This window comes from Paenibacillus sp. FSL R5-0701, from assembly GCF_037973995.1.
GTDB lineage: Bacteria > Bacillota > Bacilli > Paenibacillales > Paenibacillaceae > Paenibacillus.
The window spans coordinates 403,701-519,043 of sequence record NZ_CP150230.1; the positions used below are offsets into that span (position 1 = coordinate 403,701).

The 115,343-nt window shown below is 46.3% G+C and carries 112 protein-coding genes and 2 riboswitches (2 of these 114 cut by a window edge); of the genes, 83 read left to right on the plus strand and 29 right to left on the minus strand.

The annotated features are described in order from the left end of the window. A protein-coding gene (locus MKZ13_RS01950) for an alkene reductase (RefSeq protein ID WP_339181384.1) crosses the window boundary here: on the plus strand, positions 1-240 show its final stretch. 813 nt of this gene lie to the left of the window's left edge; 240 of the gene's 1,053 nt are visible here — the last part of the coding sequence; the start codon falls outside the window, past its left edge; the stop codon is at positions 238-240. Between the two features lie 46 nt (positions 241-286). On the opposite strand, the gene MKZ13_RS01955 is transcribed toward MKZ13_RS01950, so the two are convergent. Together MKZ13_RS01955 and MKZ13_RS01960 are read right to left on the minus strand one after the other, a co-directional pair. Further along, positions 287-1,570, minus strand: a complete 1,284-nt coding sequence (locus MKZ13_RS01955) for an MFS transporter (protein ID WP_339181385.1) — start codon at positions 1,568-1,570, stop codon at positions 287-289. Positions 1,571-1,636: 66 nt separating this feature from the next. Further along, the gene (locus MKZ13_RS01960) at positions 1,637-2,878 is read right to left on the minus strand and encodes an ATP-grasp domain-containing protein (RefSeq protein WP_339181388.1); all 1,242 of its coding nucleotides are present in this window, start codon (positions 2,876-2,878) and stop codon (positions 1,637-1,639) included. Positions 2,879-3,095: 217 nt separating this feature from the next. Between MKZ13_RS01960 and MKZ13_RS01965 the strand changes: the two genes are divergently transcribed. Together MKZ13_RS01965 and MKZ13_RS01970 are read left to right on the plus strand one after the other, a co-directional pair. Then, on the plus strand, positions 3,096-3,659 hold the full coding sequence (locus tag MKZ13_RS01965) for a hypothetical protein (RefSeq protein ID WP_339181390.1): 564 nt from the start codon (positions 3,096-3,098) through the stop codon (positions 3,657-3,659). Beyond that, positions 3,656-4,066, plus strand: coding sequence for a DUF2000 family protein (locus MKZ13_RS01970; RefSeq protein WP_127548030.1), 411 nt, complete (start codon positions 3,656-3,658; stop codon positions 4,064-4,066). Before MKZ13_RS01965 ends, MKZ13_RS01970 begins: the two co-directional genes overlap by 4 nt. Positions 4,067-4,177: 111 nt before the next feature. Here the strand turns inward: MKZ13_RS01970 and MKZ13_RS01975 are convergent, their stop codons facing one another. Then, positions 4,178-5,386 carry an MFS transporter gene (locus MKZ13_RS01975; RefSeq protein WP_339181395.1) on the minus strand — a complete coding sequence of 403 codons (1,209 nt, stop codon included), beginning with the start codon at positions 5,384-5,386 and terminating at the stop codon, positions 4,178-4,180. Positions 5,387-5,691: 305 nt separating this feature from the next. On the opposite strand from MKZ13_RS01975, the gene MKZ13_RS01980 reads away from it, so the two are divergent. Further along, positions 5,692-6,267: a TetR/AcrR family transcriptional regulator gene (locus tag MKZ13_RS01980; protein ID WP_221823956.1), complete on the plus strand. Its 576-nt coding sequence runs from the start codon at positions 5,692-5,694 to the stop codon at positions 6,265-6,267. Positions 6,268-6,376: 109 nt separating this feature from the next. On the opposite strand, the gene MKZ13_RS01985 is transcribed toward MKZ13_RS01980, so the two are convergent. Then, on the minus strand, positions 6,377-7,501 hold the full coding sequence (locus MKZ13_RS01985) for an LLM class flavin-dependent oxidoreductase (RefSeq protein WP_339181396.1): 1,125 nt from the start codon (positions 7,499-7,501) through the stop codon (positions 6,377-6,379). A gap of 264 nt (positions 7,502-7,765) precedes the next feature. Between MKZ13_RS01985 and MKZ13_RS01990 the strand changes: the two genes are divergently transcribed. From MKZ13_RS01990 to MKZ13_RS02085, 20 genes are all read left to right on the plus strand, one after another. Next, entirely contained in the window at positions 7,766-9,151 is a 1,386-nt protein-coding gene (locus MKZ13_RS01990) for a helix-turn-helix transcriptional regulator (protein WP_133386972.1), read from the plus strand. Between the two features lie 314 nt (positions 9,152-9,465). Beyond that, a complete protein-coding gene (locus tag MKZ13_RS01995) occupies positions 9,466-10,836 on the plus strand; it encodes a helix-turn-helix transcriptional regulator (protein WP_339181398.1) in 1,371 nt (456 codons plus the stop codon). A 30-nt stretch (positions 10,837-10,866) separates the two neighbouring features. Beyond that, positions 10,867-12,222 carry a helix-turn-helix transcriptional regulator gene (locus MKZ13_RS02000; RefSeq protein WP_339181400.1) on the plus strand — a complete coding sequence of 452 codons (1,356 nt, stop codon included), beginning with the start codon at positions 10,867-10,869 and terminating at the stop codon, positions 12,220-12,222. A 496-nt stretch (positions 12,223-12,718) separates the two neighbouring features. Continuing rightward, entirely contained in the window at positions 12,719-12,874 is a 156-nt protein-coding gene (locus MKZ13_RS02005; RefSeq protein ID WP_339181402.1) for an aspartyl-phosphate phosphatase Spo0E family protein, read from the plus strand. Positions 12,875-12,907: 33 nt separating this feature from the next. Then, positions 12,908-13,261, plus strand: coding sequence for a hypothetical protein (locus MKZ13_RS02010; protein WP_221823831.1), 354 nt, complete (start codon positions 12,908-12,910; stop codon positions 13,259-13,261). Positions 13,262-13,364: 103 nt separating this feature from the next. Next, positions 13,365-14,258 (plus strand): McbB family protein, encoded by an 894-nt coding sequence (locus tag MKZ13_RS02015; protein WP_221823833.1) that lies wholly within the window; start codon positions 13,365-13,367, stop codon positions 14,256-14,258. Further along, positions 14,248-15,078, plus strand: coding sequence for a hypothetical protein (locus MKZ13_RS02020; protein WP_221823835.1), 831 nt, complete (start codon positions 14,248-14,250; stop codon positions 15,076-15,078). The genes MKZ13_RS02015 and MKZ13_RS02020 overlap by 11 nt, the downstream gene beginning before the upstream one ends. A 10-nt stretch (positions 15,079-15,088) precedes the next feature. After that, entirely contained in the window at positions 15,089-16,129 is a 1,041-nt protein-coding gene (locus MKZ13_RS02025) for a YcaO-like family protein (protein ID WP_339181407.1), read from the plus strand. Positions 16,130-16,149: 20 nt separating this feature from the next. After that, complete coding sequence (locus tag MKZ13_RS02030) at positions 16,150-17,250, plus strand: YcaO-like family protein (RefSeq protein ID WP_221823840.1); 1,101 nt, start codon at positions 16,150-16,152, stop codon at positions 17,248-17,250. 15 nt (positions 17,251-17,265) lie between these two features. After that, entirely contained in the window at positions 17,266-18,027 is a 762-nt protein-coding gene (locus MKZ13_RS02035) for a hypothetical protein (protein ID WP_221823842.1), read from the plus strand. Between the two features lie 11 nt (positions 18,028-18,038). Next, on the plus strand, positions 18,039-18,746 hold the full coding sequence (locus tag MKZ13_RS02040) for an AAA family ATPase (RefSeq protein WP_221823844.1): 708 nt from the start codon (positions 18,039-18,041) through the stop codon (positions 18,744-18,746). Positions 18,747-19,371: 625 nt separating this feature from the next. Next, a complete protein-coding gene (locus MKZ13_RS02045) occupies positions 19,372-19,560 on the plus strand; it encodes an aspartyl-phosphate phosphatase Spo0E family protein (RefSeq protein ID WP_313771496.1) in 189 nt (62 codons plus the stop codon). Between the two features lie 240 nt (positions 19,561-19,800). After that, the gene (locus tag MKZ13_RS02050; protein ID WP_221823850.1) at positions 19,801-21,624 is read left to right on the plus strand and encodes a sensor histidine kinase; all 1,824 of its coding nucleotides are present in this window, start codon (positions 19,801-19,803) and stop codon (positions 21,622-21,624) included. A 5-nt stretch (positions 21,625-21,629) separates the two neighbouring features. Then, positions 21,630-22,397: a response regulator gene (locus tag MKZ13_RS02055; protein WP_339181412.1), complete on the plus strand. Its 768-nt coding sequence runs from the start codon at positions 21,630-21,632 to the stop codon at positions 22,395-22,397. Between the two features lie 103 nt (positions 22,398-22,500). After that, complete coding sequence (locus MKZ13_RS02060; protein ID WP_339181415.1) at positions 22,501-23,796, plus strand: sugar ABC transporter substrate-binding protein; 1,296 nt, start codon at positions 22,501-22,503, stop codon at positions 23,794-23,796. 32 nt (positions 23,797-23,828) lie between these two features. Beyond that, positions 23,829-24,539, plus strand: a complete 711-nt coding sequence (locus MKZ13_RS02065) for a hypothetical protein (protein WP_221823856.1) — start codon at positions 23,829-23,831, stop codon at positions 24,537-24,539. Positions 24,540-24,815: 276 nt separating this feature from the next. Beyond that, positions 24,816-25,730, plus strand: coding sequence for a sugar ABC transporter permease (locus MKZ13_RS02070; RefSeq protein WP_339181419.1), 915 nt, complete (start codon positions 24,816-24,818; stop codon positions 25,728-25,730). After that, positions 25,714-26,568 (plus strand): carbohydrate ABC transporter permease, encoded by an 855-nt coding sequence (locus tag MKZ13_RS02075; protein ID WP_036616638.1) that lies wholly within the window; start codon positions 25,714-25,716, stop codon positions 26,566-26,568. The genes MKZ13_RS02070 and MKZ13_RS02075 overlap by 17 nt, the downstream gene beginning before the upstream one ends. A gap of 58 nt (positions 26,569-26,626) precedes the next feature. Then, entirely contained in the window at positions 26,627-27,964 is a 1,338-nt protein-coding gene (locus MKZ13_RS02080) for an FAD-dependent oxidoreductase (RefSeq protein ID WP_339185291.1), read from the plus strand. Between the two features lie 16 nt (positions 27,965-27,980). Beyond that, on the plus strand, positions 27,981-28,148 hold the full coding sequence (locus MKZ13_RS02085) for a hypothetical protein (RefSeq protein WP_339181422.1): 168 nt from the start codon (positions 27,981-27,983) through the stop codon (positions 28,146-28,148). Positions 28,149-28,378: 230 nt separating this feature from the next. Here MKZ13_RS02085 and MKZ13_RS02090 read toward each other — a convergent pair whose 3' ends face one another. The 4 genes from MKZ13_RS02090 to MKZ13_RS02105 all read right to left on the minus strand — a co-directional run bounded on the left by MKZ13_RS02090 (position 28,379) and on the right by MKZ13_RS02105 (position 31,563). Then, positions 28,379-29,029 carry an amino acid ABC transporter permease gene (locus MKZ13_RS02090; protein ID WP_221823860.1) on the minus strand — a complete coding sequence of 217 codons (651 nt, stop codon included), beginning with the start codon at positions 29,027-29,029 and terminating at the stop codon, positions 28,379-28,381. Positions 29,030-29,140: 111 nt separating this feature from the next. Then, entirely contained in the window at positions 29,141-29,863 is a 723-nt protein-coding gene (locus tag MKZ13_RS02095) for an amino acid ABC transporter permease (RefSeq protein WP_036616642.1), read from the minus strand. A gap of 101 nt (positions 29,864-29,964) precedes the next feature. Next, a complete protein-coding gene (locus tag MKZ13_RS02100; protein WP_047840395.1) occupies positions 29,965-30,795 on the minus strand; it encodes a transporter substrate-binding domain-containing protein in 831 nt (276 codons plus the stop codon). A gap of 39 nt (positions 30,796-30,834) precedes the next feature. Further along, a complete protein-coding gene (locus tag MKZ13_RS02105) occupies positions 30,835-31,563 on the minus strand; it encodes an amino acid ABC transporter ATP-binding protein (protein WP_051449904.1) in 729 nt (242 codons plus the stop codon). A 487-nt stretch (positions 31,564-32,050) separates the two neighbouring features. Between MKZ13_RS02105 and MKZ13_RS02110 the strand changes: the two genes are divergently transcribed. Beyond that, complete coding sequence (locus MKZ13_RS02110) at positions 32,051-33,664, plus strand: glycoside hydrolase family 28 protein (protein WP_221823861.1); 1,614 nt, start codon at positions 32,051-32,053, stop codon at positions 33,662-33,664. Between the two features lie 152 nt (positions 33,665-33,816). Here MKZ13_RS02110 and MKZ13_RS02115 read toward each other — a convergent pair whose 3' ends face one another. After that, positions 33,817-34,668, minus strand: coding sequence for an AraC family transcriptional regulator (locus MKZ13_RS02115; RefSeq protein ID WP_017691033.1), 852 nt, complete (start codon positions 34,666-34,668; stop codon positions 33,817-33,819). A 257-nt stretch (positions 34,669-34,925) separates the two neighbouring features. Here MKZ13_RS02115 and MKZ13_RS02120 point away from each other — a divergent pair, with 257 nt between their 5' ends. Next, positions 34,926-35,384: a cupin domain-containing protein gene (locus MKZ13_RS02120; RefSeq protein ID WP_076216501.1), complete on the plus strand. Its 459-nt coding sequence runs from the start codon at positions 34,926-34,928 to the stop codon at positions 35,382-35,384. A 152-nt stretch (positions 35,385-35,536) separates the two neighbouring features. Here MKZ13_RS02120 and MKZ13_RS02125 read toward each other — a convergent pair whose 3' ends face one another. The 3 genes from MKZ13_RS02125 to MKZ13_RS02135 form a co-directional block, all read right to left on the minus strand. Then, positions 35,537-36,388 (minus strand): hypothetical protein, encoded by an 852-nt coding sequence (locus tag MKZ13_RS02125; protein ID WP_221823863.1) that lies wholly within the window; start codon positions 36,386-36,388, stop codon positions 35,537-35,539. After that, positions 36,385-36,903, minus strand: a complete 519-nt coding sequence (locus tag MKZ13_RS02130) for a sigma-70 family RNA polymerase sigma factor (RefSeq protein WP_221823865.1) — start codon at positions 36,901-36,903, stop codon at positions 36,385-36,387. The genes MKZ13_RS02125 and MKZ13_RS02130 overlap by 4 nt, the downstream gene beginning before the upstream one ends. 261 nt (positions 36,904-37,164) lie before the next feature. Continuing rightward, positions 37,165-38,004, minus strand: coding sequence for an aldo/keto reductase (locus MKZ13_RS02135; RefSeq protein ID WP_339181426.1), 840 nt, complete (start codon positions 38,002-38,004; stop codon positions 37,165-37,167). Positions 38,005-38,337: 333 nt separating this feature from the next. Between MKZ13_RS02135 and MKZ13_RS02140 the strand changes: the two genes are divergently transcribed. The 4 genes from MKZ13_RS02140 (at position 38,338) to MKZ13_RS02155 (ending at position 41,909) form a co-directional block, all read left to right on the plus strand. After that, positions 38,338-39,594 (plus strand): DUF445 domain-containing protein, encoded by a 1,257-nt coding sequence (locus tag MKZ13_RS02140; protein WP_221823869.1) that lies wholly within the window; start codon positions 38,338-38,340, stop codon positions 39,592-39,594. Between the two features lie 353 nt (positions 39,595-39,947). Beyond that, positions 39,948-40,229 (plus strand): hypothetical protein, encoded by a 282-nt coding sequence (locus MKZ13_RS02145; protein WP_100527832.1) that lies wholly within the window; start codon positions 39,948-39,950, stop codon positions 40,227-40,229. A 15-nt stretch (positions 40,230-40,244) separates the two neighbouring features. After that, positions 40,245-41,585 (plus strand): hypothetical protein, encoded by a 1,341-nt coding sequence (locus tag MKZ13_RS02150; RefSeq protein WP_237177561.1) that lies wholly within the window; start codon positions 40,245-40,247, stop codon positions 41,583-41,585. Between the two features lie 45 nt (positions 41,586-41,630). After that, positions 41,631-41,909 (plus strand): hypothetical protein, encoded by a 279-nt coding sequence (locus MKZ13_RS02155; RefSeq protein WP_237177562.1) that lies wholly within the window; start codon positions 41,631-41,633, stop codon positions 41,907-41,909. A gap of 228 nt (positions 41,910-42,137) precedes the next feature. Here the strand turns inward: MKZ13_RS02155 and MKZ13_RS02160 are convergent, their stop codons facing one another. The 4 genes from MKZ13_RS02160 to MKZ13_RS02175 form a co-directional block, all read right to left on the minus strand. After that, positions 42,138-42,914: a YcnI family protein gene (locus MKZ13_RS02160; RefSeq protein ID WP_260632942.1), complete on the minus strand. Its 777-nt coding sequence runs from the start codon at positions 42,912-42,914 to the stop codon at positions 42,138-42,140. 463 nt (positions 42,915-43,377) lie between these two features. Beyond that, entirely contained in the window at positions 43,378-45,093 is a 1,716-nt protein-coding gene (locus MKZ13_RS02165; RefSeq protein ID WP_221823872.1) for a copper resistance protein CopC, read from the minus strand. Positions 45,094-45,343: 250 nt separating this feature from the next. Then, a complete protein-coding gene (locus MKZ13_RS02170) occupies positions 45,344-46,000 on the minus strand; it encodes a response regulator transcription factor (RefSeq protein WP_339181431.1) in 657 nt (218 codons plus the stop codon). Between the two features lies 1 nt (position 46,001). Next, complete coding sequence (locus MKZ13_RS02175; RefSeq protein WP_221823874.1) at positions 46,002-46,832, minus strand: histidine kinase; 831 nt, start codon at positions 46,830-46,832, stop codon at positions 46,002-46,004. Between the two features lie 304 nt (positions 46,833-47,136). Here MKZ13_RS02175 and MKZ13_RS02180 point away from each other — a divergent pair, with 304 nt between their 5' ends. Further along, positions 47,137-47,304 (plus strand): hypothetical protein, encoded by a 168-nt coding sequence (locus tag MKZ13_RS02180; protein WP_017691019.1) that lies wholly within the window; start codon positions 47,137-47,139, stop codon positions 47,302-47,304. Between the two features lie 134 nt (positions 47,305-47,438). Here MKZ13_RS02180 and MKZ13_RS02185 read toward each other — a convergent pair whose 3' ends face one another. The 3 genes from MKZ13_RS02185 to MKZ13_RS02195 all read right to left on the minus strand — a co-directional run bounded on the left by MKZ13_RS02185 (position 47,439) and on the right by MKZ13_RS02195 (position 51,835). After that, positions 47,439-49,271 carry a diguanylate cyclase gene (locus tag MKZ13_RS02185; protein WP_221823876.1) on the minus strand — a complete coding sequence of 611 codons (1,833 nt, stop codon included), beginning with the start codon at positions 49,269-49,271 and terminating at the stop codon, positions 47,439-47,441. A gap of 308 nt (positions 49,272-49,579) precedes the next feature. Then, entirely contained in the window at positions 49,580-50,170 is a 591-nt protein-coding gene (locus MKZ13_RS02190) for a DUF5317 domain-containing protein (protein ID WP_221823878.1), read from the minus strand. Between the two features lie 243 nt (positions 50,171-50,413). Beyond that, positions 50,414-51,835, minus strand: a complete 1,422-nt coding sequence (locus MKZ13_RS02195) for a hypothetical protein (protein WP_221823880.1) — start codon at positions 51,833-51,835, stop codon at positions 50,414-50,416. A 276-nt stretch (positions 51,836-52,111) separates the two neighbouring features. Here MKZ13_RS02195 and MKZ13_RS02200 point away from each other — a divergent pair, with 276 nt between their 5' ends. The 7 genes from MKZ13_RS02200 to MKZ13_RS02230 all read left to right on the plus strand — a co-directional run bounded on the left by MKZ13_RS02200 (position 52,112) and on the right by MKZ13_RS02230 (position 59,205). After that, positions 52,112-53,143: a BMP family protein gene (locus MKZ13_RS02200; protein ID WP_221823881.1), complete on the plus strand. Its 1,032-nt coding sequence runs from the start codon at positions 52,112-52,114 to the stop codon at positions 53,141-53,143. A gap of 293 nt (positions 53,144-53,436) precedes the next feature. Then, positions 53,437-54,936, plus strand: a complete 1,500-nt coding sequence (locus MKZ13_RS02205; protein ID WP_221823883.1) for an ABC transporter ATP-binding protein — start codon at positions 53,437-53,439, stop codon at positions 54,934-54,936. Continuing rightward, a complete protein-coding gene (locus tag MKZ13_RS02210) occupies positions 54,933-56,000 on the plus strand; it encodes an ABC transporter permease (RefSeq protein WP_221823884.1) in 1,068 nt (355 codons plus the stop codon). The genes MKZ13_RS02205 and MKZ13_RS02210 overlap by 4 nt, the downstream gene beginning before the upstream one ends. Further along, on the plus strand, positions 55,984-56,907 hold the full coding sequence (locus tag MKZ13_RS02215; protein WP_017691011.1) for an ABC transporter permease: 924 nt from the start codon (positions 55,984-55,986) through the stop codon (positions 56,905-56,907). Before MKZ13_RS02210 ends, MKZ13_RS02215 begins: the two co-directional genes overlap by 17 nt. 47 nt (positions 56,908-56,954) lie before the next feature. Continuing rightward, positions 56,955-57,626: a sulfite oxidase-like oxidoreductase gene (locus tag MKZ13_RS02220; RefSeq protein WP_221823885.1), complete on the plus strand. Its 672-nt coding sequence runs from the start codon at positions 56,955-56,957 to the stop codon at positions 57,624-57,626. Position 57,627: 1 nt separating this feature from the next. Continuing rightward, positions 57,628-58,386: a nucleoside phosphorylase gene (locus MKZ13_RS02225; protein ID WP_221823886.1), complete on the plus strand. Its 759-nt coding sequence runs from the start codon at positions 57,628-57,630 to the stop codon at positions 58,384-58,386. A gap of 207 nt (positions 58,387-58,593) precedes the next feature. Further along, complete coding sequence (locus MKZ13_RS02230; protein ID WP_221823887.1) at positions 58,594-59,205, plus strand: hypothetical protein; 612 nt, start codon at positions 58,594-58,596, stop codon at positions 59,203-59,205. A gap of 65 nt (positions 59,206-59,270) precedes the next feature. On the opposite strand, the gene MKZ13_RS02235 is transcribed toward MKZ13_RS02230, so the two are convergent. Continuing rightward, positions 59,271-59,456, minus strand: a complete 186-nt coding sequence (locus tag MKZ13_RS02235) for a hypothetical protein (protein ID WP_076319539.1) — start codon at positions 59,454-59,456, stop codon at positions 59,271-59,273. Between the two features lie 135 nt (positions 59,457-59,591). Here MKZ13_RS02235 and MKZ13_RS02240 point away from each other — a divergent pair, with 135 nt between their 5' ends. From MKZ13_RS02240 to nfsA, 9 genes are all read left to right on the plus strand, one after another. Continuing rightward, the gene (locus tag MKZ13_RS02240) at positions 59,592-59,879 is read left to right on the plus strand and encodes a hypothetical protein (RefSeq protein ID WP_101314873.1); all 288 of its coding nucleotides are present in this window, start codon (positions 59,592-59,594) and stop codon (positions 59,877-59,879) included. Positions 59,880-59,983: 104 nt separating this feature from the next. Further along, complete coding sequence (locus tag MKZ13_RS02245) at positions 59,984-60,169, plus strand: hypothetical protein (protein ID WP_017691007.1); 186 nt, start codon at positions 59,984-59,986, stop codon at positions 60,167-60,169. A 150-nt stretch (positions 60,170-60,319) separates the two neighbouring features. After that, positions 60,320-60,781, plus strand: a complete 462-nt coding sequence (locus MKZ13_RS02250) for a GNAT family N-acetyltransferase (protein WP_339181437.1) — start codon at positions 60,320-60,322, stop codon at positions 60,779-60,781. Positions 60,782-60,933: 152 nt separating this feature from the next. Further along, positions 60,934-61,302, plus strand: coding sequence for a metal-sensitive transcriptional regulator (locus MKZ13_RS02255; RefSeq protein ID WP_339185293.1), 369 nt, complete (start codon positions 60,934-60,936; stop codon positions 61,300-61,302). A gap of 76 nt (positions 61,303-61,378) precedes the next feature. Continuing rightward, positions 61,379-61,579, plus strand: a complete 201-nt coding sequence (locus MKZ13_RS02260) for a copper ion binding protein (RefSeq protein ID WP_036673156.1) — start codon at positions 61,379-61,381, stop codon at positions 61,577-61,579. 189 nt (positions 61,580-61,768) lie between these two features. Then, positions 61,769-64,282, plus strand: coding sequence for a heavy metal translocating P-type ATPase (locus tag MKZ13_RS02265; protein WP_339185295.1), 2,514 nt, complete (start codon positions 61,769-61,771; stop codon positions 64,280-64,282). Positions 64,283-64,633: 351 nt separating this feature from the next. Further along, the gene (locus MKZ13_RS02270; RefSeq protein ID WP_339181440.1) at positions 64,634-65,794 is read left to right on the plus strand and encodes an ABC transporter permease; all 1,161 of its coding nucleotides are present in this window, start codon (positions 64,634-64,636) and stop codon (positions 65,792-65,794) included. Between the two features lie 155 nt (positions 65,795-65,949). After that, positions 65,950-66,549, plus strand: coding sequence for a TetR family transcriptional regulator (locus MKZ13_RS02275; protein ID WP_076216037.1), 600 nt, complete (start codon positions 65,950-65,952; stop codon positions 66,547-66,549). Next, a complete protein-coding gene (nfsA, locus tag MKZ13_RS02280) occupies positions 66,542-67,285 on the plus strand; it encodes an oxygen-insensitive NADPH nitroreductase (RefSeq protein ID WP_221823893.1) in 744 nt (247 codons plus the stop codon). The genes MKZ13_RS02275 and nfsA overlap by 8 nt, the downstream gene beginning before the upstream one ends. A 321-nt stretch (positions 67,286-67,606) precedes the next feature. Here nfsA and MKZ13_RS02285 read toward each other — a convergent pair whose 3' ends face one another. From MKZ13_RS02285 to MKZ13_RS02305, 5 genes are all read right to left on the minus strand, one after another. Next, a complete protein-coding gene (locus MKZ13_RS02285) occupies positions 67,607-68,437 on the minus strand; it encodes a TatD family hydrolase (protein WP_339181443.1) in 831 nt (276 codons plus the stop codon). 81 nt (positions 68,438-68,518) lie between these two features. Next, complete coding sequence (locus tag MKZ13_RS02290) at positions 68,519-69,427, minus strand: ABC transporter ATP-binding protein (protein ID WP_221823897.1); 909 nt, start codon at positions 69,425-69,427, stop codon at positions 68,519-68,521. A gap of 37 nt (positions 69,428-69,464) precedes the next feature. Beyond that, a complete protein-coding gene (locus MKZ13_RS02295) occupies positions 69,465-70,223 on the minus strand; it encodes an ABC transporter permease (protein ID WP_221823899.1) in 759 nt (252 codons plus the stop codon). Continuing rightward, a complete protein-coding gene (locus tag MKZ13_RS02300; protein ID WP_017690996.1) occupies positions 70,223-70,513 on the minus strand; it encodes a thiamine-binding protein in 291 nt (96 codons plus the stop codon). Before MKZ13_RS02300 ends, MKZ13_RS02295 begins: the two co-directional genes overlap by 1 nt. Before the next feature lie 217 nt (positions 70,514-70,730). Then, positions 70,731-71,771 (minus strand): ABC transporter substrate-binding protein, encoded by a 1,041-nt coding sequence (locus MKZ13_RS02305; RefSeq protein ID WP_339181446.1) that lies wholly within the window; start codon positions 71,769-71,771, stop codon positions 70,731-70,733. A gap of 220 nt (positions 71,772-71,991) precedes the next feature. After that, a riboswitch (TPP riboswitch) is annotated at positions 71,992-72,104 on the minus strand. A gap of 435 nt (positions 72,105-72,539) precedes the next feature. On the opposite strand from MKZ13_RS02305, the gene MKZ13_RS02310 reads away from it, so the two are divergent. Both MKZ13_RS02310 and MKZ13_RS02315 read left to right on the plus strand, forming a co-directional pair. After that, complete coding sequence (locus MKZ13_RS02310) at positions 72,540-73,940, plus strand: phospholipase D family protein (RefSeq protein ID WP_339181448.1); 1,401 nt, start codon at positions 72,540-72,542, stop codon at positions 73,938-73,940. Between the two features lie 203 nt (positions 73,941-74,143). Beyond that, positions 74,144-74,578, plus strand: coding sequence for a hypothetical protein (locus MKZ13_RS02315; protein ID WP_339181450.1), 435 nt, complete (start codon positions 74,144-74,146; stop codon positions 74,576-74,578). A gap of 420 nt (positions 74,579-74,998) precedes the next feature. On the opposite strand, the gene MKZ13_RS02320 is transcribed toward MKZ13_RS02315, so the two are convergent. After that, complete coding sequence (locus MKZ13_RS02320; RefSeq protein WP_336764052.1) at positions 74,999-76,234, minus strand: MFS transporter; 1,236 nt, start codon at positions 76,232-76,234, stop codon at positions 74,999-75,001. Positions 76,235-76,621: 387 nt separating this feature from the next. Between MKZ13_RS02320 and serS the strand changes: the two genes are divergently transcribed. Continuing rightward, the gene (gene serS / locus MKZ13_RS02325) at positions 76,622-77,920 is read left to right on the plus strand and encodes a serine--tRNA ligase (RefSeq protein ID WP_339181454.1); all 1,299 of its coding nucleotides are present in this window, start codon (positions 76,622-76,624) and stop codon (positions 77,918-77,920) included. Between the two features lie 64 nt (positions 77,921-77,984). On the opposite strand, the gene MKZ13_RS02330 is transcribed toward serS, so the two are convergent. Together MKZ13_RS02330 and MKZ13_RS02335 are read right to left on the minus strand one after the other, a co-directional pair. Further along, positions 77,985-78,602 (minus strand): hypothetical protein, encoded by a 618-nt coding sequence (locus tag MKZ13_RS02330; protein WP_339181457.1) that lies wholly within the window; start codon positions 78,600-78,602, stop codon positions 77,985-77,987. Between the two features lie 16 nt (positions 78,603-78,618). Then, positions 78,619-78,822 carry a hypothetical protein gene (locus MKZ13_RS02335; protein ID WP_076253873.1) on the minus strand — a complete coding sequence of 68 codons (204 nt, stop codon included), beginning with the start codon at positions 78,820-78,822 and terminating at the stop codon, positions 78,619-78,621. A 180-nt stretch (positions 78,823-79,002) separates the two neighbouring features. On the opposite strand from MKZ13_RS02335, the gene MKZ13_RS02340 reads away from it, so the two are divergent. From MKZ13_RS02340 to sdaAA, 30 genes are all read left to right on the plus strand, one after another. Continuing rightward, positions 79,003-80,109, plus strand: a complete 1,107-nt coding sequence (locus MKZ13_RS02340) for an Ig-like domain-containing protein (RefSeq protein ID WP_339181460.1) — start codon at positions 79,003-79,005, stop codon at positions 80,107-80,109. Between the two features lie 376 nt (positions 80,110-80,485). Continuing rightward, positions 80,486-81,037, plus strand: a complete 552-nt coding sequence (locus MKZ13_RS02345) for a GrpB family protein (RefSeq protein ID WP_221823915.1) — start codon at positions 80,486-80,488, stop codon at positions 81,035-81,037. A 4-nt stretch (positions 81,038-81,041) separates the two neighbouring features. Further along, positions 81,042-81,449 carry a DUF2809 domain-containing protein gene (locus tag MKZ13_RS02350; RefSeq protein ID WP_339181465.1) on the plus strand — a complete coding sequence of 136 codons (408 nt, stop codon included), beginning with the start codon at positions 81,042-81,044 and terminating at the stop codon, positions 81,447-81,449. A gap of 28 nt (positions 81,450-81,477) precedes the next feature. Beyond that, positions 81,478-82,035 (plus strand): GNAT family N-acetyltransferase, encoded by a 558-nt coding sequence (locus MKZ13_RS02355; RefSeq protein WP_339181468.1) that lies wholly within the window; start codon positions 81,478-81,480, stop codon positions 82,033-82,035. 51 nt (positions 82,036-82,086) lie between these two features. After that, positions 82,087-82,416: a DUF952 domain-containing protein gene (locus MKZ13_RS02360; RefSeq protein ID WP_221823921.1), complete on the plus strand. Its 330-nt coding sequence runs from the start codon at positions 82,087-82,089 to the stop codon at positions 82,414-82,416. A 68-nt stretch (positions 82,417-82,484) separates the two neighbouring features. After that, positions 82,485-83,075 carry a DUF1572 family protein gene (locus tag MKZ13_RS02365; RefSeq protein ID WP_339181470.1) on the plus strand — a complete coding sequence of 197 codons (591 nt, stop codon included), beginning with the start codon at positions 82,485-82,487 and terminating at the stop codon, positions 83,073-83,075. Further along, on the plus strand, positions 83,072-83,662 hold the full coding sequence (locus MKZ13_RS02370) for a histidine phosphatase family protein (protein WP_339181473.1): 591 nt from the start codon (positions 83,072-83,074) through the stop codon (positions 83,660-83,662). The genes MKZ13_RS02365 and MKZ13_RS02370 overlap by 4 nt, the downstream gene beginning before the upstream one ends. A gap of 3 nt (positions 83,663-83,665) precedes the next feature. After that, on the plus strand, positions 83,666-84,499 hold the full coding sequence (locus tag MKZ13_RS02375; protein ID WP_221823927.1) for a DUF2785 domain-containing protein: 834 nt from the start codon (positions 83,666-83,668) through the stop codon (positions 84,497-84,499). A 45-nt stretch (positions 84,500-84,544) separates the two neighbouring features. Next, entirely contained in the window at positions 84,545-85,261 is a 717-nt protein-coding gene (gene pxpB / locus MKZ13_RS02380; RefSeq protein WP_339181475.1) for a 5-oxoprolinase subunit PxpB, read from the plus strand. Continuing rightward, positions 85,258-86,289 (plus strand): biotin-dependent carboxyltransferase family protein, encoded by a 1,032-nt coding sequence (locus MKZ13_RS02385; RefSeq protein ID WP_339181478.1) that lies wholly within the window; start codon positions 85,258-85,260, stop codon positions 86,287-86,289. The genes pxpB and MKZ13_RS02385 overlap by 4 nt, the downstream gene beginning before the upstream one ends. Further along, positions 86,289-87,062 carry a 5-oxoprolinase subunit PxpA gene (locus MKZ13_RS02390; protein WP_339181481.1) on the plus strand — a complete coding sequence of 258 codons (774 nt, stop codon included), beginning with the start codon at positions 86,289-86,291 and terminating at the stop codon, positions 87,060-87,062. Before MKZ13_RS02385 ends, MKZ13_RS02390 begins: the two co-directional genes overlap by 1 nt. Before the next feature lie 88 nt (positions 87,063-87,150). Then, positions 87,151-87,609 carry an NUDIX domain-containing protein gene (locus MKZ13_RS02395; protein ID WP_339181483.1) on the plus strand — a complete coding sequence of 153 codons (459 nt, stop codon included), beginning with the start codon at positions 87,151-87,153 and terminating at the stop codon, positions 87,607-87,609. Between the two features lie 648 nt (positions 87,610-88,257). Beyond that, positions 88,258-88,674, plus strand: coding sequence for a pyridoxamine 5'-phosphate oxidase family protein (locus MKZ13_RS02400; RefSeq protein WP_074093246.1), 417 nt, complete (start codon positions 88,258-88,260; stop codon positions 88,672-88,674). Positions 88,675-89,156: 482 nt separating this feature from the next. Next, the gene (locus MKZ13_RS02405; protein WP_339185297.1) at positions 89,157-91,424 is read left to right on the plus strand and encodes a bifunctional 2',3'-cyclic-nucleotide 2'-phosphodiesterase/3'-nucleotidase; all 2,268 of its coding nucleotides are present in this window, start codon (positions 89,157-89,159) and stop codon (positions 91,422-91,424) included. A 211-nt stretch (positions 91,425-91,635) separates the two neighbouring features. After that, on the plus strand, positions 91,636-92,694 hold the full coding sequence (locus MKZ13_RS02410) for an EAL domain-containing protein (RefSeq protein ID WP_339181485.1): 1,059 nt from the start codon (positions 91,636-91,638) through the stop codon (positions 92,692-92,694). A gap of 171 nt (positions 92,695-92,865) precedes the next feature. Further along, positions 92,866-94,953 carry a methyl-accepting chemotaxis protein gene (locus MKZ13_RS02415; RefSeq protein ID WP_339181487.1) on the plus strand — a complete coding sequence of 696 codons (2,088 nt, stop codon included), beginning with the start codon at positions 92,866-92,868 and terminating at the stop codon, positions 94,951-94,953. A gap of 151 nt (positions 94,954-95,104) precedes the next feature. Further along, positions 95,105-96,397 (plus strand): arsenic transporter, encoded by a 1,293-nt coding sequence (locus MKZ13_RS02420; RefSeq protein WP_221823942.1) that lies wholly within the window; start codon positions 95,105-95,107, stop codon positions 96,395-96,397. A 698-nt stretch (positions 96,398-97,095) separates the two neighbouring features. Continuing rightward, positions 97,096-98,022, plus strand: coding sequence for a phosphate ABC transporter substrate-binding protein PstS family protein (locus MKZ13_RS02425; protein WP_237177637.1), 927 nt, complete (start codon positions 97,096-97,098; stop codon positions 98,020-98,022). Between the two features lie 142 nt (positions 98,023-98,164). Then, complete coding sequence (gene pstC / locus MKZ13_RS02430; RefSeq protein ID WP_100528178.1) at positions 98,165-99,073, plus strand: phosphate ABC transporter permease subunit PstC; 909 nt, start codon at positions 98,165-98,167, stop codon at positions 99,071-99,073. 2 nt (positions 99,074-99,075) lie between these two features. Further along, entirely contained in the window at positions 99,076-99,963 is an 888-nt protein-coding gene (pstA, locus tag MKZ13_RS02435; protein WP_339185299.1) for a phosphate ABC transporter permease PstA, read from the plus strand. Between the two features lie 12 nt (positions 99,964-99,975). Next, a complete protein-coding gene (pstB, locus tag MKZ13_RS02440; RefSeq protein ID WP_036616781.1) occupies positions 99,976-100,731 on the plus strand; it encodes a phosphate ABC transporter ATP-binding protein PstB in 756 nt (251 codons plus the stop codon). Between the two features lie 184 nt (positions 100,732-100,915). Next, positions 100,916-101,317: a hypothetical protein gene (locus MKZ13_RS02445; RefSeq protein ID WP_339181490.1), complete on the plus strand. Its 402-nt coding sequence runs from the start codon at positions 100,916-100,918 to the stop codon at positions 101,315-101,317. Positions 101,318-101,341: 24 nt separating this feature from the next. Further along, the gene (locus MKZ13_RS02450) at positions 101,342-101,947 is read left to right on the plus strand and encodes a phosphotransferase (RefSeq protein WP_339185301.1); all 606 of its coding nucleotides are present in this window, start codon (positions 101,342-101,344) and stop codon (positions 101,945-101,947) included. 192 nt (positions 101,948-102,139) lie between these two features. Further along, positions 102,140-102,850 carry a response regulator transcription factor gene (locus tag MKZ13_RS02455; protein ID WP_339181492.1) on the plus strand — a complete coding sequence of 237 codons (711 nt, stop codon included), beginning with the start codon at positions 102,140-102,142 and terminating at the stop codon, positions 102,848-102,850. Then, positions 102,847-104,337, plus strand: coding sequence for a HAMP domain-containing sensor histidine kinase (locus MKZ13_RS02460; protein WP_339181494.1), 1,491 nt, complete (start codon positions 102,847-102,849; stop codon positions 104,335-104,337). The genes MKZ13_RS02455 and MKZ13_RS02460 overlap by 4 nt, the downstream gene beginning before the upstream one ends. After that, positions 104,273-105,433 (plus strand): hypothetical protein, encoded by a 1,161-nt coding sequence (locus MKZ13_RS02465; RefSeq protein WP_339181496.1) that lies wholly within the window; start codon positions 104,273-104,275, stop codon positions 105,431-105,433. Before MKZ13_RS02460 ends, MKZ13_RS02465 begins: the two co-directional genes overlap by 65 nt. A 208-nt stretch (positions 105,434-105,641) precedes the next feature. Then, entirely contained in the window at positions 105,642-106,022 is a 381-nt protein-coding gene (locus tag MKZ13_RS02470) for a hypothetical protein (RefSeq protein WP_339181499.1), read from the plus strand. Between the two features lie 131 nt (positions 106,023-106,153). After that, positions 106,154-108,037, plus strand: a complete 1,884-nt coding sequence (locus MKZ13_RS02475) for a collagen-like triple helix repeat-containing protein (protein WP_339185303.1) — start codon at positions 106,154-106,156, stop codon at positions 108,035-108,037. Positions 108,038-108,171: 134 nt separating this feature from the next. Next, a riboswitch (glycine riboswitch) is annotated at positions 108,172-108,296 on the plus strand. A gap of 279 nt (positions 108,297-108,575) precedes the next feature. Further along, the gene (gene sdaAB, locus MKZ13_RS02480; RefSeq protein WP_339181501.1) at positions 108,576-109,265 is read left to right on the plus strand and encodes an L-serine ammonia-lyase, iron-sulfur-dependent subunit beta; all 690 of its coding nucleotides are present in this window, start codon (positions 108,576-108,578) and stop codon (positions 109,263-109,265) included. After that, a complete protein-coding gene (gene sdaAA, locus MKZ13_RS02485) occupies positions 109,255-110,232 on the plus strand; it encodes an L-serine ammonia-lyase, iron-sulfur-dependent, subunit alpha (protein ID WP_221823752.1) in 978 nt (325 codons plus the stop codon). The genes sdaAB and sdaAA overlap by 11 nt, the downstream gene beginning before the upstream one ends. 181 nt (positions 110,233-110,413) lie before the next feature. Here the strand turns inward: sdaAA and MKZ13_RS02490 are convergent, their stop codons facing one another. Continuing rightward, the gene (locus MKZ13_RS02490; protein WP_339181503.1) at positions 110,414-112,174 is read right to left on the minus strand and encodes an alpha-glycosidase; all 1,761 of its coding nucleotides are present in this window, start codon (positions 112,172-112,174) and stop codon (positions 110,414-110,416) included. A 228-nt stretch (positions 112,175-112,402) separates the two neighbouring features. On the opposite strand from MKZ13_RS02490, the gene MKZ13_RS02495 reads away from it, so the two are divergent. The 3 genes from MKZ13_RS02495 to MKZ13_RS02505 form a co-directional block, all read left to right on the plus strand. After that, the gene (locus MKZ13_RS02495; protein ID WP_221823748.1) at positions 112,403-113,086 is read left to right on the plus strand and encodes a response regulator transcription factor; all 684 of its coding nucleotides are present in this window, start codon (positions 112,403-112,405) and stop codon (positions 113,084-113,086) included. A gap of 44 nt (positions 113,087-113,130) precedes the next feature. Continuing rightward, the gene (locus tag MKZ13_RS02500; protein ID WP_339181508.1) at positions 113,131-114,642 is read left to right on the plus strand and encodes a HAMP domain-containing sensor histidine kinase; all 1,512 of its coding nucleotides are present in this window, start codon (positions 113,131-113,133) and stop codon (positions 114,640-114,642) included. Positions 114,643-114,727: 85 nt separating this feature from the next. Then, on the plus strand, positions 114,728-115,343 hold the 5' portion of the coding sequence (locus tag MKZ13_RS02505) for an ABC transporter ATP-binding protein (RefSeq protein WP_036672188.1). The gene runs 299 nt beyond the window's last position; only the first 616 of its 915 coding nucleotides appear in the window; the start codon lies at positions 114,728-114,730; its stop codon lies off the right edge, out of view.

Consider the following 115,343-nt stretch of genomic DNA (forward strand, 5'->3'; position numbering starts at 1 on the left):
AAAGCATGGGAAGGGGAGCAGACTTTTCACGAGCGGATTCGAAGTCGGTGGGATGGAATCATTATTGGTGTGGGGGATTTGGATGTTCAGACTGCGGAGCACGCGATTGGTAAGGGAAGCGTAGATCTGGCTGCGTTCGGCAGACCGTTTATTGCCAATCCAGATCTAGTACAGAGATTGCATACGGGTCAGCAATTGATTGAGTATGATGCGAATGCACATTTGCCTATTTTGGTGTGAAAATAAAGTGAAAAAAAGGGCAGAATAGGCTGCCCTGCCCTGAGTTTCAGATACTTTTTGAGTGATCCAGCGGTTTCATTTCGTTTCTTCTTGTTGAGCTTTTTTCGATATACCAGAGAATGATCATAGACAACGCATAGAACAGACTGACAGCCAGAATAATGATCCATACACTTTCCATGTCCATGCTTTTGATGAAAATACCTGTCAAATATGGACTAAGTGTATAACCCAGGCAACCTACGAATAACAGCAAGCCATTAAACCGCCCCTGATGTGTATCGGGTACACGCGAAGCAATATACAGATTGATATTGGTCTGCACGAGAATCTCTCCAATGGTCCACAGCACCGTGGATAAGGCGACGATGGAAAAATGGGGGAAGGTTCCGAGCAAGTTCAAGGCTCCAAATCCGATTCCATAGAAGAGTGCGCCTGTAGCTATGGAGTTTAGGGCAGTTAATTTGCGTGTAGCGGACAGGATCACGGTGGTAAGAATAATGACGCTAATGGCATTGATGGTCATGACAGAGCCGTAATAGGCTGCCCCGTTCTCGCCAAACGAGTGATTCATCTGGAGTGGGAGGCTAAATGAGTATTGCATATAGATAAAATAGTTAAGAAATGACACAACGATGAAAAAGGCAACGAGTGGATTTTTCAGCAGTAGTCTGAATAACGGCGAAGGCGGTTGGCTCGATCGTTGTTGTTCTTGTTGTCCAGCATGTTCGCTGCTTGTTGATGCCAATTCCTTGCGTGTGCCGATCTTAACCTGGTTGATGATGATAAAGGTAGATATCAGAAACACGGTGCCGATACTTATAAAGACAATGTTGACGTGATCCTTGATAAAAAAACCGGCGATCAGTGGTCCGATGGCTATACCCAGATTGGCCCCCAGATACATGAGGGAAAAGGCGGACTTTCGCTCTTTCTCCTCCGTACACAGTTGAATAATCAGTGCATTATAAGCAGGCCGGGTAATACTGATGAAAAACATGACTGCAATCAGAAGATAACCAACGGTAATGGTGCCTGACCAAAAAGAGCAGCTTATAATCATGATGGCAGACAACAGTTGCCCGATGACAATAATCGTTTTTTTACCCATAAGATCGCTTAAATAGCCGCCGAGAAGTACACCGGGTCCGCTAATCAGGGCTGCCATGGACACAAAGATCCCTGCACTGACGACATTCATGCCCATCTGTAACGTAAGCACCAAGGTAATCAGGGAGAATACAAAATCTCCCGTGCTGTTAATCGTTCTGGCTAAACAGAGATAATAGATATCGCGGCTCAGACCCGCGTAGGTTTTGAATAAAGACAATAATTCCAGCCCTCCCCAAGATAACTGTCACTCCAGAACAAAAACGGTGAGGATGATCCGTACATCTTATACGGTTTCAGCAACCGTCACTTCAATCTTGAAACGATCGTACATATCCAGCAGGGTTTGACGCAATTCCTCGAACGAATCACCCTCCACGATAGCATAGCCTGATCGGGTCATGGTATCGTTGACGTCCCCGGCGCGCTGCCCCACTTGATAGGATACATTGAACTCAATGATGCCAGGGATATCCGCATAATTCTCTATCCCGGATATGTGTTGAATTACCCCTGCGCGTGATGGGAAGCAGATCATGCCTGTGAATTTATGACTCGTCTCCTGTTGCTTAAATTCATATATTCCAACTTCCAGATCAGTGACGGCTTCGAAGAAATCAACGCCATGGGTGTTCTTGATACAAGGAGGCATAACATGTGATCCCCCGATTCTTGCACCAATTTCTCCAAACACCACTTCTCCTTCCGGAGTCAGAAAAAGTTCGGCATGTGTTACGGATTGATTGATACCCAAGGCAGCAATGACCTGTTCATTGAGTTCTTTGATGTGATGGATAAAATCAGCTTCCGTGCCTTCAGGGAACGTAATACTGGCCGGAGGTTTCTGCTTCGTCGCAATATCCAGGCAGTTATACAGGTATTGGGAAACAGATGCAAATACAACTTTGCCCTTGGACACAATGGAATCACAATGAAACTCCGTACCGTGGATGAATTCCTCCAGCAAATCCTTTTGCTGTGCTTGTCTTGTATGGTGAAGATAATGCACCAGTTCATCCATGCTGGACAATTTGAACGTATTGATACTTCCATATCCGCTGAGTGGCTTCACAATAATCGGGAAGCCGTGTACAGCAGTGAAACGAATATAGTCCTGTTCATGTAGAGCAATTGCAATTTCGGATGTCCGAATTCCGCGTTGATGCAGCATTTGTTTCATGATCCATTTGTTGCGAACAGCCTCAGCCTGATTGCGCTGCATACCGGGGATCCCGAACTCGGAACGGAGCTGACCACCGATCTCAATCGCATTCTCACCCGGCGTTAACAAAGCAGAGATGGAATGGGATTCTCGGATCTGCATCATATGCTCCCGGATGGCATCTACGGACTCCAGATGATCGACATATCTAATTTCATCAAAGAAGTCCCTGAGCACCTCATCATGATGCAAATTATGCCGTTCAATAATCAGAATTTTTTTGTGATCCGCCAATTTCCGCAAAGGTTTAACGAAGTTTAATCCAGTTGGAAGCCTGAAATCAGATATGTATACAATGGTTTTCATACGTTCTCGTATAGCCCCTTTCAACAAAATACTAAAAATAGTAAAAATTCATTTCATAACATTATAGCTCAATATTTTCCATTTTGAATACACCTTTTGGTTAAAAATATGAACCAAAATACATATTTGTGTTGCGTTAAAGTGTTAATTGACAATAGGATTTTTTTGGTATACGATCTTTAGCGGATTAGAAATAAAAAGGAGGAAATAGAAATAAATGGAGATCGTTAAAGAGAAATATGCCATACTGGGAACGCTGGGAGACGATGAAGGATTCCTGACTTGCAGCATGCATATCGCGAAGAAATTAGGCAACTCGGAACGTATCAAGCCATACCCTGAATTTGAAGCGGCTGCGGAAGACTTGAGATCAGGGATCATATCCGGCTTGCTGGTCCCCGGGGCGTATCCCAAGCTCAACAGCTTCATCATGGATTCTGAACTAGCGGTGTCTGAGAGCTTTGTGGAGAAAATTCCTGCGCTGGTTCTATCCGGCTTCCATGCGGTATGTCCCGATCAGATCGATATTATCTATCATCATCCAGCAACCACATACTTGTTATCTGAACTTGATACAACCTATAGAGAGAACAGCACCGTATCGTCCAACCCTGAAGCTTGCAGGAAGGTCATGCACAACACGGAGAAGTCCATTGCGCTAACGAATCAGCTATGCGCTGATCATTACGGGCTTGTGACCTACAAAGTATTGCGCGAGGGAATCAATATGCCATGGGTATGTTTTACACAAAATACACAGAGGGTGAATACAGTCATATGAAAAGAATTGCTATTATACTGGATAAAAATCTGGAACCTGGCGCCGCCGCTAATGTGGCTGCTCTGTTAATGGGACAAGCAGCCCTGAATGAGCCGGAGTTATATTCTGATCAACCTGTGCTGGATCATAGCGGCGTTCAGCATGCCGGCATCCGATATAGCACTGTCATTTTGAAGGCCGGGGAGAATCAACTGATCAATCTGGCCAAACTCTGCTCAGATGACAGCGGAGGATTGAGCCATGTTGTTTTTTCACAGACAGGCCAGTCGCTCAATAACGCCTTTGAACAATATGCAGTTGAGATTGCTTCGATGGAATTGGAAGCTACCAAAGTGGTAGGTGTCATTGTATGGGGCGAGGATGATCAAGTTAGGGCAGCGACCAAAAAATTCAGTGTCATGAAATAAGGGAAAAGGGCAGAAGCTGATCTTAGCGATCACTCTGCCCTTCTTTACATATGAAAGAATCGTTATAGAGATTGTTCAAGGTACTGAAAACCGCCCTTTTTGAACACGCACTTATAGATGATTGCTGATAACGGCAGCTTTCTTTTCGGTTAAGTAGTATACGAGTGCCAGCAAAGGCATCACCAGACCAATCAGAGTGGTGAGACTCCAACCCCCATGCGCATAAGACCAGCTGCCAAGTGATGATCCAATCGCGCCCCCGATAAAAAAGATCGACATGAAGATTCCGTTTACCCGTCCTCTTGCTTCACTTAATGAATAGATAATACGCTGCCCCAGCACCAGATTACCCGAGACCGCCATGTCGAGCGTGATGGCAACGATCACAAGAAGTACAAGGGTAGCGGTAGAGTGACCCTGGAACAGATAGGCGAGCCCAAAAGAACCAGCCGCGATAACCATGGCGAGTCCGGTTAATATGCGGGTAAAGCCTTTATCCGCCCATCTTCCGGCAATCGGTGCTGCAACGGCGCCTCCGACGCCAGCCAATGCAAACCATGCAATTCCTTGCTGGGACATGCCATACTCATTGGCGAGCTGCATGGGAACTGTAGTCCAGAACAAGCTGAAGGCGCCAAACAGGCTGGCCTGATAGAGGGCTCGGCGGCGGAGCATGGGAAATGTTTTTAACAGGGAACCCAATGACAGGATTAATTGTCCATACTTCATCGCCGGTTGGGGCTGACGTGCAGGAAGTGCGCGTGACAGGAGCAAGGTTAACAATACGATAATGATTGCGGAGAAGACAAAGACCGCTTGCCAACCGAGCAGACTCGTAATAAAACTTGCGACAGGGCGAGCCAGCATAATGCCCAGCAGCAGGCCACTCATCACATTACCGACCACCCGTCCGCGTTGCTCCTCCGAAGTGAGGTAGGTGGCGTAGGGAACCAGAATCTGTGCAACGACGGAACCAATACCGATGAAGAGGGAAGCAGCCAGAAATAATATGGCATTGGGAGAGAAGGCGGCGGCAATCAATGCAACGACCAGAATGATGAGGAAAAAAGTGATCAGCCGCTTATTCTCCAGAATGTCACTGAGCGGTACGATGAACAGCAGGCCAATTACGTAACCGATCTGTGTTAACGTCACAATCAGTCCGGCAGCAGCAGAGGAAAGCCCTGTTGTCATGCTGATCGGTCCTATAACTGTCTGAGCATAGTACAAGTTTGCCGCAAGTAGCCCGCATGCCGCGGCCAAAAGCAAAATCAACCAGCTTGGAACCGGGGTTGTCTTCACACCGTTTTGCAAATGCATGATTATCATCCTCCAATTTTTATGTTAATGATCCTTAGTGCCCTAATGGTTCCACTCAAACCATGACCGATCAGGCGTCCAAACCTTTGCGGCACTTTTATGGATTCACCAATTACTAAACGCTTCGTTTACTAATCACAGACATATAATAAACTAAACGTTCAGTATTGTAAATAGGCGATAGGAATTTTTGTATGTCGAAGTAAGGTAAGAACGAAATTGTTTAATGTATCGGTGTTTTAGTATAATGAACGTACAGTTTTTATGAATTAGAGATACATTTGTTACACCAAGGAGGGCTTATGATGACAGCCAAAAGAGGGCGTCCCCGTAATGTGGAAACCCAGAATGCAATTCTTGCAGCTTCCTATGAATTATTATTGGAACACGGCTTCGGAGCGGTTACGATCGAAAAAATTGCTGAACGTGCTAAGGTGAGTAAAGCAACGATATATAAATGGTGGCCCAATAAAGGAGCTGTCATTATGGATGGGTACATGTCTGCGGCAACGGCAAGATTGCCTGTACCGGATACAGGATCGGTATTTGAGGATGTGCGTATTCATGCGAGCAATCTGGTTGATTTTTTGATCAGCCGGGAAGGAAAAGTGATCACACAAATTGTTGGAGAGGGTCAGTCTGATCCGGGTCTGGCAGAAGAATACCGAACCAGATACATCCAACCTCGTCGGCGTGAAGCGTGGGGAATTTTTGAAAAAGGTGTAGAACGGGGAGAGTTGAAAAAGGATTGTGACATCGGACTGTGCATAGACCTCGTCTATGGAGCGATGTTCTATCGCATGTTGGTAACTGGCGAACCGTTAGATACTGAATTCGTGCAGCGTTCGTTGGTTTCCTTGTTTGAAGGTATTAAATCTTGATCATAGAGAAGGACGTCTTGGGGGAGGGAGAGGGCGATTCGAAAGTATCGCCCTGGGTGTGGGGGCAAAAGGCTTGTGGATGAATGGAGAATGTGTGGAGAATTGAGAACTACACCTGGAAGATCGGTGAGATGGCTGGGGGCCATGAATCAGGAGAATGCGATGTGGAAGTGGGAAGAGACTGGTTCAAGAGCGGGGGTTCATTCCATACCGAACTGGGCAGTTCGCGGCGTAATACAGGGGCAACTTCCTTGGCAAAACGCTCTACTTGCTCCAACTGCTCGCTATGCGTCAGTCCATCTACGCTGATACTCAGCACCTGATGTCCGTAAGCGGCATGATAGTCCAGAATTTTCTCAATGACCTGCTCCGAACTGCCGATTAACGCAGGGCCTCGTGCAATGTTATCCTCCAGATCGGTGAAGGGCGACTGGTTATGCTGTGCGGCGGCGGTGGCATGGAACGCTTCATAATATGGCTTATAGCGGCGAATGGCTTCTTCACCCGTATCCGCCAGATAGAGACTGCCGGCACCAGAGCCAATCACGGCTTGCTGCGGATCATGACCATAATAATCGAGGCGCTCCCGATAATGATCAATTAACGCTTTGTATTTGGCCTGAGGGTGAAAAGAATTCGACGTAAAGAGCGGCTCGCCATATTTGGCAGCGAGTTCGGTCGAGACCGTGCTGGACGCGCTACCATGCCAGATTGGGATGGACTGCTGAAGCGGCCTGGGCCACGTGGTCACTCCATCAAGCGGAGGGCGATACGTTCCCTGCCAGGTTACATTCTCTTCAGACCAAAGCCGTTTTAGCAGATGGTAGCGTTCATCGAGTGAGTCCCATTGTTCCTCTTCCCTTATGCCAAACAGCGGATAGTGGCGAGGGTCATTGCCTTTCCCGATGATCATTTCCAGCCGTCCGCCCGATAATTGATCCAACGTAGCATAATCCTCGGCAACCCGGACTGGATCAAGTATACTAAGAACAGTGACGGTGGTTAGTAACCGAATGCGTGTGGTTGCTGCGGCTATTGCGGTTAATACGACAGGTGGCGAGGAAGATAGAAAAGGCGCACCGTGTCGTTCACCGATTCCATAAGCATCGAATCCCAGTCGTTCAGCCAGCTTCGCTTGCTCTAATATATTGTGGAATTTCTGCTGAGTTGTCAGAGCTTCCCCGGTTACGGCATTAGGCAGATTCATCATGAGACTAAACAAGGCAAATTTCATCTGACCTTCTCCTCGAACTGAATTGATAGTATCTGTGTCGTATAATCCTATTGAAATAGTAGGATATGTAAGTTGAATTAAATGTATCACGTTCTCACGGATTCTTCTAATGGATTTTTTCTATAAGCAGGAACAGCGAGGGCTCCTTGCATAAATATGAAGGAAATTGCCACGATTTTTATTGACCGCTGTAAAATTTAGGATTAAAATTGTGCTTATCATATAAATTCAAAATTATGGATTTTCATTGTGGAGGTGGGATACATGGAACCTACAACTACGATACGCTCATATATTGAGGACTACATCAGGAAACAGGGGTACACCCTGCAGTATTTTGCCGATATATCGGGAGTTAACGCTGGAACGCTTAGCGCAATTATTAAGGGGACTCGGCCCATCGCTATGGCGCAACTGGATCTGATTACCCAAGGCATGAAGCTGGAAGAGGGGTATTTCTACGAGATTTATGGGGCTGAATGTTTCGTGGAATCGGCACCTCATTGGAGGAGACTGGAACCATTCCTGCAACGCTGTGCTGAATTGGACAAGCTGGAATGTATTCATAAGGTTATCCAGGAAGTGACGGATGATCGCTCGTATATCTCGGAGTTGTTTGAGATGGCGGAAGGCATGCTTGAACGTGGACAGACGAAGGCTGCACGGATGTTGTACGAATGTGTGGCGGAGTGTGAGAAATATCAACATTCGGAACGTCTGGCTCTGTGCCAGTATCGCATCTTCACCCTCTCGCTTGGTCAGAATCAACATGATAACCTGCGGGCCGCTGTGCACTTTGAGCCATATATTAATCGGCTGGATGAGGAACGGCAGCTGGATGCGATTAAGGATTTGGCGAATACGTATGCTTCACTTCGATATTGGGATAAGTCATTTTCCCTTGCTGATGATCTGGGACGGAAAGCTGAAATTATCCAATCGTACACTAAGAAAAAAGTGAATAAAGAAGATAGGGTCACAGCCTACCCGTTATTCGTATACCAGGCATATTCAAACTTGCTTAAGGCTAATGCATGCGAAAGAATGGGAAAATACGAAGATGCTTTAAGATACACTACACAGTATAAAAGTATAGTTAATATAATAGATCCGGATGACGAAGAATTTTTGTTTATTAACAAGTTTAAAGGTTGGGGAGAAATAAACACATATCTATATTATTTATTCATGGGCGACGATAGTATGTTGTCAACATACGTTCAATATATAGAAAATAATCAATCAGAGTTATTGCCAGCGTTGGTGAATATTATGGAAGCGGCTAATAAAAATAACATGAACGTAGATGATATCCTTCATAAATTCGAACCTCAAATTAGTTCTGAGGAAAACCTTATTCATGGTTATAGCAGGCAGATTAAACAAGATTTATTTACTACCCTTCTGCTAGAAGTATCAATCTACTACCTTACTCGGGGCAGATATGAAAAAGGTTTGAAGAGACTTATGGAGTGTTTCTCATCTGCAGTAAGAACTAATAATCAGATGGATACTATTCATTGCATGACACTATTCGAGGAATACAGGAATTTTGCCAGTAAAGAAATTCATAATAAATATAAACTTTTAGTAGCGGAGGTGCGCAGTTATTATGAAAAAGCGGAAAATACTTTATATGATCTTGCTTAGTATGCTTGTTGTTAATGTTGTACAATTAAGCTCGTCTTATGACACCACTGTTATTTATTCATTGTTGTCCTCACATGGGTTAGGAGACCTATAATTCTATGTTTCTTATACAGTTACGTATGTAATAAGCATATAATAGGTTGCTTAGTTTAAATGACATTGATATTTTGCATTACATGAGAGGTTTATTTCCGAATACGGAAGTAAGCTTTTTTTTGTATTTTCATAGATTGACCAATGTAAAATACAGGATTAAAATAACATTTATTATATGTTATTGAATTATAAGTGATTTTGGTGATGGAGGTGTGATAGTGGAATTGGTACCTAAAATAAGAGTACATATTGAGAAATATATGAGAGAGCAGAATCTCAAGTTGCAGCATTTTTCCGATATTACTGGAATTAATGTTGGAACTTTAAGTGCCATTCTTAAAGGCAACAGGCCAATGTCTATGAACCAACTGAATCAGATTACTTCTGTTATGGGATTAGAGAAAGGGTATTTTTATGAGAGTTATGGGGTTGAATCCTTCATAGAATCTTCGCCCCACTGGAGACGTTTGGAGCCATATCTATATGAGTGTGCTGAGCTTGGTAAGCTGGATTGTATACAACAAGTCATCACTCATGTAACGGATGATCGATCATATATAGAAGAATTATTTGATGTAGCTGAAAGCTTTTTTGCTAGAGGATTAAAAGAAGTAGCTCTTATTTTGTATGAATGTGTGGCAGACAGTGAAAAATATCAACACTCCGAGCGGTTGGCCTTATGCCAGTACCGTATTTTCCTGCTTCATAAAACACTGAATAAATTCAATAACTTAAATGCCGCAGTAAAGTTTGAACCTTTTATCGAAAAATTGAATGAGGAAGTACAACTGGATGCGATTAAAGATTTAGCTAATTTGTATGGCGCGATAAATCTATGGGATAAGGTTTTTGAACTGGCTAATGAATTGATTCAAAGAACTGAATTCCAAGTTCAACTTCAATCTATGAGACGGAACAGAAAACCAAGAATAGCCTCTTATCCTCTATTTACTTATAAAGCTTATGCTAATCTGCTCATGGCAAATGTATCTGAAGAACGTAAGCAATATATGAAAGCTTTGGAGTACACAGATGTTTATGAGGATATTATGGATGGGATTAAAAATCCAACAGAGGAAGAGCAAGAATTGATAGATCGATTCAAGGGCTGGGCTGAGGGCAATCGATATTTGTACAAAATACTATCAGGTGACTTCGAAGGCTTAAACCGTTATTTGAATTACCTAGATGTTAATCATGCCGAAATTTTAACAGCACTCGCTTATATTATACAGGCGGCAAATCAGTACTCTTTTAATATTGACCATGCATTAAATAGATTCCAAAATCACATTGATCAAATTAAAGCAGCAAGACATGTAAAAGGAGTATATAACGAACAGGCATCAAATTTTAGATATATACGCTTATTCTACGAACTAGCAAAATACAGATTGAAACAGAACCAAATTGAACAGGGAATAGAACATCTAATTACTAGCTTGGAACGTTCATCTTCATGTAATGAAGATCTAATGTGTATCAAATGCATTGATTTGTACGGAAAATACAGAAATTCCGCTAGTAAGACCCAGGAAGAGCAGTATACAAAACTAATAGATAAGTTAAGTGTACCAACTTTTCGATAGTAAAACATCTGGGGAAGGACGATGAAGACAATGTCCAATATACGTTCCTATATTGAAAGTCACTTGAAGAATAAGGGATATAAACTACAGCAATTTTCAGAAATCGCTGACATTAATGTGGGCACATTAAGTGCTATCATCAAGGGAACCAGACTTATTTCAATGAACCAACTAGACCAAATCACATCAGCAATGGATTTAGAACAGGGGTACTTTTGTGATATGTATGGTGTGGAGTGTTTTATTGAATCTGCACCCCATTGGAGACGCTTAGAACCGTTTATATATCGTTGTGCTGAGCTTGGTAAGCTGGATATTATTCAACAAGTCATTACTCATGTGACAGATGATCAATCCTATATTGATGAGTTATTTGATGTGGCAGAGAGTCTCTATAGTAAAAGCATGAATGAAGCGGCACTCATTTTATATGAATGTGTGGCCGATAGTGAGAAGTATCAACACTCGGAGCGGTTGGCCCTTTGCCAGTACCGCATTTTCTTGCTTCATAAAACACAAAGTAAACTTGACAATCTTAATGCAGCAGTAAAGTTCGAACCATATATTGATAAATTAAATGAGGAAGTACAGTTGGATGCAATTAAAGACTTAGCCAATGTTTATTGTGCGATACATTTGTGGGACAAGGTCGATGCGTGGTCGCGGGAACTGGAACGGAAAGCAGAATTTCAATTAACAATTCTATCCCGTAGGCGAAAATATAAAAAAAGGCTAACAGTCTATCCTCTTTTTACATATGCAGCCTATGCAAACTTAATGATATCAACTGTATATGAGACCGGCAGGGAATATGATAAGGCCATAAAGTATATGCAGAAATACATGAGGATAATTGAAATTGAGAACCCTACACAAGAGGATCAAGAAATAATAGATTTATTCAAAAAATGGGGGGAGGGTAATCGACTGTTGTACCAATTAATGCTTGGTCAAGAGAATGTAATCGATTCTTATATGGATTACATCGAAAATAACCCGTCAGAAATATTAGCTGGATTGGTTAATATTTTACAATCCGCTAATCAGTATTCCTTTAACATTGACTATGCATTGATTCGATTCGAAAATCAGATCAAATTAATTAATACGGATATGCACAATAAAAGTGGATATAACGATCAAATGTTTAACCGCGTGCATCAAGAATTTTATTATGAATTGGCAAGGTATCAAATGAAAAAACGCAATTATTCATTTGGAATGGATGCCTTACTTATATGTTTAGAGCTCTCTTCTTCTAGTAAAGATGATCTCATGTGCATTAAATGTTTGGATCTGTACGGGGAGTATCGGAGCGAAGCCGATGAAACACAAATGAAAAAGTACAAAAATATAATAGAAAAGTTAAGCACACCAACTTTTTGATAATGAAATATCTGGGAAGGGACGATGAAGAAGATGCACAATATACGTTCCGTATATGTTGTTTAATTATGAACTTGCAAAGTATAAATTCAGACTAAAAGTTTATCAAACCGGTATAAATGTAATACTTTATAACTTATCTCTTTCAACGTTTAACCAAGACGATCATATGACAGTAAAATATGTTGATGTAAACGGAACTTATAGATAACACGCTACTTTGTCTCAGCAAGAGACGTATTATCAAGTATTTAAGTAAATAAATATATAATAAAGCAAAACAGCCTAACTGCTTCTGAGTTAGGCTGTTTTGCATTTTGAGAAATGACTATGCAGAGCAGAAGGTCTTTTCTAAAGAATTATTTTTACAAAATTATGCAAAATACATTATGTTCTTAAAAGCACTTGTAGTCACTAACGAAACTAATAGCTTACTCATATTGAATATTTTCCAGAATGTCCTAGAGGGGTACATGCTATGAGATAACGGAGTATCTTGAAAGACCAAATCGAGCAAGGTCGGCAAGAGTTGAGTCGCTTGGTAGATCAATATGGAATCCCGAATGTGAAAGTGCTTGAGCAGTCTATGGCGTTGGACGAGCTAATTAATGAATATAATCGATTTACTTTAGGAATGAACATGAGAAAATGAATGATATGTTATTTAATAATTACATATATTCATTTGTATAATTATTCAAATAATTTAAAAATAAAATTTTTTTGCAAAATATTATATTTTAAAAAAGGGATCAACATACTAGTTCAATTTTTGAAAAGGTTAAATGAATTTTTTATCTATATTAAACAAGGAGGTGAGCATATGGGAGCAAGTAAACCTGGTAAAGGCAGTACAAAATACCCCGAGTTGACTAGCGGGGATTTCGGTGTTGGAGCAATCAGATTTCAAAACCCCCCAAATACAGGCGGGGGAACAGGGAACACCGGTAGCTGTGGTGTTAATGTAAGTTGTGTACTTTGCTGTTGTTGTGGCAAAGGTGGTGGAGCGGATAATGTACAAAAACAAATTGAACTATAGGACTTTTTTTGATTCCCCATAATTATATTGATTCGAGTGCGGCAATATGCGTATTTAGGATATTAGCCGCACTTGAAGTTTAAAGCGGAGGTGTCATATCACTTTGATTACAGAAGAGTACACTACGTACACATTGAATAACTTTGTTATCTATGAAATAAACTCAAATGAACTAGTTTTAATGCATAACTATGGGATAGTGAAAATAAAAGAAGCAAGATTAATAGAAGAAATAAAGAAATGGGATAACAATAATATTAAATCAGTCCATGAGAAAGAACTTATGGATGTTTTTCAAGAAGACTATTCAAATGCTATATCCTTTTTAGAAAATAATTACATCTTCATTACTAAAGAAGAGGTGAACTTCTCAATAGAAAAATGCGTTTTCTTAAGTAATAATGATGAAATACTTAAAGTGTCCCGAGAGTTTCTTTTTGAGAACCAAAATATGAAAAATTCAATTATAAATCTTAATGAACAATCAAATAGCACACTACTATCAGAGAAGAATAGTAATACTTTATATGTAGTGTTTATGAATCCTTACAGTAAAGAAATAGCCAGTAAGATTACTTCACTTGTAAGAAGGAGTGAGAACTCAATTTTATTGATGAGCTACACATACAACAACAACTTTTATATTGATTCTCTTTATAGCCCTCAAGCATCTAATCCATGTCATTTTTGCCACATAGGTCACATTGAATCACAATTGCGTGTAGATTCTACTGGGAATATCTCTTATCAGCAAATTATCGATTCGATTTATAAAGATGAACCCAAATTCAAGGTTCATACTCCTCTAAACAAAAATAATATTTTGAATATACTCTCGTTATTAAGTAATAAAATAAGTAAATATTTCGCCTTAGAAAATGGTAGAATAATCCATAATGAAGAGTTACATGAATGTTCCGTATTTGATCTTCAAACGAATAATTACTATACAGATTATTCATTACATTGGGAGCTATGTGACTGCTATGAAAAATAAGTATGTTGGAAGTCTAGAACATAACACAGTGGAAAGGTCATTCACTGATTACATTTACGCTTCTTATATACCAAAGAAAGTTGAGAACTATATTCTTAAATTTCATCAAAGCAGTACTTTGCTAAAGTTGCCTGATTCCAAGCACCAATCCATCGATGATAACGTAATTCCATGGCTTGAATATGCGCAGTACACAGATATAACTCCTGATTATTACGAACAGAAAATTAATCTTAATACAAGCACAGAAGTGAATGTAATCGGAAGTTACAGATCATTTAACAAAGAGAGACTGTTCAATTTTGCAGAGTTATCCCAATTATTAAATGATGCTTTTATAAGAGATAAACAAACGGGGTCTAAAAAATATGGTTCTGCTGGTGCTCTCTATCCCATAGTTCCGTTGGTACTCGTGTTCCAAGATCATGATACTTTGACAAGAGGAGTTTACGTATATGATGGGATAGAACAAACATTGTTAAAAATAACGTCTTGGGCCAAAGACGAAGCACTTCATATCAAGAAGTATGTCTGTCATGATGCAATAGATCTACCGGAAATTTGTATCGCATATGCAGCAGACTTACGCAGATCAATAATCAAATATCATATCAGAGGGTACAGACATGCTCTAATAGAGGTAGGAGCCATGAGCCAAGTGTTTAAAAATTCTCTCCATAAAATGAGTAAAGGTGTCGGAGAGGTGAGTTGGTCTGGATTCAATGATAACGAACTAACTAAACGATGTGGTCTTAATGTGAGATTGTGTCCAATAGTGATGCTTCAATGGTTTGGATACACCGATCCAACAGGAAAATGAGGTCGATATCATGTTGTATTTATCAAATCCTCTTCACTTTAATATACCGGAGCAAAAATTTATTACTGACGACATATACACATCCTTCTCAAGGATTGGGAACTTTCTTAAAAATGGCTATATAGGGCCGGATAGTTCCACTGCAATAGATTTTAATAAGCAACAGTCTCTAATCAAAGCTTTTTCAGAAATGATTGAGAGAAGGGCAATATCTGCTGGGGGCATCCCTTTTGATGAGAAGAGTGTATATGCTATTAATATGGTGAATTCAAGTAGTGTACTTATAGATAAGAAATACTCAACGTATTCATTATCAGGAGAATTCCCAATTGATACTACCGGAACGTCTAGTCATATTTCGTCACAAAAAGCAATTGTTAGTTCTCTCCGAGAAATTATTGAAAAAAATGCATTGTATCTATTTTGGTATGGTAAACAAGGCTCTAAAATTAAACTAGATGTATCTCTGATAAACAAACATAAAATTTTATCTGGATTAATGTATCAAAAAAATAAAGAAGTTCTTTTTTTTATCAATGAATATTTCTATCCCTTAAAGGTAGTATTTTGTTTTATTCTTTACAAAAATTTCGTGTGCTCTTCTGGGGTGGGTAGCTCTTTTTCCATTGAAGAGGCCATCCTTAAATCTACACAAGAAGCCGTTTTATTACAGTGGAAAGAAGAAAGTAATGAACTCGTTGCTATGTCACGCCGAGTGTTCAAGAAAAAATATGAAAATCAATCTGAGATTATTGATTACTTATCTGTAGGGTACGGAAGTATCTCAACTAGTGATTATGAAAAAACGATGAAAGAATTAACAATCTCCAATTTGTTAAATATACTTCCTCCTTGGGTGGCTGAAGTATATATGATTCCGCTAAAACAAACGGTAACTACAAAAATTAAATGTATAAAAATATACTCTCCTTATCTTTTTAATCATATTCCTTTAAAAGAGTACATTAACCTAAGAAACCCTATGAATGTAAATACGATAAATCTTAACGAGCAAAGCATGTTGAAAATACCTAACTGTATTGTAGTGTGATAGAGAGGAGAGAATACGCTTTGATAAATAATCCAGTTAACGGCACACCTTTTATGATTGAAAGGTTTCATATCAAACAAAATTCATTTCTTCTTGACTATTTTCAGAGTGATGTTATTACGTATTCTGAGAATGGTCCGCCTGCAAGCGCAATTGATTTTGATAAAAGAAAATCAATTAAAGCAGCAATAGGAGAGCATATAGAGAGGGTATCTGTTTTTAACAATTATCATAGATTCAGGGATCAATTAGTAGAGGGAGTCAACATGCTGAATGGTACAATAGAACAATTTCCTCTACATCGTATTTTGTTGAACTGGAATGATCCTATACTTAACAAATTAAATCTAGATAATATATATAGCGATACCTGCGGAATGGCCTCTCATGTTAGTTCCCATCAGTCTATAAATTCTGCATTTTTAGAATTCTTTGAAAGACAAAGCTTGCTCTTTAGTTGGTTCACTAAATCTCCTGCTAAAAAGATTCATCTTGAAGATATAAAATTTATAGATCTTCAATCCATTATCCAGATGTCTCGGATACATGTAGATGAGATCTTTATGTACGATATATCGTTGTGTGATGAGGTCAAGGTAGTAATTACAATCGCCTTTGGAGCAAAAACTAAAGGTGTTGGGATAAGTGCTGATTGGGACTACCAAGGTGCAATAACAGGCAGTTTAAAAGAGCTATTCCAATATGTAACTGTGGAGCAGCCTATAAAAAAATCAAATTATCAAAATACGGAATACTCAGTTGATCCATTACTTTACTCTCATTATTTTATGGAGAGACTTGGTGTAGATGAATTAAAAAGCGAGTTTCAATACCTAGAGAAATCAGATCAAGTGCGTGGTGAACTAATAGATGGACACAAAGCTGATCCTAATGAATTTTATAATACAGTTAAGAAAATCTCTTTAAAATTGGCAATGGATTTTAATCTTTGTTATATACCAGCTCTTGATGGAGAGTTAAATACAAAAATTGTTAAAATTATAACAAATAAAGGCTTCCATCACATGTATGCTGCAAAAATAGACCCAACTCAAGTCGAAATCTTGAAGCCTTATAAGAATCGATTACACAATATTGGGAAAATGCTCCCGTTTGGATAAATTGGAGGTTGTTTTTTGAAAATAACTCGTGAATACTTCCGTCTGTTTACTAAAATGATGTTAAGCAACAAAGTAGCTTTCGTATGGTATCTGTTATTTCCCCTCATTGCTTTTTTTATCTTTAATTATCAATGGTTTACTCAGGGGCCTGAGATCAATGAATTTTACATCCAAACCAGTGTATTTGTTTCATATATTATCTTCGTGATGTCCATCGATGTGACGACCAATCTGATCTCTTTAAGAGAGAGCGGTTTTTTCAAGATGTTCAAATTTATCTCGGGTAGTAAATACCCTATTATCTGGGGAAAGGCTCTGAACCAGATTGGTTTTCTGTTCTTGACCATTCTTCTGTTCTCGCTAGTATCGGGAGTGATATTCCTGGATAGCTTTGGACAGGTTGCTTTGTTTCTCGCCGTGTCTTTAACAAGCTGTATATTGGGGTCTGTAATGGTCATTTTATTAACGCTTATCCTCATGCTTCTTCCAGTAAGGCAGGAGTCGCTGAATGCGGTGGTCAGTATGAGTTTACTGGTCATGTTTTTTCTATCTGCAAAGGGACTGGCGTATTCAACAGAGTATGGTCTACTTCTGGTGTTCATCAACCCTATGGAGTACGTCAGGAATCTAACTTTTTTATTAGCAGAATGGTTTATGAATAGCCCTTTCCCACATTTGAGTCTGATCAACATGAGCTTCATCACACTTAGTTATGTTACCTGCGGACTTATCGCACTCAAATTTGTGAAAGTCATATCCAGAACACATCGGACATAGCAGGAGGATCTATGATTAAAATTGAAAATTTGAGCTTTTCTTATCCCAAAGCCTCTCGTCAAAATCTGGATCATTTACATGTGGAGTTTCCCGAACAGACCGTGAATATGATTATTGGCAAAAATGGTTCTGGCAAAACGACTTTATTTGATCTGATCGCGAATGTGATTAAACGTCCACCAGAAATACAAGGTATTCCGGATGAGAAGGAGATCATCTACCAGCTCCAGGGTTTGTTATTTCCTCTAACTTTGAAGGCCAAAGATCTCTTTCGCTTTTTCCTGTATTCCGATCACTCCAACCGCATTGAAGTGAACAACGAACCTTATGTAGATGAAGATATGAGTCCAGCAGAGGTTGAATTGGTACAGCGGGTATGGCATATGGAGTTTGGGCAATTATCTGTTGGGGAGAGGCGTTATCTGTGTATTCTGGCAATCACATTAATGAAGAGGAAATTATACATCTTTGACGAGCCATTAGCGGGTATCGATCCGGAAATGCGTTATCATATTTTGAAAAGGATTGAGAAGCTGGCACTCCATAATGAGTGCACTGTACTGGTCTCGAACCATCACTTGCAGGATATTGCAAATATCCAGTGTGTTCTGCATTTTATTCATCTAGGTAAAATAACCTTTAGCGGATCATATGAGACGTTTATTAAAATGGGAGATGGAGTGAATCCGGACTTGGCGTTTCTGAAGCAGGTGAAGTGAGGAGAGGTGTTTCTCCATTTTTGCCACGTCCCTTCTACTCCAAAACTGAGCGACAATAATTACCAGTAAAGAGCTAACTTATGCAACAAACTGTGTTAAACTGGAGATAATAACAAAGAGCAAGGATGCGCGAACATCCTGCTCTTTACAACAGCCGCTTCTAAGGGCGGTGGCTGTGCATAGGTAGCTGAAATAGACCATTACCTTAGCTGGGGCGGTCTATTTCTTTTTGTTTTGATTATTTAAGGCAAAGACAATCAGTCCAATCAAGGTTACGATGAACCCTGCAAAACTTATCATCAATGTCAATACCGTTGCAGCGATCAGTACACATCTGATTTATATGTCTAGTGATTGCAATCGACAATGAACCCTATGTAGATGAAGAGATGAGTCCGGCTGAGATCAGTAATCTTTAAGCGGATCATATGAGGCGTTTATTAAAACGGGAGATGGCATCAATCCTGACTTAGCTTTTTTGAAGCAGTTAAAGTAGGGAGATATAAATTAATTTTTGTTTTATGAAAACCACCTTTGCAAACAATCAATTAGTTCTGCAAAGGAATATAATATGAATTTTTTGGCAATGTATCCTAAAATGTTATACAAAGAGGGGGTGCATGCTGTGAGTGAACCGATACAGATCAAAGATAAAATCGAACGAAATAGGCATGAGTTGAGTCGTTTGGCGGAGAATCATGGCATGCAGGACAACCAAGTCCTCCGACAGTCCATGGTACTGGACGAGCTTATTAATGAATATAATCGATTCAAATATAAAAGCCATCTCAGGAACAGACAACCGATTGCATAATGCAGTCGGTTTTTTTGTCTAAATAGTGTTCTATAGAAATAGCGTAGTCGACTGTAGCGATACAGTCGACTTTTTGGCGTTCACCTGAAATCCATGCGGATAACTTGAAATTCCGCACCAATTCCAGGATTGGCAGGATAGCGGATGATCATTAAAACTGGATATGATGACCCCAGTTATATCCAGATTGATCTGTGAAGGGGGCTCATACAATGATCGGGAGAGGGAGGGTGAACGGAAATGATGGACAAGGTACGCATTTTTTTCGGGAAAAACGTAAACCTGCGCACCAAGTTGCTCCTGTTGTTCCTGGCGCTGACGTTGCTGCCGCTAAGTTTGCAGGGAATGATGAACTACAAGCATTTCTCGCAGACGATGGATCGCAAGACCGAGCAGTTCACCATTGATATGGTTCGCCAGATTAACGCCAATCTGAACCGGCTGCTGAAGGACTTTGAGCGGTTGTCGCTCTTGCCGCTTTACGATCAGATGGTGCTTGGCATTCTGGACAAATACAACGCTTCAATGGGGTCGGGTACATGGGCGAGGTCTGAGGACTATCTGAAAATGAAGCTTTACACATCGGGTCAAGCTTATGACCGGCCAGAGATTCGGGGAATTCATCTGATCAGCAACAGCGGCATTTTGTTCTCCAATCTCGATTCGCTGGCGGTCAAGCCGGTATGGGACAGCAGGCAGGATGATTGGTTTGCAGAGCTTGAAGATTCGGAAGGGACATGGCGCCTGCTTCCTCCGCATCATCCCAGCTATTACACGGGTGGTCAGCAAGAATCGTATATATCGGTGGGCAGAGTGCTTCGAGATCCGGGTACGCTCCAGCGACTGGGTTACATTCTGATTGACATCCGTTTGGAGGCCTTCGGTCAACTGTTATCCAATCTGAATTATGAGCAAGATGCAAGCCTGATGATTGTAGACAGCAAACAGCGTCTGCTGTTCGAACGGACCTCGACCGGAGGAATGTCTGCGTACGACCAGTTGCTAATGCAGGGACAGCTTCAAAGCTATGCAGGAAACCAAAAAGTTGTTCTGGATGGGCAGCCCTATCTCTATGTACAACACCATTCCAGCTATTCCGGGCTTTCGGTGATCAGTCTTACACCTATTGCTGTGATTCAAAAGGAGTCGGGTGAGATGCTCACCTTTACAATATGGTTCGCAGTGTTATGTATGGCGGGTATAGCAATTCTGGCGGTTCTGTTATCTTATCGTATCACCCGGCCGCTGATTCGACTGAAGCACCACATGATTCGGGTGGAGCAGGGAGATTTTAGCCAGCGTGTAGCACACTTCAGCAGTGATGAATTCGGACAGATTAGCCGGGGCTTTAACCGAATGATGGAAGAGATTCATCGACTGTTCAATGAGGTGTTTCTGCTGGGCATTCAAGAGCGGGAGGCAGAGTTGTCAGCGTTGCAAAGCCAGATGAATCCCCATTTTATATACAACACGCTGGAGTCCATTAACATGATGGCCATTCGCCAGAAGCATGCTGAGGTATCGGACATGGTGACGGCGCTTGGCAAGTTGCTGCGTTATACGATTGATAAGGTGGACCGGATGGTCCCACTTGGGGAAGAACTTGCTTTTGTACAATCCTATGTACGCATTCAGCAGGTACGTTACGACGGCAAGTTAGAGATTATCTATGACATCGAAGAAGCAATAACGGAGTATTTGATTCCCAAGCTGATGCTGCAACCGCTGGTGGAGAATGCAGTCTACCATGGCATTGAAGGGCAGGAAAATGGTGGAGTAATCTGGGTATCTGCCTTGAAATTCGACCACGAGCTGCTGATTAGTGTACGAGACAACGGTAAGGGTATGGCTCAGGCAAAGATTGACGAGTTAAATGAGTCCATATCAAAACAGCCTTCCAATGAGGCATTACGTTGCCATGCCGGGGATAGTCTGGGGCTTAACAATATCGCTCAGAGGCTTCGCCTCATGTATGGAGAAGGCGGCAGCCTAAGCATTGATGGAAGTCCAGGGCAGGGCCTGGTGGTCACGATATCCATTCAACTTCTACCGAAAGGGGATTGAAGCACATGTATAAAGTATTGCTTGTAGAGGATGAGACGGTCATCCGTCATGGACTGAGGGAGCTGATTGTACAAGTGTCTTCTCAGTTTCAGGTAACGGGCGAAGCGTCGAGCGGTACCGAGGCGCTGGATTTTCTGAGATGTGAGGTACCGGATGTGTTAATCACGGATATCCGCATGCGTGAAATGGACGGATTAACTTTGGTAAGCAAAGCCAGAGTCATGTACCCTGAATTGTTAATGCTCATCATTAGTGGCTACGGCGAATTTGAATATGCACGCAGAGCGATGGAGTTTGGGGTGTTGAACTACCTGTTGAAGCCAATCGATCGTTATGAACTGGCATTATCCATACAAAAGATTCAATTGCTGCTGGATCGCAGATACGGTATAACAACTCTTTCTATCCCTGAGCCATCTGGGAAAACAGAACACGCTGGCGGAGATACACGGAAGATTATCCGAGATGTGAAGGAGCACATCAAGCAACATCCCGATGGAGATCTGCGACTTCAGACGATAGCAGATCTTGTTAACTTGAACCCTACTTATTTAAGCCAGTTGTTCAAGAATGAAATAGGCATCAATTATTCCGAATACATCACGGAGGCACGTATGGAGCGGGCCAAGTGGTTGCTGATCAACACGGGTCTCAAAATCTATGATGTGGCACGGTTATCCGGGCATCAGAGCCCCAAACACTTCATGCTGGTGTTCAAGCAGCAGGTGGGATGGACTGCGGGAGAATATCGAGACCGATTCAGTATCTCTTGAAAAACCATACCATTTCTGTAGTTGACGTGATTTAAGGGGGAACGATGCTTTCGTTATACTTTGGTTGCACATGTATACCACGACGTCCATAAGGGGGATCTCCATGAAAAAAGCAGGACTGATACTGGTGTTTATATTCATGATGATGGCTTCAATCGCGTGCACAGGCTCCAATTCCAGCAGTGAACCTGACAGTACGGGCGGGGAGAATGGTGAGGTCGAGCTTAAGTTCATGATGTGGGGCAATCAGGCGCATATGGATGTATACAACAAGTTGATCGATGACTTCACAAAGGAAAATCCAGGCATCAAAGTAACGATGGAATCCGTACCTTTCGCAGAATACCAGCAAAAAATTTCGGTGCTTGCCGCCGGAGGCTCTCTTCCCGATCTCGCCTGGGTATCGGAGAGAATGGTGCCACAATTCAAGTCCAACCATATTCTGGCCGATGTATCCGAGTTCAAGGATGATGCACAGTTTAAGCTGGATGATTATATTCCAAGTACATTGGATTTGTTCCGTGATGGAGATCAACTGCTGGGATTACCTTTCTCTACACCTCCGGTGGTCATGTTTTACAATAAAACGCTGTTTGACCAAGCCGGTCTGACTGATCCAAACTCACTTGCCACCCAAGGGAAATGGACATGGGAACAGTTCGAAGAGTCCGCCAAAGGCATTACCAGCAAGGATGCGACCTACCGAGTCTATGGTGCCAACTTTTTTCGCGACTGGAAGACCTGGGCGGTGCTTTCCTCCTACTCCTGGTCCAATGGAAGCGGTCCATTCGACGAAGGCATGACAACGTTCACCTGGAACGATGCCTATGGCGTACAGACCTTTGAATTGCTGGAACGCATGATGTTCACCGATGAATCACACCCGAAGGCAGGCGAACAGGTCAGCTTCGATGCGGGCAATGTGGGCATGTTCTTTGATAATTACAGCTATGTTTCCAAAGCAAGAGAAATTACGGATTTTGAATGGAGCATCGCTCCTATGCCTTCCGGCTCTCAAGGCAGTGTACCGATGCTGGGGCAGGCCGGATATGCCATGTTCAACGACAGCAAACATCCAGAGGAAACGAAGAAACTGTTGAAGTATTTTGCCAGTGAGCAGGGGATTCAGGCGACAGCCACCTACTTTGTGCCTCCGCGTACCTCTGTTCTGAACTCAGATGCATTCATTCTTCAGCCGAATAACCCGAGCAAAGAGCATATTGTACAGGCGGTCATTGATGAAATGCCAAAAGCGCGCTTAATTCCCGGTCATATCCGTTGGCAGGATATCGACAATGCGGTATTGCAGGGATTTGACCGACTGTTTGCAAAGACAGCGACAGCTGAGGATAACCTGAAACAGATGCAGGAAGAGATCCAAAGTGTGTTGCAACCCTAGATCATTCGATGAGAAAGAGGAGGAGAGGGAGGATGGGCAAATTCAAAGAATTACTTGAGCGGAAACCGCTGTCGCTGCTGGTCAGCCTGCCAGAGAACGATCTATCTTTGGCCCGGGCAGCCATGGAAGAGGGCGCTGATGCACTGAAGGTGCATTATAATGTCGGTCATCGCGCCAGCGGGAATCATTTTGGTCCATTAGACATGTATGCCGAGGTGTTTCGGGCGATCCGCAGTGAGTTTGGTGGTCCGCTTGGGGTCGTACCTTCTGGCAGTATTGAGGGAGCAAGGCGAGAGGATGTGGAGAGGCTTTCCGGACTGGGTTTTGACTTCTACTCCATCTATGCACATCACTTGCCATCCTTCATGTTGAATGACTTGGGGCTGGACCCAACGTTTGCGATCAATGAAGAATATGATGCTTCCCTCGTAACATCGGCAGCGCACTTCGGCTTCACCGCTCTGGAGGCATCCATTGTACCTGGAAAAGAATATGGTACACCGCTCAGCTTCGCGGATGTGCTTAAGTATCGCCGTCTGGTCTTGCAAGCCCAGGTTCCGGTATTAGTCCCTTCCCAGCGAAAGCTGGTGCCGGAGGATGTTCGGGTGCTGCGCGATACCGGGGTAAAAGCGATCATGCTTGGGGCGGTCGTGACTGGCAACACGGTGGAACAGCTGCGAAGGGCCGTAAACGGGTTCCGCAATGCGGTGGACAGTCTGAACCGTTCGGACTATATAAGTTGAACTAAAGAATATTTACACTTGCCACTCCGATGCCAGAACAACCTTCCGATCGCTGTTATCCCCAGATTTTTTTTGAATCCCATATATAAAGGGGAAATCCGGGTTAAAGCATATGCTTCCGATGCAGCTTTCTTCCAGAAAGCTTTTAGGCGACCACTTCGCTTCTTCAGGTTTTTTCTGTCCTCTACGTTCTTGTGTAAATGTATAGTTCACCTTATATAGAATCGTCGCAGAGTTCAGCTTCGGAGGAAATTTGATTAAAAGGGGGAGGCCTGATTGACCCATTCACTCAAGCGCAAAAGAGGGGGGCCGCTCGCCAGAGAGGCCCAGATCGCGGGTTGGCTGTTTGTATCGCCGATGGTGCTTGGGTTTACCCTGCTGCTGTTATTTCCCATGGGTCTCGCGTTATACATGAGCCTGACCGATTGGCCGCTGCTGGGGGATTATCATTTTATTGGATTGGATAATTACCGGAATATTATGACAGACGCCATGTTCTGGAAAGTGCTCGCCAATACGGTTTATTTCACAGCGGGGCTGGTGCCGCTTAATATTGTGCTCGCCTTGCTGCTCGCGTTGTTATTGTCCAGAAATCTGCGGGGCATCGGAATTTTCCGAACAGCGATCTTTGTTCCGGTCATGACCTCGTTGATCGTATGGGCCATCGTGTGGAAGCTGATGTATGCGACAGAGTCTGGATTGATTAATCAGCTTCTGTTGATGCTGGGCATCAAAGGTCCGGCCTGGCTTTACAATCCGGATTTGGCAATGCCAGCGGTTATAGTGACAAGTGTGCTGAAAAATGTCGGTCTGAATATGGTGCTGTTCATTGCAGCTATTCAGCAGGTACCGCGTTCACTGTACGAAGCAGCAACATTAGACGGGGCGGGCAAAAGGGGAACCTTCTTTCACGTCACGTTGCCCATGATCACGCCAACGGTGTTTCTGACTGTAGTCATGACCGTGATTGGTTCACTCAAAGTATTCGGGCAGATCTATGTGATGACACAGGGCGGGCCGAGCAACAGCACCAAGGTATTGGTTTATTATATCTGGGAAAAAGCATTCAAACTATTTCAGTTTGGCTATGCTTCTGCTCTCGCATATGTACTATTCTTTATCGTGCTAATTCTGACGCTGCTGCAATGGCAGCTCCGAAAGAGGTGGGTATTCAATGAAGGCGATGCCTAGTCCTTCGGGGCGGAAGATAGGAAGTACTCTGGGGACGTATTTGTTGCTGACTCTGATTTCGCTCATTATGATTGTGCCATTTATCTGGATGATATCGACATCATTCAAGGAACCCCAGAGCATATTCACCTATCCACCGCAGTGGATACCGGATACTTTCCGATTTCAGAACTATATCGATGTCTTTCGATTGATTCCGTTTCACCGTTTTTATTGGAACAGTATCTACATTTCTGCATTGGTTGTGCTGGGAACAGTATTTTTTGCCTCTCTCGCCGGCTATGCATTCGCCAAAATTCCGTTTAAGGGACGTAATGTGGTATTTCTCATTCTGCTAAGTGCGATGATGATTCCCCATGAGGTGACAGCGATACCGATGTTTCTGTTCATGCGGCAGCTGGGGTGGATTGATACCCATCTTCCGCTGATATTATTGCCGATCTTTGGCGCGGGTGGTGTGTTTGGCATCTTTGTGATGCGGCAGTTCTTCATTACGGTGCCAACGGAACTGGAAGAAGCGGCGATGATTGATGGTTGCAACCGATTCCGGATATATGCGCGAATTATGCTGCCCATTGCCAAGCCGGGTATGGCTACGCTGACGATCTTCACGTTTGTGACGATCTGGAATGAGTTTTTTGATCCGTTGATCTTCATTAACTCGCGTGATCTAATGACGCTGCCGCTTGGATTATCCCTGTTTACAGATGAAGTGGGCACAGCCTGGCAATACCTGATGAGTGCCACCGTGATGGCGACCTTGCCATTGTTAATTGTTTTTTTCTTGGCACAACGGCGCTTCATTGAGGGGGTCGCCATGACGGGACTGAAAGAGTAAGCCGTGTAATACGTGCAATAGAACGAAGGAGGGACAACATTTGCGTGAAGGGATGAGCATGAAAAAGGAAGAAGCAGGTGTCGTTATTGTGGGAGGGGGCCCTGCGGGTATAGCGGCAGCCATTGCGGCTGGACGGCAGGGGATACGAACAGTGCTGGTGGAGCGATACGGATTCGTTGGCGGGATGTCAACTGCTGCTATGGTTTATCCCTGGATGACTTTCCATACGGAGCGCGGTGAGCAGGTTATTAAAGGCATTGCGCAGGAGATTGTGGATCGTTTGCAGGCACGTGGTGGCTCCCCGGGGCATCTGCGCGATACGGTTGGGTTTGTGCATACCGTCACGCCGTACCATCCAGCCATCTTTCAGGTGGTTGCGGCAGAGATGTTGCAGGAGGCTGGTGTCCGGCTGTTATTGCACAGCTTTGTGGACGAGGTGGTTGTTGTTGATGATCGGGTGGAAGTGGTTCGAGTGACCAACAAGTCTGGAAGAAAGGAGTTCCAGGCGAACGTATTCGTGGATGCAAGCGGCGATGCGGATCTGGCTTATCTTGCGGGTGCTTCTGTGGCAAAAGGACGAGACGGAGACCACCAGTCACAGCCGATGACCATGAAATTCCGCATGCGTGGTGTCGATCTTGGACGAGTGAAACGATATATGCTGGAGCACCCGGAGGATTTCTATGTGAAAACTCCCTTTGCTGAACTGGACAGCATTCCGTTAACCGGGGTGAGTGGTTTCTATTCCCAGTGGAAAAAAGCAGGTGTGCCGATTAATCGCGACCAGGTGTTGTTTTTTACCGGACCGGCAGAGGATGAAGTGCTGATTAATTGTACCCGGGTACAGGGACTTGATGCGACAGATGCCGAGGATCTGACCTCTGCGGAACAGGAAGGCCGGAAGCAGGTGCTGATGATCGCTGAGTTTTTGCAGCGTGATGTGCCTGGATTCGAACGGGCTTCGATCTCGGCAGTAGCGCCGCAGATTGGTATTCGTGAATCGAGACGAATCATTGGGCAGTATGCATTGACCCAGGTGGATGTAGTTGCAGGACGAAAATTTGACGATGTAATTGCCAGAAGTGGTTATCCGATTGATATTCATGACCCTTCGGGTCAAGGCGTTGTGGCTGCCTTTATAGAAGGAGATGGGGCGTACGATATTCCGTATCGCTGTCTGATCTCTCGCAATATCCGCAATCTGCTGGCGGCAGGACGCTGCATCTCCACCACACATGAGGCGCATGCAACGACAAGGTTGACTCCAAGCTGTATGGCTACCGGGGAGGCCGCGGGAACAGCGGCTGCACTCACAGTGAAGATGAAGCTGGACCCGGTGGAACTGCCGATCGAGCTGTTACAGGCGGAATTAAGTCGCAACGGAGCAGCGATCTAGCAGATGAGAGCTGATTGTGGACGAATTGGGCGAATCGGGTGAATCATTAATAGTGGGAGTGGGTGTTTATTTAATTCGCGGCAGTGTAAATTTTAACGAACCTGAGACTTCTAATTCGGGGGCTATAGCTGAAATGGAAAATGTAACGAATCTCAGTGAAGTTATTTTACTCAAAACCCTGTAATAGGGGGTAAAAGCGGGGTGAATCGGAAGAATAGAGCGTCTACGATTCGTTAGATTAGAAACTATCCCACAAATAGCTAAATAAGCTTCCCTCAGTTCGTTAGAAATTGGTGGGAGGCTCGTGAATTGAATGATGAGCATAATTGTAGCCCCAAAGACTCCAAATCCACTGCATAGCATAGGTGAATTTAGAGTTTTTGGGGCGTTCTCATGCGTTACTCCCTCTGATTATCAATTCATCCGTGCCTCAAGTCGCCTTGCGACAATGGACAGCGCGTAGTTGATGGCAAAATACAGTACGGCTGCGAGCAGCAGGGCCGGGATAATGTAATCGAAACTTTGACCACCAAGGATCTGCACGTTGTGCATCAACTCCGGCAGAGAGATGATGATCGCCAGTGAAGTATCCTTCAGGAGTGAGATGAACTGGCTGACCATCGGCGGGGACATGCGGCGTAGCGCCTGTGGCATGATGATGCCACCGAGGGTCTGCATGTAGCTGAGGCCCGAGGAGCGGGCAGCTTCCACCTGACCGCGCTCAACGGACTTCAGACCGCTACGGACGATCTCGGCAATCATCGCGCCTTCAAACAGACTCAGTCCAACGACCGTGGACCAGAAGACGGACATTTTAATCCCGAGCTGCGGAAGTACCATGTGAATGAAGAAAATGATGAGCAACAGCGGCAGATTCCGGATCGTATCCACGATCACTGCCACGATCTGTGACAGAACAGGGATACGGGTATACCGGATCGTACCCAGCACAGTGCCAAGCACAAAGCTGAATATAATGGATAGCCCTGCTACCTGCAGGGTAATCAGGAATCCTTGAAGCAGGAAACGAAGGTTGGGCCACGCATAGGCCCCGCTAAAGTCCATATTTTATTAGCCTCCTTCTGTATGCAGGAATGGAATATCGAAGATCAATAGATGGGGCATGGACAAGTCGATATATTTCCCTGAAAATCTGCGCAGGTACAAGTCAATCTGCTACATGGTGACCTGACCTGCCGGTTTGTTCTTTTTCGGTTTGCCTTTGGTGCTGCGCGCTTCTGCATCGCTCTGTCCAAACCTGCGCTCCATATAATGCACCAGAAAGCTGAGTGGTAGTGTCAGCACCAGATAGAACAGCGCAACAATGGTGTACACACTTAGCGGCTGGAATGTATCCGAGTTAACCAGGTCGGCAAAATACATAAGATCCATACCGGCGACAACGGCAAGAATGGATGAGTTTTTGACCAAATTGATGAACTGGTTGCCAATGGACGGCAACACAATTTTGATGGCCTGGGGCAGAATGATCAGGTTCATGGCCTGTACATAGGACAAGCCTGAAGATCTTGCTGCTTCCAGTTGTCCACGCGGCACCGTCTGAATGCCCGCTCGGATCGCTTCGGCAATGAAAGCTGCGGTGTAGATGGTCAGACCCAGAGTACCGGAGACAAACCCATCCAGCGAGATGCCTAGTGCAGGCAGTCCAAGATAGAAGAAAAACACAACCAGCAGCAATGGGATGTTTCGGATAAATTCCACAAAAGCCGTGCCAATCCAGTTCAGCGGTTTCACAGGGGATATCCGAAAGATAGCCAGGATCGCGCCAAGGATAAAGCTACCAATGAGAGCCATAATGCTCACTTGAATGGTATTCAGGAACCCTTCCAGAAAACGATCCGAGTGTCGCATTAGTACGCTGAAATCCAATGTGCCCATATAGGCGAAGCCTCCGTTCTCCAGATGTAGAAACGGCGATTACGTCTGCTCATGCTTCGCATCCAGCAGACGAATTCGCCGCTTACCTATCTTAATTCGGGTTACTCGGGCTTCGCGCCCAGCCATTTCTCATGTAATGTGTCATATTCCCCGCTGTCTTTCATGCTTTTGAGCAGCGTGTTGACTTCCTCCACGAAGGCAGTGTCGCCTTTGCGAATGGCCATACCATAAGGTTCGCTTGTGAAATTACCACCAACCAATTGGAAGCTGTTATCCGTCTGTTGCATGCCGATGAGGATGATGTTATCTGTGGTCAGCGCTTCGCCTTTACCTGCTTTGAGAGCAGTGAATGCATCCTGATAGTTATCGAATTCAAGCACCTCAGCATCCGGGGCTTTCTCGCGAATATTCTGAGCAGATGTGGAACCTTTCACCGCGAGTACTTTCACCCCGCTGAGGCTTTCCAAGCCGGTAATTGCACTGTCGTTTTTCACCAGCAGGGACTGCCCTGCTTCAAAATAAACATCACTGAAATCTACCTGTTCCTTACGCTCATCCGTAATCGTCATTGTGGCGATGATGATGTCGATGTCTCCATTTTGCAGCATGGGAATACGCGTCTTGGAAGTGACCTCTTTCAGTTCGACCTTTGTCTCATCTCCAAGGATCTGTTTGGCGAGTGCCTTGGCGATATCAATATCGAACCCTTCAACGTTGCCACTTGCGGGATCTTTCAAGCCAAACAACTTCGTATCGTATTTCACACCGGCAATGAGCTTGCCGCGTTCCTTAATCCGCTCAATTGTGCCTTTCGCCTCGGCGTCACCACCACCGCTCGCTGAAGGTGTATCTGTACCTGTACTACAACCTGACAATACAAGGGAGAGAATGAGGACAAGCATAAATGATGGCCATTTCAATAATTTCTTCATGAATAAAGACCCCTTTCAAAATGGAATATTGGATTATTTTCAATGATGAATCAGACGGCTCAGGAATTGCTGTGCTCGTTCTTCTCTGGGGTTGTCAAAAAATTCAGCAGCGTTGGCCTCTTCAACAATTCGGCCTTCGTCCATGAAGATGACCCGGTCCGCAACTTCGCGGGCGAATCCCATCTCATGGGTAACGACGACCATGGTCATGCCATTATGGGCAAGGGAACGCATAACATCGAGGACTTCCCCGATCATCTCGGGATCGAGTGCGGAGGTAGGTTCATCAAAAAGCATGATTTTGGGCTCCATGGCGAGTCCTCTGGCGATGGCTACCCTTTGTTGCTGTCCACCGGACAACTGGGAGGGATAACTGTCTGCTTTGTCGGCAATGCCCACTCGGGTCAGATACTTCATTGCTGTTGCGGCTGCTTGTTCTTTGGGTTGTTTGCGCACCTTCATGGGTGCAAGGGTAATGTTATCGATGACTTTTTTGTGAGGATACAGATTGAAGTGTTGAAATACCATGCCGATGTCACGGCGGAAGAGGTTAATGTCCACCTTTTTCTGATGTAGAGGAATCCCACTGACGACAAGTTCACCTTCGGTAATGGTCTCCAGGCGGTTAATACAGCGGAGTAATGTGCTTTTGCCGGAGCCGGAAGGTCCGATAATGACGACGACCTCTCCTTCTTCAATGTGAAGATGGATATCCTTGAGGACATGAAAATGACCGAAATGCTTCTGGACACCCCTAAATTCAATCAAGAGTACACCCCATCCTTTCTGCAACGTCTGTGTGTAAAAGGGATAATAAGGAATAAATTGAAACTAGTTATTTAATCATACATAGTCATCCTGCTTATGGCAATTGGTTTGTGATAAAACATGACATAAGTAATGGGTAACCTAGGGCTATAGCCAGAAAATATGTTATATATCTGTCATGTTATTAACTCACTTGTGACGAATCCTGACAGAAAAATGAATCTATTCTCCTAGTTGTTTTCCAACCTTTGGAATAGTTGTATAGAGTATACTAGAAGTGATGTTTGATTTATGACTCTGATTAACAAAACAAATAGCATCAAGTTCCACGTGTACATGGCAAGAAAGCTCAACCCTACACGTCATGCCATTGATATGATGGAGTGAGAGAGTGTCCGTTTGAACGTAAGTAAAGAAAGTAAAAGCGATATATTGATCATTGATCCCATAACAATTCCATTACATGTAGAGAGGATGATTCTGCACGATGAATACATATCACTCCCCAATGTCGACAGGAGCAAGTGCCCAGTTCGATGTTCGAGCTTATGAAGCCAATTTGCCTGTCATTCCTGCTCAGGATTTTCAGCTTACAGACTATGGAGCTGTTGGAGACGGAGTAACAGATAATACGGAGATGTTCCGACTTGCCATCGCTTCATGTGCTGAAGCAGGAGGTGGGAGAATCGTTATTCCTGCCGGGGTATGGCTCACAGGTCCGATTGTAATGCGCAGCCGGATCGAGCTACATGTGGAAGCAGGGGCACTGGTTACATTTAGCCGAGATTTCGATCAATACCCATTAATTGCATCAAGCTTCGAAGGCTGGCAGGTGGTACGTTGCCAATCCCCGATCGATGGTGATCAACTGGAGGATATTGCGATTACTGGTGAGGGGATATGGGATGGTGGCGGGGAAGCGTGGCGTCCGGTGAAACGCTCCAAAATGACCACTTCACAATGGAAAAAATTAGTCGCTTCCGGTGGTGTTGTAGAGCAATCCGGTGGGGATGAAGAAATCTGGTGGCCTACCACAGCTGCACTTGAAGGCGGCACCATTGCGAATCGATTGCATCAGGAGCAGGTAAGTGATACCACTGCCTATGAAGAAGTTAGAGACTTTTTGCGTCCCAACATGGTCAGTTTACGGAGATGCAAACGGGTATTGCTGGACGGTCCAACGTTCCAGAACTCACCTGCATGGAATCTGCACCCCTGGGCATCTGAGCATGTCACCATTCGTAACGTGAGTGTGCGGAATCCGTGGTTTTCTCAGAATGGAGATGGGCTGGACATTGAATCCTGTCGTCATGTGGTGGTGGAGAAGAGTATATTCGATGTCGGTGATGATGCGATCTGTCTAAAATCAGGCAAGGACGCCGAAGGCCGTGAGCTTGGCCTGCCATCGGAGTACATCACCATTCGGGATTGCACGGTGTATCACGGTCATGGCGGGTTTGTCATTGGCAGTGAAATGTCCGGTGGTGTGCGGCATGTGCGAGTATCGGATTGTACGTTTATCGGAACGGACATTGGACTTCGCTTCAAAAGCGCACGTGGGCGCGGCGGAGTGGTTGAGGACATTCAGATTGAGCGTATATATATGAAAGATATCATTATGGAAGCCATCTCGTTTTCCTTTTTCTATGCGAATCAGGAGGGCTCTGCCCGGGGCAGTGATCTGTCTCAGGAGATTAGCGAAGAGACGCCAGTGTTCCGGGATATTCGAATATCGGATGTGGTCTGTGCTGGTGCCGACACTGCGTTGCTTGTGAGTGGATTGCCGGAACTGCCTTTGGATGGGGTGATCATCCAGCGTTACAGCGTGCAAGCCCGCAGTGGTATCCAATGTGCTCATGCGAAACATCTGCATATCGCTGAATTGCAGGCGCAGATCACCGAAGGTCCGCTGGTTCATTTGCACCAGTGTAAAGGGGCAGAATTAGAGAGCATTCAGGGCAAAGGCGCAGATGGCCGACTTCTGATGGTGACAGGACACGAATCCGCAGGCATTGTCTGCCGAGAAGGTGATGCCGACACAGAAGGTCGCCAGATCTCTGTTGGTCCCGAGGTACGAAGTGGTGTGATCATTCGCAGGTAAAAGTTATGTAATAAGGTTTATACAAGTTGGTCAAACTCAGCCGCAGTGGCGTAGCCATAGATCCAGTAATCGTGGTGCTTCACGATATAAGGGATGCGTAATCTCTGGAGCAAGGCCACCCACTCGGCTTTTATATGAAGTTATCGGATGATCTACCGGTGTTCCTTGCGATAGCGCAGCGGTGTTGTACCGGTAACCTGTTTGAATGTTTTGTTAAAATGAGCCGTATGCTCAAATCCTACCTTCTCTGCGATCATTTGTACACGCTCTTGTGTGGAAAGCAGTCTTCGCTGTGCCTCTCGGACGCGGACAACACGCAAGTATTCGCTGAATCGAAACCCCGTAAATCGGCTGAACATCCGGCTCAGATAGGATGGGCTGATATAAAAACGATTGGCTGCACCCTCCAGCGTAAGTGGTTCGGTATAGTTTTTATTCACATAAGTGACGATTTCACTGATTTTGTCCTGCATCGGATGCAAGGGGCCGGGGCATGACTGCCGGATGTTCTCCTCTACCCGATGAATACGGATCAAAAGTTGGGCAAGCAGACTTCTTACGGCGATCTCATAGTGAGGGCGTCGCTCTTTGCATTCTTGCAGCATCTGCCACAATATACGCTCCATCTCGGGCTGTTCCGCTTCAGGCAGGCGAAGGAGTCTTGAACAATTAAAAGGCAGCAGACCACATATGCCAAGTTCCATCCCCGTTGCAAAAGCAGGCGAAAAACCGATTAATATCCGTTCGAAGCCGGGAATACTTCCTTTGGAGGTGGTATGTACATCGTGTGGATTAATCAGAATGAAATCACCCTTGCGGGCGGACAGAATCTGACCATTCATGGAATAGACTCGTTCACCTTCAAGCAAGTAATACAGTTCGTAGAATGGATGAGCGTGAGGTTGTGGCATACCATTCCCGTCATGTCTTCGCATATGTTCAATGGTAAATGAATGTTCACCGATTCGGTATTTGGGTCCAATCCGATCCTCTATGAGACTCATGGTACAGCTCCCCTCTGCTTCACGGATTAACAACGATATCCATATCATAACGGAAAATCCATCTTTTTGTAAACGCTATCATTGGAAATGAAATATTTCTTTAATCCTATCGTTAAAAACCGAGAGAACGAATCTGGCATGGCCCATATGTACTGTCAAGGTGACAAAACTTGAATGATGTTTTAGAGTAGGGGGAGAGAGGCGAAACTCTGGTTAAGGAGTGTCTCCAATATGATTTGGAAGGAAGGAAACATGTTATGACGACACATGAATTATCGCCATTGGTTGCTGCGCTCAATATGCAGCCTCACGTTGAAGGCGGTTGGTATAAGGAAGAATGGAAGGCATCTTATCAGATTCCACAGTCCGTTCTGCCGGATACATACTCCGGCCCACGATTCTCGGCAAGTTCCACATATTTCCTGCTGCATGCACATGAAATCTCCGAGTGGCATACGGTTCTGTCCGATGAACTTTGGCTGTGGCACAGCGGCAGTCCGGTTGAACTGAAGCTGGGCGGCAACGGGGAGAACCCGGAGAACGAGGAAGTTCTTGTTCTGGGGATGGATATTGCTGCGGGGCAATCACCACAGGTGCTCGTTCCTGCCGGCGTATGGCAGACAGCACGTCCGCTGGGCGATGAGCCTGTACTGGTAACTTGCGTAGTAGCGCCAGGTTTCCACTTTGATGATTTCAAGCTGGTATCCAAAGGCTAAGTATAACTTTTATCACGAAATCCCGATCCAGGTGCATAGGCATCCGAATCGGGATTTTTTTGGATTGCGCGTATTAAGTATGCTAAGGTCTGTACCCAGTTCAGGGATAGATCATTCCCTTTTGAATAAGCATCACTTTTGGCAATAACTGATCACTTGGGATTCTCGTTACTCATCCAGCTGTCCACATAAAACTCCTCATGATAATCCGGTTGCTGAGCGAGTTCTTTAAGCTTCTGTTCAGCTTCTTCAGCGGTAAGATATTCTCCAATAACTGCTGTAAACTCACCAGTGGGCGTTTTGAGGAAAGAGATGTCCTCATCCGGATAGGATTCTTTAATTATACCCATCGATTCTCCAAAAGGCATTGATTCTGTGCGGAGAGAGTATACTTTCCAAGGTGTGACCGGTTTGCCGTCGGAAGTCAGTTTCACTTCCAGGTATCCAGGGTTCTTGAATTCCGTTACGGCATACTGTACCCCTTCTTTCAGTACAACTACGAATCCGACGGAAGAGTCGTCTAAAATCATGGAACCATAAACATCTTTCACTAAAGGCTGGGTCATGAAGTCGGCTTTGACTTTCTCTATATCCATGTAACGTGCACCGCTAAAAGTGAAGAGGATACGATTCGGTGCTTCTTTGTGTACCACATTATAATGGGGCGCATCATTAGTCTGATCTTGCTCGTCGGTGCTAAAATTGATTTTAAGCGTATTTTCGGTTGCTTCCGATCCGACAGTTACTCCATCGGTAATCTTGCCGCCATCGCCGAATTGAAGTACCTGAACAATCGTTCCGACCACAGGTATTTTGGACATGGCGTTTGCTACGGAAGGGATGTTCACCACGAAGAGAAAAGCAGCACATGCCGCTATGACTGAGGCATAACGAATCATTCGAGATGAACTCTTGCGAGCAGCGGCTCTTTTCTGTGCACGATGAATAACGTCATTAAGTTGAGCAGGGATTTCAATATTTTCGTATCGATCTTTTCCTGTCATACGTTCTCGACCTCTCCTTCAATCAAATAAATTTTTAATTTTTTGATAATACGATAGAATTTGGACTTAACTGTATTTTCCGGTATGGAGAGCACTTCAGCCATCTCTCGAAAAGGCAGATTCACAAAGATTTTTAATATAATATAAGCTCTTTCCTCGGGGATAAGCCGGTCCAGTGCATCATATAGATCCATTTTTTCTTCCAGCGACGCCCCTCGCTCTGGAGCCACAAACTCCTGCACATGATCCTCCATATAGGTCACTCGCTGGTTACGTCGAATATGATCTATCGCCGTGTTAATCACAATTCGTGACATCCAGGAATCAAAATAAGTCATGGACTCCATTTTTCCATAAGCGATGAACCCTTTATAGACCGCTTCGGATACGATATCCAGCGCTTCTTGTTCATTTTTAACATAGCAGTATGCCAGTCGATATAATTTATTTTGAATCTCTGTTATTTTTTCGCTGAACTGTTCTTCTTTTGTCTTTTTATGGTTCAGTCTAATCACTCCTGATCCCCCCTGATCAACCTAAATATTCAAGTCACCGCTTGTTCCAGGCCTGGATTCTATATAAGTGCTTGAGTTCGCTTGACACTCGTTAGACTGATGAGGAGACAAAATAGTTCTAAACGGTCAAAAAAACTTTTTTCTTTCGGCCCTGTATAGGCTAATGAGCCTCGCCTCCATTCTTAACAACGAATAGTTGGCCTATAACATCACATACCAAAACACCCGCTCTTCCAAGATCGAAGGCGGGTGTAATCGAATTCATCTGCTTATTTTGAAGTTAAAGTTATCTGGATCAGAACCAAAGCGTTTGTTCTCGTTCAGGCCGTTAATCTGCTCTATTTCTTCCGAAGTTAACTCAAAATCGTAGAGATCGGCGTTCGCGCGAATACGCTCAGGGGTGACGGATTTCGGTATCGTCACGATGCCGTTCTGCAGATCCCAGCGCAGAATTACTTGTGCGGGGGACTTGCTGTATTTGGCGGCGATATCCTTCAGCAACGGATGATCCATCAGATGACCTTGTCCGAGCGGAGACCAGGCTTCAATCTGAATCTGATGTTTGTTGCAGTACTCACGAAGCTCTGACTGAATTAATAGTGGGTGAAGCTCCACCTGATTAACTGCTGGTTTGATCGTGGCATCGATCATCAAGTCTTCCAGATGGTGAATCTGGAAGTTGCTCACACCGATCGCCCGGATGCGTCCTTCTTTATGGAGTTTCTCCAGCGCTCTCCATGTATCTTTGTACTTGCCCTTAACCGGCCAGTGGATGAGATAGAGATCCAGGTACTCCAGTTCAAGTCGTTCCATGCTGGCTTCAAAGGCAGCTAGCGTGGATTCATATCCCTGATCGCTATTCCATACTTTAGTGGTAATGAACAGATCCTCACGAGCTACTCCAGATTCACGAATACCCTGAGCGACACCTGTTTCGTTGTTATACGCTTTGGCTGTGTCGATGCTGCGATAACCAGCTTGAATGGCTGTTTTGACAGCATGAACGACTTCGTCTCCGTCTTTAACTTTGAATACCCCAAACCCCAGCCATGGCATTTTGACTCCGTTATAGAGTGTGGTTGTGTCCTGCACGTGTTTCATGGTCCGAAATTCCTCCTCTTATTGATTCATTGTTCCACTATGTAATTACCCTGCTGTTCAGCAGCCAATCGATATCGAAGAGCCGTCTTGAATGATTATACTAAACTCTTCCTTGTATTGGAAAAGGGAGCGATCCATTTTACGAGACAAACGCCGCTATTATCCTTTTTCCTCAACCAGAGGTTTGGTTTTGACGCTTGTGGGTGATAAGATGAAGTATACGAAACATGGAAGTCAAGACTTTGTAATTGGAGAGTTTACATAAGAACAGACGAAGTACGGAATCGGGTACAGACCGGACCGTACGATTAACGATAAAGGAGCAAGAATACAATGGCTAAACCTAAACAAACCAAAAAAGCAGCTGCCTGGTCTCTCGTAGTGATGGGAGCAGGATTTGCTGCATCCTTGCCGTTCCAGGGCGCTCCTGTGGGCAAGTTGCTGGTAGGATCATTTGAAGCGGGACTCGTGGGTGGACTTGCGGACTGGTTCGCAGTTACCGCATTATTCCGTCACCCGCTCGGCATTCCCATTCCACACACGGCATTGCTGCCGAAAAATCGGGATAAAATGACGGAAGGTCTGGTCTCCGCAGTAGAGAATAACTTGCTAAACAAAGACAGTATTACCGAGAAAATTGCAGATTTCAAAGCAGCAGAGACGGTACTCGATACGTTGACCCGTGAGCTTCACAGTGACGGGATCAAGACGATGATTGATACACTCTGCAAGCGAATTCTGGCGGGTCTGCCGTTAGAGCAGATTGCTCCGCTCGTGGCACGTGAGATCAAGTCACAAGCGGGCGCCTTTGATCTGGGTCCGATTCTGGAACGGGCTGCCCACCAGATGACAGAGCGGGGTTATGACGCCAAAGCGCTGGACTACGGACTGAAGCAAGCCGAGGAGTGGCTGGTTAAACCCGAGACGATCATGTTTTTGGGTGAAAGCGGCATGAAAGCCATCAGCGGCATTCAGATGAACGGATTGATGCAGTTTGCGATGAATGCGTTCCTGGGTTATATGAACGAGGAGCGTCTAGGTGGCATTTTACAAGGATATCTCTTCGATCGGGTAGAGGATATGAAACGTGAAGGCAGCGCTCTAAGGTACAAGGTGCTTGATATGGTACGTACCCAGACGGTGCGTTTGGCAATGAGCGAGGCTATGCAAGATGGAATCAACAATTGGAAGAACAATATGCTGGAGGGTTGGAACGCAGAGGAAACGGTGCTGAACAAACTCACCGAACTGAGAGACAAGGCGCTCGCCGCGATGGAAGATGGACAGTATGTAGATACGTATGCACTGCCTGCCATTGAGCGGGTATTGGTTGATCTGCGGGCAGATGACGAGTTGATGACAGGCATGAATGCCAAGATTATAAATGGCGTCACAACACTGCTGGAGAAAAACCATTCCAAAATCGGTAAACTGGTACGCGAAAATGTGGACAAAATGGACAATGCCACTTTGGTTTCGATGATTGAGGATAAGGTTGGACAGGATCTGCAATGGATTCGGATCAACGGAGCCGTTACCGGATTTGTTATCGGGATTGCGCTGACTGCGCTGCAGATGGCATTGGCATAACAGTAAATCATGCAAAAGGAGGGCCGCTCTTTCGAGGAGCAGGCTCTTTTTGTCGTGGATGGGAAAATTATGATGTACTTGATGCAAGAATTAGGAAAGTGGGTAATGTACACCAAAGTGTCCTATTTGAATCATATAGGAAGAAAGTTACATGAAAACGATTCTGTTAGCCGATATGGCTCATGTTGATTTTGTACTATGATGCAGGTAACAGATGAATAGGGTGTACTTCACATATAGTGAATGCCTCTATTCTATCATGAGGGGGGATCCGTATTAAACGTGCAGGGTGGTTGAAGGGTTTGTTCACACTAATGATGGTGTTTACTATATTTTTGGGAGGTTGTCAGAACATGAATGCAAGTGAGAAGGAAGCTCTATACCAAGAAGCTGAAGCAACCGTAATTCAGCACTTCAAGCAGAAGTTTGAACTGGATGTTGTGATTACAAGCAAAGAGTTGTTGCCGGAAATGGCAGTGTCCCAGATTGGGCTGAAAGGGCATGTGAAAGATCATGAAGATCAGAGCTTTGGCATTTCGTACGACTATAAAAAGAAAGTAACCAAGAACCTGGTCATTAGCCCTGAGATTGAGGAAGTGATGATGGCCAAGGGACATAATCCATACGACAAATAAAGGGAGGTGTAGTTATTGAGTAACGGGTCCAATATTGATGATGAAACGTATAAAACGATGTCTGATCTAGCCTACCAGGATCAAAAGGCTGGAGACAAATTAACGGAACTTCCCGGATGGGAGGTCCTTGAGGGGACGGAAAGCAATAAATTTTCCGGTTTTGATGCCGTAACATTTTATAATCCCGAGACCAAGGAAGCTGTCATTGCTTATCGTGGTACAGAAGGAAGTGCGTCCTTGGATCGCTCTGTACCTGACTTTGTCATGGATGGCCGCATTGGGGGCGGAGAATTGATTCGTAAGGGCCAGCAGGAGGCCGGGAATTTTGTCAATAATCTTACGCCGGATTGGCTCGACAAAGGGGTCGAAGGTGTCAAGGACTTCACGGGGATATCCAAAGTGGAGGATTGGGCTGGTGACAGGGTAAGAGACGTGGAGAACTGGACGGGTGATCGCGTAAAGGATATTGAAAAAACCGTTTCCCCTACAGGCTGGGCCAATCAGATGTATCAATCCGAAGACTACGCAAATCACATGCAGAACAAGCATAAGGATCTGAATTTCTCGATGACCGGACATTCCTTGGGCGGGGGAAATGCACAATATGCATCTGCTTATACCGGAATTCCAGCCGTGACGTTTAGTGCACCATCTGTAATGGGTAATCTGACGCCAGAAATGCGGCGCCGGGCAGAAGCGGGTGCATTTGACGGGCAGGTTGTGAACTATGCCAATCCAAGTGATCTGGTAGCCAGCGGAACGCTGGGAGGATATGACCGGCATGTGGGATCGACCTATTACATCAACTCCGATTATGACTCGGCGAATGACGGCGTGAGTATTATCGATAAAGCCAAGAACTCATTTGGCGGGGAAAACTATCACAGTCTGGATCAATATGATTTCAAAAATGGTTACATATCCAATGACCTGTACGATCCGATTACTGGAGAGAGAATCCGCTATTCACCACGCCTTATGGATCACATGGGACCGTTCAGCAAGAACTTAGGTCCGTTACGTTCCAAGTCTGGCGGCGGTGGAGGTATGGCTTCGGCTGCTGCGGCTTCAGGACTGATTCAGGTAACGCCGGAAGAACTGAAAAGTGTCGCTTCGCGGTGGAAGCAAAATGCACAACAATGCAATGCTGAGCTAAACCAGGTACGAAGCCGCATGGCTCAATACCTGCATACAAGTCGCAGTCGCAGGCTGGAGCCGATTGTCACCCAACTGGACGCGTCGATTCAAGAACTTAGCACATGGCATATGAAACATACCAGTCAGTTCCTGAACTTTATTGATGAGAAAGCAGATGCTTTCCGGCAGGCGGACGAGAGTCCGGTTCATTTTAATTAGGAACCACGTTGGTTAATGTCGATATCACGTACATGGGGGAGGGGAATGCAAGTGGGTGGACAATTGCTGGTGGAATTGAATGATCTTCGAATCGCGGAAAAAGAACTGACACAGCTGCTTGCCCGTCTGCAAGCCGATGAACAGGAAGCGAGGGCGTTATACAGTCGCCTGAACGATTGGAAAGGCCAGTCTGCTGATCATACAAGACAGCAGATTGAAGAGTTTTTTGCGGGCCTGTCCAGACGTATTCAATCCATCGAACAGCAGAAGAAAAGCTTGCTGCAATACATTGAGATCATGATCCAGACGGATCAGGAACGCTAAAGAGTGGTAAGGCTGATGCCATATTGCGGATGGCAATCAGCTTGGATAAGAGTGTGACCGTGGAGCGGCATGATTAGAGCCTTAACCACGGATTGTAAAGAACATGGGTAGCCAATCAAGATGATGATAGCTAAAAAAGCCTATGGCATACCGGGTTTGATCCCGGTGCCATAGGCTTCTTTGTTATCTGAATTTTTCTCAGGTTTTCGTAAATCTGTGAGTTAGTTCTTAACGTTTTTTGCGGCGTGTAGCCAACGCGATTCCCAAGAAGGACAGAATCAGAGCCAGAATGGATACGATCAACGTTGCTTGTTGAAGCTTCAGCGTACCCGGGTCTGTATCCGTGTTGTTTGGTTCACCTGTAACGGTGTCATTGAGGGCATCGCCCAGCGTGGTGTCATCGTTTGCTTTGCTATCGTCGGTAGCTGCATTATCCCCAGTGGCGCCTTCTGTACCTGCACTATCGTGTCCATCGTTGGCATGACCTCCACCTGCCGCAGCATTACCAGCAGCAGCCGGATCTTCGCTAATCGTTGTGATACTGTGCGGGTTGGCATCACTTGGTTGGCCTGTCCATTCTACGATGCTGCCATCGCTGTAGTATTGGAATGCATCCCAAGCTACTTCACTTTCCGCCTTAGGGTTCTGTGCAACGAAGTTGAACTGCTGGAATTGTCCTGCCAGAATTCCCTCGTTATCGCCGTCAATCTCCCACGTAATTGATGTTACTTCATTGGAATCGTTCTTCTCTGTAGTGATTTTCCAGCCTGCCAGTGGTTGATATTGCTTGAATGCAACACCTTCCGGAACTTTCATGGTGATTTTGGTCGTAGGCAGTTCTTTCTCGGATGGAATCTTAATCGTGTACGTCTGCCATGCGCTTGTCTGTGCAACGGATGGGCTAACGGTAACGTGAGCGCTCGCGAATCCGGCGAATAACATGAATGCTGCGGTACCTGTTGCGATAGTGGATGTTAGTTTGGAAATCCATGATGTTTTCTTCAAAATAAATAACCCCTTTCAGTTCTTATCATATATGATGCGGCCCATTTTCTTAAATGAGTGTCTACGTTCTGCAAAGGCCGTTTCGGTTACGAATGGTTCTTTCGATCACCGTTATTCCCGAATTTATTGATCCAACTATATAAATTGAACTAAAGATGGTTTACACATACACTCCGATGACAGAATAACCTTCCAATCGCTGTTATCCCCAGATTTTTTGATTCCCTTTTCTTAAAGGGGAAAATCTGGTGATAAAGGCGAACGCTTCGCTTTTTCAGGTTTTTTCTGCCCTCTCCGTTTCAGTGTAAATAATAGTTCAATTTAAATAGTAATAAGTTGAAATCCGGGAATAAAGGCGAGTGCTTCGCTTCTCCAGAATCAATTTCATTCCCTTCACTACATTTGCAGTTTGTAGAAACACTAATTTTAGATAGGGTCACTTTTCAATTTGATCTTTGTGTAACTATGGCTTGGCGGTATCAATCTCAAATTCGGCATCTAGTGCATCCAACGTTTTGGTCAGGAGATGTACCTTGATATTCCAGCGTCCAGGCATGGAGATGTAATCTTCAGCCTTGTACACACCGGTGTCATTTTTCGGAATGGTGATCTCATAGATTCCCATATCCATGTCCAGATGTGTGAGTGACAGGGTGATCTGTTCCAGATCGTTAACGATACTTCCATCTGCACGTTTCACATCGACTTCAAATTGGTTCTCTCCCGTTACATTGGGACTCACCTGAAGTGTGATCGCTGAGCCATCTTCGGTAGTTTTGGTCTCCTGATACGGTCCGACCGCAGCCGGTTGTCCTGGAGACAGGTGTGTCAGTACGGCAGCAAGAGCGAGAATCACAGCACCAGTAGCAAGCTCAGCTTTCAGGCTGCCGGATAATCTGCTTCCTGTTGCTGCTCTTGCTAATCTGGCATGACGCCATGCAAAGAGAACCATCACAATCAGCAGGACGATCTTGCTAATCAGGACAAGGCCATAGGCTGTAGTGAACAAGGAAGTCAGCACAGGTGCTGGTAGAATAATCAGACTGCTGTATATCCCAGTAGCAACCAGAGCGGCTACGGCGCCAATTCCCCAGGCGGTAAACCTGCGAATAGCAACCCAGTAGACTTCTCCTCGCACCTTCGATGGCAGCTTATCCGCCAGTGGAGGCAGACATATCGCCATGGCGGTTAGTGCGCCAATCCAGAAAGCGGCACCAATCAGATGTGTGAAATCCATGGCAATCGCGAGCGCACGTTGATCCGCCGCAGCCGGATGTCCCGTCATGGCATGCGTGAACAGCCATCCAAGCACGAGCACAAGTGAGCCGTAAGAAGACCAGATGCGAGCACGGATGGATCGATCGCGATCATATCCGGAGAGAATCGTGACAGCCAGCAGCATTACAATGAGGATCTGTAACATCCAGATCTGGCCAAAGGATGTCAGCTTGAGCGCACTTCCGATCAGTCCCCAGCTTAGTTCGTTCAGAGCCACACCAGATTCATACAATGTATTCAGTGGCAGGCTGACCAAGGCGGCAAAGGAAGCAGCAGCATAGCTGATCCATAACAATCTGTAGCTACCCGGAACGTCCATAGGTTCTCTTGTCATGGATGTCGGTGCAATTCGCAGCAGCAAGAATGCAAGTGTCCCCAGAATGACAGACAATCCGAGATACTGAATCCAGTCTGTCAGGGAAACGATCCATTTCAGCGGTCCACCTGTTGAACCGGAACCGGATGTAAGATCACTCAGTCCGGCAGGAGAACCGGATGGTTCACCGATGTGGAAAACATATGTCCCTTGGATGGGGTGCCCATCGGCAGATACAGCTTTCCAGTTAACGGCATAAGTCCCGTTCCCGAGTCCAGCCTGAAGGCCAGTCTCCAGAATATGAGGGCGATCCACATCAATCTGTACATTTCCATCGTCTGCCTGATTGCCGTCAGGGCCGGTAATTTTGATATCATAAAAGGCCGTCTGCAAGGATTCGTTAAACTCCAGCGTCAGCTGCTCCGGAGCAGCTACGAGGATCTCATTTTCTCCTGGCGAAGCCTTAACAATATAAGCATGGGCAGATGCCCACTGTGGCATAACAAGGCAACATAAGAGCAACAGGCAGGTGACCAATGCCCAGTGCCGTTTGCCCCATTTCAGGGTAAAGCGTGTGAAAATCAAAAAATCATCACCCTCAGGTTATAGATTTGTAGTCATTCATGGTCCTCTAAGCACAATCTAACCCATTATAACTTTGTCCAAAATGACTGCGTATGACTACATTGGGCTATAAAAAAACGATTTGGTCTACATAAATGTGACAAAAGCATGAATGTGTATGTTGCAGAACAACATCTCGTCTCATGTTACAAATCTCATATAGGTATGTGTTACGTTCGTGCTACCATTCACATATCACTACGAAACTGCGCTATTTGCGAAGTTTACGTCCCGCAAGCCCGCTCTCTAGCGCATAGCGGGTGAGCTGTACCCGGTTTTCAAGCTGGAGCTTCTGCAAAATGTTTTTGAGATGATTCTTCACCGTCTGGTCTGAAATACCGAGTTGATCGGCAATCTCCCGATTGGTATATCCCGCGGATACCCATTGCAGAATCTCAAGCTCCCGTGCCGTTAGCGGGTTATCTTGCATATCTTCACTGCGTGGTGCGGGAAACTCCTGCAAAATCCGGTAGGCCAGTTCCTTACTGAGCGGTGCGTCGTCACTGACGATGGCGCGCAGGTATTCAAGCCAGGTGGAAGGCGTTAGATTTTTGAGCAAATAGCCTTGAGCACCTTGTTTCAGTGCTTCGAACAGAAACGTTACATCATCCGATACCGTGACCATAACAATAATAACATAAGGGAATCGCAGCTTGATCTGACGGGTGGCTTCCAGCCCATCCATGCCCGGCATCTGCACGTCCATCAGGATCAGGTCGGGCATCCATTGCCCGGTGAGCTCCAGCGCTTCCTGTCCATTCGAAGCTGTACCAATCACTTCAAACAGGCTGTCCTCGGATAAAATGCTACAGATCGCTTCACGCGCATGCGCATGATCATCAACAACCAATACACGTACATGTTCCATATTAAGTATGCTCCTTTCCTATCGTCATTCGGGTATGCCCTGATCTTGAATCGAGGGTAAAAGACCACCCCATCTCGGCAGCACGCTCTTTCGTAATTCGCAGTCCGTACCGATCCTTCAGATGAAGAGGATCTCCAGGTAGTCCATTCCCATTATCCTGAATATAAATGAACCAGGCAATTGGGTTACCTTCCGCGTGAACCTGAACGCGGGTAGCCTGCGCATGTTTGCGTACATTCAGTAAACCCTCCCGGATACAAGCGAGCAGTTCCACTTGTTCCTTGGCAGAGAACGTTACACCCTTGAGGTCCCAATGAATCTGTGCACCAGGTACCGTTTCCTTGACGAGCACTTCAACCTGCGCATGCAGTGAAATAATTTCTGATGTTACCGTAGAGGAAGGAACAAAACGCAACTGGGCGATAGCTTGCCTTACATATGTATTGACTTCATGCACGGTTTTTTGAATCTCCTGGATCTCATGCTCATGTCCGCTGCCTGCCAGACTACGGCCTGCTTTATCAGTCTTCACTGAGAGCAGGAAAAGAGACTGAGATATGCCGTCGTGAAGTTCCCGTGCCAATTGGTCACGAGCTTCCAGAGCTGCTTTCGCTGCACGTTCCTGCTCCAGAGCAGCCCTGGCACCTTCGAGCATGTGGAACAATCGGCTGAGCAGTGTCACGCTGACGAGATAAACAATGACGGGTGTTAACCAGTTCCCGGCGTCCATCGAAAGGTATGGCATCAGAAACTGATGGCGAATATATTCCCAGATGCCAACCGTGAAAGTGGGGATCAGCAGAATCATCCATTTAATTTGTTTATAGGACATGAATGCAGAACTCCTTTGATCTAGGATTAGCTTAATTAGGTACTTTATTTATATAGGGATGGGACCATTATAACGCAAGCTTGTCCAAGACCCTAGTCTGTGTCTTTGGAGAAAGCTGGGGAGGATCAGGGAGTATTTAAAAGGATATCTAAGAATGACAAGGGGTGAAATGTTGTCACGCTAGGTGAGGGTTGGTGTGACCAGCTGAGGAAGGCTGAGTCCGTTTTCCCTATCGGAGAAGGTCCTCTATACTTATATAGAACGTGAATTCATTACAAAACATGTTAAGGAGTGAAGCAACAACATGAGTCAAGAAGTATTGGAACGTCGCAGTGAATTGCTCAAAAAGAACATTCACCAGATGCTTGTTCAAGACAATCAGCACGGTATCAGTCGCCAAGACAACATGTTTTTGCAGCAGATGATTAAAGAGCTGCATCAGACCTCACATGAACTGAATACCAAATCTTAATGTAGAATCTGCACGAGAATGAAGTTGTCTGGTGTACGATTCATTCCATGAAAATGAAAATGGCGCTATCTCCGATCAGACCGGGGATAGCGCTTTGACTTGTTTAGGGGCTTATAGAAGAAGCTCCGTTCATCTTACTGCAACTGTTGCTGAGCGGTTCTTTTCTCAATATATTGAATGAACAACTCGGCAAGCTCCGGATCGAACTGTGAACCCGAACATGCGCGTAGCTCCCGAATCGCTTCTTCCACGTTCTTGGTTTCCTGATATGGCCGCTCTGTCGTCATGGCATCAAAGGAGTCAATCACGGTCAGCATCCGGCAGAGCCGGGGAATCTCGTTACCCTTCAGGCCGTAAGGATAGCCTTTGCCATCATAGCGTTCGTGGTGAAGTTCAATATACGGAATCAGATCGGCGAAGCGATCGTTGGTGATCACCATTTTTTTGCCCCAAGTGACATGTCCTTTGATCGTTTCCCATTCTTCTGCAGTGAGCTTGTCCTTTTTGTTCAGAATGGACCAAGGAATCTCCAGTTTGCCGATGTCATGAATCAGTGCTCCCAGCACGAAACGACGTTTTTCCGCATTGTCCAGTGCAAGCAATTCACTGATATCCAGGGCATATTTGTAGACCCGTTTGGAATGTTTAAAAGTATCCATATCCTTGTATCTGAACAGATTGAGCTGCTGCTCAATGTCACGAACGTCCTGTACCAGATCAATCTCGTGTTCCATGCCATCATTGCTACCGTGGCGGTGCACGTTATTCTTGCCCTGTTTCTTCGCATAATACAGTGCTTTATCCGCCTGATCCACGAGCTGGGATTTGTTATACATATCCACCTGATAGGGCGCGACGCCAGCAGAGAAGGAGAGACAACCGTGTGGAAACACTTCAACACCTTCAAACGGCGTGTCGTTCAGTTGTTTACGAAGCTTGTTCATGAACCTGTAGGATTCGTCCAGTTCCATGCCTGGCATGAGCAAAGTAAACTCTTCCCCTCCATAACGAAAGGCGGTAACAGGTGTGCCTTCCGTCTTGCGCATCAGAAAATCTCCCAGCAGGGCCAGCAGACTGTCGCCTTGTAGATGGCCAAACCGATCGTTATACTTTTTGAAATCATCAATATCAATAAGCCCCAGACAGAGCGGTGTTCCTTGCGTACGAGCGGTAGTCAGTTCATTTTCCAGCATACTTTCAAAATAACTATGGTTGAACAGACCTGTGCGTTGATCCGTGTTAGCTTTCTCCTCGATGGTCTGATACATGACAAACAATTGCTTGAATGCATGGGAGAGCAGAATACTGAGACTCAGATACAACAACAGACCGAGCACGCCATTGTGTACAACCAGAATCGTCAGGACAAGCGCCAGAATCAGCGTACATAAATAAACCAGCAGGGATTCGGTAACGAATGCCCGCTTCATCTGCTGTAATGCATCCTTTGTTGAGAAATGAAAGAATAAGCCAAGTGTAATCGTGTTGATGATGAAGTAGGCTGCGAGTGCTGCAAAATAAGGAATCAGGTTATAACCGTCCAGAGTTCCCGATTGCCCGCCAGTCCACTCAAACACGGCAGCTGCTCCCGTAATCATGAGACTGTAGATGCTGAAATTGACAATATGTTTCCACCAGGTAAGCTTGCGCTCTTTGATTAACAGGATGATGGAGACAGGAAGCAGCACAGATAAACTGAAAGCTCCGCCAAACATAAATATACAGGCAAGGTATACCGATGAATCCATGGATTGCTGATTGCCTTTGGGTGGAATCTGGAACGTGAAATAATCCAGAATTAACGCCGCACCCAGCATGGTGTAGACCATAACCCAATCCGCCGTGGTTAGATGAAGATAAGACCACTTGTTCATGTACAGAAAAACACCGATCCCGGTAAAACTAAGCAAAATAACATACAGACTGCTTCGATCTGCCTTATGGATAAGGTTACGAATAAAGTTCATAAAAAATCTCCTGCTTGGGTTTAGTCTACTCTTGATGTGTATATAATTGGTGTTTTGTATATGGATATACTATATAGATGTATAACATACCAAGTTGCCTGCCAAAAATCCAGAAAGAAAAAACAGGCCGCTGGCAGCCTGTTTGTCTTGTTTGGCGGTATGGATACTAGCCGCCCAGCTTGTATCCCGAAGTTAACGCTACAACGACAGAAGCCACGATGATTGCGTTGATGACAATGCGGGAATATTTCATACCTTCAAATTTTTTCATGGAGAAGACCTCCCTTCCTTGGAGTCTACCTGTTTCTTCAAGCCTGATGAGTTTTAGCAGGTTGTACAGCCTTTTTGTCCCGATTCACCATCATGTATTGGATAAAAAGGAATATGCCAACGTTCATGACCACATCACCGATACTGATCACCTGAGTCCGTGGATAAGGGCTGGAGAGTGGGATGATATCACCGAGAAAAGGCAGATTTGTAGATGCATCCATCATAAAATGCTTCGATACGGCGCCGCCTTCCCTGAGCATGTCTACATAATAGGGACCCAGTACAGCGGAGGCTTCCACAGAAACAGGCATGCGCCCACCATTTACAGCCATAACGGCAAAATTGAGAAATACCCCAATCCAGATGAGCATGAACCCGGTATGGTGTCTGTTGAGCCACAGGAAAGCGAGCCCTGTAATGTAAACGGCAGCAAAGAGATATCCATTAATGGATGCCACCCATTCGAATCGTTCCTGGAGATAGAAAATAAAGAACTGGATTAGTAACAATACAGGGAAAATCCAGCCGCTTCGCAGTTTGAGTGTTGCAAACTGGTTGAGCCCATGCCGCAACCCGCCCCGAAAAAATCCAACGATTAAGCCTAGTAGAATACCGTCATATACCATGGAGTAACTCCTGTTCGTGCGGAGATATGCAATATGATTGCGTGTTTGTGTACATATAGGATTCGACCTTATATTGGTAATTCCTGCATGAGGAAAATGATTTTGTAGAAGAAATTTGCAAAATGCTGAACAAAAAACCGCCTTTACGAATCTAGGGGTCGAAACCCCTGTAAAATTCGGTAAAGGACGGCTGCTTATGGTGCCAAAATACGAGCTTTAATTCGGTTGGAGACGGAATTTATTTTATTCGGATCCACCGTTCAGATAGTTGAAGAAAGGCTGGTCCACCCAGAAGTCATACGTTGTAATGTCCGCATCAGGTGCCAACTTCAGGAAACCTTCACGAATGGATTTGGCATTCTCTTTCAGAGAGAAGGACTGAGCATAGTAATTGCCAAGCGCGATCTTATTATTGGAAATGACAGGATAGTTCGCCAATGCAGTTGGTGAATAATACAGCGGTTGCCACCAGGAACTGAGAATCAATGGAGATGTACTGTCACTGTTCTTTTTGGCATATTTCAGCACAATGTCGTTGAAGCGGACTTTGTCTGCCACATTGTTGAACTCGAACTGAATATCATATTCCTTCGCAGAAGCAATATAGTTGCCGTTCTCGATCTGTGTCACTTTATAATCAGGTGTTTCCTTCGGCTCGCCCCATTCCTTCAAATAAATGAAGGCAGATGTCTTCGGCTGGAATTGTACATCAGCATCAATACCTTCGCTACGCAACAAACCAACCAACTGTACAGCATGTTGAATATTATCGTGGCCATAGGTAAGTGTCAGTTCATCGATAAAGTTGGAATCAAAGCGGCTATCCTTCAGATTATAACCTGTTACGAGATCATCTCGCAGGGCCTGATCCACAATCTTTCTCAGCTCAGGTGACTCGATCAGATCCGCTGTGCGATATGCAGCGTATAGTTTGGAATAGATGTCCGCATCGCCGGAACGCCCAATCTCATGTTTGTATTTCCCTTGACTGACCAGTACGCGTCCAAGCAAAGTATTAGCGAAATCTTTACTTGCTACGCCACCTTTAAGGAGAGCGGGGTATAGGCTTTCGGGAATCAGGCCTGTATCGATCGCCGCAGCCAGTTCCTGTGCGGCTTGTCCCTGAACACGGTTCGGGCTAATGCCAACTTTGGCAAGCGCTTTGGCTGTTTTCTCTGCAGGATATGTATAAGCCAGTTCCTTGAATCCGGCTGCTTTCACCGCGATGAAGACCGCTGCATAAGTGCTCAGATGATCCTTGGCACGTACTTCTGTACCGGTAAGAACCCCATTATTGTATAAGGATACGGCAGCATCATATGAAGAATCACCAGAAGACAGATCGGTAAAGACTGGAGCTTTGGCTTCAATGTCACTTGCTTGAGTTGCTTCCGTGATGGCTGCAATGGCTTGAATGAAATCACCTTTGGTAATCTGTTGCGGCAATTGAATGTTGTATTTCGCTTGCAAGAATTGAGCAAAATCCGCTGCGCTTTCCGTATAAGCGCCTGGCGCCTGAGCTACCGGTCCTTTGACACTTTGTGATGTGGTTGGTTTAGCCGGAGTTGCAGATGCTGCAGAAGCGGAAGCGGGCAAGCTTAGGCTGCCGAGTGTTACCGGAGCGGCGAGTAGAGCCGCCAGTGTGATCTGGGTGATTTTTTTCAAATGAATAGCCTCCTTAAAATGGGTTGGAAAATAATTAGCTTTGGGTTATAATTCTGACAATTCCTATCAGAATAGAATAATTGGATTGACTTTAGCACGGAGACGCGCTGGATGTCAACGAAAAAAAGCTTGATACAGAACGGTTTCCAAAGCTTGGTAGAAAGTGAATTGTCAATTATATTCTATTTGAGTGTATACGCTCAAAGATTTATTGACAAGGATCGACAGTATCCGCTAGGATAAGAAAAAAGAATGTTGAAAAGGGGTATTTTCAAAATGAAAAGAGGTTTATCGTTCGTCTTATCGATCATCATGTTGGCTATTTTGTTAGCAGCTTGTGGAAATTCGGCTTCCAAAGACGAACAATCCGCCCAAGGCAGTGATTCTGAGAAATCTCTTCGGATGGCCCTCGTACTTCCCGAAAAAATAGGGGTTAACCCTTTCTTTGTACAGATGGATGAAGGCTTCAAAAAAGCAGGTGAAGAATTCAAAGTAGACACCAAGACGATTGAATCGACAGACCCGGCAGCATTTGAACAAAATCTGCGTGCAGCGGTTGCCGAGAATTATGATCTGATTATTACAGCAACTTTCCAGGCAGAAGATGCATTGAAGAAAGTCGCTGCAGAAAATCCGGACAAGTCCTTTGCAATTGTAGATACAACCGTTGATCTTCCTAACGTTCGTAGCGTTGGTTTCCGTGAATATGAAGGGGCGTACCTGCTCGGTGCAGCTGCTGGATTGTCCACCAAAACAGACAAACTCGGCATGATCGCAGCAATGGATGTACCATTGATCAAGAAATATACGGAAGGTTTCAAAGCTGGATTGGAATCCGTGAATCCGGATGCAGAATTCCTCGTGAACTATGTAGGTGGATTTAATGACCCGGCCAAAGCCAAAGAATTGGCGCTGGTGCAATTCGGCAAAGGCGCTGACTTCATCGCTGGCGCATCCGCTGTAGGTGATCTCGGCGTGTTCGAAGCAGCCAAGGAAAAAGGATTCTACACATCAGGTCAGGATACGGACCGTACAGTTGAAGACCCGGAACATATCGTATTGTCTCAATTGAAGTCAACCGATACGGTTGCTTATGAGACCGTGAAAGATTTTGTAGAAGGCAACTTCAAAGCAGGTGCAGTAAACTACGGTTTGAAAGAAGACGGTGTAGGCCTGACTTACGTTACACGTGATAGCGAATCTCCATTGAATGCTTTCGTCGGACAAGAAGTGATCGACAAGGTTAAAGCAATCAAGGATGATATCGTATCCGGCAAAATTGTAGTCAAAGATCCATTGCAACAATAGTTTTGAATGTTCTTTTCAATGAATGAGTGATGGAAATGATCAGCCGGCTGCCCGATCAGGCAGCCGGTTTTGCTGCTATTAAATGACCAGTATATGTTCAACTTATCGTTTACACGATAACGAAGAGGACAGAAATAACCTGAAGAAGCGAAGTGTTCGCATTTATCCCCGGATTTTCCCGTGTCAAAAGGGAATCAAAAAATCTGGGGATAACGGCGATCGGAAGGTTGTTCTGTCATCGTAGTGGCGTGTGTAACCTTTTTAAGTTGAATTGAGGGGAGCGAACGCGAGATATGCTGTTGGAGATGGAGCAGATTACGAAGAAGTACGGTGGCTTCACCGCTAACCGTGACATCCGTTTTAATTTGCGTGAGGGAGAGATTCATGCCCTGGTAGGTGAGAATGGGGCCGGTAAAACAACCTTGATGCGTATGCTGTACGGTATGGAACAGCCCACGTCAGGCACAATCAAAGTCCGCGGACGTGAGGTGAGCTTTGCCACGCCGTCCCAGGCGATGGCAAGTGGCATCGGCATGGTGCATCAGCATTTCATGCTGTTCCCTTCCTTTACGGTGGCGGAGAACATCGTGATCGGACGCGAACCGGCTAAGGCAGGCGCATTTGACCGCAAAAAAGCAGCGGCTCAAGTAAACGAGCTTGGCAGAAAATATGGTATGCCGGTCGACCCGTGGAAAAAAGTGTCCGAGTGCCCGCTTGGCATGCAGCAGCGTGTTGAAATTCTCAAGGTGCTGCATCAGGGCGCAGACATCATTATATTGGACGAACCTTCGGCGGTATTGACACCACTTGAAGTGAAAGAACTGCTGGCGAACATGAAATCTCTCGCCAAGCTGGGCAAAACCTTTGTACTGATCACGCACAAGCTGCAAGAAGTCATGGATGTAGCCGACCGGATCACGGTGCTTCGGGATGGTCAGGTGACAGGTACGTTGGAAGCCAAAGATACACATGTGGAAGAATTGTCCCGTCTGATGGTTGGTCGTGAACTTGTGCGTATGGACAAGCAGCCATCGGTTCCAGCGGAAGCGGTGCTTCAGGTGGAAGGGGTTAATCTGTCCGGAGCGAAGGATCGTTCGGCGCTCAAGGAGATTCATATGGAGGTTCGAAAAGGTGAGGTCGTTGGCATAGCGGGTATCTCGGGTAACGGCCAGTCGGAACTGATTCAGGTCATTGCCGGACTGCGTAAGGCGGATAGTGGTCGCGTCTTGCTCTCCGGGCAGGATACAACCAACTGGCCTGTACGGCGCATCCGGGAGCATGGACTTGCTCATATCCCGGAAGATCGTTACATGTGGGGAGCGGCCAAGGATGCGAGTGTTCGCGAGAACGGGCTAATGGGACACCATCATCGCTTGCAGTCACGCGGCATTATCAAAGCCAAAGCAGCAAGAACAATGGTAGAGAGTTGGATCCAACAGTTCAGCATCAAGACAGGTTCTGCGGAGACCAAGGCACAGTTTCTGTCCGGAGGAAACTTGCAGAAGCTGATTGCCGCTCGTGAATTTGCACAGGATACACCGTTTCTGATTGCAGCCGAACCAACACGTGGTGTGGATATCGGAGCGATGGAGACGATTCATGCCGAATTGCTGCGCAAGCGTAGCGAGGGTGCGGGTATTCTACTCATTTCATCAGAGTTGTCCGAAATTTTGCAATTATCTGATCGGATTATTGTCATGTATGAAGGTGAGATTGCGGGAGAATTGAGAGCAGAGGAAGCGACTGAGGAACAGATCAGCTTGTTAATGGCAGGAGGGAAAGAGCGGATATGAATCGGGTAAAAGAAACACTTCGCGGACTCGTGCAGCCGCTGCTTGCCGTATTCATCGGTCTGATTGCAGGGGCTGTGGCGATTCTGATCGTTGGCGGTAATGTGGTGGATACGTATGCGGAGATGTGGAAAGGGGCCTTCGGCAACTTCTACTTCTTCACGAATACGTTGGCTCGTTCCACACCAATTATCTTGGCAGGGCTTGGCGTAGCATTGGCATTCCGTGCCGGATTCTTCAATATGGGAGCGGAAGGCCAGATGATTCTTGGCGGGCTTAGTGCCGCGCTCACGGCGCTCTATCTGCCAGGCCCAGGCTGGTTTGTGTGTATTGCTGCGATAATGGCAGGTATTCTTGCCGGGGGAATCTGGTCCCTGTTTGCAGGGTGGCTGGATGCGCGTTTCGGCATGAATCTGTTGATCACAACCTTACTACTTAACTATATTGCCATTTATTTCGGGGGCTACATGGTCTCCTATCCATTCAAGGACACTACAGGATCTGCTGCGATGGCTCAGACACCCATGATTGACCAGAGTATCTGGTTGCCAAAGTTGTTCCAGGGCATGGGGCTGCATGCAGGCTTCATTATTGCCATTGTAGCAGCTATTCTGATCTACTGGTTCACACATAAAACGGTGACTGGTTATGAAATCCGCATGCTCGGCAGCAACCCGTCCTTTGCAACCTACGGTGGTGTTCGACGCATTCGCATGATGATGCTGTCCATGGTCATCAGTGGCGGACTAGCTGGACTTGCAGGTGCGGGGGAAGTGCTTGGTACACAGTACCGTTTCCTTGATGGCTCGCTGTCATCGGCAAGTTACGCATGGAGCGGCATTATGGCAACGCTGCTTGCCCGCTCACATCCACTCGGTACTGCTGTGGCAGCTATTTTGCTGGCTGCGTTACAGACAGGTGCCATGGGGATGGAACGGAACACGGATGTACCGCTGGAAGTTGGCAGTGTCATCCAGGCTGTATTGACGTTATTTGTATCAGCTCAGATCGGTTATTCATTCCTGAAGCGGAGAAAGGAGAAAAAGTCCAATGCAACAACTGTTTGATGCAGCCATGTTTGGCTCAACCTTGCGGATTATGACTCCAATCCTGCTTGCAGCGCTCGGTGGGGCTTTGTGTTCTCGTGTCGGTCTGTTCAACGTCGGTCTTGAAGGACTGGTTCTGATCGGTGCGTTCTCCGCGATTGTTGGTAATTATCTGTTTGGCAATGTGCTGCTGGCTGTACTCTTTTCCATTATAATTGTGATGTTATTCTCAGCGCTCTTTGCCTTTATAAGCATTAATCTGAAGGCCAACGCCATCGTGGTCGGGATCTCGCTCAACTTCCTGGCTGCAGGGGTGACGACCTTTGCACTGCGTGCGATTTTTGATGTGAAAGGTGCATACTACGACAAAGACATGGTGGGACTTCCCAAGTGGGATATTCCATTGATTAAGGACATTCCGTGGGTGGGCGATGTAATATCGGGACATAGTCCGCTAGTCTACCTCGGCATTGTGCTCGTGATTGCATTGCAATTTTATCTGTTCAAAAGTGTATCCGGCTTCCGCCTGCGCTCCGTCGGTGAGAACCCAATTGCAGCGCAGAGCATCGGGATCAAGGTACGCGGCATCCAGTATGGTGCCGTTCTGATGTGCGGTGTGTTGTGTGCTCTGGCTGGAGCACAGTTGTCGCTCGGTCAGGTAACGATGTTTACGGAAGGCATGACTGCTGGTCGTGGCTTTATCGCGCTGGTGGCAACGATGCTGGGGCAAGCGAATCCGCTTGGTGTGATGGGCTCCAGTGTACTGTTTGGCTTCATGGAAGCATTAAGTATTCGTCTGCAAGGATTCTCCCTGCCAACCCATTTCACATTGATGCTGCCGTATATTGTAACGCTTGTCGCGATGTTCTTTTTCAAAGACCGTACCTATGCACAGGATGCACTGAAAGCGGGCGGAAGCTCGCGTTAATTCCTGAATGTCTATGTTAGAGACAGTAAAAGAAGGAGGAATTCCACTTGCATAACAAGGCTGAACGTTTGAAAAAAAGTAAAACCCCGGCACCCAAAACAGGTTACGATCACGGAGATCGGCTGCCGCCAGGACAGATGCTGACGGAGAAATTCCCGATTCTGCATGAAGGGGAAGTGCCGGAATATGACCTGTCCACTTGGGACTTGAAGGTATTCGGCGAAGTGGAAGAGGAGAAGGTGTTCTCCCTAGCTGAGTTGCAGGCGATGCCACAGGTGAACACGGTGAGTGATATTCACTGTGTTACCCGTTGGTCGAAATTTGATACGCCGTGGGAAGGTATTCGCTTTTCCGATTTTGTGAAGCTTCTTGGGGTTAAGCCGGAGGCAAAATACGTCATGATCCATGCGGATCATGATTATGAGACAAATGTACCGCTTGAAGAATTGATGCATGATGATGTATTACTTGCATTCAAATATAACGGTGAGCCACTAACACCCAAGCATGGTTTTCCACTGCGTATGGTTGTGCCACAACTTTACTTCTGGAAGAGTGCCAAGTGGATACGTGGTCTTGAGTTTATGACAGAAGATCGGAACGGATTCTGGGAAGTGAATGGTTTCCACCATTTTGCCGATCCGTTCAAGGAACAACGCTTCTCCGGTGAAGATCTGCCGATTCCGGAAGACGAGTGGACGAAGAAGGAGTTTGATTAAGATGTTAATGCCTATTTTGCAGATTCATTCGGAAGACATGCCGGCATACGCCATCGTCTGTGGTGATCCGGCACGTGCGGAGAAGATTTCCAACAAGCTGGAGCAGGCGAGAGAACTGGCGTTCAGTCGGGAGTATCGTACATTTGTTGGATTGTATGAAGGGGTACAGATCGCTGTGGTCAGCCACGGTGTAGGTTCACCAGGAGCAGCTGTGTGTTTCGAGGAATTGATTCGCGCGGGTGTAACAACTCTGATTCGTGTAGGTACAGCTGGGTCGTATACAGCCGATTATCCGGCAGGCAGTGTGATAGTGAGTACAGCAGCCGTTCGTACGGACGGGTTGACTCGCCAACTGGTGCCGGAAGGTTTTCCAGCGGTAGCGGACATTGGGGTGACACAAGCGTTGATCGAAGCTGCTGGTGAGCAAGAAAGCGCGGATGCTGCAAGCTTTGCAGGTAAAGTGGGCGTAGGTATCACCGTAACGCTGGATGCGTTCTTTGCAGGCGTGGAAGAGATTCCACACCGCAAGTATAAGCAGGCTGGAGCACTTGCAGCTGAGATGGAAATTGCAGCGCTCTATATTGTCAGCACCTTGCGTGGCGCGCGTGCTGGAGCCATTGTCGCGATCGATGGATTCGCGGACAGCGACCTGGCTGCCGAGTATGATCCACATACGGATGCGGTTGGACAAGCGGTGGAGCGTGAGATTAATGCAGCGCTACGCGCACTTGCCACGCTTGCTCGCCAGGATCAGGCATAGGTTGGTTAAGGCAAGTATGCATTTTTGCTCAGTGTTACAAGCAAACCGGTAGATGATGTCCATTTGAGGTGGACAATATAAAAAGGGCGTCCCGTAAGGTCACGAATTTGACCCAGGGGGCGTCTTTTCCTTTTTAAGAGGGGGATGCAGGTACAGTAGCGAATTGTATTTGCATGGCATGTCATTAAATTAGGAGAGTGATTAAATATGGGCTGGAGTGAATTACGTGAAATTCCTAATGAATACAGCGATGAGGTACAGCGGATTGATGAGCAACTTTTGAAACTGGTTGCAGCCAGAAAGGACATAACCGGAGCAGTCCAATACCAACCCCCTCAAAATACCATCGATGAATGGGTGAGCTTACTGGATATGAAGGAGGAAGATATCCGATATGTTCTCCGTAGCGTGCAACCGATGCCGCAAAGACACTACTTTCCAAGTGAACCTCTTCAATTGACGAGTGTGGTGCCGATTATGAAGAAAATGATCAAAGATTCGTGTGAGTATATGATCACGCATTCAATGCAATATGAAGGCGAAAGCCTCGTTTATGTGGAGATTCAATATAAGGGGAATGAAGCTGAGCGTATACAAATGGTTCCACATTTGGCTCTGGAAATATTCAGCGAACAGAGACATATCACCATGAGACATGGCAGTCGTGGAGGAGGTGGGGAGACGCAAATTAGTTTCCGAGTGGTTCCTGCTCTTCCTTCTTCTCTGGAAAACGTTCGATTCTCCTTGATTCCCTCAATACCAGAGATGGAATACAAAGTAGAGGAAATCATTTTGGATAAACAGGTTGATTTCGATTAACGGGTAACAGGATATATCATGAAAAATGACGTATGGATAATGCGCATGTACTAAGGGCGCAAAACCTATACGTCATTATGTTTATCTGGGTAAATAACACCTTGTTCTTTCTCAAATTCTTCAATATGTTGTTCAATAAGATACTCAATTTGCATTGCAATAGATCGTTTGTTTTTGTCCGCAATCACTTTAATTTTCTCAAAATTCTTTTCTCGCAGCCTAAGTGTAAAGACTCTTTTATCTGTAGCCATGAAATAAAATCTCCTCAAAAAGTAATGTTCATATTGTATCATTACAAAATAATTCAATATACAATCATATTGACATCTAAGTGATGTCACTCTAATATTTATATTCATAGTGACGTCACTTTTTTGGAGGGGAACATGGAGGACTTCGAAGAAATATTTAACCAGTTCAAAGCTCTTCGTATGGAGAGTATCGGAAATCTTGTGATTTATAATTCAAAAGAATATAAAAGATTGAGTCAAGAAAGTGATCGTTTGTTTATGGAGCTGTGTGAATATGTTAAGCCAGAGGGGATGGCTTTATTTTTGGACTATTGTAATGTAATAACCCTTCTTCAGGGTACAGCAGAGTCAGTAATGTACGAGCAAGGGTTTAGAGATGGATTTAGCTTAATAAAGTTAATGTTTAATTCAAATAACACATAACTTGGGGATCGCATGTCCCTCGCGGAGAATGATAAAGCAAAAAATGGGTAAGTTATATAAAGGAACATCATATTGAAGATAAACACATAAGGGAGGATTCTACGATGACACAGAACAATCAACCTCAGGACGAGGCGGAAATTCGCAACAAGCTGGATGAAGACGGGGATTCCTTGATGGAGAAAAAGAAGATTTTGAGCGGAGTAGACATTGAACCGCAGGCGGACGAATGGGCAGCGAAGCCATCACCTGTTGCTTTTAATGAAGGAAATGCTTCTTCGAAAAAATAAACAACATGAGCATCCTACGGGCTTGATGGAATGAAGATAAATGTAGCGAAGCAGGTACCCTTATGGTATCTGCTTTTTGGTTGTATAATAATGTAAAATTCAGCAGACGAAAGAGTGATGGGGATGATTACAGGTAAGAATAACATCAGAATGGCAGAAATGAGGGACTACCCTGGCGTGTCATTGTTGATGGATGAGCTGCACCAGATGCATGTTGAGGCGCGGCCGGATCTGTATAGAGCGTTAGAGACCAGAATGGAGGAAAAGGAGTTCACCGAACTGCTGGAAACGGACAAGCGTTACCTATATGTTGCCGAGTCTTCCGAAACGGGTTTGATTCTGGGTTACGGGAGTGCTCAGTTAAGTTTAATTCAGGATAACCCATTGATGGTGGATCGCAGGATGTTGTACATCCATGAACTTGTAGTGGATAACAAACATCGGGGGCAAGGAACAGGCAAACAGTTACTACAAGCATTCATCGAGCTAGGGAGAGAGCTTCAGGCAGACAGCGTGGAATTATCCGTGTCGACGTTTAACTCTGGGGCACAGGCTTTCTATGAACAGATGGGTCTGGTTGTCCGCAGCAGCAGGATGGAGTATACCTTGTAAGATGCATCGCTCTATTTAATTAGGAAGGATTCTTCCATTTTTATCAAAATATCAAAATAGTCTTGAATACCCCCATGGGGTATGTTACTCTTAGAAAAGAACGAAAGAAAAGGGGTGTTCAGATGGAACATCAGAGCCATCCCGAGGAACCTATGCAATCCTCCATTTCAGATTCAACGGAAGCTTCGGTTACAGTTCAAGAAGCGGTATCCTGTCATACCGAGGGCAGTGATGGGAAGCATGTGCGCAAGAGTCACCATTCGCAGGAGATGAAGAGTAACCTGGTCTCTCGTTTGAACCGTGTGGAAGGTCAGATTCGCGGGATCAAAGGATTGATCGAAAAGGATACGTACTGTGATGATGTGCTGACGCAGATTGCGGCGGCTCAGTCTGCTCTTAATTCAGTGGGCAAACTTTTGCTTGAAGGCCATATGAAGAGCTGTATCGTTGAGCGTATTCAGGCTGGTGAACATGAGGTTGTGGATGAACTGCTGGTTACGATGCGGAAGTTAATGAAGTAAGGAAGTTAATGAAGTAAGCTGAATCAATTCAACTATTTAATTTATCATTTTAATATACCCCAAGGAGGAATTTACAATGTCTAATGTTACGTTGAACGTTACGGGAATGTCCTGCAATCACTGCGTGAAATCAGTTGAAGAAGCTGTGAAGAATACCGGTGCGAGTGGTAAGGTTGATCTGGCAGCGGGAACAGTAGCAGTGGAATATGATGAGCAGAAAGTGAACGTGGATCAGATCAAAGCTGCGATTGAAGATCAGGGATACGATGTAGTCTAACGGGATCACAGGCTTAAACCGAACATGCTCATGGGCACAAAGAGGGCAAACCCCTTTTCCCACGAGTCAGGTTTAAGCCTAATTTTCTGTCTGATATATACCCCTTAGGGGTATGTTCGAATGCAACATACAATAAATTGAATCGATATGAAAGGAGCTGACATGATGGATAACTCAACGAATAAACCGATGGATGGATCATCTGAACCCACCCCAATACCACCTGTGGCAGAAGCACCAGGGCTGAAGGCAACACTGCACATCACGGGGATGACCTGTGCTGCCTGTTCGACGCGAGTGGAGAAGGGATTGTCCCGCATGGAAGGTGTGCATCAGGCCAATGTGAACCTTGCCATCGAACAGGCAACCGTATCTTATGATCCGAAGACAACTAACGTGAACGCGTTGCGGGATAAAGTAGAGGCGCTTGGCTACGGTACGGTGTCCGAATCGGTTGATCTGAACATCACCGGTATGACGTGTGCTGCCTGTTCTGCCCGGATTGAAAAAGGACTTTCCCGACTACCGGGGGTATCTCAGGCGAATGTGAATCTGGCGCTGGAAACAGGGCATATCGAATATGCCGCTGGTGCATTGAAACCTTCGGATATTACCGCCAAGATCAAGCAGATGGGCTACGGTGCTGAACTGCAATTGACGCAAGAAGAGACCACATCGGTTCGTGAACGTGAGCTGCAACGCAAAAAGTGGAAATGGATGATATCTGCGTTGTTATCAATTCCTTTACTGTGGGCAATGGTCGGGCATTTCTCGTTCACATCCGGAATCTATGTCCCAGATCTGTTCATGAACCCTTGGTTCCAGCTGATTCTGGCAACGCCAGTACAGTTCGTGATTGGATGGCAATTCTATGTGGGGGCGTACAAAGCCCTACGTAACCGCAGTGCCAATATGGACGTTCTCGTCGCATTGGGTACCAGTGCAGCGTTTTTCTATAGTCTCTATCTGACGTTATCCAGTGGGTACTTACCTTCTACAACGATGGATCATGGTGCAATGGGAACGAGCACAGCCGCCATGCCTTCGGTAGAACTCTATTATGAGACAAGTGCAATTCTGATTACGTTAATTTTACTGGGAAAATGGTTCGAAGCTGTGGCGAAAGGTCGCTCTTCACAGGCTATTAAAAGCTTGATTGAACTGGCTCCACGTGAAGCTCGTGTCATCCGTGACGGACAGGAAGTGATGGTTCCTGCCGCATATGTTGCGGTGGGTGATCTGATCCTGGTGAAGCCGGGGGACAGTATCCCGGTGGATGGTATCGTTGAAGAGGGGCAATCCTCTGTGGACGAATCCATGCTAAGCGGAGAGAGCCTTCCCGTGGATAAAAAGCCTGGAGATCCTGTTACAGGTGCTACGCTGAATAAAAACGGGGTATTACGACTACGTGCGACCCGAGTGGGATCGGACACGGCTTTGTCCCAGATTATTAAAGTAGTCGAGCAAGCTCAGGGCTCCAAAGCACCGATCCAGCGGATTGCAGATGTCATTTCAGGCATATTTGTTCCCATTGTTGTTGGCATAGCCGCGCTGACATTCCTGATCTGGTATCTGTTTGCAAGTCCAGGTGACTTCGCTGGTTCCCTTGAAAAAGCGATTGCTGTGCTTGTCATTGCCTGTCCATGTGCACTGGGGCTGGCAACGCCGACCTCTGTCATGGCTGGATCAGGACGTGCCGCTGAATATGGCATTCTGTTTAAGGGCGGCGAACATCTGGAGTCAGCACAACAGATTCAGACCGTGGTGCTCGACAAAACAGGTACAGTAACCCAGGGTAAACCGGTGCTTACCGATGTTATCACGGCTCCGAATTGGACGGAATCCGATCTGCTTGAGCGAGTGGGAGCGGCCGAACAGAGTTCCGAGCATCCGCTGGCAGAGGCAATTGTTGCAGGTATTCGTGCCAAGGGCCTGGAGCTAACCCCAACAGAGAAGTTTGAGAACATACCGGGATACGGCGTGCGAGCTTCAGCAAAAGGGCAGGAGATTCTGGTCGGCACACGTCGTTTGCTTGCAGATGCGAAGGTGAATGTCTCTGAGGAAACCGTTCAGCAGATGAACCGTTTGGAGGAACAAGGGCGTACAGCGATGCTGGTAGCGGTGGATGGTCAGTGGGCAGGGATCGTGGCTGTGGCTGACACCATCAAGGATACCTCTCGCGAAGCCATTGGGCGTCTTCAGGCGATGGGGATTGATGTCATCATGATCACGGGAGACAATGAGCGAACAGCTCGCGCTGTAGCAGAACAGGCAGGGATCGGTAAAGTTCTGGCTGAGGTGCTGCCGGAAGGTAAAGCTGCGGAAGTGAAGAAACTTCAGGAGAGTGGCCTGAAAGTTGCGATGGTAGGTGACGGCATTAATGATGCTCCGGCACTTGCTACTGCTGATATTGGGATGGCCATCGGAACAGGAACGGATGTAGCGATGGAAGCGGCGGATATTACGTTGATGCGTGGTGATCTGAACAGCATTGCAGATGCCATTGAGATGAGCCGGCGCACGATGGGGAACATCAAACAAAACCTGTTCTGGGCACTCGGATACAACGTTATTGGTATTCCCATTGCGGCAGTTGGCTTCTTGGCTCCATGGCTGGCAGGGGCGGCGATGGCGTTCAGCTCCGTGTCGGTTGTCCTGAATTCCCTACGTCTGCAACGCATGAAGCTGAAGAGAAATGACTGACCGACCTTTGTTTGGAGATATATTCAACGCCTTATTGTTAATGAAGTGAGGATGAATAAATGCGCGGTCCGCTGTGACGGACCGTGTTTTTTGTTGAGAAAAATACAGTTGAGTCGCCAGAAAGTAAGCCTGAATCGTTGATATAGATGTTCTTTTCTACGGAGAAAGGATAGCATAATGCACGTTTGTGAAAATGGATCGATTGTATTCATGAATAAAGCTTTCATTTTCTGAATTTTTCAAAAATGAGTTGACAATATGGACATATTCACATAAAATTTAAACAATCGTTTGATTCAAACAACTGTTTAAATCAAATTAGAACTATTTGAGTAATGGAGGACACCTTTTATGTTACAGGCTTTACGTACATTGTTTAAAAAACCGCCAGTGATTGTAGGGATCGTAACAGCACTTATGTTCCAAGTGATCTTTAGCGTGATCTGGATGACCGCATATTCTGGAGTAAATGACCGTACGAAAGAATTGACGGTTGCGATTGTGAACGAAGACGGCGAAATGTCCAAAGGAATTGCGGATTCGCTCGCAGGAACACTGCCTTTTCATACCGTATCCAATCTGAGTGCGGCTGAAGCGTTGGATCAGCTGAATCATCACCAAGTACACATGGTGCTGGATATCCCGGCTGGATTTAACGAATTGCTTCAGACGGCTGGCTCAACTGCCGAGATTATATACACCCTTAATGAAGCAAACCCGGTTACGATTAAAAGCATGATGCAAGGTGTATCACAAAGTGTGACAAACACAATTAACAAACAAGCTACAGCACAAGGGGTACAGACGGTGTTGACCGCTTCAGGTGCGCCTGCCGATCAGGCTGCTGAAGCCGCGACAAACCTGACTACCCGAGTGGAAGGAACGACAACGTCCATCAACCCGGTTAACGGGATGAATAATCAGATGGTGCCGATGATGATGGTACTGGCTTCCTATGTAGGTGCCATGATCATGGGGATGAACCTCCAGACAGCCATGGGTATGCTGTCATCTACCTATTCCCGATTGACTTTGTTTGGCGCGAGAGTAGTCATTAACGTGGGTTCTGCATTGGTCGTTTCCCTGCTGGGATCATCATTGATCGTGGCACTGGGAGGACAGATTGCACAAGGATTCGTTGCATTCTGGTTGTTCCAGGCGCTCTTCCTGTGCACGTTCATGTTCTTCTCCCAGTTCTTCCTGATCTGCTTCGGACCAGCGGGAAGTCTGTTCAACATCATCTCACTGTCCTTGCAACTGGTATCCTCCGGTGCTATGGTACCGCGTGAATTGCTGAACAGCTTCTATAGCGGCATTGGGCAGTACCTGCCTGCAACATACGCCGTTCAGGGTATTCTGAGCGTGCAGTTGGGAGGCCCAGGAGTTCAGTCTGCTGTAGGTTCCATCGTGATTGTACTGTTGGTTGCCGTTGCGTTGTCATTGGTCGTGACGTTGTTGAAAAAACAACGCATGCCAGCTATGGCTCCAAGCCCGGCTCAGGCAAACAACTAATACAGCAGATGTATACCATTGCTTCATAGATAGGACAAGCACCCCGATGATTTTCATCGGGGTGCTTGGTGTAATATAATAGACAGATACAGTACCTGACTACAGCCCTTGAGCTGAAGCGGATGAAATGAACGGATAAGAGGGAGCGGGACGGAATGACTGAACCGGAATTGGATATCAAAACGAGGATATTGCTTGCAGCCAAGAAGCTTTTTGCACAGCAGGGGTATGACGGGACGAGTGTTCGTCAAATCTGTGATGAGGCGGGTGCGAACGTGTCACTGGTCTCATACCATTTTGGCGGCAAAGAAAAGGTGTTCGAAGCCTTATTTGAGCATTTTTTCCCTGGGCATATGATGAACTCGCTGGCGGAAGAATCCATGTCCTCGCCTGTGGAAGGCATCCGACGAATTATTGGTGAAGTTGTGAAGTTCACGATGACGGATCGGGAGATGAGCGATATTGTGCAGCTTGAAATTACACTTCGTACACATCGCACAGCTACCGTATTTCGTTTTCTGGACCCCGTCTGGACTCGAGTTAAGGAACTTCTGCAAGAAGGAAAAGACCAGGGATTGTTTCAGATTGAGTCCGTAACTTATGCGATGCTTCAGGTAATGGGTGTGGCCTTGGCACACAAACGGGCCAAGAATTCACGGTTTGGCTTTGAATATCAGGATATGAATACAGACGAACTCGCTGAGCAGACAATTGAGTTCGTACTTCGAGGATTGGGAGTGAACAGCCATGAATGAAACCATTGAGTTAATGATGAAACACCGCTCTGTACGCAAATTCAAGCCTGACCCGGTGAGTGATGAGCAGCTTGCAGCCATCGTAGCAGCGGGTCAGATGGCTTCTTCTTCAAGTAGTGTACAAGCCTATACCGTCATTGCTGTGACTGACATAGAGCAGAAATCCAAGCTGGCTGAATTGGCAGGCAATCAGGCCTACGTCAATGAATGTCCGGTGTTTCTCGTATGGTGTGCTGATCTGTATCGGCTGAGTGATGCTGCGAAACGTCATCTTCCTGAAAAGGAATCGTATGCTGATTCAACAGAGAATTTCATGGTAGCCACGATTGATGCTGCTCTGGCTTCCCAGAATGCCGCTCTTGCAGCGGAGTCACTAGGATTCGGAATCGTATATATTGGGGGGCTTCGTACCCGGATTGAGGAAGTAGCTGAGTTGCTGGATTTGCCGGAAGGAGTATATCCGGTGTATGGCATGTGCATTGGTGTTGCAGATCAGGAAACGGGAATTCGGCCGCGTCTGCCGCTGGATGCAATCCTGCATCATAATCGTTATAATGCCGAGCAGAGCATCAAAGGTGTTGAGCAGTATGATGAGACAACGACGGCGTACATGAAAGAACGGACTAACGGTGAACGAACGACTCCATGGTCCGAACTGATGGCGAAGCGCCTGACTGAGCCGACACGGTTGCAAGTGAGACCGTTCCTGGAAGGCAAAGGATTCTTGAAGCGTTAAGTTGAACTGAAGGTAGTTACACTTGCCACTCCGATGACAGAACAACCTTCCGATCGCTGTTATCCCCAGATTTTTTGATCCAATTTTTGTGAAGGTGAAAATCTAGTGATAGCGTATGCTTCCGAAGTAGCTTTCTTTCAGAAAGCTTTTAGACGACCGCTCTGCTTCCTCAGGTTATTTCTGTCCTCTACGTTCCTGTGTAAAAATTTAGTTCAACTGATATATAATAGTAGACTAGAAGTCAGTCGGGGCGAAGCCGACTGGCTTCTTTGTGTTGTGCTGGCAGGACAAGCGATAGTACTTGCTGTTACCTGATTGTACTCAAGTTAAGCCATAGAAACGCTTTGTGTTCTGATAAAAGAGCCGGGCGGCCCGCTCGGTTCCCATGCCGGTGATCTCACTCCATGCCTGGATGACCTGTCTGGTCATGGCAGGGTGTGTCATTCGTCCCTGAAATGGTCCTTCGAAGGGCCAAGGTCCGTCGGTCTCGGCCATGACTTGTTCCGATGGATATTGCCGGGCGAGTTCACGAATCTCTTCTTCGTAATGAATATCTGGCGTGAAAGAGATGAAATAGCCATTATCAGCCATACGCCTTATGGTTTCGCGAGAACCCTTGAACCAGTGGAAATGGGCGCGTCGGAACTGATTTTGCTCCAGCAAATCACAGACGATATCCGCATCTTCGTATACCGCATGAAGGACAAGTGGTTTGTTGTGCTTTTTGGCGAGCTGGATGAAACGTTCAAGCAACTCGATATACCCGCTCTGATCGAAGCGCTGCCCTGCCTGCTCCGCTTCCTGACGGTTGTAATAGGGGAGGCCGACTTCTCCTATGGCTGTAGCTTGTCCAATATGCTTCTCGATCCATTGGAAGAACAGGTCCATTTCTACAACGGACGGCAGTTCCTGTTCTGGATGGAAACCGAAGGCTGGATAGATGTTACGTGGATGTTGTTTTGCAAGCTCCAGATTGGCCTGGGAAGAAGCGAGATTCATGGACACGGCGATGACTGCCTCGACTTGTTGAGACGGGAAAGATAGCAGCATCTCGTGTTGTTCGTCAGGGGTATACTGATCGAAGTGAATATGAGCATCAATTAATGGTGCAAAAGCTTGAGAATGCACGAGGGAATTCCTCCTTGTGGTCATTTATATTCTAACTATGTTACGCAGAATTTCTTGTAGTGGATCACCCATTAAAGGAAAATAATAACTTAAAAACCCGCGCTATTATGATAGGCGGGCTTTCTGCTGTTCTTCTCGCATCCACTGTGCAATCTGCCGTTTACGCTCCAGAAAAGCGGATTCCTCCGTAATTTCTTCTCGTCTTGGGCGATCAAAAGGAACATGTACCTCGTGCAACACCGTTGCAGGTCGGTTGGATAATACATAGACCCGATCCGCTAGCAGCAATGCTTCTTCGATATTATGGGTGATGAACAGCACCGAGCGGCGGTTCTGTTCCCAGATATCGAGCAGCCAGCGCTGCATGTCGCTGCGTGTCAGTGCATCCAGCGCGCTGAAAGGTTCGTCCAGCAGCATGAGTTCCTGCGGACTGAGCAGGGCGCGCAAAAATGCCGCACGCTGCTGCATTCCGCCCGACAGCATATGAGGATAGGCTTGCTCGAACCCGGCAAGACCCACGCTGCTTAACCACTTACGAGCTTCTGCAAGTGCTTCGTTCCGAGGGGGAGCGCTTGAAGCTACTTCTCCAGCAAGCAGTACATTATCTTCAATGGTACGCCAAGGGAAAAGGGCGGGCTGTTGGGGCATATAACTTATCTTGCCACGCTGTCCCGTTACATTCTGACCGTTCATAAGCACTTGGCCTTCCTGTGGCTTCAGCAGACCGCCGATGATATGGAACAGAGTGCTTTTGCCACAGCCAGAAGGTCCAACGATAGCAACAAACTCGCCTTGCTCCACAGTCAGGGACAGGCCGTTCAGAACCGGTAGCTTGCTGCGCCGTTCACGGAATGATGCATGAACATTAACAACGTCCAGTGCAGGTGGAACCGGAGCAGGAGTCGTGTTGGCAGGTCGATCAGGCGTAGCCGAGTTAAACTTTTCACCGTGCGTTGGCTCTATTACACTTGCTCCTCGTCCAGGCTGGACTTGTTCATCCTGTTGTCGATTCATATGGTCATCACTTCCTATATACAGATTACATGCTTTACTACCGCTTCTGTGGCCGCCAGCGCACGAGCAGCCTCTCCAGCAGGGCAATGAACAGGAAGAGCAGCAAGCTGAGCGCGACAATAATCATGATCGCCACGAATAAGCGGTCCGTACGATAAGCCGACTTTTGCAGCATCATATAATAACCAATACCCTTGTCTGCACCAATCCATTCGGCAATGATGGCACCCATCACGCTATAGGTAGCGGCGATTTTGACACCGGAGAACACGGATGGCAGCGCATGGGGGAGCTCCAGCTTCCAGAAGAAATGATGACGTTTCGCACCAGCCATGCGCATATAGTTCATCATGGCCGCGTCAGTACGGGTCAAGCCGTCCATGGCCGCCACTGCGACGGGGAAGAAACAGACCAGGATGATGGTAATCAGCTTGGGCAACAGTCCGAATCCGAACCAGATTAACAGGAGCGGCGCGAGCGCGATGGTCGGGATATTTTGACTAAGAATAAGTAGAGGGTACAGGGCTGACTTGAGAAAAGGGACCAAATGCAGCACCATCGCAATCAGTAATCCAACCGCTGTTCCAGCGGCGAATCCGATAAGCGTTAACTGAATGGTTGCGGAAGCGTGCATGCCAAGCCGTTCGGCCTGAGTTGCTGCTTCGCGGGCGATATCGGACGGTGCAGGCAGCATCCATTTCTCAATATGGAAGAGGGAGACGGCTCCCTGCCATATCGCTATAAAGAGAATAACCGCCACAATGGGCGGCCATACACTTTTGAAATAGGCATGCATTAGCGATACTTCTCCGTCAGGGTATCCATGCTGAAGCCAGTAGGGCTATGGGCGATTTTGATCTGGGAGATGATGCTTGGGCTGCCAGCCTCCACGAGTACCTCGTGCATCTTGCGGACAACCTCCAGCAGTTCCTCCAGTTCCCCCTCCATCGTGGTGTCGAGTGCGTTCACCTGATATTTCAGGCCGGATTGCTGAATAACTTCAATGGCGCGATCTACGTAAGGATAAGAGTTCTCGCCATTTGGCGTTTTCGGGATAACCTGAATGCTAAGTAATGTGCTTGCCATGAGAGATCACGGCTCCTTTCGTGATAAATTGCATGAATTGAACCAGGTTTACACTTATCACTCCGATTGCAGTACCCTCTTCCGATCGCTGTTATCCCCAGATTTCTTGAATCCATTTTCAATGGGGGAAATCCGGAGATAAAGGCGAACACTTTGTTTCTTCAGATGGGTTCTGCACTCTTCGTTCTTGTGTAAAAAAGTTAAACTTAAGCAATTTTTATTGGGGTAAAAACTCGTTTGTATATGCCTTGCTCACATCGATCTGTTCATCCAGCAGTTTTTTGCTAAACATCCAGTCAGTGTAGTTTTGCCACACTTCCTGTTTTTGTTCTCCCCAGCGCGGGGCGTCATCTGTGTACTTTGGACTAAGCCATTTCTGGCTTGCCAGCACGAGGTCTTTATCCAGATCAGGGACGGCCTTGATCAGAATGTTGGCTGCGTCTTCGGGATGATCAATCGCATATTGATACCCTTCGGAGGTGGCTTTCAGGAATGCTTTCACCAACTCAGGGTCGTTTTGGATCGTTTGCTCGTTGGTTACGAGGACAGGCGTGTAGTAATCCAATGCTTCTGAATAATCCTTCACATATAACATGTTGATCGGTTCCCCGCGCAGTTCGGCTTCAATGCCTGTCCAGGCGTAGAAAATCCACGCGAAATCAATATCCCGTTTCACTGCGGTGAAAAAGTCAGCGTCACCCATGTTAATGTTTTTCACTTTCGATACATCGGCTCCGTCGCCTTCCATAATGGATTGCATCACGGCTTCTTCCACAGGGGAACCCCAACCGCCATAGGTTTTACCCTCAAAATCTTTCGGTGATTTGATATTCCGATCTGCCGGAGCAGCGAACCCGGATGTATTATGCTGAATAACTGCTGCGATGGAGACCAATGGAACACCCTGTGTGCGGGCTTGAGTTACACTCTCCTGATAACTTACGCCAAACGGTACTTCATTGGAGGCAACCATCGTATCTGCGCCACCGGCACCTGGTTGTACAACCTCCACGTTCAAGCCTTCGGCCTTGTAAAAACCTTGATCTACAGCCGCATACAGGCCGGTATGATTCGTATTTGGTGTCCAGTCGAGCACCACTTTAATATCTTTCAGGGCGGCAGTGTCACCTTCGTTGCTGCTTTCCGTATTTGTGTTGCCGTTCTGCCCAGCTGGGGCAGCTTCTTTGCCACCACATGCGGCTACAGTCACCATAAGCACGCATAAGAGCAACAATCCCATCGTTTTACGCCATTTCATCTGTGGTTCTCTCCTTCGGTATGTCCGGCCGATTGGCCCGGGGTACTCCTTGGCTTCATATCCAATCATCTTGCATAAATCGACAGATTTATACCAGTTGAGATCTGGATAACGTCACTTTTTTAGCTCTCTGGCTATATAAAAGAACATTAAAAAAGCGTCCCGTATTCCGGGACGCGTGCAGGCGTTAGAGAGGTGGCGTTCAGCCATAGGGCTGTGCCATTTCGATATACTCCGATTCCTACGCTGGCATGATCCAGATCAGGTCTAAGGGTTAGTATCTTGGTGGGATACACTCTCAGCCGGCCAATTCCGACTCCCCTGGGAAACTATGAAGTTACGGGCATTACTAGGTGTAATTATAGGCCAGCGGGTGGAACGTGTCCAGTCAGGAACTGGATGGGGACACGTATGAACTTATCAAACAGGTCGTTATACATATGTATATCAGCCTGTTTAGATGTGTTATTTTCAATAATTATCGTGGCGAATCATATAAGGCAATCTGGCTGAGTGCAAAAGCATCGGATAGTGGGCCATAGCCTAAGTGCTGAAGATCTGGAAGGCTCCCCACAAATACTTGGATCAAATCCGATGTTTGATATCTCGTCGCATCAGGGCTGCTTTCCCTATTTCAGCGATCAGCTTTTGATCGATTGACCTTGACCGGAGACGCTTGCTTCATTTAAACAACATAATTTAGATACAAAAGGAGATAGTACTGCTATACAAATAATTACTTTTTACATAAAAATGGGGGCGTACTGAATGATCCTTAAAACCATATTCGCAATTATTCTGTCCTATTGTGTCTACGTTTTTTTCACAGCTTACCTTTTATTTTTGGTTCCGTCTCCATCTACTATTGAAAATACGGATATGCAAAAATTGTTAACCGCAGGAAGTACGACAGATCGCGTACTGCTCTTGGAGGACGGCTTTCAATCCGGTCAGGTGAGAATCCAGACCATTCGAGAGGCGAAAACAAGCATCGACCTGGCTTATTACTCCATCCAAAAAGGAAAAACATCTCAACTCTTTTTTGCTGCTTTATTCGATGCAGCTGATCGGGGTGTTCATGTTCGAATCGTTTTAGACGGGATTTTTCACAACATGCGCGGAGAATTGCGTGATATTCCAGATGCCATTGCAGCTCACCCCAATGTGGAGTTAAGGTATTATGAACCACTCAACATAGTTATGCCATGGACATGGCATAACCGTCTGCATGACAAGATCTTTCTTGTCGACAACACATATGGCATCATTGGCGGCCAAAATATTGGTGATAGATACATGGCATTGCAACCCAAAAAAGACTATGTATTCGATCGGGATGTCCTTGTTTACAATCCAAACCATAATACGAACAGCACAGTTGTTGAAATGAAAAAATATATAGATCTGTTATGGGAACATCCATTCACCAAACCAGAAAAACATGCCAAACGTCAACATCATGCAAAGGGGTTAAAAGAGCTGGCTCGGCTGGCTCAGTTATATAAAAAAGCTCGGGCTCAGAGCGATCCTTTTGTTAAAGTGTTGCCGAAGGAATGGGCTCAAGAGGCTCTTCGTTCCGACCACGTCGCTTTCATTCACAATCCAATCCAAAGGCTGTATAAAGACCCGATCATGTGGAGAGCATTTGTTCATTTCGCCAATCAAGCAAAGTCGAAGGTGTACCTTCAGACGCCATATGCCATTCCTACCAAGAAAATGAAGAAAGCCGTACATCTGTCGATGAATCCAAAAGCAGAATGGGTCATGGTAACCAATTCAATCCAGCAGACCCCTAACCCTTTGGCTTTCGCGGGATACTTAAGCTCTAAGAAACGGTTGCTTGATACCAATCTGGCCATTTATGAATACCAAGGCCCTTATTCCATACACGGCAAATCATTTGTCATGGATGATTACCGCAGCATGGTTGGTTCGTATAACCTTGATCCCAGATCCGCCTTTCTAAATACCGAATCTGCTGTGGTCATTTCTGGTTTTGCATTCGCCAACGAACTAACAGAAGCTATGGATATCAAACGTGCACATAGTACACGTGTGAATAATGGTGAGTATCCAGCAGAATCTACGAATCAGAAAGGCCCTGTTTTCAAACGAATGGCAATCACAGCTTTATCCAAACTGTCTTTTCTCTGGAGATTTCTGTTGTAGAGAAGAACCAGCTAATAGATATAGCTACTTTTACAAATTTTAATTTGGAAAAATCACGATTGTTCACAGAATGTTCACTTATGTGGAGGGTTTCCTCATCTCTATAATTACGAAGGTAAACAGAGAGGATGAGAGAATTGCCAACAAGCAAGAAGGAACAAATTATTTTCGGATTAATGATGTGTACAGGAATGGTTGTCGTCATGATGACATTCAATTTATGGCACAGTGGGTTACTCGGTAAGATGTCCCCGCTTGAGATACTGCTTCAATTCATATTATGTTTTGTCATCGCGTTTCTGGTGGAGTCTTTCATTGTTGGCCCTGTGGCGAGAAAGATTGCTTTTTCCTTGCCCTTTGACAAGTCCAACAAAATTCTGGGTGTGCTAGCCATGTCATTTTTTATGGTGATTGGCATGGTTCTGGTCATGTCCTTGTATGGGATGGTTTCAGCATATTTCGCTGATCAATTAAGTGGGTCATCCGTATTCCGTACGTATCTCCATACCATTGCTCGTAACTTCAGCCTGGCGCTGCCATATCAATTGATCATTTTGGGACCCCTCGTCCGATATGTATTCGGTAAATTCATCAAAGGCAATGGCCCTGTAGTGCCTGTCGTTAACAAAAGTGTTTGATTCGGTTGGCCATAAGTATTTCCTGGGCAATCTTGTGCAAATGAATAGAGCGAATTCTTTCCCTTGATTTAAGGTGATCAGAGGCAAAGATGGGGCACTTGCCGCCATGATTACAGCGCTAACGAATCGAGAACATCTTATTAGGCCAGTTTTTAGGGAATAAAAAATCTAACGAATCTCAGCGGCGTTATTATGCTAAAAAACTGCAACGAGACCTTGAATTTGAGATAATTATCTATAATAACGTCTCTAGGATTCGTTAGATTTCAAATATCCTAAAATGCAGATAAATAGCGTGTGCTAGGTTCTTTATACAAAGTAACGCTACAAAAAAATGCCCACCGTCAGGTCATGACAGTAGACATCTCGATTTCTTTAATAGGTATATCTAATCCTCAGGACTGGATCGACACATAACTGTTAAGTCGCAGAATTCGCTATATGTTTGTTCTGCCATTGATACGTGATTACGCTAATGACAAGCAGGCCAACTGCAAAAATGGCAAGCATCCATGCAGACTGATTAACCGCCAGATGATCAAGACTCCATCCCGTAGTCAAAGGCAGAATGGCACCGCCAACCCCACCTGAGGCAATCAAAATGCTGGGTGTGGATTCTTCTGTTCCGGGCAGCAGTTTACTGGCAAAGACAAGGGCAATGGAGAATATCCCTGACATCGCAAGTCCAAGCAGTAAGATGATGAGAAATGCAGACCAGATTTGGTTTGTAAATGGAAATACCATTAACAAAAGAACAGATGCAAGACAACTGTACAGAACATAGACGCGGTATTGGAATTTCTCTGCGATATACCCGGCGAAGAGTCTTCCCACGGACATGGCAATCCAGAAACAGGTGACACTAAGCGCTGCTCCGGCTTCCTTCATGTTCATTTTCTCAATCAGGATCGCCGGCATGAAGTTCGCAAGACTCATCTCTGTGCCAACATAGAGGAAGAAGAACAGGACGAATAATACCAGAAGAGTCCTGTTACGGCCACGATAGGTTGGACTGGATGTACTTGCAGATGCGGGATGCATCTCACCCGATGTTCCAGCAGAGTGCGTATTTACGGAAGCATGATTTGAACTCTGTCGCTCCAGAAACTTATCGAGTTCACCGAATGATCCTTTTGCCCAGAAAACAAAGGTCAGCGCTGCGCAGATCGCAACAACGAGAAAGGAGAGACGCCAGTATCCGGCAGCAATGAGACCGCTGGCAACGAGCGGCATGACCATCGCCCCGATTCCGAATAACACTTCCAGTCGACTCATGGCAACGGCTGTATTGTCTTTGATCGCAGCGATGATAATGGTGCCAATAACAGCTTCAACCATTCCGAATCCAAAGCCGGCTGCGGGTGCAATGACGAACATCCAGCCCCATGATGGCAGCAGCATATAGGATAATTCTGCAATACAGAGCAGTGCTGTGGCGATTAACAGGCCTCCCCGTTTACCAAAGCGTCTGTTCAGCCATGGAGATAACAATACACCACCCAGGAATCCGGCAAATTGAGCGAAGATCAGCGTTCCGCCTTGGCTATAATCTTTGCCATAATGTTCAAGTGCAACCGGCAGAATGGAACCGAGCACAACGTGGGCAAGTCCAATCAGGAAATAGGATAGACATCCGATCCAAAGTAATTTTTTCATAAAGAACTCCTTCTACTTATATACATAAATTGAGGATCACAATAAAGCGCAATCTTGAAGACAAAGTCTATCATAACAGGACATGTTAAGTTGTGCCATGAATTCCTGATCGATACAGAAGGTTGCAATTAGGTCCGGCGTTCGTATATACTGAGACCAACAATTACAGATCGGACCATGCCGTTGAAGAGCATCCAACTCGGAGGCGTTTTCGCCAGGGGAGCGATATTTCCCCAAGTTAACCGGAACCGCCCGTTATCGCGGACCAAGAGGCTGGAAGCAGGATATCCTGATTCAGCAAGTTGGGTGGCACCGCGAGCAGAGCGCTCCTCGTCCCAAGGGATGAGGGCGCTCTTTGTATTTTTACAGCCAAAGGAGACGGTGACCATGTTGGAAATGAAATGGATTCGGGCACATGCAGAAGAGGTTCAGACCGCAGCAGACGGAAAAAAAATCAAGATCAACATTCGCACATTGTTAGAGCGGGATGAAGAACGCAGAGCACTTTTGCAGGAAATTGAAGAAGGTCGCAGGTTGCGCAATACGTTATCTGCTGATATTGGCAAGCTAATGCAAGCGGGGAATCGGGAACAGGCTGAAGGATTGCGGGCCCAGGTGAAACAGATCAATGAACAGTTGGAACAGGTGGAAGCGAGGCTCGCCCCTGTGCAGGAGGAAGTAACCAAGCTGCAATGGCTGGTACCCAATATCGTATCACCGGATACCCCCAATGGCTCGTCGGACGCAGACAATGTAGAGCTGCGACGTGTGGGAGAGGTGCCAACGTTCGAGTATAACACCAAAGATCACGTGGAACTTGGGGAGTTGCATGATCTCATCGATATTCCCCGTGGAGTTAAGATTGGTGGTACGCGAAGTTATGTATTAAAAGGCGCTGGTCTGTTATTACATCGAGCAGTACAGCAACTTGCGCTGGATTTGCTTCTGAAGCACGGCTTCACACCGATGGAGGTTCCGCTGATGGTCAGGGAGGATGCGCTGGTGAACACCGGATTCTTCCCAACCGGTCGAGATCAGGTCTATGAACTCCAAGGGGAGAACAAGTGGCTGGTGGGCACTTCTGAAGTGCCGCTTGTTTCGTATTATGCGGATGAGATTGTCGATGTTCAAGAGCCTGTGAAGCTGGCCGCGGTATCGACGTGTTTCCGCAGTGAGGTTGGCTCCGGCGGACGTGATGTACGCGGATTGTATCGTGTGCACCAATTTGCCAAAGTTGAGCAGGTCATTCTCTGTGCCCCTGATGCGGAAGAATCGGAACGCATGCTGCAAGAGATTACGGGACACGCCGAAGAATTGCTGCAATTACTGGAACTTCCTTATCGTGTTGTCGCTGTATGTATCGGAGATATGTCGCAGAAAACGTACAAACAGTATGACATCGAGACCTGGATGCCGAGTCGCGGTGCATATGGAGAAACACATTCGTCGTCGAATCTGCATGATTTTCAAGCGCGCCGTTCGAATATTCGTTGCTTGGATGCCGAAGGCAAGTTGGCGTACTGTCACACGCTGAATAATACGGCGGTGGCATCGCCGCGTATCCTGATTCCGTTGCTTGAGAATCATCAGCAGGAGGATGGAAGTATTCACATTCCGGCAGCCCTGCGGCCCTATATGGGCGGTGCCGAGAGCTTGATTTTGCCAGAGCAGGATGAAGTGAAGTAGAGAGGTTAGGTAACGCTCTAGGAAGTGAAGAATTAGCAAAGGAACCCCTTGACAGGGGTTCCTTCTAATTAAACATATGATCTGTTACCCATTGGTACTCTTGTTCAAGTCGAGCTGCCAATTTGGGATCTTCTTCGGCTGCAACTTTTCTCATGTATGTTAAATCAATCGTATCAAATTGACTGTAAATCAGGTAACGTGCCCACTCCAAGCTTCGGGCATCTGTCCAGTACTCGGAGGCTCTCAATCGATCTAAAATAAGGTCGTCTATTCCAATTACGTAACAGTAGCCTTCAGGTGTTAATAATTTGATAATCTTGTCTTTTGAACCTTCCAGTGTATCAGAAGGTATTTCGATAGGGATGTCCATTTCGGAGACATAATAATGTCTTCCTTCGTGAACGAAACCCAGATGATCAAATAAACTTCGGGCCAAATCATCTCTAATCATGACCAGATCAACATCAGCTGTCTTGTAACTTCCAGAAGTGTATAGTTCAACAGCATGTCCTCCAACAATAATGGCTGGATCTGCATCTAATTCATCAAGAATAGGAGTAATAATACCCATCACATAGAACTCTTTTAAATCACTTTTGGTCACATCAGCTGCAAGTTCCTTCAATTTTTGTTTAGCCCATTTAATTCTTTCCTGCATTTCTGGTGTTTGAATACGTTCCATGGTTCACCTATATTCTTTAACGCAGCTTCCATTCACGCTCGTTAATGATTTCAATTTGTCCAGATTCAAGGGCTTTTTTGAAACGATTGCGGGCTGTTTTCATCAATAGAACCATTTCGTCTTCAGGACGAATCTTGGTGGATGTCGAAGTGACGATAGCTTTCATACGTTTACGGTTATTTTTAGGTGAAACCATATCAAGCAAATTCTTTTCGATCATACATATCCCACCCCATTTTTTAGGTTTATTAAAACAGTATTACGCGACCTTCCCATATTATACAATGAAAATCATGAATTGTTCCAAGACTCCCACTTATGTTATTCAACTTTATGCAATTCGTATCCGATATAATATAATAGAAGTAAAATATTGGATTATGGGAGTTGGAAATTAAAAATGAATAGAATCAAACTGGCGCTTCGAGGCACGCTTGCTCTAATTATGGCATTAACAATACTGGTCCCTTCGTTGGCCTTGGCGGCTACTGGTGATGTGACATCGATTGAAATAACCAATAGCAGCCCGCAGAAAATGAGTGTCTCCGAAACAGCTGTGCTTCAGGTGATGGCAACGGTAGAAGGTTTTGATAACAAGCAGGATGTTACCCAAGGCGTGACTTGGTCCACCAGTAATGCAGCAGTCGCGACGATGGTGAAAGGCAAAGTCAAGGCTGTTACCGCGGGCGAAGCAACGATTTTTGCAGAAGTAGACGGGGCTAAAGCCCAGTTGGTTGTCCAAGTGCAGGAGAAGATCAAAAGCATCAAAGCTTCACCGAAATCCTACAGTTTTGTTAAAGGCAGTGAAAGCACCCTTCCCAAAGTAAGCATTACACGTGCGAATGGTAAGGTAGAGGATGTGACGTCTGAGATTGTGTGGTCCGTATCCACTTCTTCGGCTGTCCTGGAAAACGGTAAAATCAAAGGCGTTACACCCGGCAGAGTATTGCTGCAAGGCAAGTACGGAACAACGATTGTGAAAGTCCCTGTTGCTGTGACGGACGAGATTACCAAAGTTGAGGTTACTCCTGCCACAATGCAGCTGAACATCAAGAAGTCCAAGGCGTTGAAGGTCATCGGCACCTACGCGAATGGCAAAACCATTAACCTTTCGAAACAAGTGATATGGACCTCTTCCAACACAAATGTAGCTATCGTGAAAAATGGAGCCGTTAAGACGCTGACAGAAGGACAAGCAACCTTGACAGGAACTTATCAAAATCAGACAATAAAGGCAGAGGTTACCGTTGTACCTTTGCTCAAAAAGTTGATTACAGGCCAGAAAAAACTTGTTTTGTCCCCACAGGGAAGTACAACGCTGAGTCTGATGGCCCAGTATGATACGGGCAAAACCACTGTTGTGACCAACAGTGCGGTGTGGAGCAGCACAAAGCCGGGCGTAGCGACAGTAACAAATGGCAAGATCGTGGCTGTAGGCAAAGGTAAAACGTCTATCACGGCCAAGTGGGGCAACAAAAAAGTGACGATCCCTGTGACAGTAAAATAAATATTTATATAATGAAGTGCTTTGCATCAATTCAAAGATAAAATCAGTACATGACACGTTAAAATCATCAAGGTAACAGACAACCAAGGGGCGTAGACATACGCTCCTTTTTTGGATATATAGAAATATGTATCTGAAATGCCTTCTGCTTTAACAACTATATAAGGGGATTGGATGGGATGAATATGAAAGCTTCGATTATAAGCTCAGACGCTAACTCTAGTGATCTGACTTACCTGAAATATCTTCTTTTATCCCTAAGTTCCATACTTACATTTCAACGGAGCACTACGATTGAGCGCATGAAGCAAAGCACCTATGAAAAATACAGAGAAGGTTACCATTTAAAATGTCATGGTGAAGAGGAGGTACCTGAATGAAAGATTCAATGCAACCTGAGAACTGGCCTGCCTGGGCGACAGAGTTGGTAGAGATTGCTCCGGCCAACCCCAATTGGGACGCACAGGCTCAGGAAGAAATCAAGCAACTCAAACGTCTTCTACAGCAGTATAATATCCATTCATTCGAACATATCGGAAGCACATCCATTCCCGGATTACCCGCCAAACCCATTATTGATCTGATGGCAGAGGTACAGTCATGGGACGACATGAATCTGATTGCGGATCAGCTGAATCCGTTAGGCTGGAACTATGTTCCGCCTGAATTGGATGGACGGGAGTACAGACGATTCTGGGTCAGGGTTAAGGATGGCAAGAGAGCTGTACACCTTCATCTTATGCGCCCGGGAGAAGAACGCTGGGATCGTCAAATTCGGTTTCGGGATGTGCTGAGAAAACGCCCAGATCTGGTGGAAGCTTACGCCGTCCTGAAGACAAAGCTTGCTGATGAGAACAAGGAAGATAGGGAATCGTACACCGCTGCCAAAACGCAATTTATTTTACAAGTGCTTGATGAAGGCGTGTGATTGATTGAAAAGCGTAATTATCAAAGACAGGCTGATCTATTTCTTCGCAGTCATGATGACCATGGCGGCAGGACTCGCATCCAGACACTTTCGTGAACGATTGCCGGGTTGGGTGCATGAACATTTCGGGGATGCATGTTGGGCGGGCATGATTTATTTCGGAGTACGCATGGTGTGGCCTCATCGCAGCTTGGTATGGGCGATGTGTTTGAGCTGTGTATTCAGCTGGATGATTGAGTTCTCACAGTTGATTCAGACGCCTTGGCTGATTGAGATACGTTCAACCGTATTAGGTGCTCTTATTTTGGGACATGGTTTTCTGGTAATTGATCTGATTCGATATACGGTCGGTATTCTGTGCATGGTTGTGATAGATCGTTATTTCCTGAGAAATAAGATGGCTGGATCATGAACTCAAGTGAATCATGGAGGGGTGCTGTATGAATGTAGAAAAACTTTTTGACGAATCGCCCGAATTCGAAACACAGCGGTTAAAGCTGAGGCGGCTTGCGATGGATGATCTCGATGAATATTATGCATTTGCCTCTGATCCGCGAGTGAGTCAGCAAAGCTTGTGGAAATGCCATGAGACGTTGGAGGATTCAATTCAATATATTCAGCGGGTACTGGATAATTATGAACAGAAAACGGTACATATCTGGGCTTTTATTTTGAAGGAAACAGGGACCTTGATCGGCAGGGGTGGCGTCTTTCATCTCAACGAACCCATGCAGAGTGCCGAATTAGGGTACGCGATAGCCAGTAGTCAATGGGGTAAGGGCCTCGCAGCAGAAGCGATGCAACCCATCGTGAATTATTGCTTTGGGGAACTGGACTGCAATCGGCTGGAAGGGAAATGTAATGCAGGCAACATAGGCTCTGCACGCGTAATGGAGAAGCTGGGCATGTCGTACGAAGGTTTGCTACGCAAACAGTTGAAGATCAAAGGTGTATTTACGGATCAAAAATTGTACTCCCGTATCCGGGATGATCTATAATACTTCCAATGACACATAGGGTACATCGCAGAAATTGAAGGAGGCGGAACCATGATCTATAGTATTATTTCCCGTTCGTTGTGGGAGCAAGTGTCAAAGGGGAGTGAGTATGCACCAGATAGCCTGGAGACGGACGGATTCATTCATTGCTCCACCAAGGAACAGATCCCATGGGTAGCCGGACAATATTATGCAGGCCGCACGGATCTGTTATTACTCAGTATTGATGAGAAGGCGTTAAAGCCGGAACTGGTATATGAGGATCTCTATGAATTGAATGAACTATTTCCACATATCTATGGAGAACTCAATCTGGATGCGGTTCGTAAAGCCATTCCATTTGAACCGAATGCAGACGGCACATTCTCATTTCCTGAATAAATAACATGTGACGCTTCTGTTTGAACATGATCCATGGACAACATGCTTTTCCGAAGGGTGGTTAACGGATGGATATGAATCAAGTTTTTCTGGAGACAGCGGAGAAGCAATTCTTGTATTACAAGCAGCTCGGGGAAAAAGCCATGGCACAACTGGAGTTCGAGCAATTGTTTCAATCCTGGAATGAAGACGCGAACAGCATTGCGGTAATCGTAAAACATCCATGGGGCAATATGCTGTCCCGTTGGACGGATGTACTGACAACAGATGGTGAGAAACCATGGCGTGAGCGGGATGCCGAATTCGTGAATGATATTTCTTCCCGGGAAGAGTTGCTCTCCAAATGGGAGGAAGGCTGGAATTGTCTACTCGAATCCATTCGTTCATTTACCCCGGAACAATTGTCTCATATCATATATATTCGGAATGAAGGTCATACCGTCATGGAGGCCATTATTCGGCAATTGGCGCATTATCCGTATCATGTCGGGCAGATTGTATTTGCAGCGAAAATGCTTAAAGAAACAGCCTGGGACAGTCTCTCCATTCCGAGAAACGGCTCTTCTCAATATAATGGCGGCAAATTTGCCAAGCCGAAGGCACGTAAACATTTTACAGAAGATGAACTTCATATAGAAAAAGGTGAGGAACAACAATGACTCAAATTGCATTGATTCGCCATGGAAGCACAGCGTGGAATAAGGAAAAACGTTCGCAGGGACAGACGGATAATCCGCTGGATCAGGATGGCAGGGAACAGGCGGTATTACTTGCCGCGAGACTGGCCGAGGAATCCTGGGATGCCATCTATTCAAGTGACTTGGAGCGTGCAAGTGAGACAGCTCGCATCATTGGTGATCGCTTGGGCATTCAGGAGATTCATCTGGACCCTAGACTTCGCGAGATGGGCGGAGGACAGGTCGAAGGGACGACGGAAGAGGAACGGTTAGCCAAGTGGGGAGCGGACTGGAGTACTCTGGATCTGGGGCGTGAGCTTGCAGATGCAGGGACTGTTCGAGGCAGTGCGGTGCTTGAAGATATTGTACAGCAGCACCCCGATGGAAGAGTGATCGTTGTCAGTCACGGAGCCGTCCTGCGGAATACACTGCGAGGTCTGGTGCCTGAACTGGATATCAGCGTGAAGCTGTCCAACACATCCATTACCCGGATCGCCAAGAATGAGAATGCATGGCAATGCGAACTGTACAATTGCAGCGTACATTTGGATTCGCCCAGGGAGTCTTAATAGATGGATGCTCTGACGTTAAAACAAAAATTACAGCATATTCAGTCGTCTAATCATTCCATTGATCACGAGAAACAGCCTTACGAATTGTCACTGCATATGATGAAGCATATTGGTAGTACTGACCCTGTCCTGCGGGATGAATTGATCTATGTTACGTTTGCAACCTGGATTGGACAGGGTGTATTTTCGGAAGAGCAGCTAAGGCATGTGTTACAGTTGGCGCTGGACGATCAGCACCTGTTCTATGGGATCGGAGAGCAGGGAATGGATAGTGTGTTTACGCGGACGTTCTCCGTATTATTACTGCCTCCAATTCTGAATGTGGATCGTCAGCGACCTTTCCTGGACAGAGAGGATATCGCAGGGATTCATCATCGGTTGACTACATATCTGGAACGTGAAAAAGATGTTCGTGGCTACGCCGATAACAAGGGCTGGGCGCACGCCCCCGCACACGCGGCGGATGCGGTTGAAGATCTGGCACAGTCGCCATATCTGGAGCGAACGGATCTGCTGGAACTTCTGCACGCACTCGCTGTAAAAATAACGGAATCAAGTGTGGTTTACATCCATGATGAAGATCAGCGAATAGCGCATGCTGTAATTACCATTCTTCGTCGCAATCTGTTGGAGCCAAAGGATATTACGGTGTGGATCGATTCTCTTCATCAAGAAGACCAGGCGGAGGACAGATCACTTCTGGAAACCAGTCATAGGAACCTGAATGTGCGTCTGTTTTTACAGACACTCTATATTGCGATACGAACAGAAGAAGATGAACCTTTTCCGGCGGTTTGTTCACTGGTATTGCAGGCATTGGAGAGAGAAAAGTAACGGGATACTAGATATATGGATGTGGGGAAAAGGAGGAGATGGCGCATGACCAAACAGCCGTATTCATGGACCGAGGAAATCCTATCTCCGCTGGGTGAGGCAGCGGTTATCATCCATTGCGGGGATCAATTGTCTGATGCTGTGCAGCGCAGAGTGATGTCTGTATGTGCTTTGCTGGAAAAAAGCACTTTGCCAGCCATGATCGAATGGGTGCCTTCATATACGTCCGTTACAGTATTTTATGATCCGTTCATCTCCCCGTACCCCGAGTTATGCCGGATTCTGCTTCAGCAGTTGAATCAAATGAAGGAATCCGTACAAGACAAGTCCAGAACGGTCACGATTCCCGTATGTTATGGTGGCGAGTGGGGGCCTGATCTGGACTACGTTGCCAGTGAACATGGACTGACCGCAGAGGACGTTATTGCGATTCATACATCCGGGGATTATCTCGTACATATGATAGGATTCGCACCGGGTTTTCCGTATCTCGGCGGGTTGTCTGCACAGATTGCTACGCCCAGACGTGCAACGCCAAGGCTTCGGGTTGAGGCGGGTACAGTAGGAATTGGTGGCAAACAGACGGGAATCTATCCGGTGGACACACCCGGAGGATGGCAATGTATTGGACGAACGCCACTCCGGTTGTTTCGGCCGGAAGAGAACGTACCGAGTCTGCTGGCAGCAGGTGATCGGGTTCGATTTGAACAGATTACGATGCAGGACTATCTGGCGTTGAAGCGGAAGGAGGGCGAACGATGAGTATTGAGGTGGTTCGCCCTGGTCTGTTATCTACTGTTCAGGATGTAGGGAGAACCGGTTATCGCCGGTATGGTATTCAACCTGGCGGGGTCATGGACACCTTTGCAGCCAGAGCAGCCAATTTGCTTGTGGGCAACTCCCGACATGCGGCAGTGCTGGAGATGACGATGACGGGGCCAGAGCTTCGATTTCAGGAGAGTCAACTTATCTCATTATGTGGAGCCGATCTGACGGCAACGGTGGATCATCTGTCTGTACCTTTGTGGCGTCCTGTGTTGGTGCGGGCTGGAAGTGTACTGAAATTTGGCCCATGTCGTCATGGTTTGCGTGGATATCTGGCGATTGCGGGCGGAATAGCTGTGCCTGAAGTGATGGGTAGTCGGAGTACAGACCTCAAGACAGGTCTTGGCGGTGTGGAGGGCCGAGCCTTGCACGTGGGGGATCTGTTATCCAATGGTGAACCTTCTGTTGAAGTGCAAGGTTGGATGCAGCGTATGGAGCAGCAGGTAAAGGAGAGCGAGCGGAACCACCGAATATTGACGCCTGCGTGGTTTTTGTCTGAGCGGGAAAGACCTGACTATTATGGGCAACCTGTTATTCGTGTGATGGAGAGCAAGGATAGTTCGCTGTTCAGCGAGACGACTCTGGGACAATTCTATGCCGAAAAATACGTGATTTCTTCACAATCCGATCGGATGGGCTATCGCATGCAAGGCTCCATACTGGAACTGGATCAGCCGCTGGATCGGCTGTCTGAAGCCGTTACCTATGGCACGGTGCAGGTGCCACCGGATAGTCAGCCCATCATCTTGATGGCAGACCATCAGACGATTGGAGGTTATCCTGTCATTGCACAGGTAGCTCGCGTGGATATGCCTATCCTGGCTCAGGCTAGGCCAGGAACCCAAATTTCTTTTAAAAAGATTACGCATGATCAAGCCGGACAGTTGTATATGGAACAGGAAATCAATATGCAACTCATGGATAAGCTGATACGCAGAAGAATGGCAGGAATGGGGGGCACTTAATGAATACCTCGAAAACCTTGGATATCAATTGTGATCTGGGCGAAAGTTATGGTGTGTATCGCACGCTATCGGATGAAGCCATTCTGCCCTTAATTACGTCAGCCAATATTGCCTGCGGGTTTCATGCAGGTGACCCGGCTACGATGCGGCTGACGGTAGAGAGGGCATTGGAGCATCAGGTGGCAATTGGAGCCCACCCCGGGTTGCCGGATTTGCAAGGGTTTGGCAGAAGACGTATGGACATTACGTCACAGGAAGCATATGACATGGTGGTGTATCAGATCGGTGCGCTGGATGCCTTTGTCCGGGCAAGTGGAGGGCGAATGCATCACGTAAAACCGCATGGAGCTTTATACAATATGGCCGCAGAAGATATGAAGCTTGCTGAAGCCATTGTGGAGGCAATCTTTCAAGTACAGCCTGAACTGTATCTGTATGGTCTGGCGGGCAGTGAGTTGATTCACGCCGCGGATCGCATCGGTATGCGCAGTGTGAGCGAGGTGTTTGCAGATCGCACCTATGGGGCGGATGGTAAGCTAACCCCTCGCAACCAAGCTGGAGCCCTCATTGAAGAATCGGGACAAGCGATTGCTCAAGTGCTTCGGATGGTGAAAGATGGAGTAGTTGTATCCACGGATGGTACATTGGTTCCCATCAAGGCAGAGACGGTCTGTATCCACGGTGACGGAGCAAACGCTCTCGCATTTGCTCAAGAGATTCGTCGTGTGTTGGAATCGGAAGGCATTAAGTTATCCCCGCATACCACGGGATGATATGCCTGTTCAGTAGAAAACAGTAGTTTTATCAGGTTGTTCGAATTGAACTTTGAAATTTTGGAATGACAAGGAGTGAATGAACAGAATGAAACCCATACGCAACTCGGCAAAGGCTGTCATTGTGCAGGATGGACGATTGCTGGTCATCCGGCTGGAAGACCAATATGGTACCGCTTATGTGTTCCCAGGTGGAGGACAGGAGAAAGGTGAAGAACTCAGGGATGCGGTCGCGCGCGAATGTCTGGAGGAGATTGGTCAGGCCGTGAACGTGGGAGAGCTGTTACATATCCGGGAGTATATCGGTAAAAATCATGAATTCGCCGAGTGGGATGCAGATATCCATCAGGTTGAATTTTATTTTGCGTGCAGCCTGATCGATCCCGCTGCAACTATTTTTGAAGGCTCCAATCCAGACGACCACCAAGTATCCGTGGAATGGATTGCACTTGAAGAGCTGTCCCAGATTCGTTTATATCCAAAAACGATTGGCGAATTGCTTCTTAAATCAGGCGCTTCATCAATCTATCTGGGAGATCTGAATTAAACCAGCCAAGAAGAAATATCGTGCTAACCCCTTTATGTAAACATTTTTATAAAGAACTTTTCCAATTTTGTCACGTTAGCGTATCGGTTCATGGATTCACCATAGGTGAGGTGGGTACACTATAAGTACAGGCTTATTACAAAAGCATTTGCATTAAGCTGTCTATAGTAATACGAGAATAATGAGCTTTCATTAAACACAAAGAGATAGTAACAACTACACTTCTCTTGTACTTTTTATTATCCACCCTTAATTGGGAGAACGGTAGACGTAGTGGAGGGGACGGAATCGATTCTGAGGAAGCGAAGTGTCTGCTGGCATCCTGGATTTTCACTTGTATATCCATTGAATTAAACATTTACACGATAACGGAGAGGACAGAAGAAACCTGAAAAAGCGAAGCGGTCGCCTTTATCACCGGATTTTCCCCTTGAGAAAAGGGAATCAAAAAAATCTGGGGATAACAGCGATTGGAAGGTTATTCTGTCATCGTAGTGTCAGTGTAAATTGTCTTTAATCCAATGTATACGAGGAAGAGATCAGGATCAATCATTGAGAGATAACAGCGATCAAAAGAACGATCCGTACCCGCAACGGCCTTCTACATAGTCCTTCCAATATTCCCCCAAACCGAAAGGAGCACTTCCCATGAACCAGACTGAATTGGAACAAAACATTGTAAAAGCATTGGAAAACAACCCTTTTTGCAGCTTCTCCACTGTGGAGAATGGTAAACCGAAATCCCGCTATATGGCGCTTTTCAACGATGGACTGAACATTCATCTGGCAACGAACCGCCGTACACACAAAGTAGAGGAACTGGAGAATAATCCGAATGTTAGCCTGCTACTTGGTTATGAGGCTGGTGGCTCCAAAGAAGTGGTTGAGATCGAAGGAACCTGTGAAGTGACAAAGAACGAAGGCTTGCGCGAGCAAGTGTGGAACGACGAACTGAAGGCGTGGTTCGATGGACCTAATGATCCAAACTATGTCATTCTGGACATCACCCCGACTCGTATTGAATATACAGGGAAAGATCATGAACATCATGTGTGGGAACAATAATCCGAATATGAACATAACCTCTGCAAAGTAGCGTCCTTATGCGAAAATACGCGCAGAGTTTAATCCAACCGTGAAAGCCATTAAGGTTTCACGGTTTTTGGTATGGATGAATAACGCTGAATTGGATATACATGTAAGACACATGTAATATACGTATTTTAAAGATAATAAGCACTAAGTACCTACTAAAATGTTGAAAAAAATGTCGAAATCACGCATAATAATGTAAACTCGCCTAGGTATGTGCGGGTAATGTAAAAAATAATGCTTTTCAATGGCTGATCATTGCGTTATGATTTGGAATGTAAACGACAAGCACAGACATAAATAGATGTTCATGTGAGATAAACTTACCTGAAATTCCGATGCATGTCATCAGAGCGTCAGTACGCACAACCCATGAAATCTATCTTTTTCTGCGCTCTTCGTTTGCCCATTAATGCATGATTCAATGTACATAACCGGGAGGGGTTATTTTGAAAATGAGAAAAAAAGTATTATCAAGCCTGACTGCCGCTTTGGTTGCATTAAACGTGCTTGCGGTGTTTCCGGTACCAGTATCGGCTGCGGATGCTGCCAAAGTTAAACTGCGGATCATGGAGACAACAGATATTCATGACAATCTGATTAACTACGACTATTATTCCGACAAAGAGACAGACCAGTATGGACTCGCCAAAACAGCGACACTGATCAAAAAAGCGCGTGATGAAGCCAAGAACAGCTTGCTGTTTGACAATGGTGATCTGATTCAGGGTAACCCGCTGGGAGACTATGTTGCGAAGATTGATCCACTGAAAAAGGGTGAGACTCACCCTGTATATAAAGCGATGAATCTGCTCGATTATGATGCAGGTAACATCGGTAACCATGAGTTCAACTATGGTCTGGACTTCCTGGACATGACGCTGGAGGGAGCAAACTTCCCTTACATTAATGCCAATGTCTATGTAGACGATGGTGATGATGATGAGACAAATGACAAGAATTACTTCACACCGTATGAGATTTTGGATAAAAAAGTAACGGATGAGACGGGCAAAGAACATACGATCAAAGTGGGTGTGATCGGATTTGTACCGCCACAAATCATGCAGTGGGACAGCGCTAACCTTGAAGGCAAAGTAATCGCCAAGGATATTATTGCTACCGCGAAAAAATTCATTCCAAAAATGAAAGCCGAAGGTGCCGACATTATTGTAGCCATCCCTCACTCCGGATTTGAGGATATCCCTCAAACGGATCTGATGGAGAACTCCGTATTGTACCTGAGCCAGGTAGAAGGCATTAATGCCATTCTGTTTGGACATGCTCACAAAGTATTCCCAAGTGCTGATTTTGCCGGCAAAAAAGGGGTAGACCTTGAGAAAGGGACAATCAATGGCGTTCCTGCTGTAGAGCCAGGATTCTGGGGGGATCACCTGGGGATTATTGATCTGGATCTAGAACAAGTGGATGGCAAATGGAAAGTGGTCGATTCCAAAACGGAAGCACGCCCAATCTATGACACAGCGGGCAAAAAGCCATTGGTAGATGCGGATCAGGACATCATTGATGCGGTTCATGAAGAGCATGAAGGTACATTGGAGTATGTTCGTGGCCCGGTCGGCGAAACGACTGCACCTATCAACAGCTTCTTCGCTCTGGTACAGGATGATCCATCCATTCAGATCGTAACGAATGCACAGAAATGGTATGTCGAAAAACATATGCAAGGTACGGAATATGAGAAAATCCCTGTATTGTCCGCAGGTGCACCATTCAAAGCCGGTGGACGTTCAGGCGCTTCGTATTACACGAATATCCCTAAAGGCACCATTGCGATCAAAAACGTTGCTGACCTGTACGTATATCCAAATACGGTACATGCTGTAATGGTTAACGGCGCAGAACTGAAAGAATGGCTGGAATGGTCTGCAGGCCAGTTCAACCAGATCGACCCGGCTAAAGGTGGACAACAACAACTGATCAACAACGACTTCCCAACGTACAACTTCGATGTTATCGATGGTGTAACGTATCAGATTGATGTGACCCAACCAGCCAAATACGATAGCAAAGCTACGATTGTTAATGCATCCGCAAGCCGGATCAAGGACCTGAGCTTTAATGGCAAACCGATTGACCCAGCGCAAAAATTCATTGTAGCGACGAATAACTACCGTGCTTCTTCGTCCAAGCTGGCTAACCCGGACGGTAAACGTATCGTTCTGGCTGCACCGGATGAGAACCGTCAAGTGATCATCGACTATATCCGTGAGAATAAAACAATTAACCCAACCGCTGACGGCAACTGGTCCCTGGCACCAATTAAACCATCTGCTGGGTTAACCGCAGCAGCACTTAACGACCTTGAAGTGGTATTTGCTTCTTCCCCGGATGCAAAAGATCTGGTTGAAGCAAACCCGGCGATGTCTTTCATCGGTACAAATGATGATGGTTTTGCTGAATACGGCATGAAATTGACTGGAGAAGCAACAACAACTCCGAAACCAGGTACGGAGCCTGCTCCTACGCCTACAAAGCCAACTAAACCTACAGAGCCGACTACTCCAACCAAACCAACGACCAAGCCACAGCCTGAGAAACCAGCTGGCGGCAAAGTGGTATATGTGGTGAAAAAAGGCGATAACTTGTACCGCATCGGTTTGAAATATGGTGTAGACTGGCGCAAGCTTGCGACAGCTAACAAAATCTCAGATGTACACAACCTGAAAGTTGGACAGAAAATCGTGATTCCCGCTTCTTAAAGTTTAATAAGTTGAGGGAGACCGACAGTCATCAGACTGTCGGTCTTTTTTTCTGCAAATTTGAATATATTGTTTCAAGAACCGTCATACAGGAAGTCATCAAAACAGTAGAGATTAATTTTAAGACCCATGATATAATATTTACAAACTTTGGGTATATACAAGTGAAATCTAATGGACATGGAATCTAAATTGGCAAGGGGGGTCCTACATGAATTGCAGTGGCTGCAGTCCAATCTATCCTATAGAGGGCCAAGGTACCTTGTACTTGCGTCCCATTTCCCCCGCTTTGCTTGAAGCGCTACAAACGCTGGGAAGACTTATCGAGACGTCGGATGACATGATGTGGATGCATTTTTCGAATCTGGAGACGGTTCAGAGCTTAATAGAAAAGATCGGCGAAATGGATCCGACATTACGTGATTCCCTAACTGTTCAGATTATGCCTATATACGAACAGGCTAATGAAGAAAGCTGGATTAGTCTAACCATGCAGGAGTCCCGTTTCAAGCATGCGGAGCTGGTTTCCATTATTCTGGAGCATCAATTCAGCAGTCATATGCAACCCATCGTTGATGCATCAGAGCAGATTATCGGATATGAGTTTTTGCTTCGTCCTGCTGAGAATGGAAAATCCTTCAGTTCCTATGAATTATTTGAAGTGGCGCGTGAGACTGGACTGCATTCTTTTCTGGATCGATTGGCACGTATTACTGCTATTGAGACCAGTGCCATTTTTCTGCCGCATGGTGTCAAACGCTTCGTAAATTTCCTGCCTTCCTCCATATACAATCCCGAATATTGTCTGACACATACGTTTGAAGCGATTGAACGCCTTTCGCTGGACCCTAAAGATTTTGTGTTTGAAGTCGTGGAAACAGAGCAGATTCAGCATATGCCCATCTTGCAGCAAATATTTGAGGTGTATCGCTCCCGTGGAATGTCTGTTGCACTGGATGATGTGGGTGCCGGATATTCAACAATAGAGTTGATGAATCGGTTAGAACCGGATTTTGTCAAAATAGATCGAAGTCTTATTGACCGTTGTGATCAGGATTCGACCAAACAAGAGAAAATTCTTCACATTGTTGAGATGTCGAGTCGATTTGGTGGGCAAGTCCTTGCCGAGGGGATCGAACGGATGGAAGAGTTTGAATTCTGTCGTTCCATAGGTATTGAGCTTGCACAGGGCTACTATTTTGGTAAACCCTCGGCACAACCGCCAGGCGGTCCGTACTGCAATACTTCATCTAATTCATGTAATAATTAGTAACCTGTACCTTGTACAAGTCGCTTCTGATCAGAGGTGGCTTGTTTGGCGTGCCTGCACATTTTTCTCTCAAATAAAAACCCTCATTTAGCCGATATATAAGATAAGCCTTTTAGATTGATCCATACATACAAAGAAAGAGGCCTTTTACATTTAGAGGGGGAGAAAGACATGAGTGAGACTCAGGATAATAAACCAATGAAAGCAGCAAAACCTGCCAAACCAAAACATAATCAAAATAAAAAGAAGAAAAAGAAAGGTTTTGTCTGGAATATAAGGAACAAACTATTGGTCTCCTTCCTGGCCGTTCTACTCTTGCCAAGTTTGGCAGTTGGCTTGATCACACTAACGATGGCTGAAGATGGCGTACAAGGACAATTAGTGGATAGTGCCATGCAAAGTGTGAGCACTGCCAATACCATTGTAGAAAGCCAAGTGAATTACAAGATTCATGACATTAACTATTTCGCGGATGCCCTTGATCCGAGCCTGGTCAAAGGAGAGAACGATAGTCCGGAGCTTCAGTTGAAGCTGGAGCAATATCTGGGCTTGCACCCCGATGCCATGAATATTTTTGTGGGAACAACAGACGGAGTCATGGTTCGAGGTAAACCAACAGCGAGCAGCACACGGGGAGATGCATACGATCCTAGGGAGCGGGAGTGGTACAAACTAGCGATGGAAAAGCCAGGTACAGCTGTTGTATCCGCTGTGTCTGTTAATACGGATGGTGTTGCAGTTGTGTTTATCTCCAAAACATTAAAGGACCAATCCGGTGTTGTCGGTTTGTCTCTCGACCTGACAGACCTGCAAGAACAGGCATCCATTAAGGTGGGCAAAGAAGGCTACGTCATTATTATGGATGCAAACAAAAACTATGTTGTATCCCCTGTAGCAGATGCAGGTACGCCGGAAACGAGTGGCTTGCTGGATGAGATGTATGAAGGTCCAGAAGGTCAATTCGATTACGTGTACAACGATCAGCCGAAGATGATGATTTTCTCAACAAATGAAGCAACAGGCTGGAAAATTGCCGGCACGATGCTCAAGAGTGAAGTAACTAATGCAAGTAAGGATATTCGCATGGCCACATTTATTGTTATTCTGGCGGCTACGTTCCTTACACTCCTCTTTATTATATGGTTTACACGCTCCATGCTGCGTCCAATTAAACGACTGCAGGAATCTGCCAGAGCCGTAAGCAAAGGTGACTTGACCGTAAAAATGGAAACAGGGCGTAAAGATGAAGTCGGAGAACTGGCGAAGTATTTTGAACGTATGGTCGATAACCTGCGGATGATGATTCTGGGCGTACAGGAAACGACAGAGCAGGTATCTGCTTCTTCTCAAGAGTTGTCTGCCAGTGCAGAACAAACTACCAAAGCGATTGAACATTCAACACTGGCCATTCAGGAACTGGCTGAAGGTGCAGAGCAGCAGGTAAACAGCGTGAAAGACGGATCGGGACAGATGAGCCGAATGGCAGAAGATGTTCGAATGATGTCGGAGCGTGTACAATCGATTACGGCAAATATGCGGCATACGTCCGGAGCAGCTTCATCTGGGAATGAGGCAGCAGGACAGGCTGTGGAGCAGATGAACAGTATCCAGGAAACGGTGGAGCAGCTGGGGACGGTGGTTCAATCTCTGAATGCCCGTTCCGTTGAGATTGGTAGCATGGTTGATGTCATTGCATCCATCTCCAAACAAACGAACTTGCTCGCATTAAATGCTTCTATTGAAGCGGCAAGAGCGGGGGATGCGGGTCGTGGGTTTGCAGTTGTAGCTGGTGAGGTACGTAAACTGGCAGAAGAATCCGGAAGTTCGGCAGCGCAGATCGGTGAGGTGGTTCATAATATCCGTCAGGACATGGATGCCGCTCTAATCGCCATGAATGCGGCTCAGACTCGGGTAGGAGAAGGAATTCAGGCCGTGAATACGTCAGGACAATCCTTTGCTCAGATTCGGGAGGCGGTGGAAGATGCTGTTCATACATTGGATGACTTGTCCGCAACAACAAAGCAACTGGAGAGCGGTGCATCCCACGTTGCCAAGGCGATGAGTGATATTTCGAATGTGACCCAGGAATCGGCTGCGAATACAGAATCCGTGTCGGCATCTTCGCAAGAACAACTGGCATCGGTAGAAGAGATTGCATCATCCTCGGCACATCTGAATAGCATGGCGGAACAATTACAAGGACTGCTTGGCATGTTCAAGATGGTGGAGGACACACCGAAGGATAAGGGCAAAGAATAAAATCTAACATTGGAACACCATAATTTACCACACTATTTATAATAGAAGAAAATAAAGATAGACAATGTTCCTGTTGCCCTGTATAAATATATCGTCTGGTTATTCCGCGCATATAAATAATATATTGATACAGGATACAGCAGGAGGCTCTATGGTATACGTAGCAATACTGATTTTTGTAGTGACGATCACCTTGGTGATCTGGCAACCTCGTGGATTGGGTATCGGTTGGACTGCCTCTGGTGGGGCATTACTTGCCCTATTGTGTGGAGTCGTCAGCTTAAACGATGCCTCGGATGTGGCATCCATTGTATGGAATGCAACGCTGGCTTTTGTCGGCATTATTATGATTTCTCTCATTCTCGACGAGACGGGTTTCTTCGAATGGGCTGCGCTTCATATGGCGAGGCTGGCTGGAGGAGACGGTCGCAGACTGTTTTTCTACTCCATTCTGTTGGGAGCCGCGGTGTCTGCTCTGTTCGCGAATGACGGTGCCGCGCTTATTCTGACGCCAATTGTGCTGGCAATGGTGCGTGCATTGAAGTTTGATGAGCGTATGGTGCTGGCTTTTGTGATGGCGAGTGGGTTTATCGCCGATACCACGTCGTTACCGCTGGTCGTCAGCAATCTGGTTAACATTGTTTCGGCCGATTTCTTTGGCATTACATTTGTGGAGTATGCGGTACGCATGGTTGTGCCCAATCTGTTCTCAATCGTAGCGAGTACGGGGATGTTGTTTTTGTTCTATCGCAAAAGCATACCCCTTCGCTACGACATCTCCGCGGCACGTGACCCGAAGGAAGCGATACGTGATCCACGGATGTTCCGAATCGCCTGGTTCATGCTTGGGCTGTTATTGGTTGCCTATGCATCCAGTGAGTTTCTGCCGATTCCCGTGTCGGTTATCGTTGGCTCTGTTGCGTTGCTGTTCGCTTTGTTGGCACGCAAGAGCGAGGCTGTTGATCTGAAACGGGTAATTAAGGAAGCGCCATGGTCGATTGTGGTGTTCTCGGTGGGCATGTATATCGTCGTATATGGACTGCGTAATGCAGGGTTAACGGATCATCTGAGCCGCTGGCTGGATGCCATAGCAGAGCATGGTCTGCTGGCTGCTTCGCTTGGGATGGGCATCATCGCTGCTGTATTATCATCGGTGATGAACAACCTGCCGACCGTGTTGATTAACCTGCTAGCCATCCAGGGCGCACATACCGAAGGTATCATTCAAGAAGCATTGATCTATGCCAATGTCATTGGTTCTGACCTGGGTCCCAAAATGACCCCGATTGGATCACTAGCCACATTGCTGTGGCTGCATGTGTTATCCCGTAAAGGTGTGAAGATCACATGGGGGTATTATTTCAAAGCAGGCATCATCCTGACGATCCCTACATTGTTAGTTACCCTGGCCGGGTTGGCATTGTGGTTATGGATTCTAGGTTAGCAAATTGGATTTTACATTGAGTATGAATAAGATAATCTTTTGTAATGTAAAAGGCTGCTCTCACAGCTGGTGCTAAGCACTGGAAGTGAGGCAGTTTTTTTATTTCCTGCTTTTGTACCTTCTATAGAAGAAACAGATTTTCTTGCTCTATCAAAGAATCAACAAAGCATTTACAGAAGGCCAGCCCATTGTAGGGCTGGCCTTTTTTGCCTACTTCCCAGGCAGGAGATTGAGACGCCTGAGATTCAACGAGCGCTGACACAGCGCAGTACAGGGAAACCCCGATCGTAGTGGAGGGGACGGAATCGATTCTGAAGAAGCGAAGCGTTCGCCTTTGTATCCGAATTTCAACAATTAAGATTATTGATCAAAGAAATTTGGAGACAACAGCGATCAGAAGAACGATCCGTAACCGGAACGGCCACTCAGGGTATCAGCTTACTTAATATATCTATAAGTAAATTTTTTCCATGGAAATCTGGACACAATACGGATTAAAACAACGTCCGTTCCCGAAGCGACCACTTCAGCGCTAGATTAAATCCCAGATATTTCAAAATGCTGCCGATATTTTTAACATTGCGTTTACAAAACACTGATTTTAAGATGACATACTGAAACTACAATGAGAAAAGAGTTGATGGTGAACAAACAAATTCACAAAACGCCATCACTACATTGGGGGAGGAAAACAAAACATGTTTAAAAAGTTGCCGTTTATTTTGATGACCTTAACGTTCGTACTGGTTCTCGCAGCATGCGGATCGAAAAATGACGCTGGTACAGAGGGTGCCGCAAGCAATGGATCAGGAGAAGCTGCTACTGAGCTTAGCGGTAACATTCTGGCAGTCGGATCGACAGCATTGCTACCTCTGGTAGAACAAGCTGGACAGAAATTTATGGCAGTTGATGAATATAAGAACGTAACGGTTCAAGTTCAAGGTGGCGGTAGTGGTACTGGTTTGACACAAGTATCTGACGGACAAGCTACAATCGGTAACTCTGATGTATTTGCAGAAGAGAAACTGGAGGACGAAGCCAAAGTAAAAGAATTGGTTGACCATCAAGTAGCAGTAGTAGCTATGGCGCCAGTTAGCAACAAAGATGCAGGTGTAGAAGATTTGACGAAGCAACAACTGGTCGACATCTTCTCCGGTAAAGTAACGAACTGGAAAGACGTTGGCGGCGCGGATAAAGCAATTGTTATTGTAAACCGTCCGAGCAGTTCCGGTACTCGTGCAACTTTCGAGAAGTATGCATTGGGTGCAAAAATGGGTGATATCCAAGGTTCGATTCAAGAAGATTCTTCTGGTAACGTAAAAAAATTGGTATCTGAAACGCCAGGTGCTATTGGTTACCTCGCCTTGTCTTACTTGGATGACAGCTTGCAAGTATTGAAATACGAAGGTGTAGAAGCAACAGTTGAGAACGTAGAAGCAGGAACTTATCCAGTATGGGCTTACGAGCACATGTACACAAAAGGTGAGCCTGATGCAGCAACAAAAGCATTCCTGGACTACATCTTGAGTGACGAAATTCAACAAAACGACGTGACAGAACTTGGATACATTCCAATGTCAGGTATGAAAGTAAAACGCGATGCAGCAGGTAATGTGGTTCAGTAATCTTTGAACTTGCGCATACAGCGAAAGAGGCGGACTTAGGTCCCGCCTCTTTACGCGGTTTGCTCTAAAATAATCCCATATTTTGCATTAATTCTACTATAGAAGGATGGTTGTTATGGAACAGACCGAAGGGGGAACGGTAATGAATAACAAGTTGAAACCGCGCCGGCCCTTAAAAGAGAAACATTATTGGGAAGAGTGGACGGGACGGATCTATACGTCGATTTGTGTCGTTTTCCTGATCGTTGTCATGTTTTCCATTGTTTATTTTGTAGCGTCCAAGGGACTATCGACATTTTTCCAAAATGGAATAAGCATAAGTGAATTTCTTGGTGGGAAAACGTGGAATCCAACTGGAGAGCCTGCGTTCTACGGGGCATTGCCGTTCATTACAGGTTCTTTCATTACAACCTTGCTTGCAGCATTGATCGCAAGTCCGCTTGGCCTGTGTGCAGCACTCTTCATGACAGAGATTGTTCCGGGTAAAGGGAAAAAGATCTTGCAGCCTGCGATTGAGCTCTTGTCCGGAATTCCATCCGTTGTGTACGGATTTATCGGTCTGAGTGTCATCGTACCTTTGCTTCGCAGTATCTTTGGTGGAACAGGCGTCGGGATTGCAGCCGGATGTCTTGTTCTCGCGGTAATGATTCTTCCTACGGTGACAAGTATTATGGCAGATGCCTTGTCCGCGTTGCCAAAAGGATTACGTGAATCTTCCTACGCACTGGGTGCCACTCGCTGGCAAACCATCTACCGTGTCATTATTCCAACGACTTTGCCTGCTTTGTTGACAGGTGTCGTTTTGGGTATGGCCCGTGCCTTTGGTGAGGCTCTTGCTGTACAGATGGTTATCGGTAATGCACCGCATGTTCCAACATCCTTGCTTGAATCAGCTTCAACATTAACAAGTGTAATTACACTCAGCATGGGTAACACCACGATGGGTTCTGTTCATAACAATGCACTGTGGAGTATGGCGCTTGTCCTGTTGGTGATGACATTTGTCTTCGTCATTCTGGTTCGCCTGCTTGAAAGGAGAAACCGGGTATGAAAATGAAGGCAAAGACGGTAGATAAAATTGCAACATCCGTTATCGTTGTATTGGCCCTGTTCATTGTTATTCTATTGCTCGGTCTGCTTGGCTTCATCATGTATAGAGGCATTGGGCATATTAGCTGGAACTTCCTGACAAGCGCACCACAGTTGCTTAAGGGTGGCGGCGGGATTGGTCCACAGCTCTTCAACTCCATATTCTTGCTTGTCCTGACCTTGATTGTTACCATTCCACTCGGATGGGGCGGCGGGATCTATATGGCGGAATACGCCAAGCCAGGCAAGATTACCAGCTTCATTCGTCTGGTCGTTGAAGTATTGTCATCATTCCCATCCATCGTTATCGGTTTGTTTGGTCTCTTGCTGTTAGTAAATCAATTTGGTCTTGGTTTCTCCCTGATCTCGGGTGCCTTGGCTCTGGCGATCTTTAACTTGCCACTGATGGTACGGACAACGGAGCAGGCATTCCGGGCCGTTCCGAAGGAACAGAAGGAAGCAGGTCTGGCGCTTGGACTGTCCAAGTGGAAGATTATCACTTCGATTCTGTTGCCTGTGGCATTGCCGAGCTTGATTACGGGTACGATCCTGGCATCGGGCCGGATCTTCGGTGAAGCAGCCGCGCTGATGTTCACCGCAGGTATGAGTAGTCCACCATTGGACTTTACAGATTGGAATCCCACGAGTCCAAGATCACCGCTTAATCCTTTCCGTCCGGCAGAGACACTTGCTGTCCATATCTGGAAAGTAAATAGTGAAGGTATTGGGCCAGATTCCAAAGAAGTGGCAGCAGGTGCATCCGCCGTGCTTGTCATTCTCGTGCTGGCGTTCAATCTAAGTGCACGCTGGATCGGTCGGGTTGTATTCCGCCGCATGACAGCTTCGAAATAAGGAGGAACCAACATGGCCATACCTTTTGGTACGGAACAGTTAAGCATATATTATGGACATTTCCAGGCGGTCAAGCAGATTAGCCTGACGTTTCCTGAAGCAAGCGTAACGGCTCTTATTGGACCATCTGGTTGCGGTAAATCCACGTTCCTCCGGTCGCTGAACCGGATGAACGACGAGATTGCCGGTTCCCGTACAGAGGGACATATCTGGATGGACGGTAACGATCTGAATGAGCCTGGAACCGATGTAATCAAGCTTCGCCAGAAGATTGGCATGGTTTGGCAGAAGCCAAATCCTTTTCATAAGTCCATCTACAACAATATCGCGTTTGGCCCCCGCTACCGCGGTACGAAGAGTAAGAAGGCACTGGATGAAATTGTGGAAAAAAGCTTGCGTCGTGCTGCGCTCTGGGATGAAGTGAAAGACAGACTGCATGAGTCAGCGCTGTCTCTCTCTGGCGGACAACAGCAGCGCCTATGTATCGCTCGCGCTTTGTCTGTTGAACCACAGATTCTGCTGCTCGATGAGCCGGCATCTGCACTTGACCCGGTATCTACGGGTAAAGTTGAAGAGTTGATTACCGAGCTCAAGAAGGAGCTGCGGATCGTTATTGTTACCCATAACATGCAGCAGGCAGCACGCATCTCGGATTATACGGCTTATTTCTATTTGGGAAGCATGATTGAGCACGGGGATACGGAGCATATTTTTACGAACCCGGACAATCGTCTGACGCAAGAATACATTATGGGTCGTTTCGGTTAATTGGATCATGGAGTGTAACATAGAGTAATAGACAGAGAGATTAAGAAATAATAGAGACAAAAGAAAGCACAATGCCTGGACGGTTGTTCGGGGGTTGTGCTTTTTTAATTTATAATTTTAGTGGGATTTTCTGTATGCGGGATAAACATTATGCTACGATATTTAGTGTGAAGAGAACGTTTACATGACTTCGAAGGAGATGTTGATAATCACTACGAATCAGACGTCTTACGACCATATGGCAGCTCAGATTATACAGAACTACACTATTGAGAAACCTGTCGTTTCATATATTCGTCATAATGAGAATCTGACATATCATGTCGTTGATGAAGCAAGCGGGCAGAAGTATCTGCTACGTATCCATCAAGCCGCATATGCCAGTATGACAGGCATTCAGCATACGCTTCCTGCACTGGAGGCGGAGATGAATCTGCTTCATGAGTTAAATGCAACGACAGCATTGCGCGTGCAGCATCCGGTACGGAATGTATCGGGAGACTGGGTCATGGTATGGAAAAGTGAAGCGGGTAAAGAAATCTGCTGTACAGTACTGGAGTGGATTGAGGGAAGGGACATCCAGTAGGGAGAACGCCTGACAACAGAGCAGATCTATGATCTTGGGGCACAACTGCAGATGCTTCATCAATATGGGCGTGAGCAGAATCAGACAGATCGAACAAAGGTGCGGCCGGCATATGGCAATAGCCATGAGAACTTGGTCATGCTAGGGCAGCTAGAGGAAGGTGTCCGACTGGGGATTTTTACAACGGAAGACTTTGATCTGCTTCGTGAGACGTTTGAGAACATTAATGAGCAGTTAGAAACATACCCGCAGCATGCAGGGACATGGGGGATCATTCATGGGGATATTACTCGCAACAATCTGCTGATAACGGAGCAGGGGATTTCCATGATTGATTTTTGTCTACACGGTTATGGTTATTATCTTTTTGATGCCGGAGGGGCAGCACTTATGTTCAATCGGGAGGGACGTGACATATTTTTATCCGGTTATACCCAACAGATCGCACCACTGACGGATCGTGATATTCGATTGATGGAAGGGTTCATGTTGATCTTTACACTGGGTTATTATGCCTTTCAGATGGCGAATGAGTCGAGGCACGAATGGATGAAAGATCGCATGCCGAAGCTGTGCAGCAAGTATTGTAGACCCTATGTACAGAACGAGAGCATCTTCTATGAGTTATGAGGTGTTTCCTTTTCTAGGAGCTATAACTTAGGATTAAGATTGTGAATATTACCTGGGCGTCCTGAACAATCGGGGTGCTCTTTTTGCATGCATTAGATAACGATCGTAATGGACATTTATGAAGAAAGTATAAACTCTGAGGAGAGTCAACTTTTCTTAGCTACAATATAGTCATGGGAGGATGAAGCAGCGATGAGAGACAGCGAGAATATATTGCTGGTGGAGGATGATCCTGAGATTGCCCGTATTTTGAGAGATCATCTACGTCATGAGGGTTATGGGGTAACTTGGGCATCAAGCGGTTTGGAGAGCTGGGAAGACTTTAGGGAGGGAACCTATCAATTAGTCTTGTTGGATCTGATGCTGCCGGAAATGGATGGGTTCACGGTATGCAAAAACATTAGACTGATCAGCGATGTTCCGCTGCTCATGATGAGTGCTCGAATCGAGGAAGAGAGCAAAGTCAGGGGGCTTGGGCTGGGAGCTGACGATTATATTACGAAGCCCTTCAGTCTAACGGAACTTACAGCTCGCATTAAATCTCATCTGAATAGGTACCGCAGATATCAGGGCGTAGAGCCGGATTCAACAGATAGACAGTATAACGATGGGTTATCGATTGATTATTTGAATCAGCGCGCACAGGTTCATGGAGAACATGTGGCACTAACCAACAAGGAATGGGCTTTGCTCATACTGCTTGCTTCTCATCCGGGCCGGGTGTTTACCAAGGCGGAACTGTATGAACATGTCTGGAGTCAGCCAGAGGCGGGGAACTCGAGTACAGTCACAGTTCATGTGAAGAGCCTTCGGGCCAAGCTTGGTGACGAGCCCCATCATCCACGCTGGATTCTGACGGTGTGGGGCAGTGGTTACCGGTTCGTGGGGGAGCCTGAGGAATGAAGTTGAAGTACTGGTTAATGCTTGCCTTCCTCATTGTAATGCTGCTGCCTGTCGCTGCTGGGTGGGCGCTGTACTCCCTGTATAACTATTACAATGATCAGCGTGCCGTAACGGAATATGTAGAGTTGTCCAGACAATTGGCTCCTATTGAACTGGCTTTATCTGACCCGGGACTGTACCAGCTGCACTCGCCTGATGCTTTCGCTGCACTCTCCGAATTGGAGAATGGTCGGGTGAACTTTGATCTGTATTTACCAACAGGGATTCGGGTGTACACATCAGGGGGGAGTACATGGTCTGCTGGAGCTTACACCGTTGGGGGGGCGGAGCTGTATCGTAATTTGTACAACTTACAGATTCGTCATCGTACATTCTCGTTGAAGAAACCCGTATGGGAAAAAGGTGAGTTGGTGGGCATTTACGAAATCGTTATGCTGCGTGGAGATTGGCTGGAAGGCATATCCTTGCGGACTACCTGGGTCATGAGTCTCGCTGCTACTTTCTTTATCCTGTTATACGGAACAATGCTGTGGCTACTATCCCGAAAGCTCTTTCGGCCGATGAAATATCTTATAGAACGAATGGATGCTTTTGCACGGGGAGAGGCTGCTACGGATGTGGTACCTGTTCGTCATGATGAAATGGGCATCTTGCTCCAACAGTTTGATGCAATGCAAGACAAGATCAGACATACTCAGGCCGATGTGGAGAGGGAGCAAAAAGAAAAAGAGCTCATGATCGCCTCGTTATCCCATGATCTGAAAACACCGTTGATGTCCATTAGTGCCTATACGGAAGTACTTAACGGTGATCGTCAACTGAAACGCCTTGAAAGGCAGGAATATCAGGATGTGCTGCTCGGGAATGTGGAGCGGATGAAACAGATGATTAGTGAACTTGAGATGTATACGGCGTTGGGTTCCAGTGAATCGGAGATGGCCATGGTTAAGGTGGAAGGTGAAGAGTTTTTTGATATGCTGCTTGGGAGCTATGAGGGACTTGCCGAGCGTGGTCAGATTGACGTGAAGATGGATGTCCGCACAGATCAACTGTACCGAGTTCATCCCGAACAACTGATGCGCCTGACAGATAATCTGATAAATAATGCACTACGCCACACAAGGACGAACGGTGTAATGGGACTAGGGGTTATTGCTTCAGATTGGGAGCTTCCTGAATGGATTATTCCTTCACTTAGAGCTGAATTGGATAACTACAGGGCGGGAGCAACATTGATCATGGTACAAAACGAAGGTCCTGCTATTCCTGAGGAACAGCTCATTCGTATCTTCGAACCCTATGTTCAACACCAGAATCAGGAGGAGAAGACGTATGCAGGTGGTTCGGGATTGGGATTGAGTATAGCCAAACGGGTTGCAATAAAGCACGGAGGGGATATGCGCATGTGGTCATACGAAGGATATGGAACGCTGGCAGCATGCCGATTGCCTGAACATGGAGAATGTAAACGCAGAGAGGGTGGATAAGATGATGAAAAAAGGATGGATGATGCTGGGTACTGCTGTGTTGGCAGGCGCCCTGCTTGGAGGTTGCGCGGAGAGGGATATGCTGGCTATGTCAGGAGATGAGATGATTGAGAAGGTTGTCTCAGCAGAAACAGAACCCGCCTCGTATTATGCGGAAGGTGTAATGAAGATATGGGCGGATGACAAGCTGACTAACACGATGCAAATTAAGGAATGGGTAGATAGTGAAACCGGACGAAAGCGCACGGAAACATCAGAGAATGGCAATGTCAGTTACGCAGTTAATGATGGAAAGAAGATTATCATATATGAAAAAGAAACAGGGGCAGCATATTCCATGGATGCATCATCTGTGTCACAACAACCTAATCAAACCCAGAAGCAAATATTGCTCGATCAACTAGAGCGGTTACGTACTACGCATGATGTGAATATGATGGGACAGGAGAAACTTCATGGACAGGACGTCATTCATATTGAATTGACACCAAAAGAAGAAGGCGCATTCTCCATATCTTCAGAGTATTGGGTAGATCCCAAAACGTGGATGATTGTCAAAGTAAACAGCGCGTATGGGGATGGAAAATCAGAAATGGTCTATGATCCGATTCAGTATGACCCTGAGTTCACAAAGGATACTTTCGTAATTGATATCCCTAAGGAGGTCGATGTGAAGGACTTGAACGATATGATGCAGAATTCCGAAGTGACCCTAGAGGAAGCGGAAAAAGCGTTGGAACAGCCGTTCCTACAGGACATGAGTGGAGAATTTGAACTATCACGGATCGAAATGTCTACATTGCACGGTGAGCTGAGCAGAGATGAAGTAACCTTGTATTATGTAAGTAACGACAAGGTAGAAGTCAGCCTGACGGTATTCAAGATGCCGGAAGAAAATGTGGACGATACACTAATGCCGGATGAAGCCAAAATTAAGGTTCGTAACACCGAGGGTTCATATATGAAGAGCATTCGGAACATATCATGGAGTGAGAAAGGTTTGCGGTACTCCATCATGGGTGAAAACGAAGGATGGACAAAGGCAAAGCTACAAGCTTGGGCGGAAGAACTGACCCTTCCCAAACCGTCTAGATGAGCTAAAGAATAATAATAAGGTTGCCGCAGAAACGAAGCGGCAGCTTTTTTTGTATATTCTCCTTTTGGTGTGGTGGATATCCATTCGATCTCCTTTCAGTCCATTCCAAAAAGGCAAGAGGGCAACTTCACGTTTACAGTTCAATATGCATATTTATAGAAGACAATCTTGATTTGGTGATGGAGGCAGGAGAAGGGGGCATCGCAGGATGGCTGTTTTATCAACAGGGCCAATAGAAAATAATATAGTGGTGGGAAGCGGCGAGCGTCCTACCCAGAGAATTACGGTAAGGCTGGATAATAGGAATATGATTAGTATTTATACAGTTCTTGTTCAAGGATATTATTTGGTAGGTGTACGCACATTATATATTGAAGAGTTATTCAATGTTCAACCTAATCAGGTAATAACCAAAGATTTTTATGCAAATTTGGACGGGTTTGAATTTGTTTTTACAACGGGCGATGCTACTGTGGAGGATGTGCAGATTTCGGTCTGGGGTAAAAACCAGAATGGAGAACTGGTCACCGCCCACCGTCTCGTATCTGAGGAATTACTGGGTGGATACAGTGCGCTATTTCAGGTGTAACTGGAGCCACTGGCGTGACCGGAGTCACTGGAGGTACTGGGGCTACAGGTGCAACGGGAACGACGGGAGTCACCGGTGTTACAGGTGCGACAGGACTAACGGGGACGACAGGGGTCACTGGAGATACGGGCGTGACAGGACTGACAGGAACGACAGGAGTCACTGGTGCTACAGGTGCAACGGGAGTAACGGGAACGACCGGAGTTACTGGAGATACAGGTGCGACGGGAGTAACGGGAACGACGGGAGTCACTGGAGATACAGGAGCGACAGGACTGACGGGAACGACAGGGGTCACTGGAGATACGGGCGTGACAGGACTGACGGGAACGACTGGAGATACAGGTGCAACAGGTGTGACGGGAGCAACTGGAATTACTGGAGATACAGGCGCGACAGGCGTGACGGGAACGACCGGAATTACTGGAGATACAGGCACGACAGGAGTCACGGGAGCCACCGGAATTACTGGTGATACAGGTGCGACAGGAGTCACGGGAGCCACCGGAGTCACTGGTGATACAGGTGCGACGGGAGCAACCGGAGCCACTGGAGATACAGGTGCAACAGGCGTGACGGGAACGACCGGAATCACTGGAGATACAGGCGCGACAGGCGTGACGGGAACGACCGGAATTACTGGAGATACAGGCGCGACAGGAGTCACGGGAGCCACCGGAATTACTGGAGATACAGGCGCGACAGGAGTCACGGGAGCCACCGGAATTACTGGTATTACAGGTGCGACAGGCGTGACAGGAACGACCGGAGATACTGGTGTTACAGGTGCGACAGGTGTAACGGGAGCAACCGGAATTACTGGTGAAACGGGTGCGACAGGTGTCACAGGCGTTACAGGAACGACCGGAGATACTGGGTCTACAGGTGCAACGGGAGTAACGGGAACGACGGGAGTCACTGGTGTTACAGGCGTAACAGGGGCAACTGGAGGTACCGGGGTTACAGGTGCTACAGGCGTAACGGGAACGACTGGAGTAGCTGGGGTAACTGGTGCTACAGGTGTAACGGGGGCGACCGGAGCTACTGGAGATACAGGTGCAACAGGCGTAACGGGTGCGACCGGAGCTACTGGTGCTACGGGTGCAACGGGAGTTACGGGAAACACGGGAGATACTGGGGTTACAGGTGCAACAGGCGTAACGGGAACGACTGGAGTTACTGGGGTTACAGGCGCGACAGGCGTAACGGGTGCGACCGGAGTAACTGGAGATACGGGTGCAACAGGCGTAACGGGGACGACCGGAGTCACTGGAGATACGGGGGCAACAGGCGTTACAGGAACGACGGGATTCACTGGTGTTACAGGAGCGACAGGACTGACGGGAACGACGGGAGTCACTGGGGCTACAGGTGCGACAGGCGTGACGGGAACAACCGGGACGGCTGGTGTAACGGGAGCAACGGGAGCGACCGGAGTCACTGGTGTTACAGGAGCGACCGGACTGACGGGAACGACAGGGGTCACTGGTGTTACAGGTGCAACGGGAGTAACGGGAACGACGGGAGTCACTGGTGTTACAGGAGCGACAGGACTGACGGGAGCGACCGGAGCCACTGGGGCTACAGGTGCGACCGGATCAACTGCAGCTTCGGCTCCGGCAGACTCTTCCTTGTTTGCTGATAGCCAGACCACGGCGTTGGGTCTTTCATTAGTAGCTGAAACGACGATTCAGACACTTAATGTACCTGTAGTGGCAGGTCAACGCGTGAAAATCGATAATAGTACACAAGTAGCAATAGTTGTAGGGTCTAACTGGAGTATCGCGTATAACATTAACCTGAGACGTAACGGAGTTTTAATTAATCAATTGCAACTCTCACGAACCGGTAATGCTGCCGGCACGTTAAGGTTTCTTTCCTCCAACACTTACGTGGATACATCCCCGGCTACAACGACTAACACATACACGATAAGTATCCAATTTACAACCACTACAAGCGTCACTAGTGCCTCAGCGGAAGTGAGAAATCTGAATGCTATTCGCTTCAGTTAAAATAGACATCGAACTTATGATAATTACACGTTACTTTTGTTGACATATATGATATTGTACATTACTCTATGGGTATACTTGATCAAAAATTTAGAAATATACCAATTCGAATCCAATTAAAATAATACAGCGGATGATAACGAGCGGGAGAGACCTGGCTTAGTCGAGCACAATGGCTAGTGTTCAGGCACCGAAGGAGCAAGCTGCTGCGCACCCGGCGCAGTGGTTAATCTCTCAGGTAAATGTACCATCGTTGGACGCAACTCTGGAGAGTGCGCGAATTGCGCCACCCAAGGGGTATATGATCAGTCTGCCCGGTGACTTTGTCTGTAATTGCAGGCAGTGCACCTTGTCGTGAGACACTACTGATCGTGAAACTCTCAGGTATCGAGGACAGAGAGAGGGCCTAAGGCCTTCTTCTGTCCTTTTTTGATGTCATCATACCCTAAATAAGGGTCATTGTGGATGGAACTCCTGGATCGAAATGACGAATACATTTTACAAAATTGAATCATGATTAATAATGGAGGGTTACAAGGTGCGATTTAAAGATGTTTTCTCAATTATTGGTCCGTCGATGACGGGGCCTTCAAGTTCACATACAGCTGGTGCGGCAAGGTTAGGAAGAATTGCTCGTCAGTGGCTGGGATGTACGCCAGATCGTGCCCGGTTGACGTTATACGGTTCATTCGCTGATACGTATCAGGGGCACGGAACAGACCTGGCACTGATCGGCGGTCTGCTGGACTATGTCACAGACGATCCGCGTATCCCGGATGCGGAGCGATACGCAGAGGAAGCGGGCATGGAGGTTGAGTTTTATACAAGTGGCCTGCCTGCTCCTCATCCAAATACGGTCAAAATTGAGTTGTGGCATGGAGAACGTGCCTGCTCCTTAATCGGTGCATCCATTGGTGGTGGCAGTGTATCAGTGCATTCGATGAATGATTTTCGTGTTCAGATTAGTGGTGAGTTCCCAACACTGGTTCTGCGGCATGCGGATAAAGCGGGCGTACTCGCGTCAGTGACGTCCACGATCAGTTCATCCGGGGTTAACATCGGGTATATGCAGGTGGACCGGAAAGCCCGTGATGGCGAAGCACTCACCGCGATGGAAATGGATGGTGTGCCTAATCCTGATATGCTCAAGCGTCTAAAGGAGCTGGGCCATGTGCTGGACATTCGTGTTATCGATTTGAAGAGCGGAGTTGATTCGGATGCGGTTTAAACATTTGCACGAACTGAATACGATCTGTACAGCAGAATCCAAAACCATCGCTCAGCTGATGATCGAGGAGCAGGTTCAGGAGACCAATACACCGGAAGCGGATGTTGTGAAGCAGATGTCTGAATATTATCAGGTGATGAAGGAAGCGGTACGCAAAGGGTTAACGGAAGATACAACATCACGCAGTGGGTTAACGGGTGGAGACGGTAAAAAAATGGCCGAGTACATTCGCAAGGGTGAGACTTGTTCAGGAGATGCTTCCGCACTTGCCATGGCGTATGCCCTGTGTGTATCTGAAGTGAATGCCTCCATGGGCCGGATTGTGGCAACACCAACAGCCGGTTCCTGTGGTATTATCCCGGGTGTGTTTATCAGTTCACAGGAGCGATTTGGCTGGACGGATGAACATTTGGTGAACGGGTTGTTCTGTGCGGGAGCAATTGGTTATGTTATTGCCAACAATTCATTTATCTCCGGTGCCGAAGGTGGCTGTCAGGCGGAAGTGGGTTCCGCTATTGGCATGGCTGCGGGTGCCATGGTTGAACTGCGTGGAGGTACACCGGAACAGGTCGTTCATGCCGTTGGTTTGGCGTTAAAAAATACACTGGGCCTTATCTGCGATCCGGTCGCAGGCCTCGTTGAAATCCCGTGCATCGTCCGTAATGGACTGGGTGCAGTCACGGCGCTGGCTGCGGCTGACATGGCCCTGGCCGGAGTGCGTAGTGCTATTCCATCAGATGAAGTCATCGACGTTATGCTGGAAGTAGGCAGTGCGATGCCGAGCCGCCATCGGGAGACAGCCCAGGGCGGGTTGGCCCAGACGCCAACCGGCCGCAAAATGATGCAAAAGCTGGCTAAACCAAAGGCAAAGCGTGCAGAGCCTGAGCCGGAGTCGAAGCCAGCAGATTCTGACACAACTACAAGTGGGGCGGACAATGCTCAAGTGGACAAGGATACTCAGGTTTAAGCTGAACCGGGACCACCTATATATAAATCAGTGACATTATTATGTATAACGGCGAATACAAAAATACAAAAACAAGCGTCCGCGAACCCGAATCCGGGTTATGCAGGACGCTTGTTTTATGCTGCAGATGAAGCGAAGATAGGCTACTTAGATGTGGCTCAGACGTATGTGTATTATAACTCTAGTCCTGGCTCACAGCCGTACTTAATACGGCATATCCATACGCGGGCAGTTCAATGGAGAGTACGCCATCTTCCTTGGCGGTACGATGGTTTCCGCCGAATAACTCGGTCCATTCCTCGTCACCGGCCTCCAGCTCGACAATAGCCGTCTCTTCTGATCGATTGAACAGAACCAGAATTCGTTCCTCCTTACTTTGCCGCTCCAATACCAGTTGGCTGCCATCGGGACGAGCCTGGAGAAAACGAACGGTGCCTTCTGCACGCAGGGCAGGATGAGCATGACGCAAGGAGATCAGTTTCTGATAAAAGTCGAACAACTCTCGGTCCTGCTTCGCTTCATCCCATTCCATGCATTTACGGCAGCCCGGATCATGTTCACCGTCCATGCCAATCTCGTCTCCGTAATAGATGCATGGCGCGCCCATGTAACTGAACTGGAATAACGCAGCCAGCTTCATCTTGCGCTGGTCGCCTTCACACAGCGTGAGCAGCCGCGGGGTATCGTGGCTGTCCAGCAAGTTAAACGCCACTTCGCTGGCCTGAAGCGGATAACGGGATAACTGTCGCCCGATGGAGTTTGCGAATTGCTCGGCGTGCATTGTATTTTTCACAAAGAAAGCATTCACGGCATCGGTAAAAGGGTAGTTCATGGATGCATCGAACTGGTCACCTTGCAGCCAGGAGGAAGACTCGTTCCATACTTCGCCCAGAATGTAAGCATCCGGATTAGCCGCTTTGACTACACGGCGGAAATCACGCCAGAATGCATCGTCCACTTCGTCTGCCACATCCAGCCGCCACCCGTCCGCACCCACTTCCTTGATCCAATACTCGGCAACCTCCAGCAGATAGGCCTTCACCTCGGCATTCTCCGTATTGAGCTTTGGCATATGCGCTTCGAATCCGAAGGTCTCATACGTTGGAATGCCATCCTTCACGTCCAGCGGGTATTCGTGTACATGGAACCAGTCCTTGTATTTGGATTGCTCGCCGTTCTTCTGCACATCCACAAACGGCGCAAATGTCTTCCCGGAATGGTTGAACACAGCATCCAGAAGTACGCGAATTCCACGTGCATGGCACAGCTCGACCAGTCTTTTCACGGTGTCTGCGTCACCAAAGTGCCGGTCTACCCGCAGATAGTCCTCGGTATCGTATTTGTGATTGGTGGTGGCTTCGAAGATGGGTGTGAAGTAGATCGCATTAATGCCAAGATCGCTGATGTAATCCAGATGGTCGATCACGCCCTGAAGGTCACCGCCGAAGAAATTGAAAGGTGTTGGCTCACCGCCCCACGGCTCTACCTTTTCCGGACTAATATCCGGGTTGCCGTTGGCGAATCGTTCGGGAAAAATCTGATAGAACACCGCATCCTTAACCCACGCAGGGGTTGTGAATACAGCTCCGGCATGAATATAAGGGAACTGGAACATACGACCTGGATCGTCCGGTTCTTCTTCCTGGAAGCCCGTCTCGGTCATCCAGATCTGTTCGTCTCCGTTTCTGAGCAGAAAAGAGTATTTCAGTCGGTGGTAGGGAGGTTTCACCTCACCCTCGTAATAATCGAACATGGAGTCAGAGGTGAACTTTGTTAAAGGAACCAGCGCTTTGGTTGCATCCCACGAATATTTATCCCCGGTCAGGGCATGTACCTCGGTCAGATCATTCTTTTTGGCACGCAAACGCAGATGGATTGTATCTTGGTCATAGGCATAGGCCCAGTTTCGTTTCGGTTGATGATAGATGGCTTCCAGCAGCATAATGAATTTCCTCCCGTCAGGTGTGGATATAGTATGTACTTGGTAGACTTGATTAATATGACATTCCCCACGTTAATGAATACGCTATAATTAGAATGTGTGGTAACGTAAAGGACTTCAACATTGTTTCAACAAGACATGAATCCATATGTTATAGACAGCTTTTATTATGATGATGCTCAGATATATCATTAACCCAATGAGGGCAGAAAGGAAACGAATATTCGGATGAAAACCAAACTGTTATATATTGAAGATGATACGGAAATTGCGACTTGGGTCAGAGCCGATCTGGAGGAGCGCGGTTATGAGGTGGTATGGCTCGGCAGTGGTGAAGGTGCAGCGGAGGCTGCTATCGGTTGCTCACTCATTATTCTGGATGTCATGCTGCCCGGGCTGGATGGATTTACGGTGGGCCAGCGACTGAAAAAAGAGCATCCCGCGGTGCCGATTGTCATGCTCTCGGCCAGAACGTCCATTGACGACAAGTTGCACGGTCTTGATTTTGCCGATGACTATGTGACCAAACCATTTCACCCCGATGAACTGGCTGCCCGGATTGAAGTACAACTGCGGAAGGCGGGAACTGCGGTCTCATCGGATACAGCCCTGAAGCTGGATCATCTCTCCATCTATGAGAAGGACAACCGAATCGTGAATGAGGAGACGGGAAATGAGATTATTTTATCGGGAAAACAGTTCCACATCTTCGCCTACCTGCTACGACATATGGGCATGATTCGAACGAAAGAACAGATCTATGAAGCCGTCTGGAACGAGCCCTATCTGGATGGGGACAAAACTTTAATGGTACATATTCGACATCTACGCGAAAAGTTGGAGCTTGATCCGGCCAATCCTGTAGTTATTCAGACGGTCCGCGGTGTAGGATATCGTGTGAAGAAGCCATGATCCGCTGGTTCAGCAAACGGAAGATCATGAAGGGAGAACGAAGCATGGATCAAAAACAATCCGGGGGGCGCAAGCTTCGCTTTGGGCGGTCCTTGATGTCCAGATACATCCTCCTGATCTTGGCGGCTGTATTATTTGTGCCCGTTGTGCTTCCGATTATATCCGTTATATATATTGTTGTAGTGAATAACACGGACACGAATAAGAACCGAGCTGCACCTTACGGTGATGTTACCCGGATCAGTAACATCTGGTCACGTGAATCGAAGAACCTGGATGGTGCTTCGGATGAAGAGATTAAGGCCCGGTTGGAGCGATTACATGACTCATATCCCAAATCTTCCATGTATCATGTGAATGTGAGCGGTGAGACCCTCTTTATTCTTGGGGGTGAAGATGTAACACTTCTGAAATCCACGTCGCCGGATGGCAGGACAGATACGACATTGAGATGGTCACTGGATTCCGGGCACACGGCAGAGACTCATATTCCATCCTTATGGAATGCGAACAATACAGTGCAATTCATGAAAGAAGCTACCTATCGCGATCCACTGACCGTAGTTGCATATATTGGCGGAGATGAGCAGGACAAAGGACAGGGATTCATCATCATTGAAGTGCCGCGGTCACTTCTGCAAATGAATCAGAGTAACTGGCCGATGGAACTTTTGTATCTTGGTATCGTAATGACCCTCATCTTTCTGATCTTCATCATTATGTCGATTCTTTTCTTCGCACGTATTCGCAAACGACTTATTCGTTTGCAGACGGCCATGATGACCACAGGCAAGGAAGGCCTCCCGCTTCCGGTAGATATCCGACGGTCAGACGAGATCGGCCAACTGGAGGAATCCTTCAATCAGATGGTTCATCAACTATCCGACAGCCGCCACCGTGAACGCGAGGAAGAACAATTGCGCAAACGTCTCATTGCGGGGCTTTCCCACGATCTGCGTACCCCGTTAACGGTGATTCGTGGACATATGCATGCTTTGCACAAGGAAGAGCTGAGCGAGCAAGGGGACCGTTCACTACATCGCATGGAAGCAAAGATGGAGGACCTCGGCGGGCTCATTGACAACATGTTATCCTACAATTTGCTCACCAGTGGGAAATATACACTGAAGCTGGAAGAGAAAGATATACTGCGGATCGTCAGGGAAACGGCGGCTGCCTGGTACCCGGTCTGGGAGAAAGAACAATTTGAGATTGATATTGACCTGCCAGAGGAACCGCTGATCTGGCATATGGATGAACAGGGCATGCGCCGTATTCTTGATAATTTGTTCCAAAACGTGATCCGTCATGCCGCCAGCGGGAAATATATTGGTATATCAACTCAGGAGATTCAGGGTGAGACGGCCATCGTTATTCAGGATCGGGGTCCGGGAATGCAACCGAATTCCGACACAAAAGGCACAGGCCTAGGTTTATCCATTGTAGACCTGTTGATTCGTGAGATGGGTCTGCGCAAGCGGGTAGACAGTTCCGATACGGGTGTCCAGACATATATCTACAGTGGTAAGGGAAACCGGGAAACAACAAACCGCTGAAATTGCTTTTTTAAACTAAACTTAAACTAGAGACTACTTTGGCTTTAACCTTGGAAGGTTACGATAGTTCCGAGGTGATCATACAGTGAGTGAAAATATTATTCAAACGGCGAATTTATGGAAAACATACCGGGACCGTGCAGCGGTCCGTGAACTTGATCTGCATATTAAAAAGGGAGATATCTACGGCTTCCTCGGTCCCAACGGCGCCGGCAAAACAACAACGATTCGCATGCTTCTCGGCTTGATTAAACCAACCAAAGGCGTGATCCGTGTCTTCGACAAGGATATCCGCAAGGATCGCATGGATATATTGCGCCGTGTGGGTTCCTTGGTCGAATACCCATCCTATTACGGACATCTGAACGCAGTAGAGAATCTGGAAACTTTGCGCCGCATCATCAATGTACCCAAATCAAGAATTGCTGAAGTGCTGTCCATTGTAGATCTGACCAAGGATGCCAAACGTTCAGTGAAGGGGTATTCCCTTGGGATGAAGCAACGTCTGGGTATTGCTAGCGCTTTGCTGGGTGAACCGGAGTTACTGATTCTGGACGAACCAACGAATGGACTTGATCCTGCCGGTATTCAGGAGATTCGGGAACTGATCAAACGCATGCCTCTGGAACATGGCATTACCGTTCTGGTTTCCAGCCACTTGCTGAGTGAAGTCGAACAGATGGCAAGTCGTGTTGGTATAA

Coding starts and splice junctions, on each gene's coding strand:
- MKZ13_RS01960 (WP_339181388.1), bottom strand. CDS start 2,878: ATGAAAACCATTGTATACATATCTGATTTCAGGCTTCCAACTGGATTA.
- MKZ13_RS01965 (WP_339181390.1), top strand. CDS start 3,096: ATGGAGATCGTTAAAGAGAAATATGCCATACTGGGAACGCTGGGAGAC.
- MKZ13_RS01970 (WP_127548030.1), top strand. CDS start 3,656: ATGAAAAGAATTGCTATTATACTGGATAAAAATCTGGAACCTGGCGCC.
- MKZ13_RS01975 (WP_339181395.1), bottom strand. CDS start 5,386: ATGCATTTGCAAAACGGTGTGAAGACAACCCCGGTTCCAAGCTGGTTG.
- MKZ13_RS01980 (WP_221823956.1), top strand. CDS start 5,692: ATGACAGCCAAAAGAGGGCGTCCCCGTAATGTGGAAACCCAGAATGCA.
- MKZ13_RS01985 (WP_339181396.1), bottom strand. CDS start 7,501: ATGAAATTTGCCTTGTTTAGTCTCATGATGAATCTGCCTAATGCCGTA.
- MKZ13_RS01990 (WP_133386972.1), top strand. CDS start 7,766: ATGGAACCTACAACTACGATACGCTCATATATTGAGGACTACATCAGG.
- MKZ13_RS02000 (WP_339181400.1), top strand. CDS start 10,867: ATGTCCAATATACGTTCCTATATTGAAAGTCACTTGAAGAATAAGGGA.
- MKZ13_RS02020 (WP_221823835.1), top strand. CDS start 14,248: ATGAAAAATAAGTATGTTGGAAGTCTAGAACATAACACAGTGGAAAGG.
- MKZ13_RS02025 (WP_339181407.1), top strand. CDS start 15,089: ATGTTGTATTTATCAAATCCTCTTCACTTTAATATACCGGAGCAAAAA.
- MKZ13_RS02040 (WP_221823844.1), top strand. CDS start 18,039: ATGATTAAAATTGAAAATTTGAGCTTTTCTTATCCCAAAGCCTCTCGT.
- MKZ13_RS02050 (WP_221823850.1), top strand. CDS start 19,801: ATGATGGACAAGGTACGCATTTTTTTCGGGAAAAACGTAAACCTGCGC.
- MKZ13_RS02055 (WP_339181412.1), top strand. CDS start 21,630: ATGTATAAAGTATTGCTTGTAGAGGATGAGACGGTCATCCGTCATGGA.
- MKZ13_RS02060 (WP_339181415.1), top strand. CDS start 22,501: ATGAAAAAAGCAGGACTGATACTGGTGTTTATATTCATGATGATGGCT.
- MKZ13_RS02065 (WP_221823856.1), top strand. CDS start 23,829: ATGGGCAAATTCAAAGAATTACTTGAGCGGAAACCGCTGTCGCTGCTG.
- MKZ13_RS02075 (WP_036616638.1), top strand. CDS start 25,714: ATGAAGGCGATGCCTAGTCCTTCGGGGCGGAAGATAGGAAGTACTCTG.
- MKZ13_RS02080 (WP_339185291.1), top strand. CDS start 26,627: ATGAAAAAGGAAGAAGCAGGTGTCGTTATTGTGGGAGGGGGCCCTGCG.
- MKZ13_RS02090 (WP_221823860.1), bottom strand. CDS start 29,029: ATGGACTTTAGCGGGGCCTATGCGTGGCCCAACCTTCGTTTCCTGCTT.
- MKZ13_RS02095 (WP_036616642.1), bottom strand. CDS start 29,863: ATGGGCACATTGGATTTCAGCGTACTAATGCGACACTCGGATCGTTTT.
- MKZ13_RS02100 (WP_047840395.1), bottom strand. CDS start 30,795: ATGAAGAAATTATTGAAATGGCCATCATTTATGCTTGTCCTCATTCTC.
- MKZ13_RS02110 (WP_221823861.1), top strand. CDS start 32,051: ATGAATACATATCACTCCCCAATGTCGACAGGAGCAAGTGCCCAGTTC.
- MKZ13_RS02115 (WP_017691033.1), bottom strand. CDS start 34,668: ATGAGTCTCATAGAGGATCGGATTGGACCCAAATACCGAATCGGTGAA.
- MKZ13_RS02120 (WP_076216501.1), top strand. CDS start 34,926: ATGACGACACATGAATTATCGCCATTGGTTGCTGCGCTCAATATGCAG.
- MKZ13_RS02125 (WP_221823863.1), bottom strand. CDS start 36,388: ATGACAGGAAAAGATCGATACGAAAATATTGAAATCCCTGCTCAACTT.
- MKZ13_RS02135 (WP_339181426.1), bottom strand. CDS start 38,004: ATGAAACACGTGCAGGACACAACCACACTCTATAACGGAGTCAAAATG.
- MKZ13_RS02140 (WP_221823869.1), top strand. CDS start 38,338: ATGGCTAAACCTAAACAAACCAAAAAAGCAGCTGCCTGGTCTCTCGTA.
- MKZ13_RS02145 (WP_100527832.1), top strand. CDS start 39,948: ATGAATGCAAGTGAGAAGGAAGCTCTATACCAAGAAGCTGAAGCAACC.
- MKZ13_RS02155 (WP_237177562.1), top strand. CDS start 41,631: ATGCAAGTGGGTGGACAATTGCTGGTGGAATTGAATGATCTTCGAATC.
- MKZ13_RS02170 (WP_339181431.1), bottom strand. CDS start 46,000: ATGGAACATGTACGTGTATTGGTTGTTGATGATCATGCGCATGCGCGT.
- MKZ13_RS02175 (WP_221823874.1), bottom strand. CDS start 46,832: ATGTCCTATAAACAAATTAAATGGATGATTCTGCTGATCCCCACTTTC.
- MKZ13_RS02180 (WP_017691019.1), top strand. CDS start 47,137: ATGAGTCAAGAAGTATTGGAACGTCGCAGTGAATTGCTCAAAAAGAAC.
- MKZ13_RS02185 (WP_221823876.1), bottom strand. CDS start 49,271: ATGAACTTTATTCGTAACCTTATCCATAAGGCAGATCGAAGCAGTCTG.
- MKZ13_RS02190 (WP_221823878.1), bottom strand. CDS start 50,170: ATGGTATATGACGGTATTCTACTAGGCTTAATCGTTGGATTTTTTCGG.
- MKZ13_RS02200 (WP_221823881.1), top strand. CDS start 52,112: ATGAAAAGAGGTTTATCGTTCGTCTTATCGATCATCATGTTGGCTATT.
- MKZ13_RS02205 (WP_221823883.1), top strand. CDS start 53,437: ATGCTGTTGGAGATGGAGCAGATTACGAAGAAGTACGGTGGCTTCACC.
- MKZ13_RS02210 (WP_221823884.1), top strand. CDS start 54,933: ATGAATCGGGTAAAAGAAACACTTCGCGGACTCGTGCAGCCGCTGCTT.
- MKZ13_RS02215 (WP_017691011.1), top strand. CDS start 55,984: ATGCAACAACTGTTTGATGCAGCCATGTTTGGCTCAACCTTGCGGATT.
- MKZ13_RS02225 (WP_221823886.1), top strand. CDS start 57,628: ATGTTAATGCCTATTTTGCAGATTCATTCGGAAGACATGCCGGCATAC.
- MKZ13_RS02230 (WP_221823887.1), top strand. CDS start 58,594: ATGGGCTGGAGTGAATTACGTGAAATTCCTAATGAATACAGCGATGAG.
- MKZ13_RS02235 (WP_076319539.1), bottom strand. CDS start 59,456: ATGGCTACAGATAAAAGAGTCTTTACACTTAGGCTGCGAGAAAAGAAT.
- MKZ13_RS02240 (WP_101314873.1), top strand. CDS start 59,592: ATGGAGGACTTCGAAGAAATATTTAACCAGTTCAAAGCTCTTCGTATG.
- MKZ13_RS02245 (WP_017691007.1), top strand. CDS start 59,984: ATGACACAGAACAATCAACCTCAGGACGAGGCGGAAATTCGCAACAAG.
- MKZ13_RS02250 (WP_339181437.1), top strand. CDS start 60,320: ATGGCAGAAATGAGGGACTACCCTGGCGTGTCATTGTTGATGGATGAG.
- MKZ13_RS02255 (WP_339185293.1), top strand. CDS start 60,934: ATGCAATCCTCCATTTCAGATTCAACGGAAGCTTCGGTTACAGTTCAA.
- MKZ13_RS02260 (WP_036673156.1), top strand. CDS start 61,379: ATGTCTAATGTTACGTTGAACGTTACGGGAATGTCCTGCAATCACTGC.
- MKZ13_RS02265 (WP_339185295.1), top strand. CDS start 61,769: ATGGATGGATCATCTGAACCCACCCCAATACCACCTGTGGCAGAAGCA.
- MKZ13_RS02270 (WP_339181440.1), top strand. CDS start 64,634: ATGTTACAGGCTTTACGTACATTGTTTAAAAAACCGCCAGTGATTGTA.
- MKZ13_RS02275 (WP_076216037.1), top strand. CDS start 65,950: ATGACTGAACCGGAATTGGATATCAAAACGAGGATATTGCTTGCAGCC.
- nfsA (WP_221823893.1), top strand. CDS start 66,542: ATGAATGAAACCATTGAGTTAATGATGAAACACCGCTCTGTACGCAAA.
- MKZ13_RS02285 (WP_339181443.1), bottom strand. CDS start 68,437: ATGACCACAAGGAGGAATTCCCTCGTGCATTCTCAAGCTTTTGCACCA.
- MKZ13_RS02290 (WP_221823897.1), bottom strand. CDS start 69,427: ATGAATCGACAACAGGATGAACAAGTCCAGCCTGGACGAGGAGCAAGT.
- MKZ13_RS02295 (WP_221823899.1), bottom strand. CDS start 70,223: ATGCATGCCTATTTCAAAAGTGTATGGCCGCCCATTGTGGCGGTTATT.
- MKZ13_RS02300 (WP_017690996.1), bottom strand. CDS start 70,513: ATGGCAAGCACATTACTTAGCATTCAGGTTATCCCGAAAACGCCAAAT.
- MKZ13_RS02305 (WP_339181446.1), bottom strand. CDS start 71,771: ATGAAATGGCGTAAAACGATGGGATTGTTGCTCTTATGCGTGCTTATG.
- MKZ13_RS02310 (WP_339181448.1), top strand. CDS start 72,540: ATGATCCTTAAAACCATATTCGCAATTATTCTGTCCTATTGTGTCTAC.
- MKZ13_RS02315 (WP_339181450.1), top strand. CDS start 74,144: ATGATGACATTCAATTTATGGCACAGTGGGTTACTCGGTAAGATGTCC.
- MKZ13_RS02320 (WP_336764052.1), bottom strand. CDS start 76,234: ATGAAAAAATTACTTTGGATCGGATGTCTATCCTATTTCCTGATTGGA.
- serS (WP_339181454.1), top strand. CDS start 76,622: ATGTTGGAAATGAAATGGATTCGGGCACATGCAGAAGAGGTTCAGACC.
- MKZ13_RS02330 (WP_339181457.1), bottom strand. CDS start 78,602: ATGGAACGTATTCAAACACCAGAAATGCAGGAAAGAATTAAATGGGCT.
- MKZ13_RS02335 (WP_076253873.1), bottom strand. CDS start 78,822: ATGATCGAAAAGAATTTGCTTGATATGGTTTCACCTAAAAATAACCGT.
- MKZ13_RS02340 (WP_339181460.1), top strand. CDS start 79,003: ATGAATAGAATCAAACTGGCGCTTCGAGGCACGCTTGCTCTAATTATG.
- MKZ13_RS02345 (WP_221823915.1), top strand. CDS start 80,486: ATGAAAGATTCAATGCAACCTGAGAACTGGCCTGCCTGGGCGACAGAG.
- MKZ13_RS02355 (WP_339181468.1), top strand. CDS start 81,478: ATGAATGTAGAAAAACTTTTTGACGAATCGCCCGAATTCGAAACACAG.
- MKZ13_RS02360 (WP_221823921.1), top strand. CDS start 82,087: ATGATCTATAGTATTATTTCCCGTTCGTTGTGGGAGCAAGTGTCAAAG.
- MKZ13_RS02365 (WP_339181470.1), top strand. CDS start 82,485: ATGGATATGAATCAAGTTTTTCTGGAGACAGCGGAGAAGCAATTCTTG.
- MKZ13_RS02370 (WP_339181473.1), top strand. CDS start 83,072: ATGACTCAAATTGCATTGATTCGCCATGGAAGCACAGCGTGGAATAAG.
- MKZ13_RS02375 (WP_221823927.1), top strand. CDS start 83,666: ATGGATGCTCTGACGTTAAAACAAAAATTACAGCATATTCAGTCGTCT.
- pxpB (WP_339181475.1), top strand. CDS start 84,545: ATGACCAAACAGCCGTATTCATGGACCGAGGAAATCCTATCTCCGCTG.
- MKZ13_RS02385 (WP_339181478.1), top strand. CDS start 85,258: ATGAGTATTGAGGTGGTTCGCCCTGGTCTGTTATCTACTGTTCAGGAT.
- MKZ13_RS02390 (WP_339181481.1), top strand. CDS start 86,289: ATGAATACCTCGAAAACCTTGGATATCAATTGTGATCTGGGCGAAAGT.
- MKZ13_RS02395 (WP_339181483.1), top strand. CDS start 87,151: ATGAAACCCATACGCAACTCGGCAAAGGCTGTCATTGTGCAGGATGGA.
- MKZ13_RS02400 (WP_074093246.1), top strand. CDS start 88,258: ATGAACCAGACTGAATTGGAACAAAACATTGTAAAAGCATTGGAAAAC.
- MKZ13_RS02405 (WP_339185297.1), top strand. CDS start 89,157: ATGAGAAAAAAAGTATTATCAAGCCTGACTGCCGCTTTGGTTGCATTA.
- MKZ13_RS02410 (WP_339181485.1), top strand. CDS start 91,636: ATGAATTGCAGTGGCTGCAGTCCAATCTATCCTATAGAGGGCCAAGGT.
- MKZ13_RS02415 (WP_339181487.1), top strand. CDS start 92,866: ATGAGTGAGACTCAGGATAATAAACCAATGAAAGCAGCAAAACCTGCC.
- MKZ13_RS02420 (WP_221823942.1), top strand. CDS start 95,105: ATGGTATACGTAGCAATACTGATTTTTGTAGTGACGATCACCTTGGTG.
- MKZ13_RS02425 (WP_237177637.1), top strand. CDS start 97,096: ATGTTTAAAAAGTTGCCGTTTATTTTGATGACCTTAACGTTCGTACTG.
- pstC (WP_100528178.1), top strand. CDS start 98,165: ATGAATAACAAGTTGAAACCGCGCCGGCCCTTAAAAGAGAAACATTAT.
- pstA (WP_339185299.1), top strand. CDS start 99,076: ATGAAGGCAAAGACGGTAGATAAAATTGCAACATCCGTTATCGTTGTA.
- pstB (WP_036616781.1), top strand. CDS start 99,976: ATGGCCATACCTTTTGGTACGGAACAGTTAAGCATATATTATGGACAT.
- MKZ13_RS02445 (WP_339181490.1), top strand. CDS start 100,916: ATGACTTCGAAGGAGATGTTGATAATCACTACGAATCAGACGTCTTAC.
- MKZ13_RS02455 (WP_339181492.1), top strand. CDS start 102,140: ATGAGAGACAGCGAGAATATATTGCTGGTGGAGGATGATCCTGAGATT.
- MKZ13_RS02460 (WP_339181494.1), top strand. CDS start 102,847: ATGAAGTTGAAGTACTGGTTAATGCTTGCCTTCCTCATTGTAATGCTG.
- MKZ13_RS02465 (WP_339181496.1), top strand. CDS start 104,273: ATGGAACGCTGGCAGCATGCCGATTGCCTGAACATGGAGAATGTAAAC.
- MKZ13_RS02470 (WP_339181499.1), top strand. CDS start 105,642: ATGGCTGTTTTATCAACAGGGCCAATAGAAAATAATATAGTGGTGGGA.
- sdaAA (WP_221823752.1), top strand. CDS start 109,255: ATGCGGTTTAAACATTTGCACGAACTGAATACGATCTGTACAGCAGAA.
- MKZ13_RS02490 (WP_339181503.1), bottom strand. CDS start 112,174: ATGCTGCTGGAAGCCATCTATCATCAACCGAAACGAAACTGGGCCTAT.
- MKZ13_RS02495 (WP_221823748.1), top strand. CDS start 112,403: ATGAAAACCAAACTGTTATATATTGAAGATGATACGGAAATTGCGACT.
- MKZ13_RS02500 (WP_339181508.1), top strand. CDS start 113,131: ATGGATCAAAAACAATCCGGGGGGCGCAAGCTTCGCTTTGGGCGGTCC.